The 115,343-nt window shown below is 70.5% G+C and carries 110 protein-coding genes and 1 tRNA gene (2 of these 111 cut by a window edge); 72 read left to right on the top strand and 39 right to left on the bottom strand.

Features of this window, described 5'->3' with window-relative positions; translation table 11 throughout:
- Positions 1-18, bottom strand: the 5' portion of a protein-coding gene (locus tag LX14_RS15110; RefSeq protein ID WP_253648182.1) for an aconitate hydratase. The gene continues 2,787 nt to the left of window position 1, outside the view; only the first 18 of its 2,805 coding nucleotides appear in the window; it begins with the start codon at positions 16-18; its stop codon lies beyond the left edge, outside the window.
- 274 nt (positions 19-292) lie between these two features.
- Between LX14_RS15110 and LX14_RS15105 the strand changes: the two genes are divergently transcribed.
- The 8 genes from LX14_RS15105 to LX14_RS15070 all read left to right on the top strand — a co-directional run bounded on the left by LX14_RS15105 (position 293) and on the right by LX14_RS15070 (position 8,897).
- Positions 293-919: an Rv1476 family membrane protein gene (locus tag LX14_RS15105; protein WP_253648181.1), complete on the top strand. Its 627-nt coding sequence runs from the start codon at positions 293-295 to the stop codon at positions 917-919.
- A gap of 394 nt (positions 920-1,313) precedes the next feature.
- Entirely contained in the window at positions 1,314-2,882 is a 1,569-nt protein-coding gene (locus LX14_RS15100; protein ID WP_301283774.1) for an NlpC/P60 family protein, read from the top strand.
- A 218-nt stretch (positions 2,883-3,100) separates the two neighbouring features.
- Positions 3,101-4,210, top strand: coding sequence for an AAA family ATPase (locus tag LX14_RS15095; protein WP_253648549.1), 1,110 nt, complete (start codon positions 3,101-3,103; stop codon positions 4,208-4,210).
- Complete coding sequence (locus LX14_RS15090; protein WP_253648179.1) at positions 4,197-5,147, top strand: DUF58 domain-containing protein; 951 nt, start codon at positions 4,197-4,199, stop codon at positions 5,145-5,147. Before LX14_RS15095 ends, LX14_RS15090 begins: the two co-directional genes overlap by 14 nt.
- A 5-nt stretch (positions 5,148-5,152) precedes the next feature.
- Positions 5,153-6,121, top strand: a complete 969-nt coding sequence (locus tag LX14_RS15085; protein WP_253648548.1) for a VWA domain-containing protein — start codon at positions 5,153-5,155, stop codon at positions 6,119-6,121.
- A gap of 66 nt (positions 6,122-6,187) precedes the next feature.
- Positions 6,188-6,940, top strand: a complete 753-nt coding sequence (fabG1, locus tag LX14_RS15080; RefSeq protein WP_253648178.1) for a 3-oxoacyl-ACP reductase FabG1 — start codon at positions 6,188-6,190, stop codon at positions 6,938-6,940.
- 44 nt (positions 6,941-6,984) lie between these two features.
- The gene (gene inhA, locus LX14_RS15075) at positions 6,985-7,821 is read left to right on the top strand and encodes an NADH-dependent enoyl-ACP reductase InhA (RefSeq protein WP_253648177.1); all 837 of its coding nucleotides are present in this window, start codon (positions 6,985-6,987) and stop codon (positions 7,819-7,821) included.
- Positions 7,818-8,897, top strand: a complete 1,080-nt coding sequence (locus LX14_RS15070) for a ferrochelatase (protein WP_253648176.1) — start codon at positions 7,818-7,820, stop codon at positions 8,895-8,897. The genes inhA and LX14_RS15070 overlap by 4 nt, the downstream gene beginning before the upstream one ends.
- A 16-nt stretch (positions 8,898-8,913) precedes the next feature.
- Here LX14_RS15070 and LX14_RS15065 read toward each other — a convergent pair whose 3' ends face one another.
- A complete protein-coding gene (locus LX14_RS15065) occupies positions 8,914-9,738 on the bottom strand; it encodes an Rv1486c family protein (RefSeq protein WP_253648175.1) in 825 nt (274 codons plus the stop codon).
- 115 nt (positions 9,739-9,853) lie between these two features.
- On the opposite strand from LX14_RS15065, the gene LX14_RS15060 reads away from it, so the two are divergent.
- The 3 genes from LX14_RS15060 (at position 9,854) to LX14_RS15050 (ending at position 12,485) form a co-directional block, all read left to right on the top strand.
- A complete protein-coding gene (locus tag LX14_RS15060) occupies positions 9,854-10,690 on the top strand; it encodes a DUF3097 family protein (RefSeq protein ID WP_253648547.1) in 837 nt (278 codons plus the stop codon).
- Between the two features lie 90 nt (positions 10,691-10,780).
- A complete protein-coding gene (locus tag LX14_RS15055) occupies positions 10,781-11,209 on the top strand; it encodes an NfeD family protein (RefSeq protein WP_253648174.1) in 429 nt (142 codons plus the stop codon).
- 58 nt (positions 11,210-11,267) lie between these two features.
- The gene (locus LX14_RS15050; RefSeq protein ID WP_253648173.1) at positions 11,268-12,485 is read left to right on the top strand and encodes an SPFH domain-containing protein; all 1,218 of its coding nucleotides are present in this window, start codon (positions 11,268-11,270) and stop codon (positions 12,483-12,485) included.
- 9 nt (positions 12,486-12,494) lie between these two features.
- Here the strand turns inward: LX14_RS15050 and LX14_RS15045 are convergent, their stop codons facing one another.
- From LX14_RS15045 to LX14_RS15035, 3 genes are read right to left on the bottom strand one after another with little or no spacing between them, the layout of a single operon-like run.
- Complete coding sequence (locus LX14_RS15045) at positions 12,495-13,046, bottom strand: hypothetical protein (RefSeq protein ID WP_253648172.1); 552 nt, start codon at positions 13,044-13,046, stop codon at positions 12,495-12,497.
- The gene (locus tag LX14_RS15040; protein ID WP_253648171.1) at positions 13,043-13,636 is read right to left on the bottom strand and encodes a winged helix-turn-helix transcriptional regulator; all 594 of its coding nucleotides are present in this window, start codon (positions 13,634-13,636) and stop codon (positions 13,043-13,045) included. Before LX14_RS15040 ends, LX14_RS15045 begins: the two co-directional genes overlap by 4 nt.
- A 40-nt stretch (positions 13,637-13,676) precedes the next feature.
- On the bottom strand, positions 13,677-14,402 hold the full coding sequence (locus LX14_RS15035) for a TVP38/TMEM64 family protein (RefSeq protein ID WP_253648170.1): 726 nt from the start codon (positions 14,400-14,402) through the stop codon (positions 13,677-13,679).
- A 149-nt stretch (positions 14,403-14,551) separates the two neighbouring features.
- Between LX14_RS15035 and LX14_RS15030 the strand changes: the two genes are divergently transcribed.
- The 13 genes from LX14_RS15030 (at position 14,552) to LX14_RS14970 (ending at position 30,707) form a co-directional block, all read left to right on the top strand.
- The gene (locus LX14_RS15030; RefSeq protein WP_372505398.1) at positions 14,552-16,501 is read left to right on the top strand and encodes a methylmalonyl-CoA mutase family protein; all 1,950 of its coding nucleotides are present in this window, start codon (positions 14,552-14,554) and stop codon (positions 16,499-16,501) included.
- Positions 16,498-18,780 (top strand): methylmalonyl-CoA mutase, encoded by a 2,283-nt coding sequence (scpA, locus tag LX14_RS15025; RefSeq protein ID WP_253648169.1) that lies wholly within the window; start codon positions 16,498-16,500, stop codon positions 18,778-18,780. Before LX14_RS15030 ends, scpA begins: the two co-directional genes overlap by 4 nt.
- Positions 18,781-18,791: 11 nt before the next feature.
- Positions 18,792-19,781 carry a methylmalonyl Co-A mutase-associated GTPase MeaB gene (meaB, locus tag LX14_RS15020; protein ID WP_253648168.1) on the top strand — a complete coding sequence of 330 codons (990 nt, stop codon included), beginning with the start codon at positions 18,792-18,794 and terminating at the stop codon, positions 19,779-19,781.
- A 70-nt stretch (positions 19,782-19,851) separates the two neighbouring features.
- The gene (locus tag LX14_RS15015) at positions 19,852-21,408 is read left to right on the top strand and encodes an HNH endonuclease signature motif containing protein (RefSeq protein WP_253648167.1); all 1,557 of its coding nucleotides are present in this window, start codon (positions 19,852-19,854) and stop codon (positions 21,406-21,408) included.
- A gap of 162 nt (positions 21,409-21,570) precedes the next feature.
- Positions 21,571-22,452, top strand: a complete 882-nt coding sequence (locus LX14_RS15010) for a carbon-nitrogen hydrolase family protein (RefSeq protein ID WP_253648166.1) — start codon at positions 21,571-21,573, stop codon at positions 22,450-22,452.
- A complete protein-coding gene (locus LX14_RS15005) occupies positions 22,445-22,774 on the top strand; it encodes an MSMEG_0570 family nitrogen starvation response protein (RefSeq protein ID WP_253648165.1) in 330 nt (109 codons plus the stop codon). Before LX14_RS15010 ends, LX14_RS15005 begins: the two co-directional genes overlap by 8 nt.
- Complete coding sequence (locus LX14_RS15000) at positions 22,771-24,054, top strand: MSMEG_0569 family flavin-dependent oxidoreductase (protein ID WP_253648164.1); 1,284 nt, start codon at positions 22,771-22,773, stop codon at positions 24,052-24,054. The genes LX14_RS15005 and LX14_RS15000 overlap by 4 nt, the downstream gene beginning before the upstream one ends.
- A 1-nt stretch (position 24,055) precedes the next feature.
- Positions 24,056-25,552, top strand: a complete 1,497-nt coding sequence (locus tag LX14_RS14995; protein WP_253648163.1) for an AMP-binding protein — start codon at positions 24,056-24,058, stop codon at positions 25,550-25,552.
- A gap of 113 nt (positions 25,553-25,665) precedes the next feature.
- Positions 25,666-26,190 carry an MSMEG_0572/Sll0783 family nitrogen starvation response protein gene (locus LX14_RS14990; protein WP_253648162.1) on the top strand — a complete coding sequence of 175 codons (525 nt, stop codon included), beginning with the start codon at positions 25,666-25,668 and terminating at the stop codon, positions 26,188-26,190.
- Positions 26,191-26,196: 6 nt separating this feature from the next.
- Entirely contained in the window at positions 26,197-27,252 is a 1,056-nt protein-coding gene (locus tag LX14_RS14985) for an MSMEG_0568 family radical SAM protein (RefSeq protein ID WP_253648161.1), read from the top strand.
- A complete protein-coding gene (locus LX14_RS14980) occupies positions 27,249-28,730 on the top strand; it encodes an MSMEG_0567/sll0787 family protein (protein WP_372505397.1) in 1,482 nt (493 codons plus the stop codon). Before LX14_RS14985 ends, LX14_RS14980 begins: the two co-directional genes overlap by 4 nt.
- A gap of 10 nt (positions 28,731-28,740) precedes the next feature.
- Positions 28,741-29,616, top strand: coding sequence for a carbon-nitrogen hydrolase family protein (locus LX14_RS14975; protein ID WP_253648160.1), 876 nt, complete (start codon positions 28,741-28,743; stop codon positions 29,614-29,616).
- A complete protein-coding gene (locus tag LX14_RS14970; RefSeq protein WP_253648159.1) occupies positions 29,613-30,707 on the top strand; it encodes an MSMEG_0565 family glycosyltransferase in 1,095 nt (364 codons plus the stop codon). Before LX14_RS14975 ends, LX14_RS14970 begins: the two co-directional genes overlap by 4 nt.
- On the opposite strand, the gene LX14_RS14965 is transcribed toward LX14_RS14970, so the two are convergent.
- From LX14_RS14965 to LX14_RS14955, 3 genes are read right to left on the bottom strand one after another with little or no spacing between them, the layout of a single operon-like run.
- Entirely contained in the window at positions 30,683-31,750 is a 1,068-nt protein-coding gene (locus LX14_RS14965) for a nucleoside hydrolase (RefSeq protein WP_253648158.1), read from the bottom strand. The two genes, LX14_RS14970 and LX14_RS14965, sit on opposite strands and share 25 nt — an antisense overlap.
- Before the next feature lie 9 nt (positions 31,751-31,759).
- Positions 31,760-32,254, bottom strand: a complete 495-nt coding sequence (locus LX14_RS14960; protein ID WP_253648157.1) for a mycothiol transferase — start codon at positions 32,252-32,254, stop codon at positions 31,760-31,762.
- Complete coding sequence (locus LX14_RS14955; protein ID WP_253648156.1) at positions 32,248-33,699, bottom strand: SDR family NAD(P)-dependent oxidoreductase; 1,452 nt, start codon at positions 33,697-33,699, stop codon at positions 32,248-32,250. The genes LX14_RS14960 and LX14_RS14955 overlap by 7 nt, the downstream gene beginning before the upstream one ends.
- Before the next feature lie 64 nt (positions 33,700-33,763).
- On the opposite strand from LX14_RS14955, the gene LX14_RS14950 reads away from it, so the two are divergent.
- Positions 33,764-34,315 (top strand): gluconokinase, encoded by a 552-nt coding sequence (locus tag LX14_RS14950; protein ID WP_253648155.1) that lies wholly within the window; start codon positions 33,764-33,766, stop codon positions 34,313-34,315.
- A 10-nt stretch (positions 34,316-34,325) separates the two neighbouring features.
- On the opposite strand, the gene LX14_RS14945 is transcribed toward LX14_RS14950, so the two are convergent.
- A tRNA-Leu gene (locus tag LX14_RS14945) sits at positions 34,326-34,411 on the bottom strand.
- A 124-nt stretch (positions 34,412-34,535) separates the two neighbouring features.
- Between LX14_RS14945 and LX14_RS14940 the strand changes: the two genes are divergently transcribed.
- Positions 34,536-35,876 carry a M20/M25/M40 family metallo-hydrolase gene (locus tag LX14_RS14940; protein WP_253648154.1) on the top strand — a complete coding sequence of 447 codons (1,341 nt, stop codon included), beginning with the start codon at positions 34,536-34,538 and terminating at the stop codon, positions 35,874-35,876.
- 92 nt (positions 35,877-35,968) lie between these two features.
- Positions 35,969-36,508: a YbhB/YbcL family Raf kinase inhibitor-like protein gene (locus tag LX14_RS14935; RefSeq protein WP_253648153.1), complete on the top strand. Its 540-nt coding sequence runs from the start codon at positions 35,969-35,971 to the stop codon at positions 36,506-36,508.
- Positions 36,509-36,539: 31 nt separating this feature from the next.
- Here LX14_RS14935 and LX14_RS14930 read toward each other — a convergent pair whose 3' ends face one another.
- From LX14_RS14930 to LX14_RS14920, 3 genes are read right to left on the bottom strand one after another with little or no spacing between them, the layout of a single operon-like run.
- Complete coding sequence (locus LX14_RS14930) at positions 36,540-37,658, bottom strand: quinone-dependent dihydroorotate dehydrogenase (protein WP_253648152.1); 1,119 nt, start codon at positions 37,656-37,658, stop codon at positions 36,540-36,542.
- Positions 37,655-37,936 (bottom strand): DUF5703 family protein, encoded by a 282-nt coding sequence (locus LX14_RS14925; protein ID WP_253648151.1) that lies wholly within the window; start codon positions 37,934-37,936, stop codon positions 37,655-37,657. The genes LX14_RS14930 and LX14_RS14925 overlap by 4 nt, the downstream gene beginning before the upstream one ends.
- A 20-nt stretch (positions 37,937-37,956) precedes the next feature.
- A complete protein-coding gene (locus tag LX14_RS14920) occupies positions 37,957-38,997 on the bottom strand; it encodes an NHL repeat-containing protein (protein ID WP_253648150.1) in 1,041 nt (346 codons plus the stop codon).
- 74 nt (positions 38,998-39,071) lie between these two features.
- On the opposite strand from LX14_RS14920, the gene LX14_RS14915 reads away from it, so the two are divergent.
- The 6 genes from LX14_RS14915 to LX14_RS14890 are packed head-to-tail and all read left to right on the top strand — an operon-like array spanning position 39,072 to position 43,884.
- Positions 39,072-39,914: an undecaprenyl-diphosphate phosphatase gene (locus LX14_RS14915; protein WP_253648149.1), complete on the top strand. Its 843-nt coding sequence runs from the start codon at positions 39,072-39,074 to the stop codon at positions 39,912-39,914.
- A gap of 60 nt (positions 39,915-39,974) precedes the next feature.
- Positions 39,975-40,694, top strand: coding sequence for an MSMEG_4193 family putative phosphomutase (locus tag LX14_RS14910; protein WP_253648148.1), 720 nt, complete (start codon positions 39,975-39,977; stop codon positions 40,692-40,694).
- Between the two features lie 26 nt (positions 40,695-40,720).
- The gene (locus LX14_RS14905; RefSeq protein WP_253648147.1) at positions 40,721-41,419 is read left to right on the top strand and encodes a DUF3090 domain-containing protein; all 699 of its coding nucleotides are present in this window, start codon (positions 40,721-40,723) and stop codon (positions 41,417-41,419) included.
- The gene (locus LX14_RS14900) at positions 41,416-42,258 is read left to right on the top strand and encodes an SCO1664 family protein (protein WP_253648146.1); all 843 of its coding nucleotides are present in this window, start codon (positions 41,416-41,418) and stop codon (positions 42,256-42,258) included. The genes LX14_RS14905 and LX14_RS14900 overlap by 4 nt, the downstream gene beginning before the upstream one ends.
- Before the next feature lie 60 nt (positions 42,259-42,318).
- Complete coding sequence (mshC, locus tag LX14_RS14895; RefSeq protein WP_253648145.1) at positions 42,319-43,560, top strand: cysteine--1-D-myo-inosityl 2-amino-2-deoxy-alpha-D-glucopyranoside ligase; 1,242 nt, start codon at positions 42,319-42,321, stop codon at positions 43,558-43,560.
- A 9-nt stretch (positions 43,561-43,569) separates the two neighbouring features.
- Positions 43,570-43,884, top strand: coding sequence for a hypothetical protein (locus tag LX14_RS14890; RefSeq protein ID WP_253648144.1), 315 nt, complete (start codon positions 43,570-43,572; stop codon positions 43,882-43,884).
- Here the strand turns inward: LX14_RS14890 and LX14_RS14885 are convergent.
- The 4 genes from LX14_RS14885 to LX14_RS14870 form a co-directional block, all read right to left on the bottom strand.
- Positions 43,877-44,218 (bottom strand): Rieske (2Fe-2S) protein, encoded by a 342-nt coding sequence (locus LX14_RS14885; protein ID WP_253648143.1) that lies wholly within the window; start codon positions 44,216-44,218, stop codon positions 43,877-43,879. The two genes, LX14_RS14890 and LX14_RS14885, sit on opposite strands and share 8 nt — an antisense overlap.
- Entirely contained in the window at positions 44,215-46,689 is a 2,475-nt protein-coding gene (gene nirB / locus LX14_RS14880) for a nitrite reductase large subunit NirB (protein ID WP_308214123.1), read from the bottom strand. Before nirB ends, LX14_RS14885 begins: the two co-directional genes overlap by 4 nt.
- A 35-nt stretch (positions 46,690-46,724) precedes the next feature.
- On the bottom strand, positions 46,725-47,069 hold the full coding sequence (locus LX14_RS14875; RefSeq protein ID WP_253648142.1) for a molybdopterin oxidoreductase: 345 nt from the start codon (positions 47,067-47,069) through the stop codon (positions 46,725-46,727).
- A gap of 100 nt (positions 47,070-47,169) precedes the next feature.
- On the bottom strand, positions 47,170-48,048 hold the full coding sequence (locus tag LX14_RS14870; RefSeq protein ID WP_253648141.1) for a PAC2 family protein: 879 nt from the start codon (positions 48,046-48,048) through the stop codon (positions 47,170-47,172).
- Positions 48,049-48,099: 51 nt separating this feature from the next.
- On the opposite strand from LX14_RS14870, the gene metH reads away from it, so the two are divergent.
- Positions 48,100-51,708, top strand: coding sequence for a methionine synthase (gene metH / locus LX14_RS14865; RefSeq protein WP_253648140.1), 3,609 nt, complete (start codon positions 48,100-48,102; stop codon positions 51,706-51,708).
- A 69-nt stretch (positions 51,709-51,777) separates the two neighbouring features.
- On the opposite strand, the gene LX14_RS21060 is transcribed toward metH, so the two are convergent.
- Positions 51,778-51,945, bottom strand: a complete 168-nt coding sequence (locus LX14_RS21060) for a hypothetical protein (RefSeq protein ID WP_343996187.1) — start codon at positions 51,943-51,945, stop codon at positions 51,778-51,780.
- Entirely contained in the window at positions 51,918-53,327 is a 1,410-nt protein-coding gene (locus tag LX14_RS14860) for an MFS transporter (protein ID WP_372505396.1), read from the bottom strand. Before LX14_RS14860 ends, LX14_RS21060 begins: the two co-directional genes overlap by 28 nt.
- Positions 53,328-53,423: 96 nt before the next feature.
- On the opposite strand from LX14_RS14860, the gene LX14_RS14855 reads away from it, so the two are divergent.
- Complete coding sequence (locus LX14_RS14855; protein WP_253648139.1) at positions 53,424-54,482, top strand: Lrp/AsnC family transcriptional regulator; 1,059 nt, start codon at positions 53,424-53,426, stop codon at positions 54,480-54,482.
- On the opposite strand, the gene LX14_RS14850 is transcribed toward LX14_RS14855, so the two are convergent.
- Positions 54,464-55,045: a dihydrofolate reductase family protein gene (locus LX14_RS14850; protein ID WP_253648138.1), complete on the bottom strand. Its 582-nt coding sequence runs from the start codon at positions 55,043-55,045 to the stop codon at positions 54,464-54,466. The two genes, LX14_RS14855 and LX14_RS14850, sit on opposite strands and share 19 nt — an antisense overlap.
- Positions 55,046-55,139: 94 nt before the next feature.
- Here LX14_RS14850 and LX14_RS14845 point away from each other — a divergent pair, with 94 nt between their 5' ends.
- From LX14_RS14845 to hisG, 3 genes are read left to right on the top strand one after another with little or no spacing between them, the layout of a single operon-like run.
- Positions 55,140-55,841: an HAD family hydrolase gene (locus tag LX14_RS14845; RefSeq protein ID WP_308214122.1), complete on the top strand. Its 702-nt coding sequence runs from the start codon at positions 55,140-55,142 to the stop codon at positions 55,839-55,841.
- A gap of 6 nt (positions 55,842-55,847) precedes the next feature.
- Positions 55,848-56,111 (top strand): phosphoribosyl-ATP diphosphatase, encoded by a 264-nt coding sequence (locus LX14_RS14840; RefSeq protein ID WP_253648137.1) that lies wholly within the window; start codon positions 55,848-55,850, stop codon positions 56,109-56,111.
- A gap of 46 nt (positions 56,112-56,157) precedes the next feature.
- Complete coding sequence (gene hisG / locus LX14_RS14835) at positions 56,158-57,003, top strand: ATP phosphoribosyltransferase (RefSeq protein WP_253648136.1); 846 nt, start codon at positions 56,158-56,160, stop codon at positions 57,001-57,003.
- Between the two features lie 10 nt (positions 57,004-57,013).
- Here the strand turns inward: hisG and LX14_RS14830 are convergent, their stop codons facing one another.
- Positions 57,014-57,835: a thioesterase family protein gene (locus tag LX14_RS14830; RefSeq protein WP_253648135.1), complete on the bottom strand. Its 822-nt coding sequence runs from the start codon at positions 57,833-57,835 to the stop codon at positions 57,014-57,016.
- The gene (locus LX14_RS14825; RefSeq protein WP_372505419.1) at positions 57,832-58,794 is read right to left on the bottom strand and encodes a RecB family exonuclease; all 963 of its coding nucleotides are present in this window, start codon (positions 58,792-58,794) and stop codon (positions 57,832-57,834) included. The genes LX14_RS14830 and LX14_RS14825 overlap by 4 nt, the downstream gene beginning before the upstream one ends.
- A 36-nt stretch (positions 58,795-58,830) precedes the next feature.
- On the opposite strand from LX14_RS14825, the gene LX14_RS14820 reads away from it, so the two are divergent.
- The 13 genes from LX14_RS14820 (at position 58,831) to LX14_RS14760 (ending at position 73,661) form a co-directional block, all read left to right on the top strand.
- Positions 58,831-59,670, top strand: coding sequence for a tRNA (adenine-N1)-methyltransferase (locus LX14_RS14820; protein ID WP_253648134.1), 840 nt, complete (start codon positions 58,831-58,833; stop codon positions 59,668-59,670).
- Positions 59,671-59,822: 152 nt separating this feature from the next.
- On the top strand, positions 59,823-61,577 hold the full coding sequence (gene arc, locus LX14_RS14815) for a proteasome ATPase (protein WP_253648133.1): 1,755 nt from the start codon (positions 59,823-59,825) through the stop codon (positions 61,575-61,577).
- Positions 61,578-61,649: 72 nt separating this feature from the next.
- Positions 61,650-63,149, top strand: a complete 1,500-nt coding sequence (gene dop, locus LX14_RS14810; protein WP_253648132.1) for a depupylase/deamidase Dop — start codon at positions 61,650-61,652, stop codon at positions 63,147-63,149.
- 107 nt (positions 63,150-63,256) lie between these two features.
- Positions 63,257-63,451: a ubiquitin-like protein Pup gene (locus LX14_RS14805; protein ID WP_253648131.1), complete on the top strand. Its 195-nt coding sequence runs from the start codon at positions 63,257-63,259 to the stop codon at positions 63,449-63,451.
- A complete protein-coding gene (prcB, locus tag LX14_RS14800) occupies positions 63,448-64,281 on the top strand; it encodes a proteasome subunit beta (protein ID WP_253648130.1) in 834 nt (277 codons plus the stop codon). Before LX14_RS14805 ends, prcB begins: the two co-directional genes overlap by 4 nt.
- On the top strand, positions 64,278-65,057 hold the full coding sequence (prcA, locus tag LX14_RS14795; protein ID WP_253648129.1) for a proteasome subunit alpha: 780 nt from the start codon (positions 64,278-64,280) through the stop codon (positions 65,055-65,057). The genes prcB and prcA overlap by 4 nt, the downstream gene beginning before the upstream one ends.
- Before the next feature lie 63 nt (positions 65,058-65,120).
- A complete protein-coding gene (pafA, locus tag LX14_RS14790; RefSeq protein WP_253648128.1) occupies positions 65,121-66,479 on the top strand; it encodes a Pup--protein ligase in 1,359 nt (452 codons plus the stop codon).
- A 66-nt stretch (positions 66,480-66,545) separates the two neighbouring features.
- On the top strand, positions 66,546-67,538 hold the full coding sequence (locus LX14_RS14785) for a helix-turn-helix transcriptional regulator (RefSeq protein WP_253648127.1): 993 nt from the start codon (positions 66,546-66,548) through the stop codon (positions 67,536-67,538).
- Positions 67,535-68,572 carry a helix-turn-helix transcriptional regulator gene (locus tag LX14_RS14780; RefSeq protein WP_253648126.1) on the top strand — a complete coding sequence of 346 codons (1,038 nt, stop codon included), beginning with the start codon at positions 67,535-67,537 and terminating at the stop codon, positions 68,570-68,572. The genes LX14_RS14785 and LX14_RS14780 overlap by 4 nt, the downstream gene beginning before the upstream one ends.
- Positions 68,573-68,646: 74 nt before the next feature.
- Entirely contained in the window at positions 68,647-68,916 is a 270-nt protein-coding gene (gene tatA, locus LX14_RS14775) for a Sec-independent protein translocase subunit TatA (RefSeq protein ID WP_253648125.1), read from the top strand.
- A 97-nt stretch (positions 68,917-69,013) separates the two neighbouring features.
- Positions 69,014-69,907 (top strand): twin-arginine translocase subunit TatC, encoded by an 894-nt coding sequence (gene tatC, locus LX14_RS14770; RefSeq protein WP_253648124.1) that lies wholly within the window; start codon positions 69,014-69,016, stop codon positions 69,905-69,907.
- The gene (locus tag LX14_RS14765) at positions 69,894-72,803 is read left to right on the top strand and encodes a DEAD/DEAH box helicase (protein ID WP_253648123.1); all 2,910 of its coding nucleotides are present in this window, start codon (positions 69,894-69,896) and stop codon (positions 72,801-72,803) included. Before tatC ends, LX14_RS14765 begins: the two co-directional genes overlap by 14 nt.
- A 126-nt stretch (positions 72,804-72,929) precedes the next feature.
- Positions 72,930-73,661, top strand: a complete 732-nt coding sequence (locus LX14_RS14760; RefSeq protein ID WP_253648122.1) for a DUF4333 domain-containing protein — start codon at positions 72,930-72,932, stop codon at positions 73,659-73,661.
- A 22-nt stretch (positions 73,662-73,683) separates the two neighbouring features.
- Here LX14_RS14760 and LX14_RS14755 read toward each other — a convergent pair whose 3' ends face one another.
- Positions 73,684-74,655 (bottom strand): 5'-3' exonuclease, encoded by a 972-nt coding sequence (locus LX14_RS14755; protein ID WP_253648121.1) that lies wholly within the window; start codon positions 74,653-74,655, stop codon positions 73,684-73,686.
- An 11-nt stretch (positions 74,656-74,666) separates the two neighbouring features.
- On the opposite strand from LX14_RS14755, the gene LX14_RS14750 reads away from it, so the two are divergent.
- Entirely contained in the window at positions 74,667-75,845 is a 1,179-nt protein-coding gene (locus LX14_RS14750) for a M24 family metallopeptidase (RefSeq protein ID WP_301283712.1), read from the top strand.
- Positions 75,846-75,855: 10 nt separating this feature from the next.
- Here the strand turns inward: LX14_RS14750 and LX14_RS14745 are convergent, their stop codons facing one another.
- Positions 75,856-76,266, bottom strand: a complete 411-nt coding sequence (locus tag LX14_RS14745) for a pyridoxamine 5'-phosphate oxidase family protein (RefSeq protein ID WP_253648119.1) — start codon at positions 76,264-76,266, stop codon at positions 75,856-75,858.
- Positions 76,267-76,352: 86 nt separating this feature from the next.
- Here LX14_RS14745 and LX14_RS14740 point away from each other — a divergent pair, with 86 nt between their 5' ends.
- From LX14_RS14740 to LX14_RS14720, 5 genes are read left to right on the top strand one after another with little or no spacing between them, the layout of a single operon-like run.
- Complete coding sequence (locus LX14_RS14740) at positions 76,353-78,326, top strand: TerD family protein (RefSeq protein ID WP_253648118.1); 1,974 nt, start codon at positions 76,353-76,355, stop codon at positions 78,324-78,326.
- Positions 78,327-78,357: 31 nt separating this feature from the next.
- Positions 78,358-79,134: a decaprenylphospho-beta-D-erythro-pentofuranosid-2-ulose 2-reductase gene (gene dprE2 / locus LX14_RS14735; RefSeq protein ID WP_253648117.1), complete on the top strand. Its 777-nt coding sequence runs from the start codon at positions 78,358-78,360 to the stop codon at positions 79,132-79,134.
- Complete coding sequence (cbiE, locus tag LX14_RS14730) at positions 79,131-80,339, top strand: precorrin-6y C5,15-methyltransferase (decarboxylating) subunit CbiE (protein WP_253648116.1); 1,209 nt, start codon at positions 79,131-79,133, stop codon at positions 80,337-80,339. The genes dprE2 and cbiE overlap by 4 nt, the downstream gene beginning before the upstream one ends.
- Entirely contained in the window at positions 80,336-81,094 is a 759-nt protein-coding gene (cobM, locus tag LX14_RS14725; protein ID WP_253648115.1) for a precorrin-4 C(11)-methyltransferase, read from the top strand. Before cbiE ends, cobM begins: the two co-directional genes overlap by 4 nt.
- An 8-nt stretch (positions 81,095-81,102) precedes the next feature.
- Complete coding sequence (locus tag LX14_RS14720; RefSeq protein ID WP_253648541.1) at positions 81,103-81,870, top strand: cobalt-precorrin-6A reductase; 768 nt, start codon at positions 81,103-81,105, stop codon at positions 81,868-81,870.
- On the opposite strand, the gene LX14_RS14715 is transcribed toward LX14_RS14720, so the two are convergent.
- The 3 genes from LX14_RS14715 to cobG are packed head-to-tail and all read right to left on the bottom strand — an operon-like array spanning position 81,818 to position 85,159.
- On the bottom strand, positions 81,818-83,362 hold the full coding sequence (locus LX14_RS14715; protein WP_253648114.1) for a precorrin-2 C(20)-methyltransferase: 1,545 nt from the start codon (positions 83,360-83,362) through the stop codon (positions 81,818-81,820). The genes LX14_RS14720 and LX14_RS14715 overlap by 53 nt on opposite strands.
- A complete protein-coding gene (locus LX14_RS14710) occupies positions 83,359-83,982 on the bottom strand; it encodes a precorrin-8X methylmutase (RefSeq protein ID WP_253648540.1) in 624 nt (207 codons plus the stop codon). The genes LX14_RS14715 and LX14_RS14710 overlap by 4 nt, the downstream gene beginning before the upstream one ends.
- Positions 83,983-83,995: 13 nt before the next feature.
- A complete protein-coding gene (gene cobG, locus LX14_RS14705; protein ID WP_253648113.1) occupies positions 83,996-85,159 on the bottom strand; it encodes a precorrin-3B synthase in 1,164 nt (387 codons plus the stop codon).
- Positions 85,160-85,321: 162 nt separating this feature from the next.
- On the opposite strand from cobG, the gene cobN reads away from it, so the two are divergent.
- The 5 genes from cobN to LX14_RS14680 are packed head-to-tail and all read left to right on the top strand — an operon-like array spanning position 85,322 to position 93,608.
- Positions 85,322-88,927 (top strand): cobaltochelatase subunit CobN, encoded by a 3,606-nt coding sequence (cobN, locus tag LX14_RS14700; protein WP_253648539.1) that lies wholly within the window; start codon positions 85,322-85,324, stop codon positions 88,925-88,927.
- 52 nt (positions 88,928-88,979) lie between these two features.
- Positions 88,980-89,444 (top strand): FxsA family protein, encoded by a 465-nt coding sequence (locus LX14_RS14695; RefSeq protein ID WP_253648112.1) that lies wholly within the window; start codon positions 88,980-88,982, stop codon positions 89,442-89,444.
- Between the two features lie 36 nt (positions 89,445-89,480).
- Entirely contained in the window at positions 89,481-91,091 is a 1,611-nt protein-coding gene (locus LX14_RS14690; protein ID WP_253648111.1) for an amidohydrolase, read from the top strand.
- Positions 91,088-92,794 (top strand): apolipoprotein N-acyltransferase, encoded by a 1,707-nt coding sequence (gene lnt, locus LX14_RS14685; RefSeq protein ID WP_372505393.1) that lies wholly within the window; start codon positions 91,088-91,090, stop codon positions 92,792-92,794. Before LX14_RS14690 ends, lnt begins: the two co-directional genes overlap by 4 nt.
- The gene (locus LX14_RS14680) at positions 92,775-93,608 is read left to right on the top strand and encodes a polyprenol monophosphomannose synthase (RefSeq protein WP_253648110.1); all 834 of its coding nucleotides are present in this window, start codon (positions 92,775-92,777) and stop codon (positions 93,606-93,608) included. The genes lnt and LX14_RS14680 overlap by 20 nt, the downstream gene beginning before the upstream one ends.
- Before the next feature lie 93 nt (positions 93,609-93,701).
- Here the strand turns inward: LX14_RS14680 and LX14_RS14675 are convergent, their stop codons facing one another.
- Positions 93,702-94,049 (bottom strand): RNA polymerase-binding protein RbpA, encoded by a 348-nt coding sequence (locus LX14_RS14675; protein ID WP_253648109.1) that lies wholly within the window; start codon positions 94,047-94,049, stop codon positions 93,702-93,704.
- A 192-nt stretch (positions 94,050-94,241) separates the two neighbouring features.
- Here LX14_RS14675 and LX14_RS14670 point away from each other — a divergent pair, with 192 nt between their 5' ends.
- Positions 94,242-94,577 carry a hypothetical protein gene (locus tag LX14_RS14670; protein ID WP_253648537.1) on the top strand — a complete coding sequence of 112 codons (336 nt, stop codon included), beginning with the start codon at positions 94,242-94,244 and terminating at the stop codon, positions 94,575-94,577.
- Between the two features lie 9 nt (positions 94,578-94,586).
- Here LX14_RS14670 and LX14_RS14665 read toward each other — a convergent pair whose 3' ends face one another.
- The 6 genes from LX14_RS14665 to LX14_RS14640 are packed head-to-tail and all read right to left on the bottom strand — an operon-like array spanning position 94,587 to position 101,451.
- The gene (locus tag LX14_RS14665) at positions 94,587-95,819 is read right to left on the bottom strand and encodes a TerD family protein (protein WP_253648108.1); all 1,233 of its coding nucleotides are present in this window, start codon (positions 95,817-95,819) and stop codon (positions 94,587-94,589) included.
- Positions 95,816-96,634 carry an HAD hydrolase family protein gene (locus LX14_RS14660; RefSeq protein ID WP_253648107.1) on the bottom strand — a complete coding sequence of 273 codons (819 nt, stop codon included), beginning with the start codon at positions 96,632-96,634 and terminating at the stop codon, positions 95,816-95,818. The genes LX14_RS14665 and LX14_RS14660 overlap by 4 nt, the downstream gene beginning before the upstream one ends.
- Complete coding sequence (locus tag LX14_RS14655; RefSeq protein ID WP_253648106.1) at positions 96,631-97,752, bottom strand: cysteine protease StiP family protein; 1,122 nt, start codon at positions 97,750-97,752, stop codon at positions 96,631-96,633. Before LX14_RS14655 ends, LX14_RS14660 begins: the two co-directional genes overlap by 4 nt.
- Entirely contained in the window at positions 97,749-99,056 is a 1,308-nt protein-coding gene (locus LX14_RS14650; RefSeq protein ID WP_253648105.1) for a phosphoribosyltransferase family protein, read from the bottom strand. Before LX14_RS14650 ends, LX14_RS14655 begins: the two co-directional genes overlap by 4 nt.
- Positions 99,053-100,246, bottom strand: a complete 1,194-nt coding sequence (locus LX14_RS14645) for an HpcH/HpaI aldolase/citrate lyase family protein (protein ID WP_253648104.1) — start codon at positions 100,244-100,246, stop codon at positions 99,053-99,055. The genes LX14_RS14650 and LX14_RS14645 overlap by 4 nt, the downstream gene beginning before the upstream one ends.
- Positions 100,243-101,451: a coiled-coil domain-containing protein gene (locus LX14_RS14640; protein WP_253648103.1), complete on the bottom strand. Its 1,209-nt coding sequence runs from the start codon at positions 101,449-101,451 to the stop codon at positions 100,243-100,245. The genes LX14_RS14645 and LX14_RS14640 overlap by 4 nt, the downstream gene beginning before the upstream one ends.
- Before the next feature lie 188 nt (positions 101,452-101,639).
- On the opposite strand from LX14_RS14640, the gene LX14_RS14635 reads away from it, so the two are divergent.
- From LX14_RS14635 to LX14_RS14620, 4 genes are all read left to right on the top strand, one after another.
- A complete protein-coding gene (locus LX14_RS14635) occupies positions 101,640-102,215 on the top strand; it encodes a TerD family protein (RefSeq protein WP_253648102.1) in 576 nt (191 codons plus the stop codon).
- 97 nt (positions 102,216-102,312) lie between these two features.
- Complete coding sequence (locus LX14_RS14630) at positions 102,313-103,428, top strand: DUF475 domain-containing protein (protein ID WP_253648536.1); 1,116 nt, start codon at positions 102,313-102,315, stop codon at positions 103,426-103,428.
- 26 nt (positions 103,429-103,454) lie between these two features.
- Positions 103,455-104,567, top strand: coding sequence for a ferredoxin reductase (locus LX14_RS14625; RefSeq protein ID WP_253648101.1), 1,113 nt, complete (start codon positions 103,455-103,457; stop codon positions 104,565-104,567).
- Between the two features lie 61 nt (positions 104,568-104,628).
- On the top strand, positions 104,629-105,402 hold the full coding sequence (locus LX14_RS14620) for an adenylate/guanylate cyclase domain-containing protein (protein WP_253648535.1): 774 nt from the start codon (positions 104,629-104,631) through the stop codon (positions 105,400-105,402).
- 48 nt (positions 105,403-105,450) lie between these two features.
- Here LX14_RS14620 and LX14_RS14615 read toward each other — a convergent pair whose 3' ends face one another.
- A complete protein-coding gene (locus LX14_RS14615; protein ID WP_253648100.1) occupies positions 105,451-106,134 on the bottom strand; it encodes a YoaK family protein in 684 nt (227 codons plus the stop codon).
- 176 nt (positions 106,135-106,310) lie between these two features.
- Between LX14_RS14615 and LX14_RS14610 the strand changes: the two genes are divergently transcribed.
- Positions 106,311-107,408 (top strand): glycosyltransferase, encoded by a 1,098-nt coding sequence (locus tag LX14_RS14610; protein WP_253648099.1) that lies wholly within the window; start codon positions 106,311-106,313, stop codon positions 107,406-107,408.
- 9 nt (positions 107,409-107,417) lie between these two features.
- Here LX14_RS14610 and LX14_RS14605 read toward each other — a convergent pair whose 3' ends face one another.
- Positions 107,418-108,281: a cyclopropane mycolic acid synthase family methyltransferase gene (locus LX14_RS14605; protein ID WP_253648098.1), complete on the bottom strand. Its 864-nt coding sequence runs from the start codon at positions 108,279-108,281 to the stop codon at positions 107,418-107,420.
- A 162-nt stretch (positions 108,282-108,443) separates the two neighbouring features.
- Between LX14_RS14605 and LX14_RS14600 the strand changes: the two genes are divergently transcribed.
- The 3 genes from LX14_RS14600 (at position 108,444) to LX14_RS14590 (ending at position 110,878) form a co-directional block, all read left to right on the top strand.
- Positions 108,444-108,872: a type II toxin-antitoxin system Rv0910 family toxin gene (locus LX14_RS14600; RefSeq protein WP_253648097.1), complete on the top strand. Its 429-nt coding sequence runs from the start codon at positions 108,444-108,446 to the stop codon at positions 108,870-108,872.
- An 84-nt stretch (positions 108,873-108,956) separates the two neighbouring features.
- On the top strand, positions 108,957-109,427 hold the full coding sequence (locus tag LX14_RS14595; protein ID WP_253648534.1) for a nitroreductase family deazaflavin-dependent oxidoreductase: 471 nt from the start codon (positions 108,957-108,959) through the stop codon (positions 109,425-109,427).
- Positions 109,428-109,453: 26 nt separating this feature from the next.
- Positions 109,454-110,878, top strand: coding sequence for a glucose-6-phosphate dehydrogenase (locus LX14_RS14590; RefSeq protein ID WP_372505391.1), 1,425 nt, complete (start codon positions 109,454-109,456; stop codon positions 110,876-110,878).
- 55 nt (positions 110,879-110,933) lie between these two features.
- On the opposite strand, the gene cynS is transcribed toward LX14_RS14590, so the two are convergent.
- The 4 genes from cynS to LX14_RS14570 all read right to left on the bottom strand — a co-directional run bounded on the left by cynS (position 110,934) and on the right by LX14_RS14570 (position 115,122).
- Positions 110,934-111,386 (bottom strand): cyanase, encoded by a 453-nt coding sequence (cynS, locus tag LX14_RS14585; RefSeq protein WP_253648095.1) that lies wholly within the window; start codon positions 111,384-111,386, stop codon positions 110,934-110,936.
- A gap of 57 nt (positions 111,387-111,443) precedes the next feature.
- A complete protein-coding gene (locus LX14_RS14580) occupies positions 111,444-113,261 on the bottom strand; it encodes a glycoside hydrolase family 15 protein (protein WP_253648094.1) in 1,818 nt (605 codons plus the stop codon).
- A gap of 66 nt (positions 113,262-113,327) precedes the next feature.
- Positions 113,328-113,828, bottom strand: coding sequence for a CoA-binding protein (locus tag LX14_RS14575; RefSeq protein WP_253648093.1), 501 nt, complete (start codon positions 113,826-113,828; stop codon positions 113,328-113,330).
- Positions 113,818-115,122, bottom strand: a complete 1,305-nt coding sequence (locus LX14_RS14570; RefSeq protein ID WP_253648092.1) for an O-acetylhomoserine aminocarboxypropyltransferase/cysteine synthase family protein — start codon at positions 115,120-115,122, stop codon at positions 113,818-113,820. The genes LX14_RS14575 and LX14_RS14570 overlap by 11 nt, the downstream gene beginning before the upstream one ends.
- A 149-nt stretch (positions 115,123-115,271) precedes the next feature.
- Between LX14_RS14570 and LX14_RS14565 the strand changes: the two genes are divergently transcribed.
- Positions 115,272-115,343: the 5' end (the start) of a bifunctional nitrate reductase/sulfite reductase flavoprotein subunit alpha gene (locus LX14_RS14565; protein WP_253648091.1), read on the top strand. It continues 4,044 nt past the right edge of the window; only the first 72 of its 4,116 coding nucleotides appear in the window; its start codon is at positions 115,272-115,274; its stop codon lies beyond the right edge, outside the window.

Here is a 115,343-nt window from a genome sequence, read left to right as displayed (position 1 = left end):
ATCAATTGACGAGCTCACGCAACACTCCACTCCTCGGTTCGCCGGCGTCGGAGATCCGCCGACTCTCGTCGCCGGCGGGCTGGGCCGGCGCTGGATGTCCTGCGCCCCGCGGGCCGGCGGGGTGCGAACGTGCGCCCAGTCTAGCAGTACGCGCGTACTGGTTGGTGACATTGGGGGAACGGGTCGGCGCGGCGGGTGAACATCGTGTGAGGGCTCGCCTGTCGTACTGTGCAGGCGTCAGTCCGGGTGGTCGTGCACCGCCCGCACCCCGTGCCCCGAGGAGTCATCGGCCATGTCGTTCGATCCGGCGTTCGCCGGCACGGGTCCCACCGACCTGCGGGGGATCCTGCACTCGGCACCGGCGCTGACCGTGATCCCCGATGACATCGACCTGCGGGCCATCGAGAAGAACCTCGCCGACGACCACGTCGACGCACCGGCCGACGACACCCCCGGGCTGCTGCGGGTGGTCTCCGAGGCGAAGTCGTCGGGACATGACATGTACTTCGTGGTCCTGGACAAGGCGCAGCCCAAGTTCACCTACTACCGCGACATCGCGACCGCACTGCAGAAGCAGACCGGCGGCACGGTGGTCGTCTTCGGTCCCGACACCGTCGGCACCGCATCGGACGACTTCAGCCGGGTCCAGCTGGAACAGGCGCAGGACAACCTCACCGTGTCGCAACCCGCGCAGGGCGCCCAGCAGATGCTCGACCGGATGACCGTCCAGACCCAGATCCCGTGGACCGTGGTGACGCTGGTGCTCATCGCGGTGGTCGCCGTCGCGGCCGTCGTCGCCCGGGTCCTGCAGGTACGACGACGCGGTGCCGAGCCCGCCGTCCCGGCCGCCGCGGACCGCGACGTGACCACCGATGGCGTCGGCGACACCTCCCCGGAGAGTTCTCCTCCGCCCCGGTGACGCGCGGCGGAGGATCTCCGCCGAATAGTGATTGCTCTCGTGCATCCATGATGTGCGATCACGCATCGAATCACGTCCATGTGGTTCCGGTGCTCAGGCCGTCGATCGGCCCTCCCGGCGGTGTTTCCGCAGGTAATCACGCGATTGTAATTTGTTACTCGTGTTTCCGCGGGGGCATTTGTGGCGTACGGTTCGACATGTCATTGGTGGTGTCGATGGGGAAGTTGACACCTGCCGTGACGCACTTCGGGGGTGGGTCGATGATCGGCGGACGCCGTGGCGTCGTCACCGCCGATCGCAAGTCCGTTCTGCGAGGGAGTCATCTGTGAGGCGACGTTCCGCATGCGGTCGCCGGGAGTCGTTTCATCCCGGTGACCCGCGCCGCCACCCGTCCATGTCGAGTGCCGGCCTGCGCGCGCAACCGGATTCCGGTCTCCGCCCGGGTGAACCTCCCGAATCGCTCCCGGCGTCGTCGACCCTCACCCGGGTCGTCACCACCACCGTCGTCACCCTGCTCGTCGCCCTGGGGCTCCTCGGGGCCGGCGCAGGCGCGGTCGTCGCCGAGCCGGCCGCTCCCGCACCCCGTGGTCCGTCCGGGATCGCGGGCCTGATCAACCAGATCGCCGATGTCGACCAGAGGATGGCCGACATCGACGCGTCTCTGGCCATCAAGCGGGAGGCCGCGAACCGGGCCCTGGTCGACCTGCAGACGTCACGGGACCAGGAGCGCCTGTCGGTGCTGGCCGTGAACGGCTCCACCAGCGCACTGCAGCGCGCCGACGCCCAGATCGCCTCCGCGCAGAAGAGTTTCGACACGTTCGTCCGCGACCTCTATCGCCAGGGAAGCAATCAGGCGTCGCTCGCGGGGATGTTCGCCTCGGGCGACCCGGCCGCGGTGCTCGACCGCGCCGGCGTCATCGCGCAGCTCACGCGCGATCAGCAGGCGACGATCCAGCGTCTGAAGGTCTCCCGCAACGAGAAGGCCAACCGTGTCGCGACGGCGTCGGCCACACGCAAGCAGGCGGCGCGTGCCGCCGAGGCCGCCGCGCAGCGCAAGAACGACGCCGTCTCGGCGATCGCCCAGACCGTCGCCGCGGCGAAGACCGAGTCGGCGACCAAGGCCCAGCTGACGGCGGCGCGCGACGCGGCGCAGCAGCAACTCGACGCACTGCGCGGACGGGTCCCCGCGGCAGCACCGGCCACCGTCCCCGGTGCGACACCGGCCGCCGCGCCCGCCCCCGGGGCACCCTCGCCCACGCCGGGTGGTGTCGCGGCCGTCATCCCGGGCCGGGTGAACGCAGCGTCCCCGATCGACCCCCTGCGCGACGCGGTCGTCTCGGCCGCCCAGTCCGCGTTCCAGGTGGCGGCGCAGGCCGCCGCCAAGCTGGCCGTCGACGCCGCACAGCAGGTCGTCGCCCAGGTGATCGCCTCGATCACCGGCTCCCACACCGACATCGACGGGTCCGGTGGCGGTTCGGGCACGTCCAGCGGCGGGTCCGGCGGTGGCGGCGCGACGTCGGTGACGCCCGGCGTCACCGGGACGGCTGCGGTCGAGATCGTGGTGAACAGGGCGCTGTCGCAGCTCGGTGTGCCCTACTCGTGGGGTGGCGGCAACGCCAGCGGACCGACGAAGGGCATCCGGGACGGCGGCGTGGCCGACAGCTACGGCGACTACAACAAGGTGGGCTTCGACTGCTCGGGCCTGATGATGTACGCCTTCGCCGGCATCGGGATCTCGTTGCCGCACTACACCGGCTACCAGTACACGTCGGGTCCGCACGTCCCGCTGTCGCAGATGCAGCGCGGCGACATGATCTTCTACGGGCCCAACGCCAGCCAGCACGTGGCGATGTACCTGGGCAACAACCAGATGGTGGAGGCGCCCGAGTCGGGATCCGTCGTCAAGATCTCCCCGCTGCGCACCAGCGGTGCGATGCCCTACGTCGTCCGACTGACCGGATAGGCCACACGCCGCGGCCGTTCGTCGTCGCGGCGTCAGCCCGCACGACCGCTACCCTCGGGAACGACCGTCGTCCGGTGGGTGCCGGACGACACACCCCAGAGCGGACGACCGGTGGAGGAAGACGCGTGACGCAGACGCACGACGGTGGCGGGACCCGATCCGAGCAGGACGGGTCGGGCGCTCTGACCGAGGCCGACGTGAAGCTGCTCGAGCGGACGATGTTCGAGGTGAAGCGGGTCATCGTCGGGCAGGACGCCCTCGTCGAGCGGATCCTCGTCGGTCTGCTCGCGCGGGGACACATCCTCCTCGAGGGTGTGCCCGGTGTCGCCAAGACTCTCGCGGTCGAGACGTTCGCCCGGGTGATCGGTGGGTCGTTCTCGCGCGTGCAGTTCACCCCCGACCTCGTCCCCACCGACCTCATCGGCACCCGGATCTACCGGCAGGGACGCGAGACCTTCGACACCGAGCTCGGCCCGGTCGTCGCCAACTTCCTCCTGGCCGACGAGATCAACCGTGCGCCCGCGAAGGTGCAGTCGGCGCTGCTGGAGGTCATGGCCGAGCGCCACCTGTCCATCGGCGGCGAGACGTTCCCCATGCCCGACCCGTTCCTGGTGATGGCGACGCAGAACCCGATCGAGAACGAGGGCGTCTACCCGCTGCCCGAGGCGCAGCGCGACCGCTTCCTGTTCAAGGTCCTCGTCGACTACCCGTCGGTGGAGGAGGAACGCGAGATCGTCTACCGGATGGGGACACGCCCCCCGGTCGCCCACCAGGTGCTCGACCCCGAGGACACCGTCCGCCTGCAGGACCTGGCGTCACGGGTGTTCGTCCACCACGCTCTCGTCGACTACGTCGTCCGGGTGATCACCGCGACCCGTCGTCCCGAGACCGTCGGGCTCACCGACGTCGCCGGGTGGCTGGCCTACGGCGCATCGCCGCGAGCCACCCTGGGCATCGTCGCGGCCGCGCGGGCGCTCGCGTTGGTCCGCGGCCGTGACTACGTGATCCCGTCCGACGTCGTCGAGATCATCCCCGACGTCCTCCGGCATCGCCTGGTGCTCAGCTACGACGCCCTGGCCGACGAGGTCGACGCCGACACCGTCATCACGCGGATCCTGCAGACCGTGGGGCTGCCGCAGGTCGCCTCGCAGCCGGTCGGCGGCCCCGTCCCGGCACCGAACGGCGTACCGCCGCAGCAGCAGCCGATGACCGCGGGCCCCCAGAACCAGGGTCCGCAGAACCCCGGTGTCCCGAACCAGGGTCTGCAGAACCCGTACCCGCAGAACCCGCCGCCGGCGCCCGGCGCCGTCGCCGATGGCCGACGCTGACCGGTTGCCGTCGTTCGGCGGGGGTGCGCTCGACGACCCCACGCTGACCGCGGCGTTGAAGACGCTCGAGCTCACGGTCCGGCGCAAGCTCGACGGCGTCCTGCAGGGCGATCACCTGGGCCTGATCCCGGGCCCCGGGTCGGAGCCCGGCGAGGCGCGGATGTACCAGCCCGGCGACGACGTCCGGCGCATGGACTGGTCGGTGACCGCGCGCACCACCCACCCGCACGTCCGGCAGATGGTCGCCGACCGGGAGCTCGAGACGTGGTTGGTCGTCGACATGTCGGCCAGCCTCGACTTCGGGACCACCGGCGGGACCAAACGCGACCTCGCTGTCGCGGCGTGTTCGGCGATCACCCACCTCACCCTCGGCGGTGGCAACCGGATCGGTGCGATCGTGGCCACCGGCGACACCATCACCCGCGTCCCGGCCCGGTCCGGTCGGGCGCACGCCATGACCCTGCTCTCGACGATCGCCACTGCCCGACGGGGCGCCGAAGGCGTGCGCGGTGATCTCGCCGGCGCCGTCGACGCGCTCCGCCGACCCCAGCGCCGCCGGGGACTCGCGGTGGTGGTCAGCGACTTCCTCGGTCCGATCGACTGGGACCGCCCCCTGCGCGCCGTGGCCGGTCACCACGAGGTGCTCGGCGTGGAGGTCCTCGACCCCCGCGACCTCGAGCTCCCCGACGTCGGCGAGATCATCCTCCGCGACGCGGAGAGCGGTCAGACCCGGGAGCTGACCATCACCGCCACCGTTCGCGCGGACTACGCCCGCGCGGCCGCCGCCCATCAGGCCGACGTGCACCGCATCCTGCGGACATGCGGGGCTCCGACGATGTCGTTGCGCACCGACCGTGACTGGATCGCCGACGTCGTCCGCTTCGTCGCCCGGCGACGTCGCGGGCTGCACGCCGGTGCGGCGCCGGGTGGCCGCTGATGAGCGTGCTCGCCACACCCTGGTGGCTGCTCCTGCTGCTCGTGGTCGCCGGCCTGGGCGCCGGGTACGTCTACATGCAGCGCCGCCGGCACTCGCGTGCGGTCCGCTTCGCCAACCTGGATCTCCTGGACTCGGTAGTCCCGCCGCAACGCAACCGGTTCCGGCACGCGCCGATCGCGCTCATGCTCGTCGGGCTCATCCTGCTCACCGTCGCGCTCGCGGGCCCTCAGGCCGACCGCCGGGTGCCGCGCAACAAGGCCACCGTCATCCTCGTCATCGACGTGTCGCGGTCGATGAACTCGACGGACGTCGCGCCGACCCGCATCCAGGCCGCCCAGACGGCCGCGAAGAAGTTCGCCGACGACCTGACCGACGGGATCAACCTCGGCCTCATCTCCTTCGCAGGGACCGCGGCGACGCTGGTCTCGCCGACCCCCGACCACGACGCGGCCAAGCAGGCGATCGACAAACTCCAGCTGGCGGACAAGACCGCCACCGGTGAGGGCATCTTCGCCGCCATCGACCAGATCAAGACGCTCAACGCGGTCCTCGGCGGCGACAAGGGGGCACCGCCGGCGCGGATCGTCCTCGAGTCCGACGGCAAGGAGACCGTCCCCGACGACCCGGACGACCCCCGGGGGGCCTTCACCGCCGCCCGCAAGGCGAAGGAGGAGAAGATCCCGGTCAACACCATCTCCTTCGGAACCCTCACGGGCACCGTCGATCTCGAGGGTGACCGGATCCCGGTGCCGGTCGACGACGCCTCGCTGGAACGGATCGCGAACCTGTCCGGCGGCGAGTTCTTCACGGCGTCGACACTCGGTGAGCTGACCCGGGTGTACGACACGTTGCAGCAGCAGATCGGCTACGAGACGCAGCGCGGCGACAACTCGCGGCCGTGGGTGATCGCCGGCACGATCCTGGTGCTCGTCGCGGCCATCGGGGCGATCGCGATGAACCGCCGGTTGCCGTGAGTGCACATCGTCCGGGCGGGGACCGCGGTGTCGTCGCGGCCGGTCGCGGACGATAGGTTGGCCCGCATGGCAGAGACCGCGTCGCAGCCCCCCGCCACCACCCGCTCCGGCGGCCCGTCCCGCTCGGTCCTCGTGACCGGCGGCAACCGGGGCATCGGCCTCGCGATCGCCCGGCGCCTCGCCGACGACGGGCACCGTGTCGCCGTGACGCACCGGTCGTCGGGGGCGCCGGAGGGCCTGTTCGGCGTGCAGTGCGATGTGACCGACTCCGCAGCCATCGCCGAGGCGTTCGCCGCGATCGAGGCACACCAGGGGCCGGTGGAAGTGCTGGTCGCCAACGCGGGCACCACCGACGACACGTTGCTCATGCGGATGACCGAGGAACAGTTCGAGAAGGTCGTCGACGCCAACCTCACGGGGTCGTTCCGTGTCGCGAAGGCGGCCTGTCGGTCCATGCTGCGCAAGCGGTTCGGGCGTTTCATCTTCATCGGTTCGGCCGTCGCGACGATGGGCACGCCGGGACAGATCAACTACGCGTCGTCGAAGGCCGGCCTCATCGGCATGGCACGGTCGCTCACCCGTGAGCTCGGGACCCGGTCGATCACCGCGAACGTCGTCGCCCCGGGCTTCATCGACACCGACATGACCGCGGCACTGCCCGACGAGTACCGCGAACAGGTCACCAAGATCATCCCGGCCGGACGCACCGGCCGCGCCGACGAGGTGGCGTCGGTCGTCAGCTGGCTCGCCTCCGAGGACTCCGCCTACGTCTCGGGTGCCATCATCCCCGTCGACGGCGGTCTCGGCATGGGCCACTGACACCGCACGACCCGAATCACCCACCACCAGCAAGGAGTTCACCAGTGAGCGGACTGCTCGAGGGCAAGACGATCCTGATCACGGGCATCATCACCGACTCGTCGATCGCGTTCCACGCGGCGTCTGTCGCCCAGGAGCAGGGGGCGAAGGTGATCATCACCGGCATCCCGGAGCGTCTGCGCCTCATCGACCGGATCGCCCGCCGTCTCCCGCAGGAGGTCCCACCCGCGATCGGTCTGGACATCACGAACGAGGAGAACCTCGGCGAACTCGCCGACAAGGTCCGGGAGCTGGCACCCGAAGGGGTCGACGGTGTCCTGCACTCGATCGCGATGGCGCCCAAGAACCTGATGGGACCCGACGCCGTGCCCTTCCTCGACGCCCCCGGTCCGGACGCCGCCAAGTCGTTCGAGATCTCCGCGTGGAGCTATGCGTCACTGGCCCGCGCGGTGCTGCCGGTGATGAACGAGGGCGGGTCCATCGTCGGCATGGACTTCGACCCGCGCACCGCGATGCCGTACTACAACTGGATGGGCGTGGCTAAGGCCGCGCTGGAGGCCGTCAACCGTTACGTCGCCCGCGAGGTCGGCGAGGCCAAGCGCGTCCGGTCGAACCTCGTCGCCGCCGGCCCGATCAAGACGCTCGCCGCCAAGGCCATCGCGGGCACGGCGACGGACGACGCCAAGCAGCTCAACATGCTCAACGAGTACTGGGACGGCGCGTCGCCGATCGGGTGGAACGTCGACGACCCCACCGTCGTGGCGAAGTCGATCTGCGCACTGCTGTCCGACTGGCTGCCCGGCACCACCGGGTCGATCATCTACGTCGACGGGGGCGCCAGCCACAACACCTGGTTCCCCGAGGGGTTCACCGGGTCATGACGACCCCGAGCACCTCCGGGTACGACGCGGTCCTGCTGCTGTCGTTCGGCGGTCCCGACGGCCCCGACGACGTGATGCCGTTCCTGGAGAACGTGACCCGCGGTCGGGGGGTGCCCCGCGAGCGTCTGGAGTCGGTCGCCGAGCACTACATGCACTTCGGCGGCGTCTCACCGATCAACCGGCTCAACCTCGACATCATCGACCGCCTGCGGGCGGCGCTGGGCGAGAACGACATCGACCTCCCGGTCTTCTTCGGCAACCGCAACTGGCATCCGATGGTCGAGGACACCGTCGTCGAGATGTTCGACGCGGGACACCGCCGGGTGCTGGTCTTCCCGACGTCGGCGTGGGGTGGTTACTCGGGGTGCGCGCAGTACCACGAGGACATCGCCCGCGGGTTGAGCGCTCTCACCGATCGTCGTCCCGCTGCCGCCGCCGATCCGATGACCCTGCGCAAGCTGCCGCACTACTGGGACCGCCCGGAGATGATCGCGGCCGGCGCCGACGCGCTCACCGCGGCTCGCGCCCAGCTGCCGCAGGACGTCGCGGACTCGGCGCGCGTCGTGTTCACGGCGCACTCCGTGCCGACGGCCGCCGACGAGGTCGCCGGTCCGCCGGAACAGGGTGGGCACCTCTACAGCCGACAGGTCGCCGCCGCCTCGGCCGCGGTGGCACAGGCCGCGGGCATCACCGGACACGACGTCGTGTGGCAGTCGCGGTCCGGACCCCCGCAGGTGCCGTGGCTCGAACCCGACATCGTCGACCATCTCGAGGCGATCCACACCGACGGAGTCCCCGCGGCCGTGGTGTCCCCGATCGGGTTCGTCTCCGACCACCTCGAGGTGGTCTGGGACCTCGACACCGAGGCCGACGAGAAGGCCGGCGAACTCGGCATGCCGATGGCACGCGCCGCGACGGTGGGCACCGACCCGCGCTACGTCGCGATGATCGTCGAGCTCATCCGCGACCAGCTCGCGGGTGCGACGACACAGAGCAGCGGCCTGGGATGCACGGACAACGGCGAACGGTGCGCACCCGGGTGCTGTCCTGTGGTGCGTCCGCGACGCCCGTCCTGAGCGGCCGCCCCGTGCGTCAGACGCGCGGGGAGCGGTCCGACTCGGCGACGACGGCGTTCAACGCCGTCATCCGCGCGGCACGTACCGAGCGCGCCAGGTCGTCGAGTGCGGCGTCCGCGCGATCCTGGCCCGTCGCCGACAGCCCGGTGCGGGGCCGCAGTTCCACGGCGACGCGCAGGATCGCCGCGATCTGGGCCGTCTGACCGACGACCCGGATCGCGCGGTCGCCGGATTGCGGTGGTACGTCGACGGTCTCGGCCAGCGTGTGCGCGGCCAGACGCGTTCGCAGGTCGACGGGTGTGCCCGCCGACTCGACGCCACCGAGGCGGGCGAGGACGGCGGTGGCGTCCCGGATCGTCTCGCGCATCAGGAACTCGGCCTCGCCGAGATCCCTGTCGGGGAGCCGGATCACGGACCCCAGTGATCGGACCGTCCACGACATGGACCCCGTGGCGACCGTGCGCGCGGAGATCCCGATGGCCTCGTCCGAGTCCTCGGAGCGCCACAGGACGAGGATCTGACCCTGGTCGAGTGCGTCCCCGAGCGCTGCGCCGGTCAGGCCGAGTGTGTCCCCGGGTGAGGGGAGCAGCAGCCGGATGCGGGCGGCCTGTCGGATCGCCCGCAACAGTGCACCGGTACCGACCTCGGCGGCGGTGAGATCGATGACGGCGGCGGCGTCGGGATCGGCGGCCACCACGCGGTGAGCCGGTGCGACGTCGACCAGGGCGTCGACGACATCGTCGGGGGCGCATCGTCCGGCGCGCCACACGGCACCCCAGGTGGCCAGCGCCGCGAGGGCGGGCAGGCCCCCCGGCACCAGGTGTTCGGTCGTCTCACTCATCACGGACACGATAGCGACGGCGGCGGGGACACCGCCGCGCACGCGGATGAGCAGCGGCGATCGCCCGGCGTGGCACCCACCGACGCGCCGGGCGGTCTCCTACCGTCGCGGGGTGATGTCACCCGACCGCTATGGATTCGATGTCCTCGACGCCGCCGCACGACGGCGGCGGTCCGCACCCGTGGTCCCGGAGATCGACGCCGAGCGTGACCTGGTGGTCGAGGACGCCGGCACCGGTTTCTGCGGGGCCGTGGTGGGGTTCGAACGCGGCTACGACGGCGAGTACGTGCGTCTGGAGGACCGGCGCGGCGCCACGCGCGTGTTCGCGATGCGTCCCGCGGCGTTCCTCGTCGACGGCGCCCCGGTGACGTTGCGTCGCCCGGTGGCACGGACGGCGGCCCCGGCACGGACGGCGTCGGGGTCGGTGGCCCCCGCGTCGCGGCGGGCGCGGGTCGCACGGGCCAGCCGCATCTTCGTCGAGGGGGTGCACGACGCGGCGCTCGTCGAACGCATCTGGGGTGACGACCTTCGTGCCGAAGGGGTCGTCGTGGAGGGTCTCGCCGGCCTCGACAACCTCGACGAGGTACTCGCGGACTTCGCGCCGGGTCCGTCGCGACGCGCGGGTGTGCTGGTCGACCACCTGGTGTCGGGCAGCAAGGAGAGCCGGTTGACCCAGGAGGTCGGTCCCGACGTGTTGGTCTGTGGCCACCCGTTCATCGACATCTGGGAGGCCGTGAAGCCCGAGGTGCTCGGCATCGCCGAGTGGCCGCGCGTGCCGCGGTCGGAGGAGTGGAAGGCCGGTGTGTGTCACCGGTTGGGCTGGGGCACACCGACCGAGGGGTGGCGTCGGGTGAACCGGGCGGTGAGCGACTACCGCGACGTCCGGGTGGAGTTGGTGCGCAGTGTCGAGGAGTTGATCGACTTCGTGACCGCCGCGAGCGGCGACAGCTAGACCGCAGCGGCGACGGGTGGGACCCCGGGGGCGTTTTCGGCCGCGCGTGCGTGATCTGGACACGCGTCTGGTCTCTGGCACCATGGAGGCATGGCTGCGATCATCTGGTTGATCGCGGCGTTGGTCCTGGTCGGTGCCGAGGCCCTCAGCGGCGAGCTCGTGCTGCTGATGCTCGCGGGTGGGGCGATCGCCGCGTCGGGCACCACCGCTTTCCTCGAGCTGCCCGTCGTCGTCGACGGTGTGGTGTTCGCGGCGGTCAGCGTCCTGTTGTTGGCCACCGTGCGTCCCGTCGCCCGCCGCCATCTCCTGCGTCGTCCGATGCTGGCCACGAATGCCGAAGCGCTGCAGGGGAAGACGGCTGTCGTCACCTCCGTCGTCGACGCGCACGGTGGCCAGGTGCGTCTTGCCGGCGGCATCTGGTCGGCGCGTCCGTTGCATGCGGGCGACGTGTTCGCCGAGGGCGAGGACGTGATGGTGATGGAGATCGACGGCGCCACCGCGGTGGTCTGGAAGTCCTGAGAGTCCGGCCCGGTCCCAGCCGAACCACGATGGGGCCACAACAGATTGGGAGCGTGCCATGGAAGTCGGAGTGATCGTCGTCGTCGCGGTGCTGGTGGTTCTGGCGTTCGTGATCCTGTTCCGGTCGGTGGCGTTGATCCCGCAGGCCGAAGCCGCGGTCATCGAACGACTGGGCCGGTACACCAAGACGGTGTCGGGCCAGTTGACGCTGCTGGTGCCGTTCGTGGACCGGATCCGCGCCCGGGTGGATCTGCGCGAGCAGGTGGTCTCGTTCCCGCCGCAGCCGGTGATCACCGAGGACAACCTGACGTTGTCCATCGACACCGTCGTCTACTTCCAGGTGACGGTCCCGCAGTCCGCGGTGTACGAGATCAACGACTACATCATCGGTGTCGAGCAGCTCGCGACCACGACCCTGCGCAACGTGGTCGGCGGTATGACCCTGGAGGAGACGTTGACCTCACGCGACTCCATCAACGCCCAGCTACGAGGTGTGCTCGACGAGGCCACCGGTCGGTGGGGTCTGCGGGTCGCACGTGTGGAGCTCAAGAGCATCATGCCGCCGCCGTCGATCCAGGAGTCGATGGAGAAGCAGATGAAGGCCGACCGCGAGAAGCGGGCGATGATCCTGACCGCCGAGGGCCAGCGGGAGTCGTCGATCAAGACGGCAGAGGGCAACAAGCAGAGCCAGATCCTCTCCGCCGAGGGCGCGAAGCAGGCGGCCATCCTGGCCGCCGAGGCCGATCGCCAGTCGCGGATCCTCAGTGCGCAGGGTGAACGTGCCGCCCAGTACCTGAACGCCCAGGGCGAGGCCAAGTCGATCGAGAAGGTGTTCGCCGCGATCAAGGCGGCCAAGCCCACCCCGGAGTTGCTGGCCTACCAGTACCTGCAGAAGCTCCCCGAGATGGCGGCGGGCGAGGGCAACTCGGTCTGGGTGGTCCCGTCGGACTTCGGTTCCGCGCTGCAGGGTTTCGCGCGGTCGTTCGCGAACCAGGGTGACGACGGCATCTTCCGGTACGAGCCGTCCGACGACGCGGCGTCGCCGCAGAGCGACGACTCCGAGGTCGACGACTGGTTCGATCTCGCGCCGGATCCGAAGGTGGCTCAGGCCGTCGCGGAGGCGGGAGCGGTCGCCCGCAAGCCGGTCGCACCGGAGATGGAGGCACGTGCCGCCTCGCCGGGCCTCGAGAGCCGGAAGACGCCGGTGGCACCGTCGACGAGCAGCGACGACCCACCCGCCGACGACGCGTCGGCGGGCGACACCCCGACGCCGTGAGGTCCCGCCTCAGGTGAGGGCCAGGCGGGCCACCCCCGCCGCGGCGACAGCCCAGAGAACCGACGCGAACGTGCCGATGATGAACTGCTCGCCGGCGTGCTGGTCACGGATCTCGGGGTAGCGCGCGAGGCCTTTGACGGCGAGCACCACCGCGATCCCCTCGGGCCAGCCGGCGATGAGGGCGCCGACGACCGCCAGGCGTTCCATCACGCCGATCACCCGGCCGCCCCGCAGCGGCGTGTGTGCAGGGTCGGTCGTGTCCGGCGCGTCGTCGCCGGCTGCCGGCGGCGCCGTGCGATCGCGGCTGTCGACCTCGACCAGGTCGAAGACGACGGGGACGAGCGTCGCACCACCGAATGCGCCGATGACGACGACCAGCGTGACGACGATGTCGCGGACGGAACCGTGGGCGGGGGAGGCGATGGCCGCAGCGATGGCGGCGGTCGCCAGCGTCACCGTGGCGACGACCACCGCTGCGGCGCGTCCGCCGCGGTTCCGGACCGCCGTCGAGACCGTGGTGACGAGAGCGCAGATCACCAGCGCGGTGAGCGTGACGGTCATGCGGCCTCGGCCCGCTCGACCGCGGCGACGAGGTGCACGGCGGCCGCTCGTCCGTCCCGTTCGGCCTGCCACTCGGCCACCGACAACCGCTGCGACACCGCCTGCTTGCTGATGCCGAGCTGCTCGGCGATGTCACTCTGCGACACCCCCGAGCGCACCAGCGCGACAGCCTCGTGGCCCTCGGGTGACCGGCGCGCGACGACGATGGCCAGCAGGGCGAGGACAGCGGAGGCGTCCGCGGCGCGGGAGGGGTCGCCCCCGGCGAGACTCACGTTGCCCGGCGCGCGCTTGGCGCGGGTGACGGCTGTGCGCGCGGCCTCGAAGGCGGGTCCGCGTCCCGCTCGGGTGACCATGGGGAGAGGCTCCTCCACGGCACCGACACCGACACCGACACTCCACCCACCCAGCGCGACGAGCTCCATCACGACGTCGACGACGACCTCGGGATCGTCGGTCACCGCCTGGACCTCGTCGCCGGCGGTTCGGTCGAACGGTCGGAGCAGAGGGGTCTGCGTGAAGCGCGCCACGAGGTCCGGCACCCGGTCCCGCTCGCGGCGACTCCGACGTTGGTCGACCGTCATGACGAACACCCGGTCAAGGTACCAAGGTTTATATGGGTCTATCAAGCCTTCAGGCTTTATCGGCGGCAGCGGGAGTCTCCGTCATCCCCGGGTCAAGGCGTGAGGCAGGACTGTCCACAGTCGAGTCGTCGTCCTTGACGGGCAGCATCGAGTCGGCCACGAGCCCGACCACCCCGAGGACGACACCGGCGATCGAGATCGCCAGGCCGGCCGGGTGCGCACTCCCGGACAGGACACTGCCGAGCACGACCACCGACACGGTGCCGGGCAGGATGCCGACGGCCGTCGCCACGGTGTAGGGGAGCAGTCCCACCCGCGAGAGCGCGGCGCAGTAGTTGATGACCGAGAACGGGGCGGGCGCGATCAGCCGTAACGATCCGACGGCGAGCCATCCGCGCCGGGCCAGACGCCGGTCGACCGCACGGACCGCCGGGTGGGTGAGACGCGGTGCCACGGCCTCCCGCCCGGCCGACCGGACCAGGACGAACGCCACAACCGCTGCGATCATGGTCGCCCCCACGGCCACCAGCAGACCGGTGACGGGCCCGAACAGGACGCCGGAGGACAGGGTGAAGACGGTCCGCGGGATCGGCGCGACGCAGATGACGGCGTAGGCCAGGAAGAACGCGACGACGAACCAGGGGCCGGCCGAGTCCGACCACGCCCGGAACCGATCCACACCGGGTAGTCCGACGATCCCGACGACCACGAGGATCGCGATGAAGGCGATCGCCAGGGCCGCCGGTTTCCACCACCGCCGGATCCCGTTCACCACGGTCTGCGAGGCTACCCGCCGTCTCCGATCGGCCGACCGACCGAGCGTTCATGCGGGTGTGATGGCCGTCTCATGGTGATATGCGATAGAACACAGGAGGAAACCGGACGCGATCGCCCGATCGTCGCCGCCGACCGAGGGAGTTCGCAGTGGCCCCACCCCCCGACGTGTCCGCAGAGAACACCGCAGCAGAAGGCGACTCCGCCGAGACGTCGCCCGCCGCCGCGGTGCAGGCTTGGGACGAGGCGGTCGCGGGTGTGCTGGCCAAGTCACGTCGTGTCGACGCCGCCGACATCAGTCGACCCGCCGCGGCACACCTGCGGACGACGACCTACGACGACACGACGATCGAGCCGCTCTACACCCGTCTCGACGAGATCCCGGAGGCGCCGCTCCCCGGGCAGTTCCCCTACGTGCGCGGGCGCGACGCGACCCGGGACGTCATGCGGGGCTGGCACGTCACGACGCGGGCGGGGGCGCCCGACGCCGACCCGTCCGAGGTCAACGCCGCGATCCTGGAGTCCCTGACCACGGGCTCCAGCGCCATCTGGTTGACGCCGACGACGGACCCGACCGACCTGCCCCGCATCCTCGACGGCGTCCTGCTCGATCTCGCACCGCTGACCCTCGACGCCGGGACCGCCACCACGGCGACCGCCCACGCCCTCTTCGACCTCCTCGACGCCCGTGCCGCGGCGCCCGCGTCGACGACGTCACCGGCACCGGAGGCCTCCACCACCGTCGTCACCCTCGGGGTCGACACGCTGACCGCCCAGTTCGCGGGGGTCGACACCATCGGTCACGACGAGGCCGTCGCCCTGACCGGCGAGGCCATCGCCCGCCCCGAGCCGATCCGCGCCATCGTCGTCGACGGCACCGTCTTCCACGACGCCGGTGCGTCCGACGCCCAGGAGATCGGCGCCGCGGTCGCCGCCGGCCTGACCTACGTGCGCGCCGGTGTGGCGGCGGGACATGACGTCGCCGACGTCCTCGACACCATCGCGTTCCGGTTCGCCGCCACCGACCAGCAGTTCGAGACCATCGCGAAGTTCCGTGCCGCGCGCCAGGTCTGGGCGCGGGTCGCCGAGGTCCTCGGTGCACCCGACCACGCGGGCGCGCCCCAGCACGCGGTGACGTCGGCGGCCATGATGACCCAGCGCGACCCGTGGGTGAACATGCTGCGCACCACCCTCGCCGCCTTCGGTGCCGGGATCGGCGGGGCCGACGAGGTCACGGTCACCCCGTTCGACGCGGCCGTGCCCACCGGCGCGCTCGGGGTGTCCCGCGCGTTCGCCGACCGGATGGCCGTCAACACCCAGTTGCTGCTGCTCGAGGAGTCCCACCTCGGACGCGTACTCGACCCCGCTGCGGGCAGCTGGTACGTCGAGGCCCTGACCCGGTCCACCGCCGAGGCGGCCTGGGCGGTCTTCACCGACGTGGAGGCTCAGGGCGGCTATCGCGACGCCCTGACCTCCGGCGCGTTGAGCGCGACGATCGCCGCGACGCGGGAACGTCGTGCGGACGACATCGCCCATCGCCGTGTGGCGATCACCGGGGTCAGCGAGTTCCCGAACATCGCCGAGAAGCCCCTCGCGGGTGACACCGCCGGGACCGGGCGCCGGGTCTCCCGGTACGCCGCTGCGTTCGAGGCCCTTCGGGACCGATCCGACGCGCACGTCGGCGCCACCGGCAACCGTCCCTCGGTGCTGCTGGCGCCGCTCGGCAGTGTGGCCGAGTACACCCCGCGCACGACGTTCACGGCCAACCTGCTCGCCGCGGGTGGCGTGGCGGTGATCGACCCCGGACCCGGTGCCGACCTCGCGGCCGCGGTCCGCGAAGCCGGGGCGAGCATCGCCGTCGTCTGCGGCACCGACAAGCGCTACGGCGACGAGGCCGGTGACGCGGTCGCCGCCCTGCGCTCGGCCGGGGTGACCAGGGTCCTGATGGCGGGCGGCCAGAAGGTGACCGCCGACCTCGAGGGTGAACGCCGACCCGACGGACACCTCGCGATGGGCATCGACGCCGTCGCCGCACTCACCGACATCCTCGACCTGCTCACCGAGCAGTCCGCCGACGACAGCGCAGGGGTCCCCGCATGACCACACAGGACGACGCCCGCACGATCGGCAGTTTCGCCGAGGTGCCGCTGACCTCCGACGCCGCTGCCACCGCGTCACCGGCTCGCGAGGACATCGACGCCCTCACCGCGTCCGGCGCCCAGGCCAACGGGTACACCGCCGAACAGGTCACCTGGACGACCCCGGAGGGCATCGACGTCCCGCCCGTGTTCGCCCGCACCGACCGGGACGAGGTCGCCGCGCAGGGGTATCCGATCGACTCCGTCCCCGGCACGGCGCCGTTCCTGCGCGGGCCGTACCCGACGATGTACGTCAACCAGCCGTGGACGATCCGCCAGTACGCGGGGTTCTCCACCGCCGCGGAGTCCAACGCCTTCTACCGTCGCAACCTCGCGGCCGGCCAGAAGGGACTGTCGGTGGCGTTCGACCTCGCCACGCACCGTGGGTACGACTCGGACCACCCGCGGGTGGCCGGTGACGTCGGGATGGCCGGTGTCGCGATCGACTCGATCCTCGACATGCGCCAGCTCTTCGACGGCATCGACCTGGGGTCGGTCTCGGTGTCGATGACCATGAACGGCGCGGTGCTGCCGATCCTCGCGTTGTACGTCGTGGCCGCCGAGGAGCAGGGCGTGCCGCCGGAGAAGCTCGCCGGGACCATCCAGAACGACATCCTCAAGGAGTTCATGGTCCGCAACACCTACATCTACCCACCGGAACCGTCGGTGCGGATCATCTCCGACATCTTCGCGTACACGTCGCAGAAGATGCCGCGCTTCAACTCGATCTCCATCTCCGGCTACCACATCCAGGAAGCAGGGGCGACAGCCGATCTCGAGCTCGCGTACACCCTCGCCGACGGCGTGGAGTACATCCGCGCGGGTCTCGACGCCGGCCTCGACATCGACAAGTTCGCGCCGCGGTTGTCGTTCTTCTGGGGCATCGGCATGAACTTCTTCATGGAGGTCGCGAAACTGCGGGCAGCACGCCTCATCTGGAGCGAGCTGGTCGCGGAGTTCTCGCCGAAGAACCCGAAATCGCTGAGCCTGCGGACGCATTCGCAGACCTCCGGCTGGTCGCTGACCGCGCAGGACCCGTTCAACAACGTCGCCCGCACGTGTGTAGAGGCGATGGCCGCGACGCAGGGGCACACGCAGTCGCTGCACACCAACGCCCTCGACGAGGCGCTCGCCCTGCCGACGGACTTCTCGGCGCGGATCGCCCGCAACACCCAGCTCCTGCTCCAGCAGGAGTCGGGGACGACACGGCCGATCGACCCGTGGGGCGGCTCGTACTACGTCGAGTGGCTGACCCATCAGCTCGCCACCCGCGCCCGCGCCCACATCGCGGAGGTGGCCGAGGCCGGCGGCATGGCCAAGGCCATCAACGAGGGCATCCCGAAGTTGCGCATCGAGGAGGCGGCCGCGCGCACCCAGGCGCGTATCGACTCGGGTCGGCAGCCGGTGATCGGCGTCAACAAGTACCAGTCGGAGTCCGACCAGGAGGTCGAGGTCCTCAAGGTCGAGAACAGCAAGGTGGCGGCCGAGCAGCTGGAGAAGCTGGCGCGCCTGCGCGCGGACCGGGACAGCGGCGCGGTCGAGCGGGCCCTGGCAGAACTGTCCCGTGCCGCAGCCGAGTCCGGGCGGGGAGGCTCGCTCGACGACAACCTGATGGCTCTGGCGATCGAGGCCGCGCGCCATCAGGCCACGGTCGGCGAGATCTCCGAGGCGCTGGAGAAGGTCTACGGTCGTCACCAGGCGGAGATCAGGACGATCAGCGGGGTGTACCGGCAGGAGGCGGGCCAGGTGGGCAACATCGACGCGGCGATGGGCATCGTCTCCGCGTTCGCCGAGGCCGAGGGTCGTCGTCCGCGTGTCCTCATCGCGAAGATGGGCCAGGACGGGCACGACCGGGGCCAGAAGGTCATCGCCACCGCCTTCGCCGACCTCGGCTTCGACGTCGACGTGGGTCCGCTGTTCCAGACACCCGACGAGGTCGCCCGTCAGGCCGCCGACAACGACGTGCACGTCGTCGGCGTCAGCTCTCTGGCCGCGGGCCACCTGACGCTGGTGCCCGCGCTGCGCGACGCACTCGCCGCCGTCGGTCGTGAGGACATCATGATCGTCGTCGGCGGCGTGATCCCGCCGGGCGACTTCGACGCGCTCTACGCCGCGGGTGCAACGGCGATCTTCCCGCCGGGAACCGTGATCGCCGACAGTGCTGTCGAGCTGGTGTCGAAACTGGGCATACAACTGGGCCACGACCTCCCGGGTGCGGTGTCCGCGGACTCAGGGCGGTAGACCACCCGCCCATGCCCGCACCGACCATCGATCCCGGTGAGCTGGCCGCTGCCGTCCGAGCGGGGGACCGGTCCCGGCTCGCACGGGCCATCACTCTCGTCGAGTCGACACGACCCGAGCATCGCGCGGCGGCGCAGGAGATGCTGCTCGAGCTGACTCCCCACGCCGGGAACTCCTATCGGGTGGGCATCACCGGCGTCCCGGGCGTGGGGAAGTCGACGACGATCGAGGCGCTCGGCATGCACCTCATCGAGAAGGGCCACCGCGTCGCGGTGCTCGCCGTCGACCCGTCGTCGACCAAGACCGGAGGGTCGATCCTCGGGGACAAGACACGGATGGGTCGTCTGTCCGTGCACCCCGACGCCTACATCCGTCCCTCGCCGACCTCCGGCACGCTGGGTGGTGTCGCGAAGGCGACGCGCGAGACCATGCTGGTGCTCGAGGCCGCCGGCTACGACGTCGTCATCGTCGAGACCGTCGGCGTCGGCCAGTCCGAGGTCACCGTCGCCAACATGGTCGACAGCTTCTGTTTCCTCACCCTCGCCCGCACCGGTGATTCGCTGCAGGGAATCAAGAAGGGTGTGCTCGAGCTCGCTGACGTCGTCGTGGTGAACAAGGCCGACGGCAAGCACGAGCGCGACGCCCGATCGGCCGCACGGGAACTCCGCGGTGCGCTGCACCTGCTGTACCCGCACGACGCCCTGTGGCAGCCCCCCGTCCTCACCATGAGCGCGATCGAGGACGTCGGTGTGACCGAGTTCTGGGACACCGTGATGGAGCACAAGCGCGTCCTCGCCGACGCCGGGGAGTTCGCAGAGCGTCGACGGCGACAACAGGTGCGGTGGATGTGGGCGATGGTCACCGACATCCTCACGGCCCGACTCGACTCCGATCCCGCTGTCCGCGAGGCACGTCGACGGGCCGAGGAAGCAGTCCGCGCCGGCGACCTCACCCCTGCGCTGGGCGCTCAGGAGATCGTCGCCGCCTTCGACGCCCGCTGACGTCTGCGGTTGTCCACAGGCACCACAAAACATCTCGATCTTGTCGGTGCGTCCCCGTACGATCGAACACATGAGCGAGACGGGGATCCTCGACACCTCGGGTGTGGTGGCGTCGTTGGCTGCGGACTCGGCGCTCCCCGCTCATGAGCTGGTGGAGGTTCTCTCGCATTGTCGGGCGATCACCTCGTCGGCGGACTATCGGATGCTGTGTGCCGCCTCGCTCATCCACGACGAACGGTGCGAGGACTACCTGATCGAGGTCGCCGAACACGACTCCGGACAACGAGAGTCGCTCGACGAACTCCTCGCTGCGGGGATGGACCATCTCGCAGGACGCGACCCCAGGGCTGAGTACGGTCCGGATGGGTTGGAGCGTGCGACCGTCGAGGTCGGTGCCGTCCTGAACGTGCCGGCGTCGAAGGCGCGGGAGTACGTCGTCGCCGGCGACACCGCCCGGTATCGGTTGGTGTTCACCGCCCAAGCATTGGCGGTCGGCCGGATCGACCTGGCCGGGTTTCTGCTGATCTGCGGTCGCACGAAACTCGTGGTCGATCCCGAGCTGGTCAAGATCGTCGACACCCACATCGCCCAAGCGTTGTTCGAGCGGCCGCCACTGTCGCGGGCCCGGCTGATCGCACTTGTCGACCGCATCGTCGCACTGATTGACCCGGATGCATTGATCCGGCGCCGGGAACGTGTTCGTGCCGACCGCGACGTCACGATCCGTCCCGACCGCTTCCAGCCTGGCGCCTCGCGAGTGACCGCCACCCTTCCCGACATCGACGCCACCGCGATCGACACCCGGTTGTCGGCCATGGCCGACGCCGTCCACTCCGGCGATCCGCGAACTCGTGCTCAGCGCCGCGCGGACGCCCTGATCGCTCTCGCCGCCGGACTCGACCACCTCACCTGCGGCTGCGATGCCTGCACCACCGATGTCGATGTCGATCCCGCGCCGACCGATGTCCCTGCCGCTCAGCCGAGCACACCTGCTGTGGGTCCGGCGCGACCGATGTTCCACATCGTGGCGAACCTGTCGACGCTGCTCGGGTTGGACGACGACCCCGGCTACCTCGACGGCCGCGGGATCATCGACGCCGACACCATGCGCGGCCTGTTCGCCGACGCCGAGAAAGAGTTTCTCCGCCGCGACGACGCCACCCAGGCCGCCCGATCAGCATCGACCTACATCCCATCCAAGAAGCTCGCCGCGCTCATCCGATGCAGCGAGCTCTGCTGCACGTTCCCCGGCTGCTCGGCACCGGCATGGGACGTCGACCTCGACCACACCACTCCGTTCGACCACCGCGACCCGGAATCCGGCGGCCCGACGACGCAAGCGAATCTGAAACCGCTGTGCCGGTTTCACCACCGCATCAAGACCTTCGACAAACAGTGGCGCGACTACCAGTCACCACTGGGCGAGGCGTTCTTCGAATCCCCCACCGGGCACATGTTCCTCGGCAATGCCTACACCGCGGTGGACATCTTCCCGGCGCTGGGACCGCCCAGAAGACCCGAGAACCACTCTGCGAGAACCACACTGGCGACCAGTCGCCATACAGAACGCGCCGCACACCTCCGCGCGGTCGAGCGTGCGGAGGACGCGAATCCGCCACCCTTCTGACCGCAAGTCGCGGCTCAGACCACCTCTCGTGACCGGGACGTGTCGACGGTGAGGTGTGCGCAGCGATCGTTTGTTCTCGACGTAACCACCACGCAACACTCGGACCGCTTACTGGACACCGAGCACACATCGGTGTGTTCGTCCCTATCCCAGGAGAGTGCGATGACCACCATCGCCGCAGCGTCCGCCAACTTCACGCGTGACCTCGACCAGAACTACGCCCTCATCAGCGATCTCGTCGCCCAGGCCCGTGCCCGCGACGTCGACTTCCTCGTCCTGCCGGAGGCGGCCATCGGCGGCTACCTCTCGTCGCTGGGCAATCACGGTGACAAGCAGAGAGATTCGGCGGTCTCGCTCCCGCCCGCGATCACCCTCGACGGCCCCGAACTGGCACGGGTGGGGGAGATCGCCGGAGACATGCTCGTCGCGATCGGGTTCTGCGAACTCGCCGACGACGAGTCCGGTACCCCGACACGGTTCAACGCCGCGGCCGTGCTCGACGGGAGCGGCGTCTACGGCAACTACCGCAAGGTGCATCAGCCGCTGGGGGAGAACCTGTCGTATGCGTCCGGGGACGCCTACGGCGTGTTCGACACGCCAGTCGGCCGGGTGGGTCTCCAGATCTGTTACGACAAAGCATTTCCAGAGGCCGCCCGGGTGATGGCGCTCGACGGCGCGCAGATCATCGCGAGCCTGTCGGCGTGGCCTGCGGCTCGGACGGCCACCGCCGAGGACCTGCAGCAGGACCGGTGGACCTACCGCTTCAACCTGTTCGACTCGGCCCGCGCCCTCGACAACCAGGTGTTCTGGGTGGCGTCGAACCAGTCGGGGACATTCGGCTCGCTGCGGTATGTGGGCAACGCCAAGGTGGTCGACCCGGGCGGCAACGTCCTCGCCACCACTCTCCTCGACTCCGGCCTCGCGATCGCCGACGTCGACATCGACGGCACGTTCGCCGCGATGCGCGCGGGGATGTTCCACCTGCGCGACCGCCGCCCCGACGTCTACGAGGCCCTGACCCGGGGGAATCTGACCCATGCCTGAGATGACAGTGACCGTCCGCTGGCCCGACGGCACCCTCGACGACTGCTACTCGCCGAGCCTGGTCATGCACGATCACCTGCAGGCCGGCTCCGACTACACCGTCACCGACTTCACCACGCGTGCGACCGAGGCCCTCGCAGTGGCCGCCGAGCGTGTCCGCGCGAAGTACGGGTTCGCGTGCACCTCGGCGATGGCCACCGCCGAGCACATCACCGAGCGTGCAGCGGATTTCGCGGCCGACGCGATCATGACCGTCCTCGCGATGCATCCTCCGCTCCCCGCCGAGACCTCCTCGGCCACATCAGCCGGGGCCCGCCGATGAGCGCCGATCACGTCACCGTCGCGATCGTCGGTGGCGGGCAGGCGGGGCTGTCCGTCAGCTGGTATCTCGCGCAGTCCGGTGTCGACCACGTCGTGCTCGAATCCGAGACCCCGATGCACCACTGGGCCGACACCCGTTGGGACGCGTTCACACTCGTGACCCCGAACTGGCACTGCCGTCTGCCGGGCCACGCCTACGACGGGGAGGACCCCGACGGGTTCATGACCCGCGACGAGGTGGTCGCGTGGCTGGACCGGTGGCTGGAGAAATCCCGCCCGCCGGTGCGCACGCACACCACCGTCACCCGACTCCGTCACGACACCACGGGCGGTTTCGCGCTGTCTTTGAACCCGACGGACGGGGGCGAGCCGACGGAGCTGACGTGCGACGAGGTCGTCGTCGCCACCGGCGGCTATCAGGTGCCCGTGATCCCACCGTTCGCCGCCCGCATCCCTGCCGGCGTCCACCAGATGCACGCCGAGCAGTACCGCAACCCCGCAGACCTGCCCGACGGCGCCGTCCTCGTCGTCGGCACCGGCCAATCCGGCGCGCAGATCGCCGAGGACCTCCACCTCGCCGGCCGCTCCGTGCACCTCGCCGTCGGTGGGGCGCCGCGGGTCGCCCGGAGGTACCGCGGTCGGGACGTCATGACCTGGTTGGCGGACATGGGTCTCTACGACACCCCCGTCGCCCAGTACCCCGGCGGCGCACCCGCCCGCGAGAAGACCAACCACTACGTCACCGGACGCGACGGCGGACGCGATGTCGACCTGCGTGCCTTCGCCCTCGAGGGCATGCAGCTCTACGGCGCACTCACCGACTGCGACGGCACCCATCTCCACGCCGCCCCCACACTGACGGCGGCTCTGGACGCCGCTGACGCCACCTACAACTCGATCTGCGCCGACATCGACCGCTTCATAGAGCGTGAGGGCATCGACGCACCCGCCCCGTCGCGCTACAGCCCGGTGTGGGAACCCGCCACCGATCCCACCAGCATCGACATCGACGCCGCCGGGATCACCACGGTGATCTGGTGCATCGGCTACCGGCCGGACTGGTCGTGGATCGAGGCCAGCGCCTTCGACGGCGCGGGGCGTCCCATGCAGACGCGCGGCGTCACCGAGGTCCCGGGTCTCAGCTTCATCGGCCTGCCGTGGATGCACACGTGGGGTTCGGGCCGGTTCCTCGGCATCGACACCGACGCCCGCCATGTGGCGGAGGTGATCGGCGGCAGGATCGGGACACGCAGCGGACTGCGCCTCGCCGCGAACGGATGAGATGACACCGGACGCATTCGGATCGGCGACGGGGGAGAGGTCCATCGGCGACCTCGTCGCCGACCGCGCCCGTCGCCGACCCGAGGACGTGGTGGTGGTCGACGCCCGCACGGGCACGACCATGACGGCGCGTGCCCTCGCGACGGCCGCCGCCGCACTCGCTCGACGGCTGCAGGTCATCGGCGTGAGCCGCGACGATCTCGTCACCGTGTCCATGCCCACCACCATCGACGCCGTCGTCGCGACGGTCGCCGTCTGGACGGCCGGGGCCACCCCTCTCCCCGTCGACCCGCGGATGTCGGTGACGGAACGGCGGCATCTCGACGCCCTGGCGTGTCCGACCGCGGTGATCGGCCATCGGCCGCCGGGGTCGGCCCTCCCGTGTGTTCCCGCAGGGGACGTGCCGACCACGCCGGCCCCGTCCACCGACACGGTCGCGACGTCCGGGATCGCGGCCAGGTCGTGGAAGGCCACGACCACCTCCGGCAGCACCGGCACGCGGAAGATCGTGCGTTCCACCGCACCGGCACGATTCGACCCCGACCGGCCGATCGCGGACTTCCTCCCGCGGCGGTCGGTGCAGCTCATCACCTCCGACCTGTGGCACTCCGCCGCGTTCACCTACGCGATGCGCGGCGTGATGACCGACCACCGGATCGTCCTGGCGACCGGCATGCCGGTCGCCGAGCTCCCCGACGTCATCCGTCGACACGAGGTCACCTGGGCCCTCGCCTCCCCGACACTCTTGCGGCGCCTCGTCCGCGTCCCGGCCTCGACGCGCGCCGATCTGCCGACCCTGCAGACCGTGCTGCACATCGGCGGCCCGTGCGATCCCGCGGACAAGCAGGCGCTCATCGACTGGCTCGGCGCGGAGCGCGTCGTCGAGGTCTACGCCAGCAGCGAATCGTTCGGGCTCACCATGATCCGTGGGGACGAGTGGCTGAGAAGACCCGGCAGCGTCGGTCGCGGTGTCGGCGACACCGCTATCAGCATCCGGGACGACGCGGGCCGCACGCTGCCCGCGGGGGAGGTGGGGACCGTCTGGATGCGTCGCGGTGGGCCGCCCCGCTACGACTACGTCGGTGGACGGTCTGCTCGTACGGCCGACGGCTGGGACACCGCAGGCGATCTGGGATTCCTCGACCAGGACGGCTATCTCCACCTGGTCGGCCGCGCGACCGACCGCATCCCGTGCGGCGAACGCACCGTGGACCTCGCCGCAGTGGAGGCGGAGCTGATGACCCACGCCGCGGTCGCGGACTGCGTGGTGCACCCCGCCGACGGAGGCCGGCCGGCCCTGCACGCCGTCGTCGACATCGACGGGTCCGACGACGGTGTCGACGCATCTGTCCGCACGTTCGCGCACGCGGTGCTCGGCCGCCACTGCGCGGCGGGACGGATCGACGTCCAACGGCGCCCCATCCGCGACAGCGCCGGCAAGGTGCGGCGGACCGTGCGCACACCGAAACCTCGTGGCAACACACGAGTCTCGTTGTAACGCAGCGTTGTTCCGCACAGAACCACTGTGCAACCGGATCACCGTTGACTGGTGTCCACGAGGGCCGGACCCCGGCTCGCGGTTCCACACCGATTCTGCCCCGGAGGACCTCCATGTCCGAGATCGACGACACCATCGCCGCCAACATCGCCACGTCCCTCGCCGAGATCCCGCACCCGTCGCTGCCGAAGGGTTCGAACATCTACGGTGGGACGAAACTCTTCCCCGACTACCAGGCGGAGGACGGCGAGACCTACTTCACGATGGTCCACGGCATCGCCCACGAGTCGTCGGTCAGCTTCGTCGCCGTCCTGCAGGCGACCCGCGCCCTGCGCAAGGGATTCGAGTCCGCCATCTACTTCTACGGTCCCGGCGCCATCAACTGTCTGGCGACACGGGGGTTCCCGACGACCGGTGACTCGGGGTTCCCGGGTGAGCAGAACATCAACAACTCGCTGGAGACCTTCATCGGCGAGGGCGGCACCGTCTACTGCTGCCGCTTCGGCCTCGCCCTGCACGGCGGACGCGAGGAAGACCTCATCGCCGGCGTCATCCCGGCGCACCCGCTCGACGTCCAGGACGCGGTGATCCACTACGCCCGCAAGGGCGCGATCATCAACTCCACCTACATGGTCTGATCGACGATGTCGGTCTCCACCCGCGTCGACCTGGCCCTGCTCGGCATCCGCGGCGACCCACCGGTGTCCCGCGGTGCGGGCGCCGGGCCCAGTGCCGACGGTCATCTCGTCGTCGACGGACTCCATGCGGCGATACCGCGGAACCCGCTCAGCCCGTATGTCTTCGACGGCGACCGGATCCTCATGGACGGGTCGGAGACCGGCATGACGGTCCAGACGATCGCGCGACCACGCTTCTACGACGGCCACACCGCGGACGGCGTGGCCTACGAGAAGATCGCACGCCTGCACGGTCGCGACGTCCTCGCCACCACCGTCGTGCAGACCTGCGTCCGCTACGCCCCCGATCAGCGGTGTCGGTTCTGCACCATCGAGGAATCGCTGCGCGCGGGATCGACGGTGGCGGTGAAACGTCCGTCGGACCTCGCGGATGTCGCCAGGGCCGCGGTCGATCTCGACGGCGTGACGCAGATGGTGATGACGACCGGGACCTCGAACGGGCGTGACCGGGGTGCGGTGCATCTCGCCCGCTGCGTCCGCGCGGTGCGTGCAGCGGTACCGGAGCTCCCGATCCAGGTGCAGTGCGAGCCTCCGGCCGATCTCGCCGTCATCACCGAACTCCGCGACGCCGGCGCCGACGCGATCGGCATCCACGTCGAATCCCTCGACGACGACGTCCGGCGTCGGTGGATGCCCGGGAAGGCGACCGTCCCGCTGGCGGAGTACCGCGCGGCCTGGGCGGAGGCCGTCCGGGTGTTCGGGCACAACCAGGTCTCGACCTACCTCATCGTCGGCCTCGGCGAGGATCCCGACGAGATGGTCGCAGGGGCAGGCGAACTCATCGACATGGGCGTCTATCCCTTCGTGGTCCCGTACCGTCCGCATCCCGGGTCACTGGCCGTCGAGATCGATCGCGCCGGCCCCCCGGACGCAGCGGTGTACGAGAAGGTCGCCCGCGCGGTCGCCGACGGTCTGGTGGTCGCCGGGATGGCCGGAGCGGACCAGCGCGCCGGATGTGCCGCCTGCGGTGCGTGCAGCGTCCTACCGGCGGTGGGCGGATGATCGGCGGCGGGCAGACCATCGACGGCACGATCGACGCCGATGTGGTGTCCCGCCTCGCGACCACCGGGCCGATGTCGATCCTGGAGGGCCTGCCAAGCCCTCGCGGTGCGCGCAGCCCCGGGTTCCTCGTCACCACCGCCGAGACCGCCGCGCAGCACGCGCAGTACCGACAGCTCCGCCGTGCGGTGTTCGTCGACACCCAGCAGGTGTTCTCGCACAGCGACGTCGACGAGATCGACCTCGACGAGCGGACGGTGGTGCTCGTCGCCGTGGACGCCGACGGCGACGTCGTCGGCGGGGTCCGCATCGCGCCGGTGGGGGAGCACGACCTCGGCTGGTGGACCGGGAGCCGCCTCGTGGTCGCCCCCCACCGACGCGGCACCGAGATCGCTTCGGCGCTCGTGCGTGCGGCTGTCGCCCACGCGGAGAACCGTGGCGTCCTCCGGTTCGACGCCTGTGTGAACGCACGCCATCGTGGTCTCTTCCACCGACTCGGGTGGACGTCGCACGGTGACACGGCGATAGGCAGTGTGCCCCATGTCCACATGCGTCGTCCGATGGACCGGCTGCAACGCACCGCGGACGGTGCCAAGGCGTTCCTGGCCGACGTCCTGGAGCCGTTGCGCGGGCATCCCGCCGGTCTGGGACCGCGGGGGTTCGTCGGCGACGACGGTGTGCCCGTGCCCGGCACGGACGTCGTGGCCGCGTGTGACGCGATCCTGCCGTCGATGGTCGACAGGGACCCGTGGTGGGCGGGATGGTGTTCGGTCCTGGTCAACCTCAACGACCTCATCGCGATGGGAGCGGCCCCGACAGCCCTGCTCGACGCGGTCGGAGCCCGCACCACCTCACAACTGACCCGCATCATCCGTGGTGTCGCCGCCGCATCGGCGGCGTGGGACGTCCCCGTGCTGGGGGGACACACCCAGGTCGGGGTGCCGGCGTCGGTGGCCGTCACCGCTCTGGGTCGGACGTCCACCCCCGTGCCCGGTGGAGGAGGGCGAGTGGGCGACATTCTGCGGCTCACCGCCGACCTCACCGGCGGATGGAGGCCGGGGTACACCGGCGCGCAGTGGGACTCGACCTCTGCGCGTCCACCACAGGATCTCCGGGCGCTGACGGGCCTGGTCGCGCGGATGTCGCCCCATGCGGCGAAGGACGTGTCCATGGCGGGTGTCGTCGGGACCACCGGGATGCTCGCCGAGGCCGGTGGGACGGGCGCCTGCATCGACGTGGCCGCCACTCCACGACCGTCCGGGGCCGACATGGGGTCCTGGCTGACCTGCTTCCCCGGATTCGGGATGCTGACCGCCGACTCCGGCGACGCAGCCGACGCACCGGCCGCGACGCTGCCCGGCGGCGTCGTCAGCGCCGCCTGCGGACATCTCACCGCCGAGCCGGGCGTGCGTCTCAGGTGGCCCGACGGCGTCGAGACGGTGGCGATCGCGGCCTCGGTCACCGGCCTCGGCCGGGCGTGAGAGCACCGCCGTGACCCCGATCGTCCTCGGCGCCGTCGCCGCCCACTTCGGCCGCGACCTCGACCGGTCCGTGGCGAAGGTGCTCGGCATCGTGGAGGCCGCCCGGCGCGACGGTGTCGCACTGCTCGTCCTGCCGCACGCCTGCCTCGGAGGCTACATAGGCGATCTGCGTGACCCCGACCTCACGGAGCTGCCCCCACCGGTCGACGTCGACGGCCACGAACTCGGCTCCATCGCGGCCGCCGCCGGCGACATGACCGTGTGCCTCGGTCTCACCGAGGGGGCGCAGGGCGGCCGCCTCCACAACACCGCCGTCTGCCTGACGGGGGACGGTGTGCTCGGCGTGCATCGCAAGGTGCACCAACCCGTGGGCGAGGCACAGGCTTTCGTCCCCGGGGACCGGTTCGCGGCGTTCGACACCCCGGTCGGACGCATGGGGATGCTCATCGACTACGACAAGACCTTCCCCGAGTCGGCGCGGACCCTCGCACTCGACGGTGCGCACGTCGTCGCCACTCTCTCGGCGTGGCCGGCCAGCATCACCGACCGCGCCTCCCAGCTGCCGGCGGATCGGCAGTCCCGCCTCTTCGACCTGTACGACGCGGCACGAGCCGCCGAGAACCAGGTGGTCGTGGTCTCCGCCAACCAGACCGGCGTCATGGGCAGCCTGCGCTTCCTCGGCCAGGCCAAGGTGGTCGGCCCCGGTGGGGAGGTCCTCGCCACGACGCGGTCGAAAGGCGGGGTGGCCACCGTCACGATGGACATCGCCGCCGAGATCGCCCGTGCGCGTCGTGTTCTCGACCACCTCAGAGAACGACGCGAGGACACCTACCGGGTCGGAGTCGAGACCGCCGACCCGTCCGGGGCCGATCGGATGATGACGTGAAGATCGCGCTGCTCACCTACTCGACACGACCCCGCGGTGGAGTGGTCCACACGTTGAACCTCGCGGAGGCGCTGGCCGATGCCGGCGCCGACGTCACCGTGTGGTCACTGGCACGCGGCGGTGACCCCGGGTTCTTCCGGCCCGTCGACCCGCGAGTCGACATACGCCTCGTGCCGTTCCCCGACCGCGAGGGGCAGTCGGTCACCGACCGCATCGTGGCCTCGATCGCCACGCTCGGCGCCGCCGTCGACCCGCGCGAGTTCGACATCGTCCACGCCCAGGACTGCATCAGCGCGAACGCCGTGGGCCGCTGCATCCGCACCATCCACCACCTCGACACCTTCACGACACCGGTCCTCGTCCGCTGCCACGAGAAGGCGGTCGTGGAGCCCTACGCCCACATCTGTGTCTCGGCCGCGGTGGCGACCGAGGTCCGCGACGGCTGGGGCCTGACCCCCACCGTCATCCCCAACGGCGTCGACGCCGGCAGGTTCGCCGCAGCCGCGGCCGACGACGACGCCGCCGTCGCGGCACGGACGCGGTGGCGAGATCAGCTGGGGGACTTCGTTCTCGCCGTCGGCGGCATCGAACCCCGCAAGGGAACTCTCGACCTGCTCGAGGCGTGGGCCGCGATGCGGGTCACCCATCCCGACCTCGGGTTGGTGATCGCGGGCGGCGAGACGCTGTTCGACTACCGCGAGTACCGGGCGGCCTTCGACCGGCGGGCGCACGAACTCGGTGCCCACCCGACGGTGCTGGGCCCCGTCGCCGAGGATCGACTCCCGTCCCTGGTCGCCGCATGCGACGTGTTCGCGTTCCCGTCGGTCAAGGAGGGTTTCGGGCTGGCCGCGATGGAGGCACTCGCCGCCGGGCGGCCCGTGGTGACCCGCGACCTGCCGGTGTTGCGAGAGGTGTTCGGCGACAGCGTCTCCTACGCCGCCGACATCCCCGGACTGGCCGATGCGCTGACGCAGGGCGTCACCGGCGGATCACCGGACCCCGGACCGGGTCGCCGGCTCGCACAGTCGCTCACCTGGGAGGCCGCTGCACAGGCGCACCTCGACTTCTACGGACGCAACCCACCGGGCTGATCGTCGATCCGTGCCTGCACCCGCAACGCCAGTTCCGCGATGCGGTCGACGATGTCGTCGAGAACCGCGTCGGCGTCGGTCGACTCGGCGATGCGGGCGTTGACCGGTCGACCCCACATGCCCCGGGTGTCGGCGACCGTCGTACCCCGGGTGAGTGTCCCGTCGATCTCGACATCCACCACGGCGGCACGCGTGCCGACGATCGCGGGATCGAGCGCCACGGCCGCCGCGAACGGATCGTGCATGTGGGCGATGTAGCCCTCGTCGTGGTCGGCGTGGAACTCGAAGTAGAACCGCACGGCGTCGACGACGTGCCGGACCACGACGTTGGAGGCGACGGACCGCGTGCCGTGGTCGTCCTCGGGGGTCGGCTGCTCGACGGGTTCGCTGCCGGCCGCGGCGGCGAGCCGCCCGAGATGGTCCGGGGTGAACACGATCGACTCCGTCAGGTCCAGGGGGCAGACGATCGGTTCGGGTGCACCGTCGACGCCGAACGCGGCGAAGACGACCTTCGCCGCCTCGGGGTCGACGGCGACGTTCCATTCCGAGGTCGGTGTCGTGTTGCCGGGATGACCGAACGCGCCGCCCATGATGACGAGGCGACGCAGGCGTGTCGGCAGGCCGGGGTCGGCCTGGATCGCGCGGGCGAGGGTCGTCAACGGCCCGGTCACCAACCCGACGATCTCACCGGGACGCGCCGCCGTCGTCTCGATCCACGCGTCGACCCCGGAACGCGAGGACGCCGTCGTCACGCCCGGCGGGAGCTCGGCGTACCCGACACCCAACGGTCCGTGCGTGTCCTCGGTGGTGCGCAGAGGTGCGACCAACGGTGATACCTCACCGAGACAGACCTCGATGTCGTCGCGACCACAGAGCGACATCCACGCGAGGTTGTTGGCGCACACGACATCCGCCGGGACGTTGCCCGCGGTCGAGACGACAGGGCCGAGCTCCGCCGACGGGTGCGACAACAGGTAGAGGATCGCGAGGGAATCGTCGATGCCGGTGTCGCAGTCGAGCAACACCGGGACTGGGGTGACCACCCGTCGACCCTAGCGGTGCTCGTCGGCGCGACCGGCCGACGACATCAGGACGTCGCGGGTCAGCTCGAGCTGGCCGAGGTGCTGCGACAACTCCCGCACCACGTGCAGCAGCATCCACTCGACGGACGCGGCGCGGATGGAGTCAGCGGTGCGGGTGGACCCCGTCGCGGTACGGTCCCGAGCGCCCTCGGTGAGGCCGATGTCCACCCAACCCCGCACGCGCGGGAGCAGTTCGTCGACGAGAGAGGCGATCTCGTCGACGGGACCGGTTGTCGTGAACTCGCTGTCGCGGTCGCGGGGGATCTTCTCGCCCCCGATGACGCTGCCGAGCCAGAAATTCACCAGGCCGGCGCAATGGACGGCGATGCCGGTGGGCGGATTCGCCCCGGCGAGTGCGGGTCTCGTGGAGGCGAGCTCGTCACCGAGACCGACGACGATGTCGCGGACGGCGGTCAGGTTCTCCTCGATGAGGCCGACGGCGGCGTCACCGAGTGCGGTCACCACGGGTGCACCTCGAAATCCTTGAGGAAACACCCGTACAGGTCGATCCCGTTCTCACCGTCCACGATCGGGTGGTAGATCCGTGCGGCACCGTCGACGAGGTCCAGCGGGGCGCGGAACCCCTCCTCCGCCAGGCGCATCTTCGACACGTGAGGGCGCTCGTCGGTGATCCATCCGGTGTCGACGGCGGTCACCAGCACACCGTCGGAGGCGAGGTCGCCGGCGGTCGTGCGGGTCAACATGTTCAGCGCCGCCTTGGCCATGTTGGTGTGTGGATGTCCGGCGCCCTTGTAGCGGCGGGAGAACACACCCTCCATCGCCGACACGTTCACCACGTACCGCCGCCGGGCCGGCGATGCGCGCAGGGCCGGTGTCAGACGGGACAGGAGGATGAACGGCGCGACGCTGTTGCACAGCTGCACCTCGAGCAGTTCCAGCGGGTCCACCTCGTCGACCGCGGCCACCCAGCTGTTGGTGGCGACGAGATCGGGGAGCAGACCGCCGGCGTCGACCGCGGTGCCGTCGGCGATGCGTGCCGGCGACGCCGACCCGCCGAGCAGTGCCGCGTTCGCCAGTGCGCGGGCGGCGACGTCCGTGGCGGGACCGTGGGTGTCGGCGGCGGTCAGCAGTGTCGTCGGGTGGGGCTGCGTCTCACCGACGGTGAGCACGGGGATCTCCGCGGCCGCACCGGTGAGCGGTGCCTGCTCGGCGTCGGTGAGCGAGCGGTAGGCCCCGGGGGACCGACGGACCGTCTGCGCGGCGTTGTTGATGAGGATGTCGAGGGGACCACCGGCGGCGACCTCGTCGGCGAGGGCCACGACCTGCGCGGGGTCACGCAGATCGATGCCGACGATGCGCAACCGGTGCAGCCAGTCGCCTGCGTCCGGGTGAGCGGCGAAACGGCGGGCCGCGTCGGTGGGGAAGCGGGTGGTGATGGTCAGCTCGGCCCCGTCGCGCAGCAGCATCAGCGCGACATGCATGCCGATCTTGGCCCGCCCACCGGTCAACAGCGCCCGGCGGCCGGTCAGGTCGACCCGCTGCTCACGGCGGTCACCGTTCGTGCGCACGCAGTCGGGGCACAACTGGTGGTGGAACGCGTCGACCTGCGTGTAGTCCTGCTTGCAGATGTAGCACCCCTGCGCCCGCACCAGGTGCCCCGCGACACCCGACGCCGTCGCCGACAGCGGGAGCCCGGCCGTCTCGTCGTCGATCCGATCCGGGGAACCCGTCGCGGTCGCGTCGATGACAGCGCGGTCGGCGTCGAGGCGGGCCTGACGTGCCTGGTCCCGCCGTGTCCGCTTGACCTGCTTGAACATCGCACCGACAGCGCGTTGCACCGCGACCGAATCCGGGTGACGGGGATCGAGGTCGCCCGCCTGCTCGAGCACGCGGCGCACCAGCTCCAGGTCCTCGGGGGCGATTCCCTCCGTGTTCGTCTCCACCGTCACGAGCAGACAGTCTAGGAAAGTAGGGGTCAGACGCCCAACTGTGCGCGTCGGACCGTGCTCCCGCGTGCTACAAGAGGGTGTGCACGACGCCGCGGACGCCGCACCGACCGACCGTCACATCTGTGTGATGGGGGTGAGCGGATCCGGGAAGAGCACCATCGCGTCGCGTCTGGCCCGGCGCCTCGACCGGTCGTTCTGCGACGCCGACGACCTCCACCCCCAGGCCAACATCGACAAGATGGCCGCGGGGACACCTCTCACCGACGACGACCGTCGGCCGTGGCTCGACGCGGTCGTCGCATGGTGCGACGAGGAGTCGGCGGCGGGGAGGTCGACGGTCTTCGCGTGTTCGGCGTTGCGGCGCAGCTACCGCGAGCTCCTGGGGCGCGCCGACGGTGGCGTGGTGTTCGTCGAGTTGGCGGTGCCGGAGGAGGAACTTCGCCGGCGGTTGGAGTCCCGCACGGGTCACTACATGAAGGTCGCGATGCTCACCTCGCAACTCGAGACGTTCGAGAACCCGGGGTCCGACGAGAACGCGGTGACGGTGGACGCGACCGGTGAGATCGACGAGACGGTGTCCGCTGCGGCGGACGCGATCGCCCGCAGGGGACGCTGAGAAGAAAGTGTGTCCGGAGGGGGACTTGAACCCCCACGCCCGTTAATAGGGCACTAGCACCTCAAGCTAGCGCGTCTGCCATTCCGCCACCCGGACAGGGACGCCGCCTCTCGGCGGCGCGTCGACAACACTAACCGACCGCACGCGCGGCCCCAAATCTCCCGGGCCGGACACGTTCGCCACCGATCGACACCGGCGCGACGGTGATAGGAATGCTCAGGTGACCGATGCCACCACGCCCCGCGCCGTCGACGAGGTCGTCGACCTGGTCAGCAGGTTGATCCGTTTCGACACCTCCAATACCGGTGAACTCCAGACCACGGCGGGGGAGGAGGAGTGCGCCCGCTGGGTCGCCGAGCAACTCGGCGAGGCGGGGTACGAGACGGAGTACGTCGAATCGGGACAACCCGGGCGCGGCAACGTGTTCGCGCGCCTGCGCGGTGCCGACCCCGACCGGGGGACGCTGCTGCTGCACACCCACCTCGACGTCGTCCCGGCCCGGCCCGAGGACTGGAGTGTGCACCCGTTCTCCGGATCGGTGAAGGACGGATACGTCTGGGGTCGCGGCGCCATCGACATGAAGGACATGGTCGGGATGGCGCTGGCGTTGGCCCGCCAGTTCGCCCGCGAGGGCACCGTCCCGCCGCGCGACATCCTGTTCGCCTTCCTCGCCGACGAGGAGGCCGGTGGGAAGTGGGGCTCGCACTGGCTCGTCGAGAACCGCCCGGACCTGTTCGAGGGCGTCACCGAGGCGGTCGGCGAGGTCGGCGGGTACTCGCTGACCGTCGACACCCCCGACGGTGGCACGAAGCGGCTCTACCTCGTCGAGACGGCCGAGAAGGGCATCGCGTGGATGAAGCTGACCGCGACGGCCACCGCCGGTCACGGGTCGTTCCTCCACGAGAACAACGCGGTGACTATCCTCGCCGAGGCGGTCGCGAAGCTCGGACGGCACACGTTCCCCCTGGTGATGACCGAGTCGGTCGGCGAATTCCTCGCCGCCGTCAGCCAGGAGTCGACCCTGCAGCTCGACGCCGACGCACCCGACCTCGAGACGACGCTGTTCAAGCTCGGCTCCATCGCCCGCATCGTCGGCGCGACGCTGCGCGACACGGCCAACCCGACGATGCTCGACGCCGGCTACAAGGCCAACGTGATCCCGCAGACGGCGACCGCGGTGGTCGACTGCCGCGTGCTCCCCGGACGACAGGCGCAGTTCGAGGCCGAGGTCGACGACATCATCGGACCCGACGTCACCCGCGAATGGGTCACGAAACTCGACTCCTACGAGACCACGTTCGACGGGGATCTCGTCGACGCGATGAACGACGCGATCCTGGCGTTCGACCCCGACGGCCGGACCGTCCCGTACATGCTCTCCGGCGGCACCGACGCGAAGGCGTTCGCCAAGCTCGGGATCCGCTGCTTCGGGTTCGCGCCGCTGCAGCTCCCGCCCGACCTCGACTTCGCCGCGCTGTTCCACGGCGTCGACGAGCGCGTCCCCGTCGACGGCCTGCTGTTCGGCGTGCAGGTCCTCGAGCACTTCCTGCTCCACAGCTGACCGTTCGGGAAGGCTCGGGGCACGAACACCGTTGTCGACCGTGGAGGCGCGTGTCCGCGCGCCGTCGAGACGAGAGGATGTGCCTTCCAGACATGTCGAGCTACAACCCGTACGACGCACTCCCGGACCTGCCGACGTTCACCGTGACGTCGGAGACCTTCACCGACGGTTCGGCGTTGAGCCGTGAGCAGGTCAGCGGCCTCATGGGCGCCGGTGGCGAGGACGTCTCACCGCAGGTGAGCTGGTCGGGCTTCCCGCCGGAGACCAAGAGCTTCGCCGTCACGGTCTACGACCCCGATGCGCCCACCGCGTCCGGGTTCTGGCACTGGGCCGTCGCCGACATCCCCGTCTCCACCACGTCGCTACCGGAGAACGCCGGTGACGAGGCCGGCAGTGGTCTCCCGTCGGGTGCGGTCACCCTCGCGAACGACGGTGGCATGAAGCGTTTCGTCGGCGCTGCGCCGCCGCCCGGACACGGGCCGCACCGCTACTTCCTCGTCGTGCACGCGGTCGATGTCGAGTCGCTTGAGCTGCCCGACGGCGCCACGCCCGCGTTCCTGGGTTTCAACCTGTTCAGCCATGCGATCGCCCGCGGCATCATCCACGCGACCTACGAGCAGCCCGCCGAGTGATCTGACATCTCGCCGTTCCGCGGAACGCCCCTCACGCCCGACGCGCGTGGGGGGCGTTCTCGCTCCCCACGGCGTCCACGAGCGTCGCGAAACCGTTGTCGCGCAACCGCGCGGCCAGCCCGTCGTGGATGTCGCGGACCCACATCGGCCCGCCGTAGATGAAACCGGTGTAGCCCTGCAGCAGCGACGCGCCCGCGCGGATGCGCTCCCACGCCTGATCCGCGGTCTCGATGCCGCCGACCGACACCAACGGCATCCGATCGCCGACACGGGCGTACAGCCGTCGCAGCACCTCGAGGGACCGGTCGGCGAGAGGTGCGCCCGACAGGCCGCCGGCGCCCATGGCCTCGACCTCCGACGACGCCGTGCGCAGGCCCGCGCGGCCGATCGTGGTGTTGGTGCAGACGATGCCGTCGAGACCGAGCTCGGCGGCGAGATCGGCGATGGCGTCGATGTCGTCGTCCGAGAGATCCGGTGCGATCTTGACCAGGACCGGGATGTCGACCGCCCTCTGGACCGCCGTCAGCAGTGGACGCAACGACGCGACGGCCTGCAGGTCCCGCAGGCCGGGGGTGTTCGGTGAGCTCACGTTGACGACGAGGAGGTCGGCCACGGGTGCGAGCAGGCGGGCGCTGAGCAGGTAGTCCTCGACGGCATCGGCGGCGTCGACCACCTTCGTCTTGCCGATGTTGGCGGCGACGGGCACCGTCGCCGGGCCGCGGCGACGGTTCGCCAGGCGGAACGCGGCGGCGGCCGCACCGTGGTTGTTGAAACCCATGCGGTTGACCAGAGCCCGATCCGCGGGCAGGCGGAACAGTCGGGGAGTGGGGTTGCCCGGTTGCGCGGCCCCGGTGACGGTACCGACCTCGGCGAAGCCGAAACCCAGTCCCGCCCAGGCGTCCACGGCGCGCGCGTCCTTGTCGAACCCGGCCGCGAGACCCAGCGGGGCGGGGAAGTCGACCCCGAACACCGTCGTGGCCAGGATCGGATCGTGGCGGGCGAAGACCCGTGCCGCGATCGCCGCGACCGGCCGTCGCGACAGCACGCCGGACAGGACGTGCGAGGCGACGGTGTGGATCCGCTCCGGGTCGACGAGGAACATCACCCGCAGCGCCAGGGGATACAGCAGGCGGTAGAGCGCTGCGATCACTCGTCACCCCGGTGGCCGTCGGAGGGTGCGGCACCCGGCCCGGTGCGCGGTCGACGCCGCTTCAGGAGCACCTTGCGGGTCCCGTCGGAGTACAGCCGTACCCGGGAGATCTCCCAGCCCCCGAACTCGGCCTCGATGGCGAGCCGGATCGACGCCGTCAACCGTGTGACGTCCGGGGGCAGCCGCAGCGGTACGTACTCGTAGTCACCGCGGGTGGCCACCGACCACTCGGCGGGGAACCCGGGGGCGCGCCCGCCCGTCGATCCCGATCTGCGCATGTCGCTCCCTCCGCCGGCCGTCAGTACGCGGCCTGCAGGCCGTCACCCCGCGCCGAGACCAGATAGACCACCCCGGTGCTGTTGTCGACGGCGAGCGCGTCGGCCTGACGCACGGTGGTCGACTGCTTCCGCTGCACCGGGATCCCGGAGGCCAGGTCGAACGCGACGAGGCCGTTGTCCCCCGTGGTCGCGACCCAGGCCAGGTTCCGGGTGTCGTCGTATCCTACGGCGTACGGTCCGGCGGCCACGGGATAGCGGAACCGCATGATGATCGGGTCGCCGTAGAACGCCGTGAGATCCCCGGACCGGGTGTCGGTGACGAGGAACCGGCCGTAGTGGTCCACCGCCAGGTTCGTGGCGCCGTCGCCCGCGCGCAGGGCCTCGCCGAGGGATCCGTCGCCGACGTCGACCGCGGTCACCGACGACTGCGCGCGGTCGAGCACGAGCACCTGATCGTCGCGTCCGGCGCGTGGGTGGACGGCGAGCTCGTCGCCACGGACCAGACCACCGATGCGTACGACGCGGCCGTCGTCCCCGGCGGCGGACACCACGGTCAGATCCCCGCCGGCACTGCCGATCGCGACGCGGCCGTCGGTCAGCCGCGCCAGCGACAACGGCTGTGACACCGGGACCTGTCTCGACGCGACGGTCCCCGCGGCGAGGTCGATGCTCAGCAGCCTGTCGGGTGCGGCCGCGATCACCACGCCGTTGCGCAGCGCACCGAGGGCGTCGACGGCGACGGGCAGCGGGATCGACCGTTGCGCAACGGGTCTGCGCGGGTCGGCGATGGAATAGACCGCCAGGGACGCGCGGTCGGCGCCGAGGACCACCACGCGACGCCCCGTGGGGTCGAGGACGATCGTGGACGACGCCGGGGCCGGCACGACGGTCCCCGACGGGGCCTGCGTCCCCAGGGCGGGTGCCGCCAAGGGTGTCTGGGGGGCGGTGGTGGCGACGTCGCTCCGCTGCGAGCTGCTGTCGGACCCGCAGGCGCTCAGGACCCCGGCGGCCGCCACGACGACCAGGAGGGCGGCGGACAGGCGGCGGCGGTGGGCGAGCATGTGTCCATAGTGCTGTACGCCGCCGACGGCGCTCGTGGGCGGCGTGCCGATGTCCGTGTCGTACGATCCTCGCCGTGACCGACGCCATGACGTGGACCCAGGCCATCGTTCTCGGGGCCGTCCAGGGCCTCACGGAGTTCCTGCCGGTCAGCTCGTCGGGGCATCTACGGATCGTGTCCGGTGTCTTCTTCGGCGACGATGCCGGCGCGTCGTTCACCGCGGTCACCCAGCTCGGCACCGAGGCCGCGGTGCTCCTGTACTTCCTGCGCGACATCGTGCGCATCGTGATCGCCTGGGCCCGAGGCCTGTTCTCGCCCCAGGAGCGCGGTCTCGACTACCGCATCGGGTGGTACGTGATCTTCGCCACCATCCCGATCGGCATCCTCGGGATCGTCTTCAAGGACGAGATCCGTACCGGCGCACGGAATCTGTGGCTGATCGCCGTCATGCTCATCGTCTTCTCCGGCGTGATCGTGCTGGCCGAACGCTACGGCAGCCGACGGCGTCCCATCGAGGAGCTGACGCTGCGCGACGGGCTGACGATGGGTCTGGCGCAGTGCCTGGCCCTGATCCCCGGCGTCTCGCGGTCCGGGGCCACCGCCAGCGCGGGCCTCTTCCTCGGCCTGGAGCGGGCCGCCGCGGTCCGGTTCTCGTTCCTGCTGGCCATCCCGGCCGTCACGGCATCGGGTCTGTTCAGCCTCCCCGACGCCTTCTCGCCCAGTGGGGAGGGCCTCGAGGCCTCGGGTCCTCAGCTGCTGGTGGCGACGGTCATCGCCTTCGTCATCGGCTACGCGTCGATCGCGTGGTTGCTGAGGTTCGTCGAGCGGCACTCGCTGAACTGGTTCGTGGGTTACCGGGTGCTGATCGGCGTGATCGTCCTGATCCTGCTCGCGAGCGGCGTGGTCAGCGCGACCTGAGCGGGCGACACCGGAGCCCACCCGAGCGCACCCGCGCGGCACAGTGCCTACTGTGATCACGTGACCGTCATCCTCCTGCGCCACGGGCGCTCGACCGCGAACACCTCCGGTGTCCTCGCCGGACGCAGCGCAGGGGTCGAACTCGACGAGACCGGCCGCGGTCAGGCCGACGCCGTGGTGGACCGTCTCGCCGACGTGGTCGACCTCGTGGGCATCGTCCGGTCCCCGCTCACGCGGTGCGAACAGACCGTCGCGCCCCTCGCGCAGGCCCGGGGGATCGTCCCGATCGTCGAGGACCGGTTGGTCGAGGTCGACTACGGCTCGTGGACGGGCCGCAAGATCACCGACCTCGTCGGCGAGGACCTCTGGAAGACCGTGCAGCAGCACCCCTCCGCGGCGGTCTTCCCCGACGGTGAGGGTCTCGCCGACGTGCAGTGCCGCGCGGTCCGGGCCATCCGTGACCTCGACGCCCGCCTCGGGGGGCCCGACGGGTCCGGTGTCTGGGTGGCGTGCACCCACGGCGACGTGATCAAGGCGATCGTCGCCGATGCGATGGGCGTCCACCTCGACTCGTTCCAGCGCATCGTGGTCGAGCCGTCGTCGATGAGCGTCGTCCGGTACTCCTCCACGCGCCCCTACGTGCACGGTGTGAACAGCACCGGGGGCCGACCACCGGTGCCCGCCCCGCCGCCGAAACCGGCGGAGGGAGCGGCGCCTGCGGCCGACGACGCCGTGATCGGCGGGTCGACGGGCGCCGCCGCCGAGCCGGTCCGGCCATAATCGACAACGAGCTGTGAGGAGGTGTGATGCCCAGGGCGATCCATGTGTTCCGCAGCCCGGACCGTTTCGTCGCGGGGACGGTGGGGACGCCGGGTGACCGCACGTTCTATCTGCAGGCCACTCACGAGGCACGGGTGGTGAGCGTCCTGCTGGAGAAGCAGCAGGTGCAGATCCTCGCCGAGCGCATCGGTGCGCTCCTCGAGGAGATCCACCGTCGCTTCGGCACGCCGCTGCCCCCCGAGGACGACGAGATCGGCGATCTGAAGCCGTTGACCATGCCCGTCGACGCCGAGTTCCGCGTCGGCACGATGGGTCTGGGATGGGACGCCGAGTCCGAGGCCGTCGTCGTCGAGCTGCTCGCCATCACCGAGGGCGACTTCGACGAGAGCGTCGTCCTCGACGACACCGACGAGGGGCCCGACGCCGTCCGCGTGTTCCTCTCGACCGCGGCTGCACGGGAGTTCGCCGCCCGGTCGACGCGTGTCATCTCGGCCGGCCGGGAGCCGTGCCCGCTCTGCGGACAGCCCCTCGACGCGACCGGACACATCTGTGTGCGCACGAACGGCTTCAAGCGGGACGTCGCGTTCGACAAGTCCGTGGAGTTCGTCGACCCCGACGTCTTCGACGATCCCACCCTGCGCGACGCCATCGAGGGCGAGCTCGGCGACGATCCCGACGACGGTGACGACGATCCCGACGACGGCCCGGGCCCCGCGCGTCCATGACGTCGGCGTCCGATCTGCCCGACGAGACCCCGACGGACGTCGTCACACTGCTCACGACCGGCGAGCTCGAGCTGATCGGTCAGGTCCGCTCGGCCAGCAACGCGACGCTCGTCTGCGACGCGGTTCTCGGGGACCAGCGACTGCGGTGTGTCTACAAGCCGGTCCGCGGCGAACAGCCGCTGTGGGACTTCCCCGACGGGACGCTCGCCGGCCGTGAGGTCGCGTCGTACCGCATCAGCACCGCCCTCGGGTGGTCGGTCATCCCCGAGACGGTGTTGCGCGACGGGAAGTTCGGGCCCGGGATGGTGCAGCGGTGGATCGACACCCCCGAGCCGCGTGACGAGGTGCCCGACCGTCTCGACCTCGTCGACCTGTGTCCGACCGAACTCGTGCCCGACGACTACAAGCGCGTCCTCGAGGCGTACGACGCCCGCGGCGAGGAGGTCACGCTGGTCCACGCCGACGACCCCCGCCTGCAGCGGATGGCCGTCCTCGACGTCGTCATCAACAACGCCGACCGCAAGGGCGGTCACGTCCTCGAGGGGCTCGACGGCAACGTCTACGGCGTGGACCACGGCATCTGTCTGCACGTCGAGGACAAGCTGCGGACCGTGCTGTGGGGCTGGGCCGGGGAGGTGGTGCCGGCGCACCTCGTGTCCGACATCGTCGGCCTCTGCGACGCGCTCGCGTCCGACGGTGGCGAGCTGGTGCGCGAACTGAGCACGCTGATCACCCCCGCCGAGGTGGCCGCGCTGCGCGAACGGGCCGAGTTCCTGGTCGAGGTCCCGGAGATGCCGACACCCGACCGTTCCCGCCCCATCCCCTGGCCGGCCTTCTGAGAGTCTGCGTTCCGAGTGCCCGTCCGCGGGGCACTCAGACGCCTTCCATAGGGTGATGGCATGCAGTCCTGGTCGCACGTCGAGGTCCCATCAGTCCCCGGTGACGGTCCGCAACTGCGGCTCTACGACACCTCCGACGCGCAGATCCGACCGGTCACGCCCGGACCCACGGCGACGATGTACGTCTGCGGCATCACCCCCTACGACGCGACACATCTCGGACACGCTGCGACGTACCTGACCTTCGACCTCATCCAGCGGATGTGGCTCGACGCCGGACACGACGTGCACTACGTGCAGAACGTCACCGACGTCGACGACCCGCTGTTCGAGCGCGCGGCCCGCGACGGCATCGACTGGCGGGACCTGGGGGAGCGCGAGACCACGCTCTTCCGGGACGACATGGCCGCCCTGCGGGTGATCCCTCCCCGGAACTACATCGGTGCCGTCGAATCCGTCGACGAGGTGGTCGAGATCGTCGGCAAGCTCGTGGACTCCGGCGCCGCCTATGTCGTCGACGACGCCGAGCACCCCGACATCTACTTCCGGACCGATGCCACCCCGCAGTTCGGCTACGAGTCCAACTACGACCGGCCGACGATGGAGACGTTCTTCGCCGAACGGGGTGGCGACCCGGATCGTCCCGGCAAACGTGATCCCCTCGACGCGCTGATCTGGCGCGCGGCGCGGGACGGGGAACCGTCGTGGGACTCCCCGCACGGGCCCGGACGCCCGGGATGGCACATCGAGTGCGCGGCGATCGCGCTGAACCGGCTCGGCGCCCCGCTCGACGTGCAGGGCGGCGGCAGCGACCTGATCTTCCCCCACCACGAGTTCTCGGCCGCACACGCCGAATCCGTCACCGGCGAACGACGTTTCGCCCGCCACTACGTGCACACGGGGATGATCGGGCTCGACGGCGAGAAGATGTCGAAGAGCCTGGGCAACCTCGTGTTCGTGTCGCGGCTGACCGCGTCCGGGGTCGACCCGGGCGCGATCCGTCTCGCGGTCTTCGCCGAGCACTACCGCGCGGACCGCATGTGGGACGACGCGGTCCTCGCGGCCGGCGTCGACCGCCTCACCCGGTGGCGCGAGGCGGTCGCGCGGGGCACCGGACCGGACCCCACCGACGTCATCACCCGCGTCCGTACGCACCTCGCCGACGACCTCGACACCCCGAAGGCGCTCGCCGCGATCGACGGGTGGGCGACGGACGTGTCCCGGGGGATCGGGTCCGACACCGATGCGGGAGCGCGCATCGCCGTGGCGGTCGACGCCCTCCTCGGGGTCGAGCTGCGTTAGGTTTCCGTCGTGGCCCATCGCACGGAACTGGACCCCGACACCTCCGAGGGTGTGTGGACGGTCGTCACCCGGACGTCGACCTATCTGCTCGACTTCGAGGAGATGACCCTGCTGCGTGCGCCCGGGGTGGGCGGTCCGCCGCCCGACGCCGACGCGTGGGCGGTCAGCCAGCTGCGCCGCGACAGCGAGGACATACCGCTGCTGGGGGTGAAGTCCTGTCGCATCGGTGAGTCCGCACAGTTCTGGGTGCGCGCCGTCGACGATCCCGATGTGCGGACGTGGCGGATCACCACACCGGTGGTGTCGATCGAACGGATCAGCTGACCGGGCGGTCCGGTACGGCCACCTCGATCGCGGAGCCGGTCACCCGCGTCGGGTACATCGTGAGCGCGGCGATCGCGGGGTCGGTGCACCCGCCGTCGGCGAACCGGAAGGCGTACTGGTGCAACGGACACACGACGTGCCGGGAGTCCACCTGACCGTCGGCGATCGGTCCGCCACGGTGCGGACACACCGCATCCGACGCCCGCACCGACCCGTCGGTGAGCAGGAACACCGCGATCTGCCTCCCGTCGACGACGTAGGCGCGTCCCTCGCCGGGGGTCAGGTCGCTCGTGTCACCCACGGTCGTCCACCGCTGCTCGACGGTCGCGGTCATCGGGCCGGGACCATCGGCAGGGGCAGCAGCGGCAGGGCCGACGCGAACTGCGCCGGGGACCGCGGTGCCGTCCGCTCGCGCCAGGGATCGCGGTACCCGGCGACGGACGCCTCGATGCGGTCCTGCAGGCCGGCCACGATGCCGTCGCGGTCGTCGACGAGAACCGCCCGCAGCTCGTCGATCCCGACCCGTGGCACCCACGCGTAGGTCCGTTCGAGCCACCTCGCCTGCTCGCGGTAGTGCTGGATGAACAGTCCGATGATCCGGATGACCTCGTCCCCGGACTCGACCGTGGCGAGCAGGTCGCCCTTGCGGACATGCGCGCCGGCCGCACCGCCCACGTAGATCTCCCAGCGGTCGGCGGCCGCCCCGGCGTCGCCGACGGCCACGGCACCGATGTCCTTGCACAACGCCTCGGCGCAGTTGCGCGGGCACCCGGTGACGGCCAGCTTCAGCTTCGCCGGCGTCTCCAGACCCATGAAGCGCTTCTCGACCGCGATGCCGAGCGCCGTCGAGTCACCGAGCCCGAAACGGCAGTAGTCCGTGCCGACGCACGTCTTCACCGTCCGCATGCTCTTGCCGTAGGCGAACCCCGACGGCATGTCGAGGTCCTCCCACACCGCAGGCAGATCCTCCTTGCGGACACCGAGCAGGTCGATCCGCTGTCCACCGGTGATCTTCACCATCGGCACGGAGTACTTCTCGGCCACGTCGGCGATCCGGCGCAACTGATCCGGCGTGGTGACGCCGCCGGCGATCTGCGGGACCACCGAGAACGTCCCGTCCCGTTGGATGTTCGCGTGTACGCGGTCGTTGATGAACAGGGCGCCGCGCTCGTCGGTCCAGTCGGGACCCCACACGATGCGCAGCAGCGACGCCAACGGCATCTTCGCCGTGGCGTCCTCGCCGTCGGGGGCCAGCGCGGCGAACACCTCCGACACCGACCGCAGGTTCGACGCCCGGATCGCCCCGAGCAGTTCGGGTTTGGTCATCGGGATGCACGGCACGTAACGCTCCGCGGCCTCGTCGGTGGCGAGGTCCCCACCGGCGGCCAGCGCGACGATGTCGGAGACCATGCCCTTGCACGAGCCGCACCCCTTGCCCGCGCGGGTCCGGGCGACGACGTCGGCGACGCTGCAGGCGCCGGCCCGCACCGACTCGACGATGGCGCCCTTGGTGACGCCGTTGCAGTTGCACACCTGCGCGTCGTCGGCCAGTTCGGCGGCGCCGGTCGACGCCGACGGGGTGCCCATGTCGAACAACATGCTGATGCGTTCGGCGGGCAGTGCGACCTTCTCGTCGAACGCCTGCGTGAGGAAGGCGGCCTTGCTGATGTCGCCGAGCAGCATCGCGCCGATCAGCTTGTCGTCGCGGACGACGACCGATTTGTAGGTGCCACTGCGGGGTTCGTAGAACTGGACGAACTCGTCGTCCTCCCGCTCGGGTCCCTGCACCCCCATCGCGGCGACGTCGACCCCGGCCACCTTGAGCTTCGTCGACGGACGCGACCCGTGGTAACTCGCCGTCGGGTCGGTGCCGGTGAGGACGTCGGCGAGCACCGCGGCCTGCTCCCACAGCGGCGCCACCAGGCCGTAGACCTCACCGCGGTGCTGGGCGCACTCGCCCACCGCGTACACCGAACTCTCGTCCTCACACCGCATCTGGTCGTCGACGACGATGCCGCGCTCGATGACGAGACCGGCACGACGGGCCAACTCCACGTTGGGACGGATCCCGGCCGTCACCACCACCATGTCCGCGTCGAGACGGCTGCCGTCGGTGAACGTCACACCGGTCACGTCACCGGAGGGATCGCGCAGCACCGCCGTGGTGCGCCTCGACGTGTGCACGCCAACCCCGAGCGACTCGATCCTGCGCCGCAGCACCCGGCCCCCGTGCGCGTCGAGCTGCTGGTTCATCAGATGGCCGGGGGAGTGCACGACGTCGACGTCGACGCCCTGCGTGCGCAGGCCGTAGGCGGCCTCGAGTCCGAGCAGTCCGCCTCCGACGACCACGGCGCGGACGTCGTCACCGGCGGTGGCCATCTGCAGCATCCCGTTGGTGTCGGCGATCGTGCGGAACCCGAACACGCCCCGGGCGAGCCGACCGTCGGGCTCGCGCAGTCCGTCCATGTTGGGGAAGTGGGTGAGGCTACCCGTGGCGATGACGAGCACGTCGTACCCGATCTCGCGCCCGCTCTCACAGGTCACCGACTTCGCGAAGCGGTCGATCGCGACCGCCCGGTCACCCGCGTGCAGGGTGATGCCGTTCTGCGCGTACCAGCTCATGGGGTTGAGCATCAGCTCGTCGTCGTCCAGGGACTGCTCGCCCGCCAGCACGTGCGAGAGCATGATCCGGTTGTAGTTGCCGTACGGCTCGTCGCCGATCATGGTGACCGCGAACCGGTCCCGTCCGCCGCGGGCGAGGATCTCCTCGACCGTGCGTGCGCCGGCCATCCCGTTGCCGACCACCAGCAGTCGCTGCCGGTCCCCGGACGGTGCGGCGGTCAGAAGACCACCATCCCGAAATCGACCACCATCTCGCCCGAGCAGCCGTCCGGCGCCGCGAACACCAGGTCGAGGACGGAGTCCGGGTCGACGTCCTGCACCACCCGCAGCGGGATGTTCACCGACGCCCGCGCGCCCATCGGGAACATGCGCATGACCTCGCCGTCGCAGGTGAGCGACACGTGCACGAGCTCGTCGGAGGAGTTGCCGCCGCGGAAGTACAGCGGCTGCGCGGTCAGCCCGGACGGGACGACGTAGCGCAGCGACGCGTCGAGGGGTGCCGACGTGGCGAGGCCGGTGCCCGTGAACGGGAACACGCCCTGCAGGAAGTGGGGTGTGGACATGGGCACACCCTGTCGGGGTGAGGTCAACCGACCTTTGCCACGCCGTAACGGCTGGGTTGTCGGCAACTCACCCGGCACGCGGGGACGTGGTGAAGTGCGCTCAGCCGCCGAACGAGCCGGGGCCGCGACGCCGGAGATAGCGCTCGAACTCGGCCGCGAGGGCGTCCCCGTCGATCTTGCTCATCGCGTCCTCGACGTTGACCTCGGCGTCCCCACGCTCCTCGAGGCCACGGACGTACTCGGCGATCTCCTCGTCGTCCTCGGTCATCTCGGTCACGGCCTCCTCCCACTCCTGCGCCTGCGCGGGCAGGTCACCGAGAGGGACCTCGAGGTCGAGGACGTCCTCCACCCGGGCCAGCAGTGCGACGGTGGCCTTCGGGTTGGGCGGGGTGGACACGTAATGGGGGACCGCGGCCCAGAACGAGACGGCGGGGATGCCCTCGGCGACGCACGCGTGTTGCAGGACGCCGGTGATCCCGGTGGGCCCCTCGTAGCGGCTCTCCTCGAGGTTGTAGGCCGTCGCGGAGTCGGGGCTGTAGGCCGTTCCCGACACCGGGACCGGGCGGGTGTGGGGCGCATCGGCCAGCAGCGCGCCGAGGATCACCATCGTCTGGACCTCGAGCCGACGCGCCACGTCGATGATCTCCGCGCAGAACTGTCGCCAGCGCATGTTCGGTTCGATACCGCGCAGCAACACCACGTCATGGTCGGATCCGGGAGGGCTGCACCACGAGATCGACGTGGCCGGCCACTCGATACGTCGCGTCACGCCGTCGACCTGCTTTACGATGGGACGGTTGACCTGGAAGTCGTAGTAGTCGTCGGAGTCGATCTCGACGAGGGGGAGGGCATCCCAGATCAGCGCAAGATGCTCGACCGCGCCACTGGCGGCATCACCTGCGTCGTTCCAGCCCTCGAAGGCCGCGACCAGGATCGGCGCCCGCAATGTGGGCAGTGGGGACGTCTGGTCAGCGCTCACCGATCCAGCCTACGACCGATGACCGAGAGGGAGCGAACTACCCTGAGCACCATGTCTGTCTCCACTGGAACCGACTCGTACGACTCGGCGTTCCTCGACGCGATGGCCAAGCGGGTCCTCGTGGGCGATGGCGCGATGGGCACCATGCTCCAGGCCGCCGATCTCACCCTCGACGACTTCGCCAACCTCGAGGGCTGCAACGAGATCCTCAACGACACGCGCCCCGAGGTGCTCGCCGCGATCCACCGTGCCTATTTCGAGGCCGGTGCCGACGCCGTGGAGACCAACACCTTCGGCTGCAACCTGTCGAACCTCGGTGACTACGACATCGCCGACCGCATCCGCGAGCTCGCCCGCAAGGGTGTCGCGATCGCTCGCGGGGTGGCCGACGAGATGGGCCTCTCCGACGACGGCACCCCGCGGTTCGTCCTCGGGTCAATCGGCCCCGGCACCAAGCTCCCCTCGCTGGGGCACACGACGTTCGCGGTGATCCGCGACGCCTACCAGGAATGTGCGCTGGGCATGCTCGAGGGCGGCGCCGACGCGATCCTCATCGAGACCTCGCAGGACCTGCTGCAGGTCAAGGCCGCGGTGCTCGCGAGCAAGCGCGCGATGGCCCAGCTCGGCCGGCGCATCCCGATCATCTCCCACGTCACCGTCGAGACGACCGGCACGATGCTGCTCGGCTCGGAGATCGGTGCGGCCCTGGCCGCCATCGAGCCGCTCGGCGTCGACCTCATCGGGCTCAACTGCGCCACGGGTCCCGCCGAGATGAGCGAGCACCTGCGCTACCTGAGCAAGCACGCCCGGATCCCGGTGTCGGTCATGCCGAACGCGGGCCTCCCGCAGCTCGGACCGAACGGCGCCGAGTACCCGCTGGCACCCGACGAGCTCGCCGACGCGGTCAGCGGTTTCGTCTCCGAGTACGGCCTGTCGTTCGTCGGTGGGTGCTGCGGCACCACCCCGGAGCACATCGGGCAGCTCGCCCAGGCCGTGCGCGGCACCATCAAGGGCACGCGCACGATCGAGCACGAGCCGGAGATCTCCTCGCTCTACGCGTCGGTGCCGTTCGAGCAGGAGAACAGCTTCCTGATGGTCGGGGAGCGGACCAACTCCAACGGCTCGAAGGCGTTCCGCGAGGCCATGCTCGCCGGCGACTACCAGAAGTGCCTGGACATCGCGAAGGACCAGACCCGCGACGGCGCCCACATGCTCGACCTCAACGTCGACTACGTCGGCCGCAACGGCGCCGAGGACATGACCGCGCTCGCGACCCGTCTGGCGACGTCGTCGACGTTGCCGATCATGCTGGACTCGACCGAGCCCGCGGTCCTGCAGGCCGGTCTCGAGGCCCTCGGTGGTCGCTGCGCCGTCAACTCGGTGAACTACGAGGACGGCGACGGACCGGACTCCCGGTTCACCAAGATCATGGAGCTCGCCGTCGAGCACGGTGCCGCCGTGGTCGCACTGACCATCGACGAGGACGGCCAGGCACGTACCGCCGACTGGAAGGTGCGCGTCGCCGAGCGGCTCATCGCCGACATCACCGGCAACTGGGGTCTGCGCGACGAGGACATCATCATCGACGCGCTCACCTTCCCGGTCTCGACCGGTCAGGAGGAGACGCGCAAGGACGGCATCGAGACCATCGAGGCCATCCGCCGGATCCACGAGGCGCACCCCGAGGTCCACTTCACCCTCGGCATCTCGAACATCTCGTTCGGCCTGAACCCGGCCGCGCGCCAGGTGCTCAACTCGGTGTTCCTGCACGAGTGCGCCGCGGTCGGTCTCGACACGGCGATCGTGCACGCGTCGAAGATCCTGCCGATGGCACGCATCCCCGACGAGCAGCGTGAGGTCGCGCTCGACCTCGTCTACGACCGTCGTGGCACCGCCGGCGTCCGCAGCGAGGGCGACGAGAAGTACGACCCCCTGCAGACCCTCATGGGCCTGTTCGAGGGTGTGTCCGCGGCGTCGGCGCGTGAGAGCCGCGCCGAGGAGATGGCCAAGCTGCCGCTGTTCGAGCGGCTCGAGCGGCGCATCGTCGACGGCGAGCGCAACGGGCTGGAGTCCGATCTCGACGACGCGATGAAGGAGGTCCCGCCGCTCAAGATCATCAACGAGACCCTGCTCTCGGGGATGAAGACCGTCGGCGAGCTCTTCGGCTCGGGTCAGATGCAGCTGCCGTTCGTGCTGCAGTCGGCCGAGGTCATGAAGATGTCGGTCGCGCACCTCGAGCCGCACATGGAGGCGACCGGCGAGGACGGCAAGGGCCGGATCGTGCTCGCCACGGTGAAGGGCGACGTGCACGACATCGGCAAGAACCTCGTCGACATCATCCTGAGCAACAACGGCTACGAGGTCGTCAACATCGGCATCAAGCAGCCGATCACGACCATCCTCGAGGTCGCCGAGGACAAGCGGGCCGACGTCATCGGGATGTCCGGACTCCTCGTGAAGTCGACGGTGATCATGAAGGAGAACCTGCAGGAGATCAACGCCCGTGGGCTGGCCGAGAACTATCCGGTCCTGCTCGGTGGCGCTGCCCTGACACGGGGGTACGTCGAGAACGACCTGACCGAGACCTACGAGGGCGACGTGCACTACGCGCGGGACGCCTTCGAGGGGCTGCGGCTCATGGACGAGATCATGGCGAACAAGCGCGGTGGCGGGACGACGGCCGATCCCGAGGCCAAGGCCGCCGCCGAGGCGAAGGCGGCCGAGCGCAAGGCTCGGCACGAGAAGTCGGCGCGGATCGCGGCGAAGCGCAAGGCCGAGGCCGCCCCCGTCGAGGTGCCGTCGCGCTCGGATGTCGTCGCGGACAACGAGATCCCGGTCCCGCCGTTCTGGGGTTCGCGGATCGTCAAGGGCATCCCGATCGCCGACTACCGCGGACTCCTCGACGAACGCGCGCTGTTCCTCGGGCAGTGGGGCCTGCGCGGCGCCCGGGGTGGCGACGGGCCGAGCTACGAGGATCTGGTCGAGAGCGAGGGTCGTCCGCGCCTGCGGGAGTGGATCGCCCGCCTGTCGACGGAGAACATCCTGCAGCACGCGGCGGTGGTCTACGGCTACTTCCCCGCGGTCAGCGAGGGCGACACGGTGCACGTGTTGACCGAGCCGCACCCCGACGCCGAGACCCGGTTCAGCTTCGAGTTCCCGCGGCAGCAACGGTCGCGGTTCCTCTGCATCGCCGACTTCGTGGCGTCGCGGGAGCGCGCCCGTGAACTCGGTCGTGTGGACGTGCTGCCGTTCCAGCTGGTCACGATGGGTCAGCCCATCGCCGACTTCGCCAACGAGCTGTTCGCGAAGGACTCCTACCGCGACTACCTCGAGGTGCACGGCATCGGCGTGCAGCTCACCGAGGCGCTCGCGGAGTACTGGCACCAGCGGGTGCGCTCGGAGCTGCAGTTCGACGGCGGTTCGGTCGCCTCCGACGACCCGGACTCGCCGCAGGGTTTCTTCGACCTCGAATACCGCGGTGCGCGGTACTCGTTCGGTTACGGCGCCTGCCCGGACCTCGAGGACCGGGCCAAGATGATCGAGCTCCTCGAGCCCGGTCGGATCGGCGTGGAGTTGTCCGAGGAACTGCAGCTGCATCCGGAGCAGTCCACGGACGCGTTCGTGCTGCATCACCCGGAGGCGAAGTACTTCAACGTCTGAGGCGCACACCACACAGAACGCCCCCACCGTCCGACGGTGGGGGCGTTCTGTGTCGGGTGAGCCGGCAGCTCAGGCGGTCTCGACGGGTTCGGTCGCGCGCACCGGTGTCTCGGGCGCGTGCGCTGCGACGAAGTCGCGGGTGCGCACCAGCAACAGCGCGCACACGCCTCCGACCGCGGCGACCGCTGCGCTGACCAGGAACAGGGTGTTCATCCCGTCGGCGAACGCGGTCCGCATGGCGTCGGCGACGACGGCCCGCTGGTCAGCGGGGAGTGTCCCGAGCAGACGCCCGGCCGCACCACCGTGGATCGCGTCGGCCAGACCGCCGGCGCGGGCACGCAGTTCCGGTGAGCCGGCCAGGGTCGCCTCCAGCGAGGACCGCACCCGTGCGGCGAACAGGAGCCGTAGACCGCGATGCCCACGGCGATCCCCACCTGACGGCAGGTGTTGTTCACACCCGACGCCATCCCGGAGCGATGGTGGTCGACCACACCGACCGCGGTCGACGCCAGGGGCGGGTTCACCAGACCACTGCCGACGCCGGCGACGACGAACCCGGCCGCGAGGTGTGTCCACTCAGACCCGCCGTCGAGTCCGGCGCAGAGTGCGAGCCCCACGCCGACGAGGAGCAGACCCGGGCCGATCAGCCACCGTGCGGGCAGCGTGTGGGCGAGTCGTCCGGACACGGTGGCGACGACCATCGTCGCGCCCGAGATCAGCACGAGCCGCAGGCCCGCGTCGAGCGAGGAGAACCCCAGCCCGTCCTGCAGGTACACCACGACGTAGAGCAGCATCGCGAACAGCGACCCGTTCATCGCGAACGCGGCGAGCGATCCGCCGACGAACGTCGGTGTACGGAGCAGGGACAGGTCGAACATCGGTTCGCGGACCGTGCGCTCCACCGCGACGAAACCGATCAGCGCGACCGCGCCGATCACGAACGACGCCACCACGATCGGGTCACCCCACGACCGGCTGCCGGTCTCGATGAACCCGAACACCACCGCGAGCAGACCCACCGTCAGGGTCGCGACGCCGGGGACGTCGACGCGCCGCGGGTGCTGTGCCCGCGACTCCGCGATGACACGCGTGCCCCACAGTGCGAGCAGACCCACCGGGAGGTTCACCAGGAAGATCCATCGCCACGACAGGCCGGTGGTCAGCACGCCGCCCAGGATCGGTCCGAGTGCGGTCGCCACGCCGGTGACCGCTCCCCAGGCGCCGAAGGCGACGCCCCGGTCGCGACCCTGGTACAGCACCGACAGCAGCGCGAGCGACGTCGCGAACAGCATCGCGCCGCCGACACCCTGCACGGCGCGGGCGGCGATGAGCAGTGCGGGGTCGCTCGCGAGTCCGCACAGCACCGACGCCGCGGTGAACACAGCCAGACCGATCGCGAAGACGCGGCGACGTCCGACACGGTCGGCGATGGACCCGGCGGTCAGGAGGAGGGAGGCGAGCGCGAGGGCGTAGGCGTCGGTGACCCATTGCAGCTGGTCGAAGCCGGCGCCCAGGGACCGCTGGATGTCGGGGAGCGCGACCACGACGATGGTCACGTCCAACAGGAACATGAAGGTGGCGGTGCACACCACGGCCAGGGGCCACCACTTACGGGACATCGTCGATTCCTTCGGTCGGGGACGAGAACCCCGAGACCTTCGCCCGCGGCCGGTCATCCCGTCGCCCGGGACGCCGCCCCGCGTACGATCGCGCTGGTGATCACTGCGTCACCGTTCGATTCCGTCGTGTTGGATCCGATCGACGAACAGATCGTGCATGCACTCCAGATCGCGCCCCGCGTGGGATTCGCCCGGATGGGCGAGGTGCTCGACATCGGGGAGACCACGGCCGCGCGTCGCTACCGCCGTCTGCGGCGCGACGGACTCGTGCGGGTGACCCTCGCCGTCGATCCCGCGGCGCTCGGCCTCACCGTCTGGCACGCCCGTATCCGCTGTCGCCCCGACGGCGCCGAGGTCGTCGCCGAGGCGCTCGGTCGGCGGGACGACGTCTCGTGGGTGGCCATCGACGCCGGCGGCTGGGAGGTGACGTGTTCGGTCCGATCCACCGCCGGCGACCAGGCCCAGCGCCTCATCACCCGCCAGTTGCCGAAGTCGCAGTCGGTGCTCGACGTCGAGGTCGCGGCGCTGCTGCACACCTTCGTCGGCGGCAGCGCCACCGACTGGTCCGCCTGGTCGTCGCCGCTCTCACCGGACCAACAGCACGCGCTCGCGACCGACGACGAGCTGTCACGACCGCCGGTCACCGACGGCGGGACGACCACCCTGCGCGCCGACGACCGTGCCGTGCTGGACGTCCTCGCACGGGACGGCCGGACCTCCTACGCCGCGCTCGCCCGGCTGACCGACAGCACCCCCGGGCGCGTGCGGCGACGGGTGGAGGCGTTGCTCGCCGCGGGGATCACGTACTTCGACGTGGACGTCGCCGCGGCCGCGTCCGGGATCCGCACCGTCGTCGGGCTCTGGTTGTCGGTGACCCCGCGGTCGCTCGTCACGGTCGGCACGGCGCTCGCCCGCCATCCCCACGTCCCGTTCGCCGCCGCGGTCACCGGCCGTCACAACCTCACCGCGTCGCTGGCCACGCGCGGGTTCGACGACGTCTACGACACCGTCACGACGACGCTCGCCGACCTCGACGGGATCGTGGGGTACGAGATCGTCCCCGTCGGACGGCGCATCAAGTTCGCCGACGCCCGGGTCACCGGGGACCGACTCGCGCCGCCCGAGCCCGTCCGGGGTCAGCGGACGCGGCGGTAGTCCACGATCCTGACCCCGGACGCGAACGACTCCTCGGAGTCGACCGCCCACCGCTCGGGGCCGGGACCGTCGAACAGCGGGCGTCCCGACGCACCGATCACCACCGGGTTGACCTTCAGGATCATCCGGTCGATCTCGTCTCGCAGCGCCGAGGCCAGCCGACCGCCACCGCACAGCCAGATGCCGCTGCCGCCGGCCTCACCCTTCAGCGCCCGCACCGTCGTGACCGGGTCGGCAGTGACCTCGACGTCGTCACCCACCTCCGGCGTCGATCGTGACGCCACGAACTGCCGGAGGTGCGGGTAGGGGCTGAGCAGACCGTGCGGAACGCCCACGGCATGGGTCGCACGACCCATGACCACGGTGTCGAAGGTCGACAGGTCGGGCGTGATCTGCAGAGCGGCCACCGCCGGCGCCGGGAGGGCGTCGGCGAACCTCGTCGTGATGGTCGCCATGTGATCGCCCTCGACCGGGAACATCGAGAAGTCGCCGTCTTCCCCGGCGATGCGTCCGTCGAGTGACACGGCGACGTAGTAGACGAGTTCCCTCGGGCGGTCTCCCATGACGAACTTCCTACCTCCTCGACTGCCTCCGCGGGCGGAACGGGCGGGACCGGCCGGCGGGGGAGGACACGCCGGTAGGGAAGGATGGGTCCACGTGACCCGACTTCCGCGCGCCGTCCTGTGGGACATGGACGGGACCCTGCTCGACTCGGAGAAGCTGTGGGACGTCGCCATGGCCGACCTCGCCGCCAAGCTCGGTGTCGCGATGACCCACGAGCTGCGACAGTCCACCCTCGGCAACTCGATGGTCGACGCGCTGACCCGCCTGTTCGACGCCGCCGCCGTCCCGGCAGGAGACCGCGACCTCGACGGCGCGGCCCAGTGGCTGCGCGACCGGGTCTCGGAGTTGTTCGCCGACGGCATCCCGTGGCGGCCCGGTGCGCAGGACCTCCTGGACCTCGTCGCCGGCCTGGACATCCCGATGGCACTGGTGACCAACACCGAACGTGTCCTGACCGACAAGGCGCTGCCGACGGTGGGGGCGAACCGCTTCGCCGTCACGTTCTGCGGGGACGAGGTCCCCGTTGGGAAGCCGGCGCCCGACCTCTACCTCGCGGCGGCCGCGCACCTCGGTGTGGCGCCGGCGGAGTGTCTGGTCGTCGAGGACTCGCCGACGGGATCCGCGGCCGCCCTCGCGGCCGGGTGCCCCACCCTGGTGGTCCCCTCCGACGCGCCGGTGCCGTCCGTCCCGGGCCGCGTGCACCGCGACAGCCTCGTCGGCGTCGACGCCGCGGTGCTCGCGGAGGCCTTCCGCGTCGCCGGTGAGGGGCTCGACCGACCCGCCGTGGGAGACTGAACCCTCGTGAAGACCTTCGACGAGCTGTTCGCCGAACTGTCCGACCGCGCCGCGACGCGGCCGGAGGGCAGCGGCACCGTGGCCGCCCTCGACGCCGGGGTGCATCACCTCGGCAAGAAGATCGTCGAGGAGGCCGGCGAGGTGTGGCTCGCCGCCGAGTACGAGTCCGACGAGTCGCTGTCGGAGGAGATATCCCAGTTGCTCTACTGGCTGCAGGTCGTGATGATCAAACGCGGCCTGACCACGTCGGACGTGTACCGGCACCTGTGAGCCCCTCCCCGCGGTCGCCCCACGCCCACGACGAGATGAGAGAACGATGCTGCGCGTAGCTGTCCCGAACAAGGGCGCGCTGTCGGAGGCCGCGGCGGGCATCCTCGCCGAGGCCGGGTACCGGCGGCGCACCGACGCGAAGGACCTCACGGTCCTCGACTCCGCCAACGACGTCGAGTTCTTCTTCCTGCGTCCCAAGGACATCGCGATCTACGTGGGGTCGGGAGAGCTGGACCTGGGCATCACCGGACGCGACCTGGCCTGGGAGTCCCAGGCACCCGTCGTCGAGCGCCTGGCCCTGGGCTTCGGTACGTCGACGTTCCGCTACGCCGGACCCGCCGACGTCGCGATGACCGTCGACGATCTCGCCGGCAAACGCATCGCCACGTCCTTCGGCAACATCGTCGCCGCCGACCTCGCCAAGCGGGGGATCACGGCCGACATCATCCGACTCGACGGTGCGGTCGAGATCTCCATCGCGCTCGGGGTGGCCGACGCTGTCGCCGACGTCGTCGGCTCGGGCCGGACCCTGCGTCAGCACGGACTGGCCGCGTTCGGCGAGGTGATGTGCGAATCGGAGGCGGTCCTCATCCACGGCGCGGACAAGGAACCCACGGGTGCGGCCGCCGGTCTGATCGCCCGCATCCAGGGCGTCGTCGTCGCGCAGCAGTACGTGATGATGGACTACGACTGCCGCAAGGATCTCCTCGACGAGGCGGTCCGCATCACCCCGGGGCTCGAGTCCCCGACGATCGCGCCGATGGCCGACGAGAACTGGGTCGCCGTGCGCGCCATGGTCCCCCGGGCGGGCCACCAGGCCGTCATGGACGAGCTCTCCGCGACGGGCGCGAAGGCGATCCTCGTCACCGACATCCGCTCCTGCCGCTTCTGAGGCCCTCTCGTCAGGATCGCGGCTGGATCAGGATGGTCTGGCTCGACCGGCCGATCGCCCCGTGGGCGTCGTGCAGGTCGGCGCCGGTGAACCCGTAGCCCTCCGGCCCCGCGACCATCGCCGCGTCGACACCGACCCAGTCACCCACCGGCGCACGCTGCAGGTGGATGGTCGTGTCCGTGTTCATCCACTGCCACTCGAGCGCGGACAGGCTGCTGCCGAGGCCGTTGGCGATGTCGACCACACAGCACAGGTTCGCGTAGGGACCGGTCGGTTCGCCCGCGACGACGGGGTACCGCGGACGCAGCCAGGTCGGACCGGGACGATCCACACCGACAACGTCGACGGCGGCGATGAACCCCGTGTCGCCCCAGCCCTGATCCGTCCACTGCTCTGGGCGGTCGTCGGCGGGACCGTCGGGCGCGGAGAAGTCAGGGGAGGGCGAGGCGATGGCTGCGGTGTCACCGGTCGCGAGCACCCACGCCGTGGCCCGCGCGGCTGTCCGGAACTCGCCGGTCGCGGTCCTGACGTCGAGCTCGGCCCCGACCAGCGAGATCTGCCGTCCCGGGCGGAGCACCCGCGCGCGGACGCGGTTCTCGTCGAGTCCGACCGCGCCGAGGATGTCGATGCCGATACGGGAGATGGCCGTCCCGGGCGGGCGGCCCAGCCGTTCGATCGCCCACAGCATCAGCGCCGAGGGCGGTCCACCGTGTTGGAGGGTGTCGGCCCAGACGCTCAGGGTGTGCCCGGTGGGCGACAGGTGCAGCCAGCCGTCGGACTCCCCGAGGGGGACGTAGTAGGCCGGTTCGTCGTGGGTGGCGTCCGCGGTCACGACGCGACGCGGTCGGCGACGGTGTCCTCGCCCGGCGTGCCCGGCCACCCCGGATAGGCCGGGATGGTCCCGCCGAACTCCGGGCAGCGCGCCTTGTGGTCGCAGAACCGGCACATCGACGACTTCTTCGGACGGAAGTCGCCGGTGATCCCGGCCTCGCGGATCGCGCGCCACATTGCGGTCAGGGTGCGGGCGAAGCGTTCGAGCTCGTCGCGGTCGGGTGTGTAGCGCAGCTGCTGTCCGTCGGCGAGGTACATCAGTTGCAGACGCGCCGGGACCACACCGCGCAGACGCAGGATGGCGAGGGCATAGAACTTCATCTGGAACAGCGCGCGGGCCTCGAACGCCTCACCGGGTGCGCGTCCCGTCTTGTAGTCGACGACGCGGATCTCGCCGGTGGGAGCGACGTCGATCCGGTCGACGAAACCCCGTAACGCGACGTCGTCGGCGAGGTCGACCTCGACGCGCAGCTCGCAGCTCTGGGCGTCGAACGCGGTGGGGTCCTCCATGCGGTAGTAGGTCTCGATGAGCTTGTGCGCGTCGGAGAGGAACCCGGCGACGCCATCGGTCGGGACGAGGTCGCGGAGCTCGGGCTCCTTCTCGCACAGCACGTCCCACGCGGCGTCGATGAGATCGTCGGCGGTCTCGCGGGTGCGGACCGGGGCCGGGAGGTCGAAGAGGTGCTCGAGCGCGGAGTGCACCACCGTGCCCCGCACCTGGGCCGTCGTCGACGGTTCCGGGAAGCGGTCGATCGCCCGGTAGCGGTAGAGCAGGGGGCACTGCTTGAAGTCCGCGGCACGCGACGGGGACAGCGCGGGCCCACGCGGGACCCGGACGGGCGGGTCCGCGATGGCGGTCGGGCGGGTGGAGATCTCCCGACCGGCCGGCCGTGGGGACGTGGGTGCACCCGGCGTCGTCGGTGCAGGGTCGCCGCAGATCACATCGGTCACACCTGGCAGGGTAAGCCCGGTGTGCGACAGAGGCGGGCAGGCGCGATGACCCATGATCCCGCGTTCGCGGTCGGTGACCGCGTCCAGCTGACCGACACCAAGGGTCGCAAGTTCACCGTGCTGCTCGAACCCGGCAAGTCGTTCTTCACCCACCACGGCGGCATCGCCCACGACGACCTGATCGGCGCGGACGAGGGCAGCATCGTGGCGTCGACCGGTGGTGCGCAGTACCTCGCGCTGCGCCCGCTGCTCGTCGACTACGTCCTCTCGATGCCCCGCGGTGCGCAGGTGATCTACCCGAAGGACGCTGCCCAGATCATCACCGAGGGCGACATCCACCCGGGATGCACGGTGCTCGAGGCCGGCGCCGGATCCGGCGCCCTGACCTGCTCGCTGTTGCGGGCGGTCGGTCCCGAGGGTCGGGTCATCTCCTACGAGGTCCGCGACGACCACGCCGAGCACGCCGTCCGCAACGTGGAGACGTTCTTCGGGGGACGACCGGACAACTGGGACCTCACCGTCGCCGACATCCGCGAGCACCCCGCGGCGCAGCGTCCCGAGAAGGTCGACCGCGTCGTGCTGGACATGCTCGCACCGTGGGAGACGCTCGACGTCGTCGCCGAGACCATCCGGCCCGGCGGGGTCCTCATCGTCTATGTGGCGACCGTCACACAGCTGTCCCGGGTCGTCGAGGGCCTGCGTGAGCAGGAGTGCTGGACCGAACCCCGTGCGTGGGAGTCGTTGGTCCGTGACTGGAACGTCGTCGGCCTCGCGGTGCGTCCGTCGCACAAGATGCAAGGTCACACCGCTTTCCTCGTCACCGCGCGCCGTCTCGCGCCCGGCACGGTCACGCTGCGACCGGCCCGTCGTCCCAGCAAGGGCTGACGCCGCCGCCGACGACCACGGGGTGTCGGCGTGTCCAGCATTCGGGACGCTCGCGACCTCCTGATCGCGCCTGCGGGGCATCGGTGCGTGCACGCCGGTAGCGTGGAAGGACGGTGAGGGCGATTGCGCCTCACCGGCGAGAGGAGTCAGCAATGACCGAATCCGACCGTCATGAGAACGCCCGCCGCGACGACGGCGCCGAGCGATCGGGTCGACCCGGCCACGGGCGTGTGCCCATCCCCGACACCGGAGGCGCCGAGCGCCCGCTGAGCGGGGACCTGCAGGAGCGCGTGGACACGCTCAGCGCGCGCAACGCGAAGCTCCTCGACACGCTCAAGGACGCCCGTCAGCAGCTCCTCGCACTGCGCGAGGAGGTCGACCGTCTGGGCCAGCCGCCCAGCGGGTACGGCGTGCTGCTGGCCACGTACGAGGACTCCACCGTCGACGTCTTCACCTCGGGCCGGAAGATGCGTCTGACCATCTCGCCGAACATCGACGTCGACGCGCTGCGTCACGGCCAGACCGTCCGCCTCAACGAGGCGCTGACGATCGTCGAGGCGTGCGAGTTCGACTCCGTCGGTGAGATCAGCACGCTGCGCGAGGTGCTCGGCGCCGGCGACCGGGCGCTCGTGGTCGGCCACGCCGACGAGGAGCGTGTCGTGTGGCTCGCCGAGCCGCTGCGCGGTGACGTCGAGGGCGAGGACGGCAAGCGGTCGCTGCGTCCCGGCGACTCGCTGCTCGTCGACACCAAGGCCGGCTTCGCGTTCGAGCGCGTCCCCAAGGCCGAGGTCGAGGACCTCGTCCTCGAGGAGGTGCCGGACGTCGGCTACGAGGACATCGGTGGTCTGGGTCGGCAGATCGAGCAGATCCGCGACGCCGTGGAACTGCCGTTCCTGCACAAGGACCTGTTCCGCGACTACTCACTGCGCCCGCCGAAGGGCGTCCTGCTCTACGGCCCTCCCGGCTGCGGCAAGACGCTCATCGCCAAGGCCGTCGCGAACTCGCTGGCCAAGAAGATCGCGTTGGCGCGTGGCGACGACGCCCGCGAGGCCAAGTCGTACTTCCTGAACATCAAGGGTCCCGAGCTGCTCAACAAGTTCGTCGGTGAGACCGAACGGCACATCCGCCTGATCTTCCAGCGTGCCCGTGAGAAGGCGTCCGAGGGCACCCCGGTGATCGTGTTCTTCGACGAGATGGACTCGATCTTCCGCACCCGCGGGTCCGGTGTCTCCTCCGACGTGGAGACCACCGTCGTGCCGCAGTTGCTGAGCGAGATCGACGGCGTCGAGGGCCTCGAGAACGTCATCGTCATCGGTGCGTCGAACCGCGAGGACATGATCGACCCGGCCATCCTGCGCCCGGGCCGTCTCGACGTGAAGATCAAGATCGAGCGTCCCGACGCGGAGTCGGCCATCGACATCTTCTCCAAGTACCTCGTGGAGACCCTGCCGATCCACGCCGACGACATCGCGGAGTTCGGCGGCGACCGCGGCGCGTGCATCGCGGCGATGATCGAGCGGGTCGTCGAGCGGATGTACGCCGAGAACGAGGACAACCGGTTCCTGGAGGTCACCTACGCCAACGGCGACAAGGAGATCATGTACTTCAAGGACTTCAACTCCGGTGCGATGATCCAGAACGTCGTCGACCGGGCGAAGAAGTACGCGATCAAGTCGCAGCTGGAGACCGGCGCGCCGGGCCTGCGGGTGCAGCATCTGTTCGACTCGATCCTCGACGAGTTCGCCGAGAACGAGGATCTGCCGAACACCACCAATCCCGATGACTGGGCACGCATCTCGGGCAAGAAGGGCGAGCGGATCGTGTACATCCGGACACTCGTCACCGGCAAGAGCTCCGGTGCCAGTCGCGCCATCGACACCGAGACGAACACCGGTCAGTACCTCTGACGGTGCCCACGGGACGTCCGCGCGGACGGGTCGGCGCACGCCGCCCGTCCGCGCGACGCCTACGCTCGGGGTGTGCAGCGCATCATCGGTACCGAGGTCGAGTACGGCATATCGGCCCCCAACGATCCGGGTGCGAACCCGATCATGACCTCGACGCAGGCGGTGTTGGCCTATGCGGCCGCCGCCGGTGTCCCGCGGGCGAAGCGCACGCGATGGGACTACGAGGTCGAGTCACCTCTGCGTGACGCCCGGGGGTTCGACCTCGGCAGGTCGTCGGGGCCGGCCCCGATCATCGACGCCGACGAGGTCGGCGCGGCGAACATGATCCTCACCAACGGTGCACGGCTCTACGTGGACCACGCCCACCCCGAGTACTCGGCCCCCGAGGTCACCGATCCGATGGACGCGGTGATCTGGGACAAGGCGGGGGAGCGGGTCATGGAGGCGGCGGCCCGGCACGTCGCCAGTGTCCCCGGCGCACCCCGGCTGCAGTTGTACAAGAACAACATCGACGGCAAGGGCGCCTCCTACGGCACCCACGAGAACTACCTGATGGCACGGCAGACGCCGTTCTCGGCCGCGATCGCCGGTCTGACACCGTTCTTCGCCACGCGCCAGGTGTTCACCGGCGCCGGGCGCGTCGGCCTCGGCCAGTCCGGCGACGACGCCGGCTTCCAGTTGTCACAGCGTGCCGACTACATCGAGGTGGAGGTCGGGCTCGAGACCACGCTCAAGCGCGGCATCATCAACACCCGCGACGAGCCGCACGCCGACCCCGACCGGTATCGCCGCCTGCACGTCATCATCGGCGACGCCAACCTCGCCGAGACGGCCACCTACCTGAAGGTGGGGACCACCTCTCTCGTGCTCGACCTGATCGAGGCCGGGATCGACTTCTCCGACGTGGAGCTCGCCCGCCCGGTGACCGCGGTGCACCGCATCAGCCACGACCCGACCCTCACCGGGACGGTGGCGCTGGCCGACGGACGCGAGGTCACCGCCCTGTCCGTGCAGCGCATCTACCACGAGCGCTGCGCCGAGTTCGCCCGCGAGCGCGGGACCGACGACCCCCGCGCGCAGCATGTGCTCGACACCTGGATCGACGTCCTCGACCGCCTCGAGCGCGACCCCATGGAGTGCGCCGACATCCTCGACTGGCCGGCCAAACTGCGCCTGCTGGAGGGATTCCGTTCGCGGGAGGGACTGGGGTGGTCCGCACCGCGCCTGCACCTCGTCGACCTGCAGTACTCCGACGTCCGGCTGGACAAGGGCCTGTACAACCGCCTGGTCGCCCGGGGGTCCATGCAGCGCCTGGTGACCGAGCAGCAGGTGATGGACGCGGTCTCGACTCCGCCGGAGAACACGCGCGCGTACTTCCGCGGCGAGTGCCTGCGACGCTTCGGCGCGGACATCGCGGCGGCCAGCTGGGACTCGGTCATCTTCGACCTCGGCGGGGACTCCCTGGTGCGCATCCCGACCCTGGAGCCGTTGCGCGGCAGTCGTGCCCACGTCGGCGCGCTCCTGGACTCCGTCGACTCCGCGGCCGAACTGGTCGACCAGCTGACCACCTGATCGCGGGGTGGGCGCGTGTCCCGCGCCGCCCGGACCCCTGCCGGTAGTGTGAACAGAACGGACTTCTCGGCGCCTCGGCGTCGGGAGGCAGTATCGAGGAGGCAGCAATGGCGCAGGAGCAGACGCGGCGCAGTGGTGGCGGGGACGACGACTCCGCCCAGGGTCCCGACACCGGCGCCGGGCAGGAACGTCGCGAGAAGCTCGCCGACGACACCGACGACCTCCTCGACGAGATCGACGACGTGCTCGAGGAGAACGCCGAGGACTTCGTGCGCGCCTACGTGCAGAAGGGCGGCCAGTGAGCGGACGGCTCGACGGCATCGGTCGTGACATCTCGTCCTTCACCGATCACCTGCGGCGCACCGCCCCGGAACTCCTGCCCGACACCTCCTTCGCCGTGACGGCTGCGGAATCCATCCCGCACGGGACGACCATCGTGGCCGTCTCCTACCCTGGTGGCGTCCTCATCGCCGGTGACCGGCGTGCGACCGCGGGCAACATGATCGCCAGCCGCGACATCCGCAAGACTTTCGTCACCGACGAGTACTCGGCGGCGGGCATCGCGGGCACGGCGGGCATCGCCGTGGAGATGGTCCGGCTGTTCGCGGTCGAGCTCGAGCACTACGAGAAGATCGAGGGTGTGCCGCTCACCCTCGACGGCAAGGTGACCCGTCTGGCCACCATGGTCCGCTCCAACCTCGGCGCGGCGATGCAGGGCCTCGTCGCCATCCCCATGCTCGTCGGGTTCGATCCGGAGGGGGCCGAGGCGACACGACGCGGACGGATCTTCTCGTTCGACGTCGCCGGCGACCGCCACGAGGAGTTCGGCGGCTACCAGGCGATCGGCTCGGGCTCGGTGTTCGCGAAGTCCTCGTTGAAGAAGTTGTTCCGCGCCGACCTCGACGCCGCCTCCGCCCTGCGGATCGCCGTGGAGGCGCTGTTCGACGCCGCCGACGACGACTCCGCCACCGGCGGACCGGATCTTGTCCGCCGCATCGTGCCGACCGCGGTCTCCATCGACGTCGACGGTGCCCGCGAGGTCCCGTCGGCCGAGATCGAGGAGGCCGCCCGCGCTCTCGTCGCCGAGCGGACCGCAGCCCACGATTCCGCGTTCGGAGGTGACGCGTCATGACGTTCCCGTACTACGCCAGTGCCGAGCAGATCATGCGCGATCGCTCGGAACTCGCCCGCAAGGGCATCGCCCGCGGACGCAGCGTCATCGTCCTCACCTACGCCGACGGCGTGCTGTTCGTCGCCGAGAACCCGTCGAACGCCCTGCGCAAGGTCAGCGAGATCTACGACCGCATCGGGTTCGCCGCGGTCGGCAAGTACAACGAGTTCGAGACCCTCCGCAAGGCGGGGATCCAGCTCGCCGACGTCCGCGGCTACAGCTACGACAGGGCCGACGTCAGCGGGCTGTCGCTGGCGAACGCGTACGCGAACACGCTGGGGTCGGTGTTCACCGAGCAGCCCAAGCCGTTCGAGGTCGAACTGTGCGTGGCCGAGGTGGCCCAGCCCGGCAAGACCACGCCGTCGCAGCTGTACCGGATCACCTACGACGGGTCGATCGCGGACGAGACGCGCTTCATGGTCATGGGTGGCACCACTGAGTCGATCACCACCGCGATGAAGGACACCTACGCCGCCGACGCCGACCTCGCGACCGCCCTGCAGGGCGCGGTCGCCGCGCTCGGAGCACCGGCACCGACGCCGAACGGTTCGACGCAGCCGTCCGAGCCACGAGTGCTCGCGGCCGGTGACCTCGAGGTGGCCGTGCTCGACCGGGGTCGTCCCCGCCGCGCGTTCCGCAGGCTGAGCGCCGACGCGGTGGCCGCGATCCTCCCGGCACCCGCCGAGAGCACCTCGGACGAGGACGCGGAGTCGTCGACGGGCGACACACCGTCCTGACAGTCGGTCGCGCCCGCGCGCGCATCCCGACCACCCGCGCCACACACCGGTAGTCTCGACCAGGTGGAACGTCGCATCATGGGCATCGAGACAGAGTTTGGCGTGACCTGCACCTTTCATGGTCATCGCCGGCTGAGCCCGGACGAGGTGGCGCGCTATCTGTTCCGTCGCGTCGTGTCCTGGGGTCGGTCGTCGAACGTGTTCCTGCAGAACGGGGCTCGTCTCTACCTCGATGTCGGGTCGCATCCCGAGTACGCGACCGCCGAGTGCGACGGCCTGATCCAGCTGGTGAACCACGATCGCGCCGGTGAGCTGGTGCTCGAGGAACTCCTCGTCGACGCCGAGCGCCGCCTCGCCGACGAGGGCATCGGCGGTGACATCTACCTCTTCAAGAACAACACCGACTCGGCCGGCAACTCCTACGGCTGCCACGAGAACTACTGCGTCGTGCGGGCGGGGGAGTTCTCCCGCATCTCCGACGTCCTGCTGCCGTTCCTCGTCACCCGACAGCTGATCTGCGGCGCCGGCAAGGTCCTGCAGACCCCGAAGGCCGCGACCTACTGCCTGTCGCAGCGCGCCGAGCACATCTGGGAGGGCGTCTCGTCGGCGACGACGCGCTCACGCCCGATCATCAACACCCGCGACGAGCCCCACGCCGACGCGGAGAAGTACCGGCGTCTGCACGTGATCGTCGGTGACTCGAACATGGCCGAGACCACCACCATGCTCAAGGTGGGGTCTGCGGCGCTGGTGCTCGAGATGATCGAGGCGGGGGTCTCGTTCCGCGACTTCGCCCTCGACAACCCGATTCGCGCGATCCGTGAGGTCAGCCACGACACCACGGGTCGTCGTCCCGTCCGCCTGGCAGGTGGTCGGCAGGCGAGTGCCCTCGACATCCAGCGCGAGTACCACTCCCGCGCGGTGGAGCACCTCCGCAACCGCCGTCCCGACCCGGAGATGGACCTCGTCGTCGACCTGTGGGGCCGCACGCTGGACGCCGTGGAGTCGCAGGACTTCTCCTCGGTCGACACCGAGATCGACTGGGTCATCAAGCGCAAGCTGTTCCAGCGCTACCAGGATCGGTACGACATGGACCTGGCCGACCCGAAGATCGCGCAGTTGGACCTCGCCTTCCACGACATCAAGCGGGGACGCGGTGTGTTCGACCTGATGTCGCGCAAGGGTCTCGTCCGCCGCGTCACCACCGACGAGGACATCAAGAACGCCGTCGAGGAGCCGCCGCAGACCACCCGCGCCAAGTTGCGCGGGGACTTCATCGCCGCGGCGCAGAAGGCCGGGCGCGATTTCACCGTCGACTGGGTGCATCTCAAGCTGAACGACCAGGCGCAGCGGACCGTGCTGTGCAAGGACCCGTTCCGCAACGTCGACGAGCGGGTGGACAGGCTCATCGCGTCGATGTGACGACGGGTCCGACCGCGCCCGGCGGGTCGGACACGGGCGCACCGGGCGAGCACTAGGCTGCCTCGGGTGGCAGTCAGCAAAATCGAACGGTTGATGAACCTGGTGATCTGCCTGTTGTCGACCGAGCACTACCTCACCGCGGACGAGATCCGCACGCTCGTCGAGGGATATGGGGACTCGGCGAGCATCGAGGCCTTCAACCGGATGTTCGAGCGCGACAAGAACGAGCTGCGCGATCTGGGCATCCCGCTGGAGACGGGTCGCGACTCCGGGCGATCGGACGTCGACGGGTACCGGATCAACCGCAGTGCCTACGAGCTGCCCGCCATCGATCTCGACCGCGACGAGTCCGCGGCCGTCACCATGGCCGCCGCACTCTGGGACGACCCGTCGATGGCCGCCGCGGCCCGCACCGCGCTGCTCAAGCTGCGGGCGGGCGGGGTCGAGCTCATCGCCGACACCGACCTCGCCGTGGGTGTGCGCGCAGCGACCCCCCGGGCGATGGGATCCGAGGCGGTGCTGGCCGCGCTGCTCGCCGCGGTGGAGAACCGTCGGGCGATCAGCTTCGGACACCGGCCGTCGCCGACGGCGCAGCCGACCACCCGTCGACTCGAGCCGTGGGGTGTGGTGACACACCGCGGGCGCTGGTACGTCGTGGGCCATGACCGCGACCGCGGTGAGACACGGACCTTCCGTCTGTCACGCATCTCGGAACCGATCGACGAGATCGACGGGGAGGTGACCCGTCCCGAGGACATTGACCTGCGCGAGGTGGTGGCCGCGGCCACGAGTTTCGCCGACGCCGGTGTGTCGGGACCCGCCACGGTGTGGGTGGCCGACGGCCGTGCAGCCGGTCTGCGGCGGGCGGCAGACAGCGCGGCGCCGTCGGCTCTCGCGGGCCGCGAGGGATCGGTCGTGACGCTGCCGGAGTGGTCGCTCGACGGTCTCGCACGCCAGGTCGTCGCCGCCGGTGAGGACGCGGTGGCCCTCGAGCCACCGGCACTGGTCGACGCGGTGGTCTCCGGCCTGCGCGGCGTGGTCGCGGAGCTGACCGCATGAGCGCCCACCCGAACCGCCTGTCGCGCCTGCTCGCGATGGTTCCGTACTTCCTCGCCCATCCCGGGGTCACCAAGAAGCAGGCCGCGGCGGACCTCGGCGTCACGGTGGACCAGCTGGGCAAGGACCTCTACCAGCTGTGGATGTGTGGGCTGCCCGGCTACTCGCCGGGCGACCTCATCGACCTCGACTTCGAGGACCGCGACACCGTCGACGTCACCTTCTCCGCCGGCATGGACCGCCCCCTGCGCCTGACGCCTGCCGAGGCGTCGGTGCTGCTGATGGCATTGCGGGCCCTGCTCGACATGGGTGGCGTCGTCGACGCCGACGCGGCGCAGCGCGCGATCGCCAAGATCGAGCGTGCAGTCGGGGACGCCGCACTCGGGGCCGACCCCACGCAGACATCGGACGACGCCCCGACGGACCCCGGTGCGAGCGGCCCGGCCACCGGTGACGGGTGGGACGGCGTGGTCCGCTCGGCCCTGCGCAACCGGCGCGCGGTGTGGTTGCGCTACTACTCCGCGTCCCGCGACGCGACGTCGGAACGGACGGTCGACCCCATCCGCATCCAGGCGGTCGACGGCAAGGCCTACCTGGAGGGGTGGTGCCGCGAGAGCGACGGTGTCCGTCTGTTCCGGCTCGACCGGATCGACGAGGCCCGCGAACTCGAGGAGCCGGCGGGCGATCACCGCGCCGAGGCCGGGTCGTCCTCGCTGTCGTTGTTCGGCGACGGCGACGAGGGTCTGCCGACCGTGGACCTCCTCATCGACCCGACCGTCGCCTGGGTCGTCGACTACCACCTCATCGACCTCCTCGACACCGGGAGCGGGGACGCCGGGCAGGGTGACGCCGCGGGAGTGCTCCGCGGCCGGATGACCTATGGGTCCGACGAGTGGTTGACGCGGTTCCTGCTGGGGTTCGGGGGCCGCATCCGACTCGCCGACGCACCGGACGTCACGCAGGACGCGGTGCGACGCGCCACGGCCGCGCTGGGAGCCTACGAGGCCGCGGGGACACGGACCGCGAACCCGTCCTGAGCGGTCGTCGCACCCCCGCCGGTCCGCGGTGGTCCGGTAGCATCGGCAGCAGTCGACGCGTGAAAGGAAGGCCAATGGGCGCCATCCAGCCATGGCACATCATCATCGTGGTGATCGTGTTCCTGATCCTGTTCGGGTCGAAGAAACTCCCGGACGCCGCACGCGGGCTCGGTCGGTCGATGCGCATCTTCAAGTCCGAGGTCAAAGAGATGCAGAACGACGGCAAGAAGGACGATCACGCGCACGCCGACACCGAGGACACCACCCCTCGCCAGATCCCGGCGCCCGCCCCGACCGACCCGACCGCGCACACCACCACCGAGGGGGAGCGCCGCAGCGCCTGAGCATCTCGACGCTCGCGCCGCGCACGCGTAACCGACTGTGGTCCGCATTCCTCTGGACCCGCGCCGCAACCGGCGCCGGGTCAATCCCGATGGCACCATGTCGCTCGTCGAGCACCTCTACGAGCTGCGGAAGCGTCTGCTGATCTCACTGATCGCGATCGCGCTGACGACGATCATCGGTTTCATCTGGTACTCCCGTGGTGCCTTCGGGCTCGAGTCTCTGGGCGAGCTGCTGCGGGGCCCCTACTGTTCGCTCCCGGCGAGTTCCCGCGCGACCCTCACGCCTGGGGACGAGTGTCGACTCCTCGCGACCGGACCGTTCGACCAGTTCCTGCTCCGCCTCAAGGTCGGGGCCACCGCCGGCGTCGTGCTGGCCTGCCCCATCTGGTTCCACCAGCTGTGGCAGTTCATCACCCCGGGCCTGCACCAGAACGAACGCCGATACGGGTTGTCCTTCGTCGCCGCTGCCGCCGTCCTGTTCGTGAGCGGGACGGTGCTGGCCTACCTGGTCGTCGCCAAGGCGTTCCATTTCCTGCTCACTGTCGGCAACGACGTCCAGGTCACCGCCCTCGCCGGCGACCAGTACTTCACGTTCATGCTGCATCTGCTGATCATCTTCGGGGTCAGCTTCGAGGTGCCGCTGCTGATCATCGCGCTCAACCTCATCGGGGTGCTCACCTACGCGCGTCTCAAGGCGTGGCGGCGCGGCCTCACCTTCGGTCTGTTCGTGTTCGCCGCGGTCGTCACGCCCGGCTCCGACCCGTTCACCATGCTGGCGTTGGCGCTGGCACTGACCGTGCTGTTCGAGCTGGCCGTGCAGTTCACCCGCCTCCACGACCGGCGCAAGGCCAAGCGTGTCGGGGAGAACTGGGAGCACCTCTCCGACGAGGAGGCATCTCCACTCGACCACCGCCCCGAGATGGTGTCGGCGACGCCCGCGGTCGCCCCGGCCTCGTCGATCCGCGCGTCGGATCTCGATGACGTTCTCTGACCCCGACGCCGCATCGCGCCCCCTGGACGCGGTCGGCACCCCTGAGGCCTTGGTGGCCCGGCCCCGACTGGCGGAGTTCACCGAGCGGCTCGAGTTCGGTCTCGACCCGTTCCAGATCGCCGCCTGCTCGGCGCTGGAGGACGGTCACGGTGTGCTCGTCTGCGCACCCACCGGCGCGGGGAAGACGATCGTCGGTGAGTTCGCGGTGCACCTGGCGCTGGCGTCGGGATCGAAGTGCTTCTACACCACACCGATCAAGGCGCTCAGCAACCAGAAGTACGCCGACCTCGTCGCCGTGCACGGCCCCGACGCCGTCGGACTGCTCACCGGCGACAGCTCGATCAACCCGCACGCACCCGTGGTCGTCATGACCACCGAGGTCGTGCGGAACATGATCTACGCGAATTCGCCTGCGCTGCCCGGGCTCTCCCATGTCGTCATGGACGAGGTGCACTTCCTGGCCGACCGGTTCCGCGGTGCGGTGTGGGAGGAGGTCATCCTGCACCTCGACCCGTCGGTAAAGGTGGTCAGTCTCTCTGCGACGGTGAGCAACGCCGAGGAGTTCGGCGACTGGATCAAGACCGTGCGCGGCGACACCACCGTGGTCGTCGACGAACACCGGCCGGTCCCGCTGTGGCAGCACATGTTGGTGGGCAACCGCCTCTTCGACCTGTTCGACCGTCGCGGCACGCCCGGCGGCAAACCGGAGGTCAACCCGGAACTCACCCGCCACATCCGACAGCGCGAGATGGTCGACGACCACGACCGGGCCCACGGCGGGCGAGGTCCACGCCACCACCGACGTGGTGATGCCCCCCGCTCGGCGGGGGGTGGGCCGGGCGGCGGTCCGCAGCGCGGTGGCCGCGGTCGCGACGCGCGTCCGGGCGCCGTCGTGTCCCGGCCTGATCTCATCGCCCGACTCGACCGCGACGGACTGCTGCCCGCCATCACCTTCGTGTTCTCCCGCGCCGGGTGCGACGCCGCTCTCGACCAGTGTCTCCGCTCGGGTCTCAGCCTCCTCGCCCCCGCCGAGGCCGCCCAGGTCGACGAGGTCGTCGAGCGGCACATCGGGGAGCTGTCCGAGGCCGACCGCGACGTCCTGCGCGTCGACCGTTGGGCGTCGGCCCTGTCGCGGGGATTCGCCGCACACCACGCGGGCATGCTGCCCGCGTTCCGCCACGCGGTGGAGGAGCTGTTCGTCCGCGGCCTCGTCCGAGCAGTGTTCGCGACGGAGACGCTGGCGCTCGGCATCAACATGCCCGCCCGGTCGGTGGTGTTGGAACGGCTGGTGAAGTTCAACGGCGAAGCCCACGTCGACCTGACCCCCGGCGAGTTCACCCAGCTCACCGGCCGCGCCGGGCGCCGCGGCATCGACGTCGAGGGTCACGCGGTGGTCGTGTATTCACCCGACCTCGACCCCGGTCGCGTCGCCGGGCTGGCCGGTGCCCGCACGTTCCCCCTGCGCAGCTCGTTCGCACCCGAGTACAACATGGCCATCAACCTGATCGACCGTCTCGGTTTCGTCGGCGCCAAGACCCTGCTGGACCGGTCCTTCGCGCAGTTCCAGGCCGACCGCTCCGTCGTCGGCCAGCACCGGCGCATCGACGCGACCCGCGCCACGCTGCGCACGGTCGACGCCGAACTGACCGGACGCGCATCGACACTCGGCATGGACCCCGGATCCATCGACCCCGATCGGACGGCCGGGCCCGACACCCACGAGGGTTTCTTCGGGTACATGCGGTTGCGGCAGACCATCCGCGCGCGGGAACGGGACCTGAAGTTCCGCACCAGGATCGACCGCCAGGACGCAGTCGTCGACGACCTCTTCGGCCTCAAGCGCGGACACGTGATCGCGCTGCGCGGAGGGAAGCACCGCGGGCTGGCGGTCGTCGTGGAGCAGGCCTCGGACCGTCGCGACCCCCGGCCGCTGGTGCTGTGCGAGGACGCCTGGTGCGGCCGTGTGGGAGCCCGCGACTTCGTCAACCCACCCGAGGTGCTCGGGGACATGCGGCTGGGCAAACAGGTCGATCGGCGGACCGGTCGTGGCCGTCGGGATCTCGCGTCGGCGTTGCGCAGCACAGGTATCGAGATGCCGCGTGGTCGCCCGGCCAAGAGGTCGCCGGCGTCCGAGGACGACGAACTGACGCGTCTGCGATCCCGCCTGCGTGCACACCCCGCCCACGAGCTGTCCGGCTCGGACGAGCTGTTCCGCCTCGCCGAGCGGCGCGCCCGCATCCAGCGGGAGCTCGACGGACTCCTCGACGCCGTGCACACGCGCACGTCGACACTGTCGGTCACCTTCGACCGTGTGGTCGCCGTGCTCACCGAGCTCGGTTATCTCGGCAGGGACGGCGAGGACGACGACCTCACGGTGACCGCGTCCGGGTCCGCCCTGGCCCGCGTCTACAGCGAGAGCGATCTGCTGATCTGCGAATGCCTGCGCAGCGGCATCTGGGACCGGCTGAACGCCCCGCAGCTCGCGGCGGTGGTCTCGTCGGTGGTCTACGAGTCGCGCCGCGACGCCTACGCCGGTGCGGACCTCGTGACCGGCGAGGGTGCCGTCCGCGACGCCATCACCGCGACCCATCGGGCATGGCGGGATCTCGCCGTGGTCGAGGAACGCCACCACGTCGCGGTGACCCGCGAACCCGACGCCGGTTTCGCCCTGGCCATGAACCTCTGGGCGTCGGGACGACCCCTGGCGGAGGTGCTCGCCGTGGCGGGTGATCGCGGACGGGCCCTGCCCGCAGGCGATTTCGTCCGGTGGTCCCGCCAGGTGATCGACCTGTTGGAACAGATCAGGATGGCGGCGACCGGTACTCCCGTCGCGACGACCGCACGCGCGGCGTCGCGTGCCATCACGCGTGGAGTCGTGGCCGTCGAGCTCGGCTGATCCGAGCGCTCGGACGCGCCGCGAGCTCCCCGTCGCGCCCCTGACCGTGGGGTATGTTCGGTCGCGGGCGCGCGCCGAGACGGCCGCGCCGCAGACGTCGACGATGCGAGCGCCGGGAGGCTGGAGATGACCGACCCCCACACCCCGGGTACGTCCCCCGAGGGCGACGGGGGCGGGCAGGATCCCTCCACCGCGTGGCAGGACCCGTCCCGTCCGCCGAGCCCCGACCAGCCTGCCTACGGGCACCAGCAGTACGGCCAACCCCAATACGGGCAGCCCCCGGCCGGACAACCCCAGTACGGGCAGCAGGGGCAGGGGTGGGGCGCACCGCCGCAGTACGGCGACCAGACGCAGCCCGGTGGCGCCTGGAGCGGGCCCACCCAGGGCGGTCCGCAGTGGGAACAGCCGTCCTATGGCAACCAGCCGCACGGCGGGCCCGCCTTCGGGCAGCCCGGGTTCGATCAGCAGCAGTACGGGCAGATCCCCGGCCCGGGCCAGGACGCATTCACGTCGATGACCCCGGCCGGCAGGAAGCGATCACCGGCCGTCCTGGGGGCGGTCGGTGGGATCGTCGTCCTGGTGCTGGCCGTCCTCGCGATCACGGCGTTCTGGGCACCCGGCTTCGCGGTGACCACGGAGTTGTCCCGGTCCTCGGTGGAGAAGGGTGTGCGCACGGTCCTCGTCCGCGACTACCAGGCGACGGACGTGTCCGCGGTGCGGTGCCCGAACGGTCAGAAGGTCGAGAAGGGGTCGAGCTTCCGCTGCAGCCTGACCGTGGCGGGCGCGCAGCAGCAGGTCACCGTCACGTTCCTCGACGACAAGGGCACCTACGAGGTCGGTCGACCCGGGTCGAACTGAGCCCCGGGTCCCCGCCGGAGGGTCAGAACCGTTCGTCCCAGCCGAACGCCGTGGCCATCCGGTTGACCGACGACCCGATGCCGAGCTCGTCGACCAGGGCCGACAGCGCTGCGCCGTCCGCCGGCCCGGCGGGGACGAGAGCCGGGGCATCGCCGGACTCGTAGACGACATCGGCGTCGGTCCGGACGAAGACCACCGTGCGTGCGGCGGCGAGATAGTCGTGGGCGTCGGTGATGGACGCGGCGATCCGCGCCGAGATACGACGGTCCCCGGCGCGTGCGGCGGCCTCGACCGCGTCGAGGTCACCGAACTCGCGCAGCAGGGTGGATGCGGTCTTCTCGCCGACCCCCTTGACGCCGGGCAACCCGTCGGACGGGTCCCCGCGCAGGATCGCCAGTTCGGCATAGGCGGTGCCCGGGTGCTGCTGCGGGACCGCATATTTCGCGGCCACCTCGTCGGGACCGAACCGCTCGGCGCGGTTGACCCCCTTGCCGACGTAGAGGACTCGTACCTCCACCGGGTCGTCGCGGACCACCTGCAGCAGGTCGCGGTCGCCGCTGACGACCACGACGGGGTCCTGGGTCTCCGAGTCGGCGAGTGTCCCGATGACGTCGTCGGCCTCGCAGTCGTGGGCGCCCGCGCTCGCGATGCCGGCCGCGGCCAGCACGTCGGCGATCATCGCGACCTGCGGGGTGAGGGTGTCGGGGACCTCCTCCACGAACGTCTCACCGTCCGCGGCGGGCACCACCTCCGCGACACGATGTGCCTTGTACGACGGGATGAGGGCGACGCGGAACTCCGGTCGCCAGTCGACGTCGAGACAGGTGACGAGTCGGCGGGGACGGTCGCGCTCGACCAGGACCGCGATCATGTCGAGGAACCCGCGGACCGCGTTGACCGGGCGGCCGTCGGGCGCGGTGATCTTCTCGGGGATCCCGTGGAACGCCCGGAACCACAGGCTGGCACCGTCGAGCAGCATCAGGGGGGCGGCCATGGTGACCCACAATGCCAGACGGGGCTGCGCCCGGGAACGGGCGTCGCCGGCGACGTCGTGACACTGTGGACACCGTGACACAGCAGCGATTCCCGTCCTCGGTCTACGCCGATCGCCTGGCCCGCGCCGCGTCCGCTGCGGCCGACTCCGGCCTGCACGCGCTCCTCGTCGGACCCGGCCCTGATCTGGACTACCTGACCGGTTCCCGTGCCAGCACCTTCGAGCGGCTGCTCGCGCTGGTCGTCCCCGCTCAGGGCGACCCGTGGGTAATGGTCCCTCGGCTCGAGCTCGCCGCCCTGCGGGCGTCGGCTGTCGGTGAACTCGGTGTGGCGACGCGTGATTGGGTCGACGGTGACGATCCCTACGCCCTCGCCCTGCAGGGTGTCCCGGCCGGATCCGCCCTCGCTGTGTCCGATGCCGTTCCCGCACTGCACCTGCTGCCTCTCGCCGATCGCAACGGCGCGCTGCCGGTACTCGCGACGGAGGTGCTGCGCACCCTGCGGATGAGCAAGGACGACGCCGAGGTCGAGGCCCTGCGCCGCGCCGGCGCCGCGATCGACCGTGTCCATGCGCGGGTGGGTGAATGGTTGCGGCCCGGCCGCACCGAACGGGCGGTCGCCGACGACATCACGGCCGCGATCATCGCCGAGGGACACACCCGGGCCGAGTTCGTCATCGTCGGCTCGGGACCGAACGGCGCCGATCCCCACCACGAGGTCTCCGACCGCGTCATCGAGGCCGGCGACATCGTCGTGGTGGACATCGGCGGTCCGGTGGACCCCGGCTACTTCTCGGACTCGACCCGCACCTACAGCGTCGGCGCGCCGACTTCGGACATCGCCGAGCGGTGCGCGGTGCTCGAGCGCGCTCAGCAGGCCGCGGTGGAGGCCGTACGGCCCGGGATCCCGGCCGAGGCCGTCGACGCCGCGGCGCGACAGGTGCTCGTCGACGCAGGTCTGGGGGAGTGGTTCATCCACCGCACCGGCCACGGCATCGGCCTGTCGGTGCACGAGGAGCCCTACATCGTCGGCGGGAACGACACGGTGCTCAGCGAGGGGATGGCGTTCTCCATCGAGCCCGGGATCTACTTCCCCGGCCAGTGGGGCGCACGCATCGAGGACATCGTGATCGTCACCGCCGACGGCTGCGAGGCCGTCAACAAGCGCCCGCACGGACTCACCGCGGTCTGATCCCTGTCGGTCAGTCCTGTTCGCCGAGCAGCGACCGCGATCCCAGGACGCGGGTGACGTCGAACTCGATGACGACGCGGCGGGGGTTGGGCTTGGGCTGGCGGTAGCGCGCGGCGTAGCGGCGCTCCGCCTCCGCGACGGCATCGGGCTCGCGGTTCACGCGCGCCGGACCCTCCAGGGTCAGCCACCGTGGCCCGTCGACGTGCGTCACCGCCGCGTATCCCGACCGCTCCGCGTTGCGGACCTTCTGACTTCCCTCGAAGGTGATGACGCGAGCGAGCTGTCGCTCGGGGTCATAGGTCACACCCACAGCCACCGAGTGCGGCGTGCCGTCGGCACGGAGTGTCACCAAGCTCGCCAGGTGTCGATCGGTGAGGAACTCCAGGGCGGAGTCGGAGAGGTCGGACGCGTCGCGGGGCACGAGGTCGAGGGTAACGATCAACAGCCGTCGGCCTGCCGGTCACCGACGCGGACCACATCGTCGGTCACCTGTGCAATAGTCGGCCGATGTCCGAATCACGCGTTCTCCAACCGGGGGAGAACCTCGTCGTCGGACAGGGCGACGCCGCTCTGGAGTGTCGAGTGGATCTGAGCCCGGGCGCCGACACCGACGATCTGCCGCACCCCGACATCAGCGCACTCCTGGTCGACACCAGCGGTGCTGTTCGTGACAACGCCGATTTCGTGTTCTACAACCAGCCGGTCGCGGACGACGGCGCCGTCCGGATGGAGATCGCAGCACACGACGAGGCGCAGCTGGCGACGTTGACCCTGCAGCTCGACAGGGTCGACCCCACTGTCGACCGCGTGATCCTGGTGGCGAGCGTCGACACCGGATCGACACCGACGACGGGGTCGCTCGCACTGCAAGCGCTGACCATGTCGTTGTCGGTCTCGCCTGACACCGAGTCGATCGCGGAGTTCGTCGCCGCACCCGAGCCCGGCATCACAGCAGTCGTGCCGGGTGAGTTCTATCGTCGCGGTGATCAGTGGAAGTTCCGCGCCGTCGGGCAGGGATACGCGGGCGGTCTCGCGGAACTCGCGCGTCAGCACGGGGTGGAGGTCGATGCCGCGGAGGCCGAGATAGCTGTCGATACAGCGGAAGTCCCCGTGCCCCCAGACGATCTGCAGGCGGAACCGGACGGGGATTCCCCGCCGACGCCGGGCCCGCCGAATCGCCTCACAGTTGCGCGTCGAGCCGTCCGGCCGCCGCGGCTGCCGGACTGGTCCATCGCCAGCTCGTTGACCGACGACGACGAGTGGGATCGCGCGCGGCTGTTCTCCGTGTCCGGCATCGGCAAGGGCGAAGAACGCGAACGCCGTTCGGCCTCCGCGCTTCTCGCTGTGATGAGCGGTGTCCGCGAATTCGGACGTGAGCTGACACGACGATGCGGAGCGATCGCCGGCACCATCGAGACCTTCGTCGAACCGCAGTTCACCCGTCACGGCAGAGCGATCCGGCCGGACGGTCTGGTCCGGGTGCGTCGAGGCAGTCGGTCGTGGACCGCGCTCGTCGAGGTCAAGACGTCGACCGCGCCTCTCACCGCCGAGCAGGTCGAGATGTATGTCGAGCTCGCCAGGACCGAAGGGTTCGACGCGGTCATCACCATCAGCAATCAGCTGCTGTCCGGCAGCGATGACCTCCCTGTCGAGATCGACCGCCGCAAACTGCGCAAGGTCGCATTGCGGCACGTCTCGTGGGACGAGATCCGATCGGTCGCGATACACCTGTCGATGCACGACAAGGTCGAAGACGGGACGCAACGGTGGGTGCTGCGGGAGTTCGTCCGGTATCTCCTGCACGACCAGTCCAAGCTGCAGGGCTTCACCGACATGGGTCCCGACTGGGCGCACGTCAGAGACGGGGTCAAGAACAAGACCATCCATCCGCGGGACAAGGCTGCTGACGGGGTCTGCAGGCAGTTCGACCAATTGATCCGTCACATCGGACATGACTTGTCCTGCCTGCTCGGCGTCGACGTGCAACCGGTGTTCCCGCGCAATCGCGTCGACAGCACCTCGCGGATCCAGCAGCTGACCGACTCGGGGGTGCTGTTCGGGTCATTGCGGATTCCCGGCACCGTCGGCCCCCTGACGCTGTCGATGGATCTCCGGACCGACAAGGTGTCGTGTTCGACCACCGTCGATGCCGCCCGCACGTCACGTGCGGCGACCTCCGTCCGACAACTGCTGCGACAGGTCCCCGACGCCCCCGAGAAGCTGCTCGTCCAGGCAACGGTGTCTCGTTCCGCGGCCCCTCCGCGGCAGGTCGAGCTCTCCACTCTGCGCGACGACCCTCAGGTCCTCGTGGAGAGCGAGGAACGGCCCCCACGTCGGTTCACGCTCACCCTGACATCGGGGATCGGCGGGCGTGGAGGTCCGGCGCGCGGCAACGTCGTCGCTGCCACCGACTCGCTGATCACCGAGTTCTACCGCGATGTCGTGCAGCACCTCCGGCAGCCACGGGACACCGATTCCTGATCCGGCCCCGGCCGATGGGAGACTGAGACACGTGCTGCGCCGACGAGTCCCCGACACCTCCGGCGTCGTGGTCGTGTTCGGGGGCCGCAGCGAGATCGGCATCGAGGTGGCCCGGCGCATCGTCGACGGCGCGACGGTGGTGCTCGCGGCGCGTCGCCCCGACGACCTCGCCGATCAGCGGGCGCTGCTGACCGACGCCGGCGCCGCAGAGGTGCACACGGTCGCCTTCGACGCCGACGACACCGCCTCGCATCCCGGTCTCGTCGACGCGATCGTCGCCGAGCACGGTCGGATCGGCGTCGCCGTCATCGCGTTCGGCATCCTCGGCGACCAGGCACGCGCCGAGACCGATCACGCCCACGCTCTCCAGATCGCCCACACCGACTACCTGGCACAGATCAGCGTCCTCACCCCTCTCGCCGCCGCGATGCGGCGCCAAGGGTCCGGTGCGCTGATCGTGTTCTCGTCGGTCGCCGGGGTCCGCGTCCGGCGTGCGAACTACGTCTACGGCTCGACCAAGGCCGGCCTCGACGGGTTCGCCTCCGGACTCTCCGACGCCCTGCACGGCACCGGCGTCCACCTGCTCCTCGCGCGGCCCGGCTTCGTGGTCGGCGCGATGACCCGCGACCTGATGGCGTCCGGGGTGGACCCGGCTCCCATGTCGAGCACGGCGGACCAGGTCGGCGAGGCGGTCGTGCGCGCGCTGCACCGCGGTCGCCACACCGTCTGGATCCCCGGCGCGCTGCGTCCCGTGTTCGCGGTCATGCGTGTTCTGCCGCAGTCGGTTTGGCGTCGGATGCCCCGGTGACCGACCCGTCGGTCGTGGTCGTCGGCATCGGCGCCGACGGATGGCACGGACTCAACCAGGCGGCGCGGGAGGCGTTGAGGTCGGCGGCGATCGTCGCCGGATCGGCCCGCCAGCTCGCGCTCCTCCCGCAGGACGTCGATGCCCGCCGTCACCCGTGGGCGCCACCCATGGCCGCCGACCTCGACGCGCTCCTGGCCCACACCGACGGCACCGTGCACGTCCTGGCGAGCGGTGACCCGATGTTCCACGGGGTGGGCGCGAGCATCGTCGCCCGCATCGGCGCCGACCGCGTACAGGTGATCCCCGCCGTGTCGAGCGCGTCGCTGGCCGCTGCGCGGCTGGGATGGGATCTCGCACGCACACCGGTCTGTTCCGTCGTCACCCACCCGGTCGAGTCCGTGCTCGCCGAGGCGGGTGACGGGATCCGACTACTCGTGTTGGCTCGCGACGCCTCGACGCCGGCGGCGCTGGCTGCGGTGTTGGCCTCCATCGGTTTCGGTGACTCGACGCTGACGGTTCTCGCCGACCTCGGGGGACCGCGGGAGGACCGATGGTCGGGCACGGCCGCGACCTGGCAACACCCTCCCGGATCTGCGCTCGCCGTCGTCGCCGTCGAGTGCGTGGGCCCACCCCTGGCGACCGGTACCGGCCTCGACGACGACACGTTCGAGAACGACGGTCAGCTCACCAAGTCGGCGGTACGTGCACTGACCCTGTCCGCCCTCCGACCCGCAGCCGGGGAGGTGCTGTGGGACATCGGAGGCGGTGCCGGATCCATCGCCGTCGAATGGTGTCGCACCGACCGGCGCTGTCGGGCCTGGACGTTCGAGGCCGACGACGCTCGACGCGAGCGCATCGCGCGGAACGCGGCGCGGCACGGCGTCCCCCACACGGTCACCGTGGCGGGGCCGGCGCCGGACAGCTTCCCCCGGGGTGAGGCGCCGGATGCGATCTTCGTCGGAGGGGGACTCACCGACCCGGGCATGCTCGACGCGTGCTGGGCCGCATTGCGACCCGGCGGACGACTCGTCGCCAACGCCGTGACCCTGGAGTCGGAGAACCTCCTCCTGACCGCACACCGCGACCGCGGGGGCGACCTGCGCCGCATCCACCTCGAGACCGCCGCACCGCTGGGACAGATGACGACCTGGCGTCCCATCCTCCCCGTGACCCAGTGGACGGCACGCACACCGGAGGCCACATGACCGTCCACTTCATCGGAGCCGGGCCCGGCGCACCGGATCTGTTGACGCTGCGCGCCGTCGACACGCTCGGACGCTGCCACGTCTGTCTGTATGCCGGATCGCTGGTGCCGCAGGAGGTCCTGAGCCACTGTCCCGACGACGCCGAGCTGATCGACACGGCGCGGATGCCCCTCGACGAGATCGTCGGCCACATCCGTCGCGCACACGACGCCGGTCACGACGTGGCGCGCCTGCACTCCGGTGACACTTCGCTGTACTCCGCCATGGCCGAACAGATCCGGGCGCTCGACGCGATCGGCATCGACCACGTCGTCGTCCCCGGGGTCCCGGCGTTCGCGGCGGTCGCCGCCACTCTGGGCCGGGAGCTCACGGTGCCCGGGATCGGCCAGTCGCTGCTCATCACGCGCGTGTCGACGCTCTCGACGGACATGCCGCCGGGGGAGACCCTGTCCGAACTCGCCCGCACCGGCGTCACCCTGTCGCTGCACCTCGCGGCCCACCGCGTCGACGCCGTCGCGGCCGACCTCACGCCGCACTACGGCGCCGACTGCCCCTGCGCCGTCGTCGCGTTCGCCAGTCGCGACGACGAGATCATCGTGCGATGCACCCTCGCCGACCTCGCCGACCGCACGCACGCGGCCGGGATCGTCCGTACCGCGATCATCGTCGTCGGACGGGTCCTCGGGGCGACGGGATTCCCGGACAGCTACCTGTACTCGGCCGCACGCATGACGAAGCTGTCGGGACCGACGTGACCCGATCGGTGACGCCCGGCCCGGTCCTCGTGCTCGGCGGGACCGGTGAGGCCCGCGCTGTCGCCGCCGATCTCGTCGACGCCGGCATCGATGTCGTGTCGTCGCTGGCGGGACGGGTGTCTCGACCGCGGCTGCCCGTGGGGGCGGTCCGCGTCGGTGGTTTCGGCGGTGTCGAGGGTCTGCGGACCTGGATCACCGATCACCGGTGCCCGGTCGTCGTCGACGCCACACATCCGTTCGCGCAACAGATCTCGCAGAACGCGGCGCGAGCGGCGGAGCAGGCGTCGGTTCCCGTCATCGCGGTGCGGCGCCCCGGATGGGAGCCGGGACCCGACGACCGGTGGACGATGGTCGACGACATCGCCGCAGCCGCGGACACCATCGCCGCCCGGGGCGGCCGCGTCTTCCTCACCACGGGTCGCCAGGATGTCGGGGCGTTCGCGGGGATCGAGTCCGCGTGGTTCCTCATCCGCGTGGTGGACCCACCGACGGCCGACCTGCCGCCCCACCACGAGATCCTCGCCAGCCGCGGCCCCTACGACCTCGACAGCGAACGCGATCTGATGCGACAGAACGCGATCGACGTCGTCGTGACGAAGAACTCCGGTGGCGAACTCACCCGGGCGAAACTCATCGCCGCGGCCGAACTCGGGATCGACGTGGTGATGGTGCGCCGCCCTGCCGTCCCGCACGTCGATCTCGCCGTCGCCACGGCATGCGAGGTCAGACCCCTGCTGCAGGACCTTCTGGCCGGTCGCCGTACCGACGCGAGGTGAACACGGCGGTCCCGGCCGACCGCTGAACCACCTGCGTCGTCGACGAGCCGATGATGAGCAGGGTGCGCATATCGACGACCGCCGGGTCGAGGTCGCCCGCGGTGGTGATCGTGGTCGACTCGGTGGGCCCGCCGACATCACGGCCGAGGACGATGACGCGGTCGGCGCCGACCGACTCCACGACCATGTCGCGCAACGCCTCGACCTGCCACGTGCGGTCCCGCGACCCGGGGTTGTAGACCGCCAGGACGAGATCCGCCGCGAGGGCAGCACGTACACGGGCGGCAATCGTCTCCCACGGTTTGAGCCGGTCCGAGAGCGAGACGACCGCGAAATCGTGGCCCAGCGGCGCACCCACGGCCGCCGCGACGGCGTTCGCGGCGGTCACACCGGGGACGACGCGCACCGGCACGTGCGACCACACCGGGTCCGCGGACATCTCGACGACCGCCGAAGCCATCGCGAACACCCCGGGGTCGCCGGAGGACACGACCGCGACCCGCGCCCCGCGGGCGGCGAGATCCAGTGCCATGCAGGCCCGTTCGGACTCGACCTTGTTGTCGCTGGCGTGCACCCGCTGCGACGGTGTCGGCGTCACCCGTCGCAGGTAGGTCGTGTACCCGACGAGGTCGGTGGCACGCGCCAGTTCGGCGCTGACCTCGGGGGTCGTCCAGCGTCCCGCACCCGGACCCAGGCCGACGACGACCACCTCGCCGACACGGTCCGACTCCGACCGGGGTTCCGCGGCGGGAGCAGAGGTGACCGCGTTGAGCGGGCCCGGCACCACGACCATCGAGAAGTAGGGCACCGAGTCGGCGTCCACCTCGCTGACCGGCAGCACCCGCTGACGGTCGGTGGAGGCGCGTTCGACGTACCAGGCGCGGTCGGCGACGCCGGCGATCTCGAGTGCCTCGCGGACGGTCGCGAAGGTCCGTCCCAGCTTCATGATCGCCACTGCGTCGGCGTCGACGAGGCGTCGGACGAGTTCGTCGCGGGGGAGTGTTCCGGGCAGCACCGTGGTGGTCTCGTCGGCTTCGACCCACGGCAGTCCGACCGCGGCGACCGACGCGCTCGGCGAGGTGACACCCGGGATGATCTCGACCGGGAACTCGGCGACGAGACGCTTGTGCATGTGCATGAAGCTCGAGTAGAAGAGCGGGTCGCCCTCGGCGAGCAGGGCGACCGACCGCCCGGCCCGCAGATGGACGGCCAGTCTCTCGGCGGCGACGGTGTAGAAGTCGTCGAGCGCACCGCGGTACCCGCCGGGGTGGTCGGTGGTCTCGGTGGTCACCGGGTAGCGCAGTTCCTCCCGGGTCTGGCCGTCGCGGAGGTAGGGCTGCGCGACGCCCAGCGCGATCGAGTTCCCGTGCTGCGCACAGTGATACGCGACGACGTCGGCCTCGCCGATCACGCGTGCGGCCTTGACGGTCACCAGCTCGCTGTCACCGGGACCGAGGCCGACACCCCAGAGCGTGCCGAGCGACCCGCTCACTCGACCGGACTCGCGAGGGCGTTGAGCGCGGCCGCGGTGATCGCGGACCCGCCGCGCCGACCGAGCACCGTGATGTAGTCCAGGTCGTTCCGTTCCGCCAGTGCCGCAGCGGATTCCGCGGCACCGATGAACCCCACCGGGGCGCCGACGACCACCGCGGGCCGGGGGAACCCGGCGTCGATGAGCTCCAGCAGCGCGAACAGTGCGGTCGGCGCGTTGCCGATCGCGACGATCGCGCCCGCGAGCATCGGTTCCCAGAGATGGACCGCGGCGGCGGTTCGGGTGGTCTCGAGCTCCAGTGCGAGTTCCGGCGTGCGGGGATCACCGAGGAGGCAGATGACGTCGTTGTCGACCGGGAGCCGGCGCCGGGTGACCCCGGACGCGACCATGGTCGCGTCGCACAGGATCGGCGCACCGGCCTGCAGCGCGGCGCGGCCCGTGGTGACGGCGCCCGGGGTGATGCGGACGTCGTCGACGAGATCCACCTGACCACAGGCGTGGATCATCCGGACGACGACCTTCTCGGTCTCGGGATCCAACCCGTCGAGGTGGGCCTCGCTCCGGATGGTGGCGAACGACTGCCGGTAGATCTCGGCGCCGTCGTGGATGTAGTCGTACATGTCGGGCCTCACCCTAGACATGCTCGTCACCGATGCGGTCCCGGCGGTACCCGTCGGGTCCGGCAGTCACGCGCAGGTGGGGGGTGTGCGGTGTTCCACAACCGCGATCGCAGCCCACCCAGTGCTGGCGCCCGGCGAGCTGCGGGTCGTCCGCATCGCGGGCCGCGACATGGGCGGTCAGATCACCCCGGACGTCGGCGTACGACTTCGCGCAGCCGGGCGCGCCGGCGCACGCCGACACCCGCGCCCACGGTGAGGTGGCGTCGAAGATCACGCCCATCGGCGCGAGCACGCGCACGACCGTGTCGGCGACTCCGTCGGCGAGATCACACACGAGGATCTCCCGGTCCGCGGTGACCACGATCGGGTGCTCGATCGCGGCGAGGAACTCGGCGGTCCGGGAGGGGATGCGGGCAAGCTCCACCACGGCGCCCAGCATGACCGCGCCGTCGTCCTGGTCGAACCACCCCACGAGCGGGCCGTCGGACGGGAGCGCGGTGACCGGGGCCCCGTCCGCGGGAGACGTCAGGGTGTCGAGGACGCCGACCACCTCGGCGCGGACATCGGCGTCGAGGTCGGCGACGCGCCACCGGTCGCCTCGTCGACGTAGGAACTCCCGCGCCAGAGCGATGAGGACGGCGACGGCCGACCCGGTGTCCACCACCCGTCCCGTGCGGGCGCCGCCGAGGACGATCTCACACGACGCATCGTCGCGGGCAAAGACACCGACGTCGGGACCATGGGCGACCACGTCCCCGTGACCGTCGTCGAGACCGAACAGGAACCGCCCCGGCAGGTCGACGAGAACGGCGTCGTCGAGCAGAGCCGCGTCGAGGTCCGCGGCGAGCGGACGCACGTCTCCGCGACCACCGATGCGGCCCGACAGCGGGGAGACCAGCACGTTGCGCACCCGATCGTGCGCGCCGGACGGGAGGAGACCGGCCTCACGCAGTCCCTCGATCGCGTCGTCGTCGACCACCGACAGCCCGCGGACCTGGACGTTCGCGCGTCCGGTGAGCTCGAGGTGGCCGTCACCGCGATCGGCGGCGAACGCGGCCAGGGCACGCATCTGGTCGGGGGTGACCACGCCGCCGGGCAGTCGGATGCGTGCGACGAGCCCGTCGGCGGCAGGATGCGGATCGAGCACACCGGGGCAGCGGTCACTCGGGCGGGACATCACTCCAGGCTAGGGTGAGGACCATCCGATCGGGCAGTCGGGAAGCCGGTGCGAGACCGGTACGGTCGCGCCACTGTGTGACACCGCGTCGCGGTGTCGAGTCAGACCCCTCTCCCGATGACCGTCGACGCCGGGCGCGAGAACCCGGTCGGGAGGCAATTCGTGATCGTCCTGCTGTCCACCTCGGACACCGACCTCATCACCGCGAAGGCGTCCGGCGCCGACTATCGGGTGGCCAACCCCGCACGTCTGCTGCCCGAGGACGACCTGCCCGAGCTGTTCGCCGGGGCAGACCTCGTCGTCGTCCGCATACTCGGTGGTCGCCGCGCCTGGGAGGACGGGCTGGACGCCGTGCTCGCGCACGGACTGCCGACCGTCGTGCTCTCCGGCGAGCAACTTCCCGACCCCGACCTGATGTCGCTGTCGACGGTTCCCGGCGGTGTCGCCGCCGAGGCGCACAACTACCTCGCCCAGGGCGGGGTCGACAACCTCGTCGCGCTGCACGGGTTCCTCTCCGACACCGTCCTGATGACCGGCGCCGTCTTCGCTCCGCCGAGCGTCACACCGCACTGGGGACTCCTCGAACGCCCCCAGTCGACACAGGTCCAGGACGGCCCCACGGTCGCGGTGCTCTACTACCGCGCCCAGCACCTCGCGGGCAACGTCGGCTACATCCATGCGCTGTGCGACGCGATCGAGGCACGAGGCGCGCGATCGCTGCCGATCTACTGCGCGTCGCTGCGTACGGCGCCCGACGACCTCATCGACACGCTCCGACAGGCCGACGCACTGGTCGTGACCGTCCTGGCGGCCGGTGGCGCCGTTCCCGCGACCGCGTCGGCGGGCGAGGACGACGACGCGTGGAACATCGAACGTCTCGCGTCCCTGGACGTGCCGATCCTGCAGGGCCTGTGCCTCACGTCGTCGCGCGCGACGTGGGACGAGAACGACGACGGCATGTCCCCGCTGGACGTCGCCACGCAGGTCGCGGTGCCCGAGTTCGACGGTCGGATCATCACGGTCCCGTTCTCGTTCAAGGAGTTCGGCGACGACGGCCTGCCCTGGTACGCCCCCGACCACGAGCGGTGCGGGCGTGTCGCCGGCATCGCGACCTCCTATGCGCGACTGCGCTCGACCCCCGCGCCGCAGCGGCGCATCGCGATCATGCTGTCGGCCTACCCGACGAAGCACGCGCGGATCGGCAACGCGGTGGGACTCGACACCCCGGCCAGCGTCCTGGCCCTGCTGCGGGCGATGCGCGACGCCGGGTACGACATCGGTCCGGAATCCGGGCCCGACGCGATCCCCGGACTCGCCGAGAACGACTCCGACGCCCTGATCCACTCGCTGATCGCCGCGGGAGGCCAGGACCCGGACTGGTTGACCGAGGAGGCGTTGGCCGCCAACCCCATCCGCCTGTCCGCCCAGCACTACCGACCCTGGTTCGACGCCCTGGACCCGGGGCTACGCGACGCCGTCGTCGAACACTGGGGTGCCGCACCCGGAGAGCTCTACGTCGACCGGTCGGCGAACGACGCCGGCGACGTCGTCATCGCGGCGAAGACGTTCGGCAACGTCGTGCTGATGGTGCAGCCGCCCCGCGGGTTCGGCGAGAACCCGGTCGCGATCTACCACGACCCCGATCTGCCGCCGTCGCACCACTATCTGGCCTGCTACCGGTGGGTCGCGGACCGCGAGAACGGTTTCGGTGCCGACGCCGTCGTCCATGTCGGCAAGCACGGCAACCTCGAATGGCTGCCGGGCAAGACACTGGGCATGTCCGCCTCGTGCGGTACCGACGCCGCGATCGGTGACCTGCCGCTGATCTACCCGTTCCTCGTCAACGACCCGGGCGAGGGCACGCAGGCCAAGCGCCGCGCCCACGCGACCCTCGTCGACCACCTGATCCCCCCGATGGCGCGTGCCGAGAGCTACGGCGACATCGCCCGGCTCGAACAGCTGCTCGACGAGCACGCGAACATCTCGACCCTCGACCCGTCGAAGCTGCCGGCGATCCGCCAGCAGATCTGGACGTTGCTGCAGGCGGCGAAGATGGACTCCGACCTCGGACTGACCGAGCGCCCGGACGAAGAGGTCTTCGACGACATGTTGCTGCACGTCGACGGATGGCTGTGCGAGATCAAGGACGTCCAGATCCGCGACGGTCTGCACATCCTGGGCGCGCCGCCGGCCGACGACGTCGAGGTCGACCTGGTGCTGGCCATGCTGCGCGCCCGACAGCTGTGGGGCGGGACGCGCAGCCTCCCCGGCCTGCGGGAAGCCCTCGGTCTTGCCGAGGGAGAGGCCTCCCGCGACGACACCGATCGTGTCGAGCACGTGGCCCGCGAGCTGGTCGCCGCGTGCGGCAAGGCCGACTGGCGGCGTGAGGAGGTCGCGACGATCGCCGCCGATCACCCGGCCGCGGTGGGCGAGATCCTCGACTTCGCGGCCGCCGAGGTCGTCCCGCGCCTGCGGCAGACGGACCAGGAGGTCGTACGCGTCCTGCACGCCCTCGACGGCGGATTCATCCCGGCCGGTCCCAGCGGGTCACCGCTGCGCGGGCTCATCAACGTGCTGCCGACCGGACGCAACTTCTACTCCGTCGATCCCAAGGCGGTCCCGTCACGACTGGCGTGGGAGACCGGGCGGGCGATGGCGGACTCACTGCTCGAGCGCTACCAGGCCGACCACGGCGAGTACCCGCGGTCGGTCGGGCTGTCGGTGTGGGGGACCAGCGCGATGCGCACCTCCGGGGACGACATCGCCGAGGTGCTCGCGCTGATGGGCGTGATGCCGGTGTGGGACGAGGCATCTCGACGGGTGCGTGACCTCGAGGTCATCGACCTCGACGAACTCGGCCGGCCCCGCATCGATGTGACCGTGCGCATCTCGGGCTTCTTCCGCGACGCGTTCCCGCACGTCGTGACCATGCTCGACGACGCCGTGCGTCTCGTGTCCGATCTCGACGAGCCCGACGACGTCAACTTCGTCGCGGCGCACACCCGCGCCGACGTCGAGCTCCACGGCGACCGACGACGCGCCACGACCCGTGTCTTCGGATCGAAGCCCGGCACCTACGGTGCGGGCCTGCTGCAGTTGATCGACTCCAAACAGTGGCGGACCGACGAGGACATGGCGGAGGTCTACACCGCCTGGGGCGGGTATGCGTACGGGCGCGGGCTCGACGGCGTGGCCGCTGTCGACGACATGCGGTCGGCCTACCGCCGGATCGCGGTCGCGGCGAAGAACACCGACACCCGCGAACACGACATCGCCGACTCCGACGACTACTTCCAGTACCACGGCGGCATGGTCGCGACGGTCCGCGCGCTGACCGGCCGGTCGCCGGAGGCCTACATCGGCGACAGCACCCGCCCGGACACGGTGAAGACCCGCACCCTGTCGGAGGAGACCTCGCGCGTGTTCCGTGCGCGGGTGGTCAACCCCCGCTGGATCGCCGCGATGCAGCGCCACGGTTACAAGGGCGCGTTCGAGATGGCGGCGACGGTCGACTACCTCTTCGGGTACGACGCGACCACCGATGTCGTCGCCGACTGGATGTACGAGCAGCTCGCGCAGTCGTACGTCTTCGACGAGACCAACCGTGAGTTCATGACCAAGTCCAACCCCTGGGCGCTGCACGGCATCACCGAACGCCTCCTGGAGGCGTCGGGTCGCGAGATGTGGAAGGACCCGGACCCCGAGACGCTGGGCCGGCTGCAGCAGGTGTTCCTCGAGACCGAGGGTGACATCGAGGGCGGTCAGTAGACCGGATCTGCCGGGTCGGGAGAAAATCGGGCGTCCCGGTCGTTGGAGGGACATGAAGCTCGCAGTGTTCGTCGGTTACCTCGCCGTGGAGATCGCGGCCTTCGCCGGTCTGGTCTGGGCGATCGGGTTCTGGTGGACGGTGCTCGCGACCCTCGCCGCGATCGTCGTCGGGTTCGCGTTGCTGCGTCGCCAGGGCGCACGCGTCTTCGCGGACCTGCGGATCGCACAGGCGGGGACGGCCGCTTCGGCCCGGTCCCTCACCGACGCCGCGCTGCTGGCGTTCGCGACAGTGCTGCTGTTCGTCCCCGGGTTGGTGAGCACCGTCGTGGGCATCCTGCTGCTGCTCCCGCCGGTCCGCGCCCTCGCCCGACCGGCCGTCGCGGCTGTCGGTGCGCGCCGCATGGCCCGCGTCGTCGAGCGCTTCGGACCGATGGCCCGGGGTGGCGTGACAGTCGTCGAGGGGGAGGTCGTCGACCCGACGAGCCCCGCACCCGACGGCCGCTACCGGCTGCGCTGAACGACCCGCGGGCGTCGCAGGGCAGACTGATCTCTCGTGGGAACGCAACTGTTCGTCGGGGGACACGTCTACACACCGGCATCCCCGGACGCCACGGCCTTCGTCGTCACCGACGGTGTCATCGCCTGGGTCGGCACCGATGACGTCGGACGCGCTCTGCACCCGGGTGTCGAGACCGAGGACCTGCGGGGCGCGTTCGTCGCACCCGCATTCGTCGACTCGCACGTCCACCTGACGTCGACGGGGCTGGCCCTCGACGGGCTCGACCTGGACGACGCGAAGGACCGTGACGACTGCCTACGCCGTCTGCGCGACCACGTCGCGCGGACCCCGGGCGGGGACCTCGTGTGGGGACTGGGGTGGGATTCGTCGCGCTGGGTCGACGACACCCCACCGACCACCTCCGAGGTGGACGCCATCGTCGGCGACCGTCCCGTGTACCTCGCCCGTATCGACGAGCACTCCGCGGTGGCCTCGTCGGCGCTGCGCCTCATCGCAGGCGGCCTCACCGACGCCCACGGCTTCCACCCCGACCTCCCGCTCACCGCGGAGGCGCATCACCTCGTGCGGGGAGCGGCGCGCGAGCTGCTCGGACCCGCGCAACGCGAGCGTGCCCAGCGACGTGCGCTCGACGACGCCGTGGCCCACGGTGTGGTCGCGGTGCACGAGAACGCCGGGCCCGACATCAGCGGACTGAACGACCTCGCGGCGATCGCGCGGCTGGAGCACCCCGTCGAGGTCCGGCGCTACTGGGGACAGGCGGTCACCGACGCCGACGACGCGCGGTCGCTGCTCGCCGCCACGGGCGCACACGGCCTCGCCGGTGACCTGTTCATCGACGGCGCCATCGGCTCGCACACCGCCTGGCTGTGTGCGCCCTACACCGACGACCCCGGCAACTCCGGTGTGTCCTACCTCGACGACGAGGCCGTGCTGGCGCACCTGCGCGCCTGCACCGAGGCGGGGATCCAGGCCGGGTTCCACCTGATCGGCGACGCCGCCACCCGGTGTCTGGTGGCCGCGATGGACACCGTGATCGAGGAGTTCGGCACCGTCGCCGTCGCGCGGTGCGCCCATCGCGTCGAGCATGCGGAGATGGTCGACGCCCACGCCGCCGCGACCCTCGCCCGCGCCGGTGTGACCGCGAGCATGCAACCCATGTTCGACGCCCTCTGGGGTGGTCCCGGCGACCTCTACGAGCAGAGGCTCGGCGTGCCCCGTGGGACCGAGCTCAACGATTTCGCCGCCCTCGCCCGCGCGGGCGTCGCGCTCGCCTTCAGCTCCGACTCCCCGGTGACCGGCATCGACCCGTGGTCGCAGATCCGGGCCGCGGTGAACCACCACAACCCTGTCAGCGCGGTGTCCCCGCGGGCGGCCTTCGCCGCCTGCACCCGCGGCGGCTGGCGTGCCGCGGGCGAGCGGGACCCCGCGCTCGGGACCCTCGTGCCGGGCGCGCCCGCCGACTACGCGATCTGGGAGGCGGGGGAACTCGTCACCGCCGGCTCCGCGGAATCGGTCCAGCGGTGGTCCACCGACCCGCGATCCCGGACGCCACCGTTGCCGGACGTCTCGCCGGGGGTGGAGCTCCCCACGTGTCTGCGTACGGTGCGCGGCGGGCGCGAGATCTACCGCCGGTCGCCGGCGTGACCAGCACGACCACACCGTCGGCGCCCGAGGCGGTGACGCGCAGACCGATCGTCGCGACACTCGCCCGCGGCGCGGTCGCCGGGGCCGGCGGCGTGGCGATGTGGGGGGCGTTCCCGCCCCGCAACCTCTGGTGGCTCGGTCTCGTCGCCCTCGGGCTGCTGTACGCCGCGATCGTCGTCGGTCGCCCGCGGGCACGCGTCGGTGCGTTCTGCGGCCTGGTGTTCGGTCTGTGCTTCTGGCTACCTCTGCTCCCGTGGATCGGCGTGTACGTCGGCCCGCTGCCGTGGGTCGCGCTCTCGGTCGCGCTGGCGATCTACGGTGCGCTGTTCGGGGCGACGGCGGTCGTCACCGCCCGGCTACCCGGTGCGCCCGTGTGGTTCGCGCTGTGCTGGATCGCCGTGGAATGGGCGCGGTCGTCCTTCCCGTTCGGCGGGTTCCCCTGGGGTGCCACCGCATTCGGTCAGGTGGGCAGCCCGCTGCTGCCGGTCGCTGCGCTGGGCGGCGTGCCGCTGCTGGGCTTCGTGATCGCCCTGACCGCGGCCGGACTGGCGCAGGTCGTCATCGTCCTGGCCCGACTTCGCAGATCGGGGACCACGGGCTCGCGCCGGAACGCTCTCCTCCGACCGGTGGCGACAGCGTTGCTGTGTGCACTCGCCGGACCGATCGTCGCGGCGGCGATGTGGCCGTCCGTGCACGCCGCCGACGACCGCGGCCCGGCCTCGAGCCGCGTCACGGTCGCCGCCGTGCAGGGCAACGTCCCCCGCCTCGGGCTCGATTTCGCCGCCCAGCGGCGCGCCGTCCTCGACAACCACGTCCGCGAGACCTTCCGTCTCGCCGACGCGATCCGAGCCGGGACCCGGCCCCGGCCCGACCTCGTGCTGTGGCCGGAGAACGCTTCCGACATCGACCCGCTCGACAACGAGGACGCCGCCGAGGAGATCACCGCGGCGTCGCAGGCGGTCGGTGCCCCGATCCTGGTGGGGACGCTGATCCGCAACGACGACGGTCGGCCGACCAACACCGTCCTCGTCTGGGACGGGGCGCGCGGACCGGTCGGCCGGTACGACAAGCACATCGTGCAGCCGTTCGGTGAATACCTGCCCTGGCGGCCGTTCTTCCGCATGTTCTCCTCCTACGCCGACCAGGCGGGCAACTTCCGTCCCGGCGACGGCCGATCGGTGCTGACGGTGCCCGTCGACGGCCGCTCGCAGCCGGCGCCGGTCGGCGTGTCGACATGCTGGGAGATCGCCTTCGACCGGTCGCCACGTGAGGCGGTCGACCAGGGCGCGCAACTGCTCTACGTGCCCACCAACAACGCCACCTTCGGCCGCACCCAGATGACCTACCAGCAGCTGGCGATGTCCCAGGTCCGTGCGGTCGAACTCGGACGGACCGTCGTGGTCGCCGCGACGACCGGGGTGAGCGCCGTCGTCGCCCCGGACGGCCGGCTGCTGCAGCGCTCGCAGTTCTTCACCCCGGCGACGCTGAGCGCCGACATCACCCTGCGGACCGACCGCACCCCCGCGGCACGGCTGGGGGCTCTCCCGCAGACGGTGCTCGTCGTGATCGCGGTCGCAGGCTTTTTGGTCGCGCTCGCCACGCGTACTAGGTTGGGGAAACATTTGCGCCCGGCCGGGCGCCCCGAGGGGGCCGCGCCCGGTGCCCACACCGCCGAGGAGATCGATGACGTCACGGACCCCTGATGCGTCGGGATCATCCGATCCGACGGCAGCGGCGGCGGTGCCCGCGACGGTCGGGACCGACGGGTCCGGGACCCTCGTCATCATCCCGACGTACAACGAGCGCGAGAACCTCCCGGTGATCGTCGAGCGACTGCACGGCGCGTTGCCCGGTGTCCACGTGCTCGTCGTCGACGACGGCAGCCCGGACGGCACCGGTGACCTCGCCGACAGCCTCGCCGAGCGCGACGGCCAGGGGCGTCCCGCCCCGCGCATCCACGTGATGCACCGGTCGGAGAAGAGCGGACTCGGCGGCGCGTACATCGCCGGCTTCGGCTGGGGACTCGAGCGCGACTACACCGTCATCGTCGAGATGGACGCCGACGGCAGTCATGCCCCCGAGCAGCTGCACCGCCTGCTCGAGAAGATCAACGCGGGCAGCGACCTGGTGATCGGCTCGCGATACGTGCCCGGCGGCGCCCTGGTCAACTGGCCGCTGCGCCGCAAGTGGCTGTCGCAGGGTGCGAACACCTATTCACGGCTCGCCCTGGGCGTCGGCGTCCGCGACATCACCGCCGGCTATCGCGCATACCGCCGCGAGGTGCTGCAGAAGATCGACCTCGACTCGGTCGACTCGCACGGCTACTGCTTCCAGATCGACCTCGCGTGGCGGACCATCCAGGCCGGTTTCACGGTCTCGGAGGTGCCGATCACCTTCACCGAACGCCAGATCGGCGAGTCGAAGATGAGTGGCGAGGTCGTCGGCGAGGCGTTCATGAAGGTCTTCGAGTGGGGCGTCCAGCACCGCGTCGACCGGTTCCGCCGCCGCACACGCTGACCCACGCGAGCCACACCGGCGCATCGCGCCAGGACCCCCGATACGAAGAAGGCCCCGCCGATGGCGGGGCCTTCGTCGTATGTGCGGCGACGGTCAGCTCGCGGAGACCCCGCGACGCCGCTGCTTGAGCAGTTCGAGGCGCTCGTTGAGCAGTTCCTCGAGCTCTGCCTCGCTGCGACGCTCGAGGAGCATGTCCCAGTGCGTACGCGGCGGCTTGACCTTCTTCTCCTCGGGCTCGGCGCCCTCGAGGATCGTGCCCTCCATGCCGTTCTTGCACGGCCAGGTGGAGGGGATCTCCGCGTCGTCGGCGAACGGGACGTCGAAGATCTCGCCGTTGTCCGTGCGGTACTGCACGATCCGACGAGGTGCGAGGTCGTGGTCGCGGTCGGTCTCGTAGCTGACGGCTCCGAGTCGGCTGCCGCGGAGTACTCGATCTGCCATGGTCGTCCCTTCCTGCGATGTGCTCGTGACGCGATGTGTTCGTGACGAGGTCGGATGGTTCTCGCGGACGAGCGGTGCCGGGACGATGCCCGGGCGTCGCTGTCGCCGGACACACCGGTCTGTGAGCAGAACGTGTCAATACTACGCGTCACCGCCGCCGAGGGCACACGGCGCAGGCGTATCGTGCGGTCGGTGGAGACGCGGACACGTCGGAGACCGCAGCCCTGTGGGTGGTGCGGACAGCCTGTCGCCGACTCCGGGGTCGGGCGTCGTCGCCGGTACTGCAAGCAGTCCTGTCGCCAGCGCGCCTACGAACAGCGATCGGTCACGCAGGGGACATCGGTCCCGGCCGACGCGGTCATCCTCGGCCGCGCCGAGGCCGACGACCTCATCGACCGCCTGTTCACGCTGCGGTGTGCTGCCGAGGACGTGGCCACGGCGGTGGAGGAGAAGGCACCTCACGCCGAGCTCGCCGCCCTGTGCGAGGAGCTGTTGGCGCGGGCCTCGGAGGCCGAGCGGCTGCGCTGACCCCGCGTCCTACAGGAAGCGGTCGACCTGCTTGGCCGCCTCACCGGGGTGCCGGGCGGTGATGCCGTCGCCGACCGCCTGCATCGACCATCCCGAGCCGGACCGGAAGACCTTGGCCATCACGATGCCCGTGTGGGGCATCCCGCCGGCCAGCGTGTAGCGGGCGAGCTCGGCACCGGTCGTCACGTCGACGAGTCGGCAGAAGGCGTTCTCGACCTGCTCGAAGGTGTGGCCCTGGTAGGAGGTCACGACCAGCAGGATCTGCGTGATCGCCGGGGGGACACGCGTCAGGTCGATGTCGATGACCTCGTCGTCGCCCTCGCCCTCCCCGGTGAGGTTGTCGCCGTGGTGGCGGATGGAGCCGTCCTTGCTGACCAACTGCCCGTAGTAGGCGAGGTCGCCCAGGCGGCTGCCCGCGTACATCATCGCCGACGCGTCGAGGTCGATGTTCGACCCGCGGCCACCCCCGAACAGACCCCGCTTGGTGACGACCGGATCCCACCCCAGGCCCATGCGGATGCGGGTGAGCTCCACCCCGCCGTCCTTCTTCAGCGAGACGCGCTGGCCCTTGGCCAGGCTGACCGGACGGTCCTTGCTGAGACTGACCTCGCCGGTGGACGCGGTCGGCCACTGCTGGGAGCTGCCGGTCGGCGCGGCCGGCGGTGGCGTCGGGGCCGGGCGTGACGGCGGGGGAGGCGCGGCCGGGGCGGCTGCAGCCGGGGGCGGTGTCGACTGGGTCGGTGTCGACGGGGAGGGGGCGTCGTCGACCGAGACCCCGTGATCGGTGACGAGCGCGGCGAAACCACCGGCGTAGCCCTGCCCGACCGCGCGCACCTTCCAGGCGTCGGCACGGCGGTACACCTCGACCGCGATCACGATGGACTCACTCGAGAGCCCCTCGACCCGGTACTCGTACGACTGCGCGCCGGCGCTGACGCGGGTCAGCGGCGGAGTAATGCGTCCGAACGTCCCGGATTCCAGGGTGATGACCGCCCTGACCTGGTCGATGTCCGACGGGATCGCGGCCAGGTCCAGTCGCAGGGTCCCGCTGCCACCGGGGGTCAACGTCACCCCGGGCGCCGACGGTTGGTTGTAGAAGACGAAGTCGGCGTCGGTCCGGACCTTCCCGGCCGCGGTCACCATCAGCGCCGACAGGTCGGCTGCCGCCGCCACGTCCACCGTGATCTCCACCGTCGAGGTCGGCAACGGACCGTTCTGTCCCTTGATCAGCGCGGTGCTCATGCATCTCCATCTCGGTCGTCGGTCCCGGCCCAGTCGAGCAACGTCGCCACGATCTCCTCCGAGGCCGCGACGCCGGCACTCCTCGAAACGGACAACGTCGGACGGTGCCACGAGAGTTCCTCGAGCTCGCCGTGCCGGGGCCGGACCGCGCGGTGGGCGCCCTCCAGCATCGGTCGGTCCAGTGCCCCGTCACCCGCCGCGAACACCCTCGATCGCGGCGTCCCGCACCGACGGGCGACCTCGGCGACCGCGGCCCACTTCGAGACCGGGTCCGGCATGAGGTAGACCTTGCGGCCCTGGCGAGAGACGTTCCATCCGCCCGGGACCGCCCACGACCGCCAGCGCTCGACGAGGTCGTCGGGGGCCACCGCAGGGTCGATGACCGCGTAGCAGAACAGGTCGTCGGCGATGCGCGCCGACCGCAACCAGCGGTCGTCGGCCTCGGCGCGGACCCGGTCGCGGACCTCCGTCACCGGCGTGAGTGCCGCCACCGAGGCGTCCACCTCGGACCGCCACACGGGGTCGGGCTCGCCGTCGACGAGGATCTCGCCGCCGTTCGCCGCGACCGCGTATCGGCGGACACCCCAGACGGGCACCACGACCCGTCGGTACTGCGCGACCGTCCGGGTGGTCACCGGGACGACCGTCGCGCGGACGTCGAGGACGGCGAGTCTGTCGACGGTCGTGGGGCTCATGTACGACAGTTCCGCCCCGTCGAGGTGTTCGACGCATCGCAGCTCGGTCGTCGGGCGGCCCGCCGCGGCGGCGGAGAAGATCAACGTGCGGTCGAGGTCGACGGCCACCAGCGCGGTCATGTCGTCACCGCGGATTCCTTGATGAGTCCGACGCAGGCGTAGGTCAGATCGGGGTCGACCACGATCGGCACGTCGCGTGCGGCGGCCAGCGCGAGGATGTGCCGCAGCGCGGGATCGTCGGGATCCCGGACGAGCACCCGCCACGGCACGCGCCGCAGCAGGACGCGGGTGGTCTCCCCGACACCGGGTTTGACGAAGTTGACCGACGAGATGCCGTACTCGTCGCGGATGCGTTCCACCGACCGCCACCCGCTGAAGGTGGGGGTGCGGTCCGCCGTCCGGAGGTCCGCCACCCTCGCCTCGACCGTGTCGCCGACGTCGGCGAACCGTGCTGTGACCGTGTCCAGCAGATGCGCGGACACATCGGAGTCGGCGAGTTCGCGGTAGAACTTCGCGCCGTGGAACTGCCCGGGCGCGATGAGGCTCTCGTTGAGGACCGTCCGCGACACGAGTCCGGACACCGTCGAGTTCAGGCACGCCGAGGCGATGAGGAAGTCCGCACGGGTGCCGTACGTGCGGACGCAGTGCCCCGGGTCGGCGAGGACCGCGAGGTCCGGATCGCACCGGGGACCACCGGCGCGGTGCAGGACGTCGAGTGCGTCGGCCAGTTCCCGCGTGATGGCGCCCTTGCCCGTCCAGCCGTCGACGAACACGATGTCGGCCGGCGACCACCGCTGCGCCAGCCACCGCACCGCCGCGGCGTCGATGCCGCGGTCGCGGACGATCGACACCGCGAAGTGCGGGATGTCGAGACCGTGGCGCTGCCGAGCCCAGCGCCGCATGAGGATCCCGACCGGGGTCCCCGCCCGCGCGAGTGACGCCAGCACGATGTCGGTCCCGCGTTCGGCGAGCACCAGATCGGTGACCGTGGCGACCGCTGCGGCGAGCTCCCCGGCCGTCTCGCGCAGCACCTCCTCGAACAATGCGCGGTAGGCGGCGTCGGGCTGGAACTCATGCGGCAGGGACTCCGCATAGTGCGCTGTCCCTGCCTGGATGGCGGCCTCCCGCTCCGCGATGTCCGCCTCGAGGTCGACATCGGAGAGATCGGTGAGCAGCCATCCGACCTCGTCGGGTGCGTAGCTGCCGAATGCCGGGCCGCGCAACGGTTCCGGTGTCACCGGTGACCCCCGGCGGCGATCGCCCGCGACCGTGCGAGGGCATCGAACGACGTGCCCCCCGCGACCAGTACGACGAGGTCGCGTCCGCTCCGGGTGAGGACGTCGACCACGCCTCCGGGTGCGGCGAGTGCAGGGGTGTCGGCGGCGGGGTCGATCACCAGCACCCGCTGGGTGGACGCGTCGTCCGCGGCCGCGTTGTAGAGATGCCGGGTGCCGTGGCGACCGCCGGCGGAATCCGGTTCGGGCGCGGTGAACTCGACTCCGTTGCGCAGCGGGTAGCCGGATTCGGTGGTGACGACGGCGGGGGAGCGGGTCGTGGTCTGGGAGGTCACCGACCACCCGTCCGTCTCGAGAGCGGCCGCGATCCGCAGCGGCAGGTACATGAACTCCTCGTGGCCGATCACGACGACGGGTTGCTGCGGGTCCAGCACCGTCCCGAGGCTTCGCGCGGCCTCCGCGACGCCGGCCTCGAAGGCCGGCCCGTCGCCGTGCAGCACCCCATGGCGCCCGCCGTCGGGGACGTGGGCGGGCCAGGGCTGTCGCAGGACGGTCGCCTCACCGGCGACCGAGGCCGAGTGGGGCGTCGACTCGACAGCGGGATCCAGAGCGGCGACCCGCGCGACGAGATCGTCCGGGACGACCGCCGACCCTCCCGCCAAGGCGACGAACGTGAGGTCCACACCCATCGCCCGGGCACGGTCGTCGCATCGGCGGCGATCGGCCTCGGTGCGGAGATCGACCAGCGACGCGACCACCCACCGCCGAGCGCGCAGGGTGCCGCGGAGTGCGTCGACCGCCGCGAGTGCGGTTACACCGGTGGAGATCTCGTCGTCGACGAGGACCCAGGTCCCCGCGGTCTCCGCGATGTCGCGGGAGGTGGGCACGACCAGGTGGTCGGTCGCGTGCGAGTGACCTTCCTGGAAACGTGCCACGGTCGGGAGTGCGGGCACGGCACGCCGCGTCGAGTGCAGGTAGATCTCGGCGTGCAGCCGACGCGCGACGCAGTGCCCCAGGCCCGTCGCCGTCTCCGCGAAGCCGAACACACCGACCTGCCGGACCGACCGGTCCGGGTGCGGATCGAGACCGTCGGGGTCCAGCGCCCGCGAGATCAGGTCGGCGAGATCCTCGGCGGCGCCGATGATCCGGGACGGCGCCACGGGGATGTGCTTACCGAGGACCGTCGAGACCCACAGGTGCGCGCGCCGAGGGTTGCGGCGCAGCCCGGGCAGCACCAGGTCGGTCACCGCCCACCGGGACATCGGGGGGCCAGGGTCGATGGTCACACCGGCCGTCGGATGCGTCATCGGTCGACCACGGCGGTGAGGACCTCGATGACACCGACGTCGGGGCGGGTCACCCCGAACGCCTCGGCGCGCAGCAGCGTCCGGTGCGCCCAGTTCCGGTGTGGCCGCCGCTCGTTCATCTTGTTGCGGTAGGACGACGCCAACACCCCGCCCTCGGGTCCGTCCTGCGCGGACAGGTCCGTCCGCGTGTCGCCGTCGTCGCGTCCGAGGACCGCCAGGGCGTCGACGTACTCCTCGTGGCTGACCGTGCTCGTCGCGTGCACGACGTTCACATGGGTGGGGTGGATGACGGTCTTGCCCTGCAGCCCGTTGGCCCGGTCCAGGACGATCTCCCGGAGCATCCCGTCGAGGTCGCGGCTGACGAGGTGGCGTCGGAAGCGGACAGCGTCGAGTTCCTCGAACGGGGTGTTGCGCAACTGCGGTCGGAACATCCGTTCATGGGCGTTGTAGTACTCCCAGACCGGCCCGGTGATGGTGAAGCCGGTGCCGTCGTGACGGCCCAGGACGTTCACGACGGAGGCGATCACCGACGCCACGGGATGGACGTCGTAGATGGTGAGGTCGGGGTCGCGGCGGATCCCGAACGCCCCGCTGAGGTCCGTGGCACCGATCCGCACGGCGAGGACCCGCTCGCGGTGGACGGCCAGGACGTCGGCGATCCCCGCGAGCTCCTCAGCACGGGTCTCGCTGTGCAGCACCCGCGTCGACTCGATGATCGGCATCGCGTACAGCGATGGTGCGGTCGCGATCAGGTCGAGCAGGTCGGCGCCGTCCCCGGTGCCGAACTTGGGCAGGACGATCCCCGTCATCCCGAGCCCGTCGCCATGAGCGAGCAGTTCGACGATCTGTTCCCGTGACCGCACCCGGACGAACACCATGGGTGCGTCGGGGACCTCGGCGAGGTCGCCGAGCGTGGCCACCACCGCCGCCATCCCCGCAGAGACCTCGTCGTCGCGGACCGCGTCCTCGAGGTCGAGCACGATCGACGTGGTGCCGGCGCGGGCCGCCCGCAGCACCGTGGCGGTCAGCTCCGGCCGCACGGCCGGGATGTAGAGCGTGCCACCGAGAGCTGCGGCCACCAGCTCCCGCGGACCGTCGAGGGGGACCGGCCGGGGAGGTCGATGGAACAGCCTGTCCCGCTCCGCCGCCGAGAGCATCGGGAAGTGCGTGACCGAGCGCGCGCGGGTCATCGCACCCCCGACCGCATCTTCGCGACGACGTCGGCGACGAACGCGGTGACCGAGTCGAGTTCGGTCACGTAGGCGAGGTAGTCGGGGTGGGCACCGGTCAGTCCCGCGGCCGCGAGGTCGACCCGCCGCGCGGCGGCGTCGATCACCGAGCCCCACCGGTCGACGAGACGCCGGTCGACCGCGAGCAGTTGGGCGTCACGGATGGCGAAGCGGGTACGCCGCTCCGCCGCCCCCGGATCCTCACGGACCGACCGCAGCATCGACAACCGGTCGGTGACGCCGTCGACCAGCTGCTCCGCGCGCGCGAGATCCTCTCGTGCGGCGGCGATCTCCGCCTCGGCGCGATCCGGGTCCGCGGATGCGGACGCATCCGCGGCGGCGATGTGACCGTCGGCGGCGGCGAGCGCCTCGCGACCACGCCGATCGTCGCCGACGAGGTCTTCCGAGCACGCGGCGGAGAACTCCCGCAGCAGGGCCGAGTAGGCCTCCGGGAGCCTCTGGGCACGGGTGGCGACGGCCGACCTCCGGGTGCGCACCGACGCGACCGAGCGTCGGACCCGGTCGGTCTGGTCCGGCGCCCGGGCGACGACGGCGCGCAACGCCTCGGCGCGGCCCTGCAGGTCCTCGGTCGCCCGCACGATCGCACCGGGGTCGCCGGCGGCACGCGCGGCGGCCAGGTCGGCCCTCGCTGCCACCGTGGCATCCGACGCCGACCGCACGGAGGTGAAGGAGCGCAGCGCCGGGTCCAGGGCCTCCGCACCGGCGAGGGCGTCGCGGGCCGTCGTGTCGGCCTCGGTGGCGCGCTGGGGGACGGCGGACGCCGCACTGCGGGCATGTTCGACGGCCGTGGCGTGCCGCTCGTAGAAGGAGTCGAGACCGGTGGCGGCCTCGCGCAACGCCGCGGTGCACCGGTCGAAGTCGGCCGGGGTGGGCGGGCTGCGGCGTGCGGTCGGGTCGTCGGGGTCGGTCGACAGCCGCAGGTACTCGTCGATGGTCGCGTACACCCGTTCGCGCAGCGCCGCGAAGTCCCGGACGAGGCCGGGGTGCAGGCCCAGGTCGCGCGCCGCGTCGACCCCCTCGTCGATCACCGACAGGCGGCGGTCCATGTCGAGGAATGCCCGCACCATCTCGGCACGGGCGTTCTGCGCCGGACCGTCGGACGGCCCCGCGGTGCGTGCGTCACGCCGGAACCACCCACTGACCACGCCGCAGATCGTACTGGTGTCGGGTCGCTCCCCGCCGGGGCCGACGGACTCGCCCGGGCACCGCCGACCCTGACCAGGATGTCGGGTTCACGCGTACCGTGGTGGCGTCGAACGGGGTCCGTGACCATCGGTATCCCGACATCAGCGACCCGGCACGGGGAGGACCCGGCCGGCGAGAAAGGACCGACATGGGCGTCAGTTTGAGCAAGGGCGGAAACGTCTCCCTCACCAAGGAGGCACCGAACCTCACCGCGGTGTCGGTGGGTCTGGGCTGGGACATCCGCACCACCACCGGTACCGATTTCGACCTCGACGCCAGCGCGATCGCCGCGGGCACCGACAAGAAGGTGTTGTCGGACAAGCACTTCGTCTTCTTCAACAACCTGACCTCGCCCGACGGTTCCATCGAGCACACCGGCGACAACACCACCGGTGAGGGCGAGGGCGACGACGAGGTCATCAAGGTCAACCTCACGGCGGTGCCGCCGGAGGTCGACTCCATCGTCTTCCCCGTGTCGATCTACGACGCGGACGCACGCTCGCAGTCCTTCGGTCAGGTCCGCAACGCGTTCATCCGCGTGGTCGACCAGGCCAACAGCAAGGAGCTCGCCCGCTACGACCTCTCCGAGGACGCCTCGACCGAGACGGCCATGGTCTTCGGTGAGCTGTACCGCTCGGGTTCGGAGTGGAAGTTTCGTGCGGTCGGCCAGGGGTACGCCTCCGGTCTGGCGGGGATCGCCCGCGACTACGGTGTGAACGTCTGACGACCAGCACCCACCATCTCGTCGGCACAGCCCGGGGTGACACCACCGACGGTGTCCCCCGGGCTGTGCCGCGCCACCGGAAAGGCCCGTGAGGAACGTGGTAGTCCGCATCTTCGGGATATCGATCGCCGTCACCGCGGTGTCCCTCGTCGTCGCGTTCATCTACGGGAGCTGGGAGGCGGTCGCGCTGTGCGCGATCCTCGGCATCCTGGAGGTGTCGCTCTCGTTCGACAACGCCGTCATCAACGCCACGGTGCTCGAGCGGATGAGCGAGTTCTGGCAGAAGATCTTCCTCACCATCGGCGTCATCATCGCCGTGTTCGGCATGCGGCTGCTGTTCCCGCTGGTGATCGTGTGGATCACCGCCGGGCTGAACCCGGTCCGCGCCTTCGACCTGGCGATGAACCCGCCCGCGGAGGGATCCGGGCAGGAGTCCTACGAGCAGATCCTGACCGACGCCCATCCGCAGATCGCGGCGTTCGGCGGCATGTTCCTGTTCATGCTGTTCCTCAACTTCATCCTGTCCGAGCGTGAGATCACGTGGCTGGACTGGCTGGAGAAGCCGCTGGCCGCCATCGGTCGGCTCGACCAGCTCGCCGTCGTCATCGCCGGCGGCACGCTGGTCCTCGTCGCGGAGTTCCTCGCCGACGACACCCACCGCGCCACCATCCTCATCTCGGGGACGCTCGGCATGATCACCTACATCACCGTCGACGGACTCGGCTCGCTGTTCCACACCGAGCAACTCGAGGAGGGCGGGGGCGAGGAGGCCGGCGACGGCAACCCGTCCCGAGGGCCGTCGACGGTCGTGAAGGCGACCGGCAAGGCCGCGTTCTTCCTGTTCCTCTACCTCGAGGTGCTCGACGCGTCGTTCTCGTTCGACGGGGTGATCGGCGCGTTCGCGATCACCGCCGACCCGATCATCATCGCGCTCGGCCTGGGCTTCATCGGCGCCATGTTCGTCCGGTCGATCACCGTGTACCTGGTCCGCACCGGCAGCCTGGCCGAGTACCGCTACCTCGAGCACGGGGCCCACTGGGCGATCGGCGCCCTGGCCGTGATCCTCTTCGTCTCGATCGAATACCACATCAACGAGGTGATCACCGGGCTCATCGGCGTCGCGTTCATCGGTGCGGCGTTCATCAGCAGCATCGCGGCGAACCGTCGTGAGCGCGCCGAGGTCACCACGCCCGACCGCACACCGGTCTCCTGAGCGCCGCACCGGAGAAGAGACGACGCATGGATCTGCTCAAGTGGAGTCGGCGTCCCGCGGAGGGTGTCGCGGCGACGACGCCGCAGGCGAACGTGCTGCGCGGACTGCTGGCGCGGGCGACGACGCCGCTGCTGCCCGACGACTACCTGCACCTGCTGAACCCGCTGTGGTCGGCCCGTGAGCTGCGCGGCCGCATCGTGTCGGTGCACAAGGAGACAACCGATTCCGCCACGGTGGAGATCGAGACGGGGTGGGGCTTCTCGCACGACTACCGTCCCGGGCAGTACGTCGGCATCGGGGTGCAGATCGGCGGCCGGTGGCATTGGCGCTCGTACTCGCTGACCTCCATCGGCGCGTCCCGGCACAAGCGGATCACGGTGACCGTGAAGGCAAACCCCGACGGCTTCCTGTCGACGCATCTCGTGGACGGACTGGAACCGGGGACGGTCATCCGACTGGCCCCGCCCCGCGGGGATTTCGTGCTGCCCAGCCCGCCCCCGCCGCGGTTGCTGTTCATCACCGCGGGCAGCGGGATCACGCCGGTGATGTCCATGCTGCGCAGCCTCCGCCATCGCGGCACCCTGCCGGACGTCGTCCACGTGCACTCCGCACCCACCCGCGACGACGTCATCTTCGCCGACGAGCTGGCCGAGCTGTCGCAGACGGCCGACTCATACACGCTGCACCTGCAGCTGACCCGCGAGATGGGCAAGGTCGAGCTCGCCGGGCTCGACGACCTCGTCCCCGACTGGCGCGAGCGGTCGACGTGGGCATGCGGGCCGGTCCGCATGCTCGACGACGTCGAACACGCCTGGACCGCAGCCGGGCTGGCCGACGAACTGCACATCGAACGGTTCGCCATCGACCGCGGCGGTGACCGCGGCGAGGGTGGGACGTTGACCTTCTCGCGGTCCGGTCGCAGCACCGAGATCGACGGTGCCACCACGATCCTCGAGGCGGGAGAGGCGCTCGGTGTGGCCCTGCCCTTCGGGTGCCGGATGGGCATCTGCCAGTCCTGTGTGGTCCCGCTGGAGAGCGGTCACAGCCGCGATCTGCGGTCGGGGGAGGAGCACCGCGAGGGGGAGCGCATCCAGACCTGTGTGTCGACGGTCTCCGGCGAGTGCACCATCGATCTGTGAACGGGACGCGGCGGTGACCGACGACGATGCGTCGACCCGCGCCCGTCGTGCGGGGAAGGCGATCGCGACCGGTGTGTCGCGGGCGCGCGACTGGGCGGCCCGGGTCAACCGCACCGACGCGGTAATCCGTGCGGCGCGGTCGGCACGCAACGCCGTCCCGGGAGACCTGCCGGTCCTGGACTTCTCCGGACCCGCCCAGCGCCACAGCGATCGCCTGGCGCGCCTCATCGGTGGCACCGGTGACGATCAGCCCACCGCGGTCCGCGAACTCGGGTTGACCGCGGTCCAGATGTGGCAGGCGCTCGGTGCGCGCCGCGCGGTCGAGGACACCACACCCCGGTCGGTCACCATCCTCTTCACCGACCTCGTCAACTTCTCGACGTGGGCGCTGGGCGCCGGCGACGACCGCGTGTTGGTGCTGGTGCGACAGGTCAACGCGGTGACCACCGACATCGTCCGTCGTCGGGGCGGTCGGGTGGTGAAGTCGCTCGGTGACGGGGTGATGGCCGTCTTCGTCGACGGCGCCGACGCCATCGAGGCGGCACACGAGGCGGGGATCGCGGTCAGCGCCATCACCGTCGACGGATACCGACCCGCGTTGCGCGCGGGACTGCACACCGGCAGCCCGCGACGCGACGGTGACGACTACCTCGGTGTGGACGTCAACATCGCCGCCCGCGTCGCCGACGCCGCCGGTGCGGGGGAGGTGCTCGCGACGAGCGCGACCCTCGACGCGACCGACGCGGACAAGTACGTCACGCGTCGACGGCGGTTCCGCGCCAAGGGGACACCGCGCGACCTCGTCGTCTACGCGGTGGTCCCCCGGTACGAGTAGAGCGGCGCCGGCAGAGCTGGCGCGAACAGGACTGCGCCGCAGCCACTCTCAGCCCAGGATGCTCGTGCGCTCGTCGAGCCGGTAGGTGTAGAGCGCGACCCCGCCGCAGATCACGGTCGCGGTCAACAACATCTGTCCACCGGTGATCACGAGGCTGATGACGGCGCCGAGCACGCCGCCGGCGACGAACGCCAGCCACAGCAGGAAGTAACCGTTCCACTCCTTGGCCTCGCCGCCGCTGATGTGGCGTTCGATGCCCTGGCCGAGCTTGACCAGGGTCCCCGTCACGTAGCTCAGGGGTACGGAGACCTCGCCCTTCTTGTCGTCGCAGAACGACGTGTTGAGGGCCCCGATGCCGAAGGCCACGAACAGGATGGGGATGAAGGTGACCTGAGGCGCGTCGAAGCCCGCCGTCACGAAGTCGACGACCGAGGCTATGGCCAGACAGATGGTGGTGAGCATGGTCGCGCCGTGCGGGTGGTTGACCCAGACATGGCGCCGCAGGAGCGACGCGACCACCACGCCTGCGACGAAGGTGACGGTGATGAGGATCGCGGCCGTCGCCATCGCGGGCCGCCCGACGAAGTAGCCCAGGGCGGCGCGTTCGGCGTTGCCGGTCATGAAAGTGACGAAGTAGCCCGTGGTCTGGATGAACGCTGCCGCACCCACCAGTCCCGCCATCGCGGCGAGCACCCACGACACCACTGCTTCCGGATCTCCGATTGGCTTCATGCCCACCGAGATTAGCCACGCGTGACCGATAACGCCGTTTCGTCGGTGTTACAACAGATTTCCTCAGGAGACTCTTGGGTGCGGTCACGACGACGGCGCCGAGAGTTGTGGCGACGTTGCATCCCGCGACACCTCGTGGCCATCACGGACGAGACCGGGTGGGCCACACTGCGCCGGTGCGGATCGTGCAGGTCGCCAACTTCTACGGACCCCGGTCGGGTGGACTGCGGACCGCGGTCGACCAGTTGGGTCGCGGCTACAGTGAACGTGGACACCAGGTCTCGGTGATCGTCCCCGGACGGTCTGCCCGCCACGAGGTCCTCGACACCGGTGTGGAGCGCATCACCGTTCCCGCGCCCGCGATCCCGTGGACGGGCGGCTACCGGGTCGCGGACCCCCGTCGCGTCGTCGACGTCTTGACGGGGCTGCGTCCCGACGCGGTCGAGGTGTCGGATCGGCTGACCCTGCGGGGGCTCGGGCCCTGGGCTCGTCGTCGCGGGGCGGTGGCGGTCATGATCTCCCACGAACGGCTCGATCGCCTGCTGGCGCAGGTGATGCCGCGGCCGTGGGCACGTGCCGCCGCCGACGTGGCCAACGTCCGCACCGCCGCGTCCTACGACGCGGTGGTGTGCACGACAGAGTTCGCGCGCGCCGAGTTCGACCGTGTCGGGGCCGACAACGTGCACCGCATCCCGCTCGGCGTGGACCTCGACCTGTTCCACCCGAGCCGGCGCATGTCCCCCGGCGGCGGGTCATGGCGGCGTCCCGGCACGACGTTGCTGGTGCACTGCGGGCGTCTGTCGGTGGAGAAGCACGTCGAACGCAGCATCGACGCCTGCGCCGGGTTGCTCGCCGCCGGCGTGGACGCGCGGTTGGTGATCGCGGGTGACGGACCGCGGCGCCCCGCGCTCGTCCGTCACGCCGAAGGCCTGCCCGTGGAGTTCACCGGGTTCCTGCACACCCGCGATTCCGTGGCCGACCTGCTCGCCGCGGCGGACGTCGCGATGGCCCCCGGGCCGCACGAGACGTTCTGTCTGTCCGCCCTGGAGTCGTTGGCAGCCGGGACGCCCGTCGTCGCCTCCCGGACGTCGGCCGTCGCCGAGATCCTCACCACCGAGTGCGGGGCCGTCGCGACGAACACCGCGGAGGCGTTCACCGCGGGCGTCCGCACGGTGCTGGATCTCGACGACGGCCGTGACCGCGCCCGCGCTCGGGCCGAGACGTTCTCCTGGCCGACGACGGTCGACCAGATGCTCTCGGTGATCAGCGCCTGAGCGCCCCCGTCACTTCGACAGGGTGAACTGCATGACGTCGATGTACCCGTTCCGGAAGTAGTCCGCGCAGCCGGTCAGGTACTTCATGTAGGTGTCGAACACGGCGCGGTTGGCGATGCGCACGGCGTCGTCCTCCCGCTTCGCCAGCGCGGCGGCCCAGGTGTCGAGTGTGCGGGCGTAGTGCTGCTGCAGCGGCTGGATCCGGTCGACCGAGAACCCGACGCGGGTCGACTCCCGCTCCACGTCGTGCGGCTCCGGGAGCTGTCCACCCGGGAAGATCTCGTTGGCGATGAACCGCGCGAAGGCCAGGACGTCCCGGGTGATCGGGAGGCCCTTCTCCCGGATGACGTGGCGGTTGAACGCGACGATCGTGTGCAGCAGCATCACACCGTCGTCGGGCAGCAGACCGTAGGTCTTCTCGAAGAAGGCCGGGTACCGCTCGGCACGGAAGTGCTCGAAGGCGCCGATGCTGACGATGCGGTCGACGGGCTCGTCGAACTCCTCCCACCCCTGCAGACGCACCTCGGCCGTACGGCCCTCGGGCGTGGCCGCGGCGAGCGACTCGTTCACCAGTTCGTACTGGTTCTTGCTCAGCGTCAGCCCGATGACGTCGACGTCGTAGACCTCCATCGCGCGCTTGATCGTCGTGCCCCAACCGCAGCCGATGTCGAGCAGTCGCATCCCCGGCTTGAGGCCGAGCTTGCCCAGGGAGAGGTCGATCTTGGCGTACTGCGCCTGCTCGAGGGTGTAGTCGTCCTCCTTGAAGTACGCGCAGCTGTACATCCGCGACGGGTCGAGGAACAGGTCGAAGAAGTCGTTCGAGAGGTCGTAGTGGGCCTGGACGTCCTCGTAGAACGGGTCGAGCTCGGTCATGGGGACAGCACCTTCCGGTTGGGTTGTCCATCGCTGATCTCATCGGCCCCGACGGGGGCACGGCGGTGCTCAGGGTACTCGTGTCGCAGGTCACAAACGTGCATGGCCTCGGTCGTGACGGGTACCCCCGTAGGGTCGTCGACGAGGGACCAGGAGGCACCGGTGGCAGAACTGAACGTGACCGTCCGCAGCGATGTCGACCCCGCGACAGCGTGGTCGCTGGCGTCGGATCTCCGACGTTTCGACGAGTGGCTCACCATCTTCGGCGGTTGGCGATCCGACGTCCCGGAGACGATCGAGAAGGGCACCACGGTCAAGTCCCTGATCCGCGTCAAGGGGTTCCGCAACACCATCACGTGGACCGTCACCGAGTACGACGCGCCCACCCGGATCGGCCTCGAGGGCACCGGCAAGGGCGGTGTCCGTATCCGTCTGGACCTGCGGGTCTCCCCGGACGGTGACGGGTCGAGTTTCCAGGTCGCCGCCGACCTGTCGGGGGGTCTGCTCAGTGGACCCGTCGGCCGGTTCGTCGCCAAGGTCATCGAATCCGACGTCCGACAGTCCGTGGACAACCTGGCCGCGCTGCGCTGAGGCGCTGCGTATCGTCACCCCCGAGGGACATCCGGGACGACGGATGCGGGCATGCCGGGCGAGCCCGGTCGGAGGGAGACGTCGATGGGCCTGCTGACACCGATCGCCGTGCGCGTCGGCGCGATCAGTTGGATGCCGAAGCTGTTGCCCGTCATCGAGAAGACGGACATGCGGCTGCAACGCGCATCCGGGGGGCGCGTCAGCGTCCTCGACATCGCCGGGCTGCCGAACCTGGTGCTCCGGGTCCCGGGCCGCAAGTCCGGCGTTGTCCGCTCGACGCCCCTGCTCTGCGCGCCGCGCGACGGCGACTTTCTCATTGCGGGGTCCTACTTCGGCAACCCGAAGATGCCCGCATGGGTTCACAACCTGCGCGCCTGTGAGACCGCCGAGATCGTGCGCGACGGCTCCGCCACGCGGGTGCGGTGGCGCGAGCTCGACGGGGACGACCGCGCGCGGGCATGGCAGGACCTGCTCGACGTGTGGCCGAATTTCCGCCTGTACGAACAACGCACCGACCGCGTGATCCCCGTCTTCTCACTCGCCGCCGACGACTGACACGGGGCGCGACCGCGTCGGGCATAGTGGTGACCATGCCCGCCGACACCCCCACGGTCTTCGTCTTGTTCGGCGCCACCGGCGATCTCGCCAAACGGATGGTGCTGCCCGCCTTCTACGAACTCGAACGCCGCGACCTGCTCCCGGAGCGCTGGCGTCTCGTGGGCAACGGCCGCGGCCGTCGCACCGACGACGAGTTCCGCGACCATGTGAAGTCGGCGCTCGAGGAGTTCGGCGACGGAGCGGACGACTCGTGGGACGCGTTCGCGGCGAACCTGCGCTTCGCCGGCGGTGGGTTCACCGCGGAGGACCCCGGGGAGCTCGTCGACGTGATCGAGGAGATCCGCAACGACGACGACCTCGGCGGCGAGGACGTCCAGCTGGTCCACTACATCGCGTTGCCCCCGAGCACGTTCACCGAGTACACGAAGGCCCTGGGCGAGCACGGTCTCGCCGAGGGGTCACGGGTGGTGTACGAGAAGCCCTTCGGGACCTCGCAGTCGTCCTTCACCGAGCTCGACGAGGCCGTCCACGAGGTCTTCGACGAGAAGCAGGTCTATCGGATCGACCATTTCCTGGGCAAGGAGAGCACGCAGAACCTGCACATCCTCCGTTTCGCCAACGGCATGTTCGCCGGGCTGTGGAACCGGGAGCACGTCGAGCAGGTGCAGATCGACATCCCCGAGACCCTCGACATCGCCGATCGCGCGGAGTTCTACGACGCGACCGGCGCCGTGCTCGACATGGTGGTCACCCACCTGTTCCAGGTGGCGGCCGAGGTGGCGATGGAGCCGCCGCTGAGCCTCGGGGCCGACGACCTGCAGACCGCCCGCGAATCGGTGATCGCGGCCTTCCGGCCCATCGACACCTCCGAGGTGGTCCTCGGGCAGTTCGACGGCTACCGGGAGACCGAGGGCATCGCCGACGACTCCACCACCGACACCTTCGTCGCGGCGCGACTCTGGGTCGACACCGATCGCTGGCGGGACGTGCCGTTCGTCCTGCGGACCGGCAAGATGCTCGGCGTCTCCGCACAGCGGGTCACGCTGGTGTTCCGTCGCCCCGAGGACGGGCCGATCACCCACATCCCCGCCGGCGGCGCGGCACTCACCTTCGACCTATCCGGCGACGGCAGCATCGACATCACCGTCACGGTGAAGGAGCCCGGCCCCGGTGAGGATCTCGCGATCGCCCACCTCGACCTGCCGTTGGACACCGTCGACTCCGACAACGGTGGCGCGCTCTCGCCGTACTCGCGTCTGCTCAACGACGTCCTCGACGGCGACCGGTCGCTGTTCACCCGCCCCGACGGGCTCGCCCACGTCTGGACGGTCGCGGCGCCGCTGCTCGACAACCCGCCGAAGGTCCAGCCGTACCCCGCGGGGTCGATGGGACCCGGCGCGGCGGACGAGTTGGCCGCACCCATCGGCTGGTTCGTCACCGGGAAGTAGGGCAAACGGCTCCGGTCCCCGCCAGTCTCGCCGTCCGTCGGGCGGCGGGACCCGGTCAGTCGGCGGAGACCCAGTCGTAGGCGAGGAACTTGCCGTCGAGGGTGATGACGACCCGGTCGCCGGACGGATGCGGCTTCTTCGCGATGTCCACACTGAAGTTGATGGCGCTCATGATGCCGTCGCCGAACTGCTCGTGGATCAGTTCCTTCAGCGCCGGGCCGTAGACGGCGAGGGCCTCGTAGAGGCGGTAGATCGTCGGGTCCTGGCTGACCACGTCGCGGTCGGTGCCGCGGACCGGGACCGCGCCGAGGATCGGCGCGAGATCCGACGACAGGCCCAGCTTCTCCAGCAGCACCTCGGCCTCCGGCCGGGGGATCGGGTGCTGACCGAGCAGCGCGGCGGTGGTCCACACGACCGGGCGGTCGATCGCGTCGGCCAACGACTGCCACGTCAGGCCGAGCTCGATCCGCCGGGCGGTGATGGTGCGGGTCACGTCATCTCGCGTCATGCACCCAGACTTACCGCAGATCGGGCTGACCCGCCGGACGGGATTACCCGCCGCGGCTCAGTTCCCGAGCTCCCGGTCGAGGTTGAACGCGGCGCTGATCAGCGCGAGATGGGTGAACGCCTGCGGGAAGTTGCCGAGCTGCTCGCCGGTCAGTCCCACCTGCTCGGCATAGAGACCCAGGTGATTGGCGTGGGTGAACATCTTCTCCATCGCCAGTCGGGCGTCCGCACGACGCCCCACCCGCGTCAACGCCTCGACGTACCAGAACGAGCACAGGGAGAACGTCCCCTCGGTGCCGGTCAACCCGTCGTCGTGATCGCTGGCGTCGTATCGGAACACCAGTGAGTCGCTGACGAGCTGGTCCTCGATCGCCGTCAGCGTCGAGAGGAATCGCGGGTCGGTGGGGGAGAGCAGCTTGACCGCGGGGATCAGCAGCAGCGACGCGTCGAGACGCTCGGATTCGAATGTCTGCGTGAAGGTCTGGCGCTCCTCGTTCCATCCCTTCGTCATGATCTGGTCGAAGATCTCGTCGCGCGTCTGCATCCACGTCGCGACGTCGCCCGGCAGACCGCGTTGCCGGCTCATCCGGATCATGCGCTCGAACGCCACCCAGCACATCAGCCGCGAGTAGACGAAGTTCTGCGACTCCGACCGCACCTCCCAGATGCTCTCGTCGGTCTGGTCCCAGTTGTCGACGAGCCAGGACATGACCCCGCACAACTGATTCCACGAGTTCCAGGAGATCCCGGGCCCGTACTTGTTGAACAGGTAGACCGAGTCGATGAGTTCGCCGTAGATGTCGAGCTGCATCTGGTTGGTCGCGCCGTTGCCGATGTTGACCGGGGTCGATCCGCGGTATCCCTCCCAGTGCTCGAGGGGCTCCTCGTCCGGGGGCGTCTCGCCGTCGATGGTGTACATCAGGCGCAGGGGACGACCGTCGGCGTCGTTGCCGTCGCTGAAGCGACGGGTGAGCCACCCCATGAACGCCGCGGCCTCGTCGTTGAAGCCGAGCCGAAGGAGTCCGTAGAGCGAGAACGCGGCGTCGCGGATCCAGACATAGCGGTAGTCCCAGTTGCGCTCGCCGCCGATCTCCTCGGGCAGCGCGGTGGTGACCGATGCGACGATGGCGCCGGTCGGCTCGTGCGTCATCAACTTCAGCGCCAGCGCCGAGCGGTGCACCATCTCCCGCCACCGGCCGGTGTAGTTCGACTGCGCCAGCCACGCCTGCCAGAAGCGGACGGTGCCGTGGATGATGTCGTCCGACGCGTCGGAGTCGACCTCGTCGTCGGGGATCTCGTCGACGCCGAGCGAGAACGTGGCGGCCTCGCCGACACCGAGCCGGATGAGGGCGGAGACGACGCCGCCGTCGACCTCGAGCGGCACGTCGGACGCCAGGTACAACGTCAGGTCCCCGCCGGTGAGCGTGACGTGTGTGTCGTCGACGGCCGTCGCCGTGTGCTCAGCACGCCCGTAGTCGAAGGCGGGGTCGACACGGGTGGACATGGTGACGCGGCCGCGGACACATTCGATGCGCCGCACGATGCGGCTGCGGTGGTCCGGATCTCGCGGCTTGGCCAGCGGCATCAGGTCCTGCACCTCGGCGACGCCGTCCTCGCTCATGAAGCGGGTGACGAGGACGTTCGAGTCGGGGAGGTAGAACTGCCTGGTCGACACCAGCCCGTCGACCATCGACACGTCCCAGGATCCGCCCTTCGACGAGTCCAGCAGCGACCCGAACACACTGGGCGAATCGAACCGGGGACAACAGAACCAGTCGATGCGACCGTCGATGCCGACGAGCGCCGCCGTGCGCAGGTCACCGATCACCCCGTGGTCGGCGATGGGCAGATAACGGGGCGTGTCGTCGTCGCTCACCGCCCCATGGTGTCACCGCACGCGATGGGCACCCCGCAGGACACGGTTGACCAGCGCCGCAGCGGCCTAGAGTCCGCTCCGACGGCGCGAGTCGATGACACCGGTGTCGAACCCGGCCAGGTGCAGACCTCCGTGGAACCGGGCGTGCTCGATCTTGACGCAGCGGTCCATCACGACGTTCAACCCCGCCTCCTCACCCCGTCGGGCGACGTCCTCATGCCACAGGCCCAGCTGGAGCCACAGGGTGGACGCCCCGACCGCGATGGCATCGTCCAGCACCGACGGGAGGTCGTCGTGACGACGGAAGGCGTCGACCATGTCGGGGACCCCGGGCAGGTCCGCGAGGCTGGGGTAGACCGGCGTCCCGTCGATCTCGGTGATGGTGGGGTTGACCAACCACACCGTGTAGTCCGACGTCGACGTGAGGTAGCGGTTCACGAAGTAGCTGGCGCGGGCCGGGTTGGCGGAGGCACCGACGATCGCGATCGTCTTCGTGGCGAGCAGGATCTCCCGCCGACGGGCGGCGCTCGGGCCCTCCCAGGTCCGGTCGCTGAGGTCAGTGGGCACCGTCGGACTCCTTCGTCGCCGCCGTCAGGGCCTGGTCGAGGTCCCACAGGATGTCGTCGAGGTCCTCGATGCCGACGCTGATGCGCACCAGGTCGTCGGGCACCCCCGCCGCGGCGAGCTGGTCCGGCGTGAGCTGGCGGTGGGTGGTGCTCGCCGGGTGGATGACCAGTGTGCGGACGTCACCGATGTTCGCGACGTGGCTCGCGAGCCGCACGTTCTCGACCAGGGCACGTCCCGCCGCGTGGCCGCCGCGGATGCGGAAGGCGAAGACCGCGCCGGGCCCGGCCGGGAGGTAGTGCGCCGCGCGGTCGTGATGGGGGTGACCCGGAAGGCCGGCGTACGCGACCGACACGACCCGGGGGTCGGCGTCGAGCCACTCGGCGACGGCGCGGGCGTTGGCCACGTGGGCGTCCATCCGCTGCGGCAGCGTCTCCACACCCTGCAGCAGCTGGAACGCCGACGTCGGCGACAGGCTCGCACCGAGGTCACGCACCTGTTCGCTGCGCAGCTTGGTGAGGAACCCGTACTCCCCGAAGTTGCCCCACCAGCTCAGCCCGCCGTAGGACGGGACGGGCTCGGTCATGGCCGGGAAACGCCCGTTGCCCCAGTCGAATCGACCCGACTCCACGACCACACCGCCGAGCGTCGTGCCGTGCCCGCCGAGGAACTTCGTCGCGGAGTGCACCACCACGTCGGCGCCGAACTCGATGGGTCGGCACAGCCACGGGGTGTTCATGGTGGCGTCGACGACGAGCGGCAACCCGTGCTCGTGCGCGACCGCGGCCAGACCCTCGAGGTCGGCGATGTCGCCGGACGGGTTGCCGATGACTTCGGCGTAGACGAGTCGGGTGCGGTCGGTGATCGCCGCCGCGTAGGCGGCGGGATCCGTGCCCGGGACGAAGGTCGTCTCGACGCCGAATCGTCGCATCGTCACGTCGAGCTGGGTCACCGTGCCGCCGTAGAGACCGGCCGCGGCGACGATGTGGTCGCCCGCGCCGCACAGCGTCGCGAACACGGCGAACTCCGCCGACAGCCCGCTCGCGGTGGCGACCGCACCGATGCCGCCGTCGAGGCTCGCGATGCGTTCCTCGAACGCGGCGACGGTCGGGTTGCCGATCCGGGAGTAGACGTTGCCGTACTTCTGCAGCGCGAAGAGGTCACCGGCGTCGTCGGCGTCACTGAAGACGTAGCTGGCCGTCTGGTAGATCGGGACCGCCCGTGCACCGGTCGTCGGGTCCACGCGCGCACCCGCGTGGATCGCCCGCGTGCGCAGTCCGAAACTGTGTTCGCTCACGTGCCGATTTGTACCAGCTCCGACGACGGGGGCGGCGGGCCGTGTCGCCCATGCCCTCACCGACGACTTCGACCCGCCGTGAGCAGAAAGTCACCTCCGACTCACAGTCAGGCAACCCCGCGGAGCGGGGCGACCGACACAGTGGCGGAATGGTCTCGACGAGCAGCGTGCGGTCGGTGTGCGGCTACTGCGGCGTCGGGTGCGGCATCGTCCTCGAGCTG

Source organism: Williamsia deligens (assembly GCF_024171765.1).
Classification (GTDB): domain Bacteria; phylum Actinomycetota; class Actinomycetes; order Mycobacteriales; family Mycobacteriaceae; genus Williamsia_A; species Williamsia_A deligens.
This window is presented reverse-complemented; position numbering and strand designations above follow the sequence as displayed.

Bases quoted from the DNA above. Each gene is read 5' to 3' on its own strand.
- cynS (WP_253648095.1), bottom strand. From the start codon at position 111,386: ATGACGCGAGATGACGTGACCCGCACCATCACCGCCCGGCGGATCGAG.
- LX14_RS15095 (WP_253648549.1), top strand. From the start codon at position 3,101: ATGTTCGAGGTGAAGCGGGTCATCGTCGGGCAGGACGCCCTCGTCGAG.
- LX14_RS14760 (WP_253648122.1), top strand. From the start codon at position 72,930: ATGACCGACCCCCACACCCCGGGTACGTCCCCCGAGGGCGACGGGGGC.
- LX14_RS14665 (WP_253648108.1), bottom strand. From the start codon at position 95,819: ATGAGCACCGCGCTGATCAAGGGACAGAACGGTCCGTTGCCGACCTCG.
- mshC (WP_253648145.1), top strand. From the start codon at position 42,319: ATGCAGTCCTGGTCGCACGTCGAGGTCCCATCAGTCCCCGGTGACGGT.
- LX14_RS14595 (WP_253648534.1), top strand. From the start codon at position 108,957: ATGGGCCTGCTGACACCGATCGCCGTGCGCGTCGGCGCGATCAGTTGG.
- scpA (WP_253648169.1), top strand. From the start codon at position 16,498: ATGACCACACAGGACGACGCCCGCACGATCGGCAGTTTCGCCGAGGTG.
- LX14_RS15065 (WP_253648175.1), bottom strand. From the start codon at position 9,738: ATGAGTGAGACGACCGAACACCTGGTGCCGGGGGGCCTGCCCGCCCTC.
- LX14_RS15005 (WP_253648165.1), top strand. From the start codon at position 22,445: ATGCCTGAGATGACAGTGACCGTCCGCTGGCCCGACGGCACCCTCGAC.
- LX14_RS15100 (WP_301283774.1), top strand. From the start codon at position 1,314: ATGTCGAGTGCCGGCCTGCGCGCGCAACCGGATTCCGGTCTCCGCCCG.
- LX14_RS14805 (WP_253648131.1), top strand. From the start codon at position 63,257: ATGGCGCAGGAGCAGACGCGGCGCAGTGGTGGCGGGGACGACGACTCC.
- LX14_RS14860 (WP_372505396.1), bottom strand. From the start codon at position 53,327: ATGTCCCGTAAGTGGTGGCCCCTGGCCGTGGTGTGCACCGCCACCTTC.
- LX14_RS15000 (WP_253648164.1), top strand. From the start codon at position 22,771: ATGAGCGCCGATCACGTCACCGTCGCGATCGTCGGTGGCGGGCAGGCG.
- hisG (WP_253648136.1), top strand. From the start codon at position 56,158: ATGCTGCGCGTAGCTGTCCCGAACAAGGGCGCGCTGTCGGAGGCCGCG.
- LX14_RS14765 (WP_253648123.1), top strand. From the start codon at position 69,894: ATGACGTTCTCTGACCCCGACGCCGCATCGCGCCCCCTGGACGCGGTC.
- metH (WP_253648140.1), top strand. From the start codon at position 48,100: ATGTCTGTCTCCACTGGAACCGACTCGTACGACTCGGCGTTCCTCGAC.
- LX14_RS14935 (WP_253648153.1), top strand. From the start codon at position 35,969: ATGTCGAGCTACAACCCGTACGACGCACTCCCGGACCTGCCGACGTTC.
- LX14_RS14750 (WP_301283712.1), top strand. From the start codon at position 74,667: ATGCCAGACGGGGCTGCGCCCGGGAACGGGCGTCGCCGGCGACGTCGT.
- LX14_RS14900 (WP_253648146.1), top strand. From the start codon at position 41,416: ATGACGTCGGCGTCCGATCTGCCCGACGAGACCCCGACGGACGTCGTC.
- LX14_RS14625 (WP_253648101.1), top strand. From the start codon at position 103,455: ATGGATCTGCTCAAGTGGAGTCGGCGTCCCGCGGAGGGTGTCGCGGCG.
- LX14_RS14985 (WP_253648161.1), top strand. From the start codon at position 26,197: ATGTCGGTCTCCACCCGCGTCGACCTGGCCCTGCTCGGCATCCGCGGC.
- LX14_RS15105 (WP_253648181.1), top strand. From the start codon at position 293: ATGTCGTTCGATCCGGCGTTCGCCGGCACGGGTCCCACCGACCTGCGG.
- LX14_RS14920 (WP_253648150.1), bottom strand. From the start codon at position 38,997: ATGCTCGCCCACCGCCGCCGCCTGTCCGCCGCCCTCCTGGTCGTCGTG.
- LX14_RS14650 (WP_253648105.1), bottom strand. From the start codon at position 99,056: ATGACGCATCCGACGGCCGGTGTGACCATCGACCCTGGCCCCCCGATG.
- LX14_RS14615 (WP_253648100.1), bottom strand. From the start codon at position 106,134: ATGAAGCCAATCGGAGATCCGGAAGCAGTGGTGTCGTGGGTGCTCGCC.
- LX14_RS14780 (WP_253648126.1), top strand. From the start codon at position 67,535: ATGAGCGCCCACCCGAACCGCCTGTCGCGCCTGCTCGCGATGGTTCCG.
- LX14_RS14980 (WP_372505397.1), top strand. From the start codon at position 27,249: ATGATCGGCGGCGGGCAGACCATCGACGGCACGATCGACGCCGATGTG.
- LX14_RS15070 (WP_253648176.1), top strand. From the start codon at position 7,818: ATGACGACCCCGAGCACCTCCGGGTACGACGCGGTCCTGCTGCTGTCG.
- LX14_RS14925 (WP_253648151.1), bottom strand. From the start codon at position 37,936: ATGCGCAGATCGGGATCGACGGGCGGGCGCGCCCCCGGGTTCCCCGCC.
- LX14_RS14680 (WP_253648110.1), top strand. From the start codon at position 92,775: ATGACGTCACGGACCCCTGATGCGTCGGGATCATCCGATCCGACGGCA.
- LX14_RS14605 (WP_253648098.1), bottom strand. From the start codon at position 108,281: ATGACCGAGCTCGACCCGTTCTACGAGGACGTCCAGGCCCACTACGAC.
- LX14_RS15010 (WP_253648166.1), top strand. From the start codon at position 21,571: ATGACCACCATCGCCGCAGCGTCCGCCAACTTCACGCGTGACCTCGAC.
- LX14_RS14755 (WP_253648121.1), bottom strand. From the start codon at position 74,655: ATGGCCGCCCCCCTGATGCTGCTCGACGGTGCCAGCCTGTGGTTCCGG.
- LX14_RS21060 (WP_343996187.1), bottom strand. From the start codon at position 51,945: ATGCGGACCGCGTTCGCCGACGGGATGAACACCCTGTTCCTGGTCAGC.
- LX14_RS14645 (WP_253648104.1), bottom strand. From the start codon at position 100,246: ATGACCCGCGCGCGCTCGGTCACGCACTTCCCGATGCTCTCGGCGGCG.
- LX14_RS14675 (WP_253648109.1), bottom strand. From the start codon at position 94,049: ATGGCAGATCGAGTACTCCGCGGCAGCCGACTCGGAGCCGTCAGCTAC.
- meaB (WP_253648168.1), top strand. From the start codon at position 18,792: ATGCCCGCACCGACCATCGATCCCGGTGAGCTGGCCGCTGCCGTCCGA.
- LX14_RS14990 (WP_253648162.1), top strand. From the start codon at position 25,666: ATGTCCGAGATCGACGACACCATCGCCGCCAACATCGCCACGTCCCTC.
- LX14_RS15055 (WP_253648174.1), top strand. From the start codon at position 10,781: ATGGCTGCGATCATCTGGTTGATCGCGGCGTTGGTCCTGGTCGGTGCC.
- LX14_RS14995 (WP_253648163.1), top strand. From the start codon at position 24,056: ATGACACCGGACGCATTCGGATCGGCGACGGGGGAGAGGTCCATCGGC.
- LX14_RS14740 (WP_253648118.1), top strand. From the start codon at position 76,353: ATGTCCGAATCACGCGTTCTCCAACCGGGGGAGAACCTCGTCGTCGGA.
- LX14_RS15015 (WP_253648167.1), top strand. From the start codon at position 19,852: ATGAGCGAGACGGGGATCCTCGACACCTCGGGTGTGGTGGCGTCGTTG.
- cobM (WP_253648115.1), top strand. From the start codon at position 80,336: ATGACCGTCCACTTCATCGGAGCCGGGCCCGGCGCACCGGATCTGTTG.
- LX14_RS14710 (WP_253648540.1), bottom strand. From the start codon at position 83,982: ATGTACGACTACATCCACGACGGCGCCGAGATCTACCGGCAGTCGTTC.
- tatC (WP_253648124.1), top strand. From the start codon at position 69,014: ATGTCGCTCGTCGAGCACCTCTACGAGCTGCGGAAGCGTCTGCTGATC.
- prcA (WP_253648129.1), top strand. From the start codon at position 64,278: ATGACGTTCCCGTACTACGCCAGTGCCGAGCAGATCATGCGCGATCGC.
- cobG (WP_253648113.1), bottom strand. From the start codon at position 85,159: ATGTCCCGCCCGAGTGACCGCTGCCCCGGTGTGCTCGATCCGCATCCT.
- LX14_RS14885 (WP_253648143.1), bottom strand. From the start codon at position 44,218: ATGACCGCGACCGTCGAGCAGCGGTGGACGACCGTGGGTGACACGAGC.
- LX14_RS14875 (WP_253648142.1), bottom strand. From the start codon at position 47,069: ATGTCCACACCCCACTTCCTGCAGGGCGTGTTCCCGTTCACGGGCACC.
- tatA (WP_253648125.1), top strand. From the start codon at position 68,647: ATGGGCGCCATCCAGCCATGGCACATCATCATCGTGGTGATCGTGTTC.
- LX14_RS15090 (WP_253648179.1), top strand. From the start codon at position 4,197: ATGGCCGACGCTGACCGGTTGCCGTCGTTCGGCGGGGGTGCGCTCGAC.
- LX14_RS14820 (WP_253648134.1), top strand. From the start codon at position 58,831: ATGACCCATGATCCCGCGTTCGCGGTCGGTGACCGCGTCCAGCTGACC.
- LX14_RS15045 (WP_253648172.1), bottom strand. From the start codon at position 13,046: ATGACCGTCACGCTCACCGCGCTGGTGATCTGCGCTCTCGTCACCACG.
- LX14_RS14660 (WP_253648107.1), bottom strand. From the start codon at position 96,634: ATGACCGCGCTGGTGGCCGTCGACCTCGACCGCACGTTGATCTTCTCC.
- LX14_RS14695 (WP_253648112.1), top strand. From the start codon at position 88,980: ATGAAGCTCGCAGTGTTCGTCGGTTACCTCGCCGTGGAGATCGCGGCC.
- fabG1 (WP_253648178.1), top strand. From the start codon at position 6,188: ATGGCAGAGACCGCGTCGCAGCCCCCCGCCACCACCCGCTCCGGCGGC.
- LX14_RS14850 (WP_253648138.1), bottom strand. From the start codon at position 55,045: ATGGGAGACCGCCCGAGGGAACTCGTCTACTACGTCGCCGTGTCACTC.
- LX14_RS15060 (WP_253648547.1), top strand. From the start codon at position 9,854: ATGTCACCCGACCGCTATGGATTCGATGTCCTCGACGCCGCCGCACGA.
- LX14_RS15050 (WP_253648173.1), top strand. From the start codon at position 11,268: ATGGAAGTCGGAGTGATCGTCGTCGTCGCGGTGCTGGTGGTTCTGGCG.
- arc (WP_253648133.1), top strand. From the start codon at position 59,823: ATGACCGAATCCGACCGTCATGAGAACGCCCGCCGCGACGACGGCGCC.
- LX14_RS14635 (WP_253648102.1), top strand. From the start codon at position 101,640: ATGGGCGTCAGTTTGAGCAAGGGCGGAAACGTCTCCCTCACCAAGGAG.
- LX14_RS14905 (WP_253648147.1), top strand. From the start codon at position 40,721: ATGCCCAGGGCGATCCATGTGTTCCGCAGCCCGGACCGTTTCGTCGCG.